Source organism: Sphingopyxis sp. 22461 (assembly GCF_052044915.1).
Classification (GTDB): domain Bacteria; phylum Pseudomonadota; class Alphaproteobacteria; order Sphingomonadales; family Sphingomonadaceae; genus Sphingopyxis.
Genome location: NZ_JBQENY010000001.1, coordinates 57,672 through 169,250 on the forward strand (window position 1 = coordinate 57,672; position 111,579 = coordinate 169,250).

Genomic DNA, 111,579 nt, shown 5'->3' on the forward strand with positions numbered 1-111,579 from the left:
TACGACCCCCAAGCATATTCGGGTGAATGTGTCCTTCGAAAATGCAGGGGCAAAGGTGTATTGGCAGCCCTATGGATCGCAACAAGTCGGCGGCAAATGGGTGGTTTTTGTTCTGAACTCGTTGCTCTCGATCAAAGAGGTGAATGAGAACACGGCATCATTCGGGTTTCAAACCGATCCGACGCTATATATTCAGCGCACCCGTCAAGGCATTGATATGATTGAGATGCCCGCTTTCCTTCGCCGAAGGTGAGGCAGGGCAAAGCCGCCGGCGCTATCGGCGCGCTGTGGAGCAGGCTAACGGCGATTTCCGCCTTTTCATGAAACCTCCTTTGGTTACTATGCGTTCAGGGTTCCCCAAACCCTGAGTTTCAACCAACTGGAGAATGATTGATGTCGTCTGCGAAGCTTTTCGCCACTCCCCTCCTTGTGCTTGCCACCCTGTCGCCCGTTTACGCACAGGAAACCGCCGCGCCGGCCGAAGCCGCTGAAGTCGCCGCCGACGCTGCCGCTCCGGCTGAAGCCGCGGCCCCTGCCGCACCCGCGCAGCCCACCGGCATCGCGCTCGAAATCGCCGCCAAGCCCGACCACAAGACGCTGGCCACCGCGCTGACCGCGGCGGGCGTGTCGGACAAGCTCGCGGGCCAGCCCTTCACGATCTTCGCGCCGACCGACCAGGCCTTCGCCGCGGTCCCGCAGCCGATGACCGACTGGCTGATGAACCCGAACAATACCGAATCGCTTGCGAAGGTGCTGACCTATCATGTCGTTCCGGGCCGCGTGACCGCCGAGGATCTTTACGCGAAGATCAAGGCCGGCGGCGGCAAGGCGACGCTCGCGACCGTCGAAGGCGAGACGCTGACCTTCACCGAGGTGCAGGGCAACATCAAGGTCGACGGCACGCAGGGCAGCAGCGGCTTCATCACGCAGCCCGACGTCGAGCAGTCGAACGGTAATATTCACGTCATCAATGGCGTGTTGATGCCCAGCCTCGGTTGATGATTCGCGCCGCTGCGTCCGGCTTTCGAAAGGATAAGGATATGAAAACCCATCTGATCTTGACGGCCGCAGCGGCCGCGCTCGCGCTGTCGGGCTGCGGCGACAAGAAGGAAACGCCGACCGAGACGACCACCGTCGCGGGCGGCGAAACCGCGGTGCCCGCGACGCCCGCTGCCGGCCCGTCGGCGATGCTGGCGAGCAGCACCATCGCCGCCAACCTCGCGGCCTCGCCCGAGCACAAGTCGCTGGCCGCGGCGGTGACGCAGGCTGGTCTGGCGCAAACGCTCTCGGGCGCGGGGCCATTCACCGTGTTCGCTCCGAACGACGCCGCCTTTGTGCAGGTGCCGCCGGTGACGCGCGACGGCTGGATGCGCCCGGCGCAGAAGGATGTACTCGCCGGCGTGCTCAAATATCATGTCGTTCCGGGCAAGCTGACCACGGCGGACCTTGGCGCGAAGATCGCCGAAGGCGGCGGTAAGGCCGTGCTCAAGACCGCCGACGGGCAGGATCTGACCGCAACCAAGAGCGGCGACACCATTTTGCTGACCAGCGCCAGCGGCAACAAGGCGACGGTGACGCAGGCCGATGTCGGCCAGGCGAACGGTGTCGTCCATGTCATCGACGCGGTGCTCGTCCCGAAAATGTAAAAAACATCGCCGGTTTGGCCGGCAAAGCGATATTTAATGTCGCAAAACGCCCGCATTTCTCACGCTGAGAAATGCGGGCGCTTCTTTTTGGGAGCTTTGGAGTCGACACATTCGGCGGCGCGCGGCAAGAGGTGCGCGAAACGGAATCAGCAGGGGAGCGAGCCCGTGGATTTTATCGCGATTTTTTCAATTTTCGTACTGGCCTGCTTTGTCGGCTATTTCGTCGTCTGGTCGGTGACCCCGGCGCTGCACACGCCGTTGATGAGCGTCACCAACGCCATTTCGTCGGTGATCATCGTCGGTGCGCTGATCGCCAGCGCCGCCGCGGGTTCGGCCTCGTCGAAATGGCTCGGCCTCGCCGCGGTCGTGATGGCGAGCATCAATATCTTCGGCGGCTTCGCCGTCACCGCGCGCATGCTGGCGATGTACAAGAAGAAGGAGCGCTGAGATGGAATTTCAGTCGATCCTTTCCGCCGCAACCGGCGGCCACGGTCTCGCGGTCAACCCCTGGGCCTCCGTCGCCTATCTGGTAGCGGGCGTCCTGTTCATCCTCGCGCTGCGCGGGCTGTCGAGCCCGGCGACGGCGCAGGCGGGTAACCGTTTCGGTATGGCGGGCATGTTGATTGCCGTCGTGACCACGCTGCTCACCCATGCGCCGGCCACCGCCGAGGGCTTCCTCGATACGGTCGGGCTGGTCGAAATCCTCGTCGCGATCGCGATCGGTGCCGTGATCGGTATCGTGATGGCGCGGCGGATCGCGATGACCGCGATGCCGCAGCTTGTCGCGGCCTTTCACAGCCTCGTCGGCCTGGCGGCCGTCGCGGTCGCAGCGGCGGCCTATCTCAATCCGCAAGCGTTCGGCATTGCAGACGCCGCGGGCGAAATCTTCACCGTCAGCCGGATCGAAATGGGGCTCGGCATCGCGATCGGCGCGATCACCTTCTCAGGGTCGGTCATCGCCTTCCTGAAACTCAACGGCAATATGTCGGGTTCGCCGATCATGCTGCCGGGCCGGCACATCATCAACCTCGGCACGCTCGCCGCGATCATCGGGCTCGTCGCCTATTTCACCTTCGACCAGAGCCCGTGGATCTTCTGGACGGTTACCGGGCTCAGCTTCCTTATCGGTTTCCTGCTGATCATCCCGATCGGCGGCGCCGACATGCCGGTCGTCGTGTCGATGCTCAACAGCTATTCGGGCTGGGCCGCGGCGGCGATGGGCTTCACGCTCGGCAACACCGCGATGATCATCACCGGCGCGCTCGTCGGCTCGTCGGGTGCGATCCTGTCGTACATCATGTGCCGCGCGATGAACCGCAGCTTCATCAGCGTGATCGCGGGCGGCTTCGGCGCCGACGCCGGACCAAGCGACGGCGGGTCGAAGGAACAGCGTCCGTGGAAACCCGGCAGCGCCGAAGACGCGGCCTTCCTGATGAGCCAGGCCGACACCGTCATCATCGTTCCGGGATACGGCATGGCGGTCGCGCAGGCGCAGCATGCGCTCCGCGAAATGGCCGATCAGCTGAAGAAAGAGGGCGTGACGGTCAAATATGCGATCCATCCGGTCGCGGGGCGTATGCCCGGCCATATGAACGTGCTGCTCGCCGAAGCGAACGTCCCCTATGACGAGGTGTTCGAGCTCGAGGACATCAACGGCGAATTCGCGCAGGCCGACGTCGCCTTCGTCATCGGCGCGAACGACGTGACCAACCCGTCGGCGAAGACCGACAAGACGTCGCCGATTTACGGCATGCCCGTGCTCGACGTCGAAAAGGCGAAGACGGTGCTGTTCGTGAAGCGTTCGATGGGCGGGGTCGGCTATGCCGGCGTCGACAATGACGTCTTCTACATGGACCAGACGATGATGCTGCTCGGCGATGCCAAGAAGATGGCCGACGACATCGTCAAGGCGCTCAGCGGCAGCGGGCACTAGACAAGAATCGTCGCCCCTGCGAAGGCAGGGGCCGCTGGCAGCCCGGTGCTGCCTTGATAGCGGCCCCTGCCTACGCGGGGGCGATGTGTTTTAAAGGGGCAATATGCGCAAAATCGGCCTGATCGGAGGGATGAGCTGGGCATCGACCGAGCTTTATTACCGCCATCTCAACAAGGGGGTGCAAAAGCGCCTCGGCACAGCCTGTTCGGCGCCGATCCTGATGGAGAGCCTCAACTATTGCGAGCTGTCGCGCATCACGACCCCTGAAGGGTGGACGCATGCGAAAGAGGTGCTGATCGCCTCCGCGCAGCGGCTTGAGGCCGCCGGCGCGACCGCGCTGATGATCGCGGCCAATTCGATGCACAAGGTGGCCGAGGATGTCGCCGCGGCGATCTCGATCCCGATCCTCCACATCGTCGACGAAACCGGCCAGAAGATGAAGGCCGACGGGGTCAAGTCGGCGGCGGTGATCGGCACGCGCAATGTGACGACCGAACCCTGGTTTCGTCAGCGGCTGGTGCGCCACGGGCTGACGCTCGCACCCTATGACTCGAGCCGCGTCGACGAGATCGACCGCATCATTTACGAAGAGCTGATGCTTGGCAAGGTGAACGAAAGTTCGCGCCGCACGATGAAAACCTTCATCACCGATATCGCCAAACAGGATATCCAGGCGATCGTGCTCGCCTGCACCGAACTGGTGATGCTGGTCGACACCGACGCCAATCTGCTGCCGATCTATGACACCACGCGCATTCACGTCGCCGAGGGCGTCAACTGGATTTTGGGCGAAGGGTGAAGGCAAATCCTCCCTGTCGCGAAGCGATGGGGAGGGGGACCGCCGCCGTAGGCGGTGGTGGAGGGGCGGCGACGTTGCGCCACAGCCCCTCCGTCAGCGCGTCGCGCTGCCACCTCCCCATGCCTGCGGCACAGGGAGGATCGAGTTTATCCCATCTTCGTCCACGTCACCGTGCGGCAGAACAGGCTGACGCAGCCCTTCATCGTCATCTTGCCGCCGTTCACGCGCAGGTGCGCCTTATAATATCGCCCATCCTCGGGGCTATAGCCTTCGCCCTTCCAGCCGTCGCCATGCGGCACGAGATCCCAGTAAATCTGTAGTCCGGTGACCTGGCGGCCGCGTTTCGCCTTGTCGGGATTGCGCTCGTCGCGCTGGCCCCCAGTCGGCTGCTTGATCAGCAGGCGATCGACGCGCCCGCACATCTTGTTTCCGCACGCGGCCATGACGACGACGGCCTTGCCATCGTCGGTTTTCCAGCGCCCGGCAATCGGCGCGGGCGCCGCCGCCATCGACGGCACGGCTATCAAGGCGACAAGCGCCAAACCTAATCTGTGAATCAAAGCGACCTCTCCCCGGGTTAGCTACACATATGTCAGCAACATCGCTTGGCATCCGTCAAGTCTTGCACCATGCTCCCCGAAAATAAGGGGAGAGACATATGCGATTCCATGGCCTGCGCCACGCGGCGACGCTCAGCATCGTGGCGGTCCTTGCCGCCAGTCCGGCGGCGGCGAAAGTGATCAGCGTCAGTGCAACAACGCCCGACGCGAACGAAAAGCTGCAAGAAGCCCTGATCCTCGCGCAGCCGGGCGACACGGTGCAATTGGGCGCGGGCGTGTGGAAGCTCACCGACGGCCTGTCGCTCGACGTCGCCAATGTGACCGTGCGCGGCGCCGGGGCGGGCGAGGGCGGGTCGATCCTCGACTTCGCCGGGCAGCAGGGCGCGGGCGAGGGACTGCTCGTCACCTCCGACGACGTCTTCCTCACCGAATTCGCGGTGCTCAACACCAAGGGCGACGGGATCAAGTCGAAAGGCGCCGATCGTATCGTCTATCACAAGCTGCGCGTCGAATGGACCGCGGGGCCCAGGGAAACCAACGGCGCCTACGGCATATATCCGGTCGAAAGCAGCGACGTGCTGATCGACAGCGTGTTCGTGCGCGGCGCGTCGGATGCGGGCATCTATGTCGGCCAGTCGAAGAATATCGTCGTCCGCGATTCGATCGCGACCGAAAATGTCGCGGGGATCGAAATCGAGAACAGCTACGACGCCGACGTCCACGACAATATCGCGACGAAGAATACCGGCGGCATCCTGGTGTTCGACCTGCCGAGCCTGCCGATGCAGGGCGGGCACAATGTCCGCGTCTTCGAAAATATCGTGAACGACAACAGCACGGCCAATTTCGCGCCCAAGGGCAATATTGTCGCGAGCGTTCCGACGGGCACCGGCGTGCTCGTGATGGCGAACCGCAATGTCGAGATTTTCGACAATGTCTTCGCCGACAATGGCACCGCGAACGTGATGATCGTGGGCTATCGTTATGAGCACAAGGATCCGAAATATCAGCCGCTGCCCCGCGCGATCGTCGTGCGTGGCAACCAGCATGGCAAGGCGGGCTATGCGCCGAAGTTCCCTGGCGGCGACATGATTGCGGCGGCGATGGGCGGCAGCATCCCGCCAGTCCTGTGGGACGGTGCGGGCGATGCGATCGTGCTCGACAAGGTCGGCGTGCTGTCGTTGAACCTGCCCGATGTGAAGACGCCGCAGAGCGAGGCGAAGCCGTCGCCCGCCGACCTGTCGAAGGGCACGCCGCCCGCGGCGCTGCCCGTGATCAAGCTGCCCGACGCGATGGAGGCGAAGGTCCGGTGAGGCGCGTTTTCGCCGCGGTTGGAGCGGCGCTGCTGTGTGCGAGCGGCGGGGCGGCATCGCCGCCGCCCGGGGTCGATCAGGCGGTGGTCGAAAGCGATGCGATGCCGGCAAAGCTGTCAGCGTTCGGGCTGTTTCGCGGCAATGATCCGCAAACACCCTCGACCGGCATCGGCTACACGCTGCGTGCGCCGCTGTTTAGCGATTATACCGACAAGCACCGCTTCATCTCGATCCCGGCGGGAAAGAAGGCGAAGGTCGCGGCCGACGGCGTCATCGAGTTTCCGGTTGGAACCGTGCTCGTCAAAAGCTTCGGCTGGAGCGACGTCAACGACGGCCGCCCGGTCGAAACGCGCCTGCTGATCCGCCGCGCCGGCGGCTGGACTGCGCTGCCCTATATCTGGGACGCCGACGGCAAGGATGCGACGCTGGCCTTGGGCGGCCGCCGCGTGCCGGTGACCTTCAAGAGCCCAGACGGCGAGACGCAGAGTATCCGCTACGCGGTGCCGAACAAGAACCAGTGCAAGGAATGCCACAGCCTCGGCGGCGAGATCGTGCCGATCGGCCCGAAGGTGCGCAATTTCATCCTCGATCCGGCGGCTTCGGACAAGCTGCGCAGCGTCTATTTCGAGAATCCCGCCGCACTCAAACCAACGATGCCGCAATGGGACGATCCCAAAAGCGGTAGCGTCGCGACGCGCGCCCGCGCCTATCTCGACGTCAATTGCGCGCATTGCCACAATCCGGCGGGCAGCGCGTCGAACAGCGGGCTTTTCCTGCGCTGGACCGACGACCCCACGGGCGTGAACTATGGCATCGGCAAGCGCCCGACCGCGGCGGGGCGCGGCAGCGGCGGCATGGATTTCGCGATCGCGCCCGGCGATCCGGCGCGCAGCTTCCTCATCTATCGCCTCGAAAGCACCGACCCCGGCATCGCGATGCCCGAGGTCGGGCGGTCTACGGTACATAAAGAGGGCGCGGCGCTGCTCAGGCAATGGATTGCGGAGATGCCGAAAGCATCGCATTAGGCGGGCCATGACCCAGCTCGTCCTCCACGATTATTTCCGCTCCTCGGCCAGCTTTCGCGTTCGCATCGCGATGAACCTGAAAGGGCTCGACTATGAGCGCGTCGAGATCAGCCTGATCGCGGGCGAGCAGCGCAGCGACGCCTATCTGGAACAGAATGCGCAAGGCTTTGTCCCGATGCTCGTCGTCGATGGTGAGCCGATCATCCAGAGCATGGCGATCATCGACTGGCTCGACCGCGCCTTTCCCGAACCGCGGCTGATTCCCGAGGAAGCGATGCCGCGCGCCGTCGCGCTTGCACGCGCGCAGGTGATCGCGAGCGACATCCATCCGCTCAACAATCTCCGCGTGCTTAAATATCTGAAGCGCGACCTCGGCCTCAACGAGCAGACCAAGGACCGCTGGATCGCGACGTGGATTACGCAAGGATTCGAGGCGCTCGAGGCGATGGCGGGTGACGGCCGCTATCTCGGCGGCGACACGCCGGGGATCGCCGACTGCTGCCTCGTGCCGCAAATCTATAATGCGCGCCGCTTCGAGGTGCCGCTCGACGCCTTTCCGCGGCTCGTCGAGATCGACGCCGCGTGCATGGAGCTTGAAGCGTTCCAGCGCGCCCACCCCGACGCGGTCAAGCCCGCGTGATCCGCCTTCTGACGGGAACCCTCGCGCTGGCGTTGCCGGCGGCGGCGGTGGCGCAGACCGAGGCGGAGGAGACGGTCGAGGACCCGTTTTGCTGCGTTCATTTCGTTCCGCTGCCGAAGGCCGTGATTGTCGTGAACGGCAGCGGCGTACTCCGCCGTTCGGACAGCGACGCCGTCCAGGGCAGCCAGTTCCTGACCGACGTCGACTCCGGCCTTGGCTCCCGCGTCGAAAACCGCCTGCGCGACGAGGCGGGCCTCGTTGAGTTCCGCCGCTCCGACGGCCGCTCGGCGCATCCCACGAGCCAGGGCATCACGCTGCGCGGTCTTGGCGGCAATGCGTCGAGCCGTGCACTGGTGACACTCGACGGGGTGCCGCAGGCCGACCCTTTTGGCGGGTGGGTCGCGTGGACAGCGTATGACGCGATCAATCTTGGCGGCATTTTCATCACTCGTGGCGGGGGCAGCGGCGTCGACGGCGCGGGCGCGCTCGCCGGAACGATCACGCTGCATTCGGATATGACCAACGGCGGTTCGGCAAGCCTTGCTTATGGAAGCCGCAACAGCTGGGACGCGTCCGCCTCGGCGGGCACGGCGTTGGGAGACGGCGGGCGGGTTGCTATCGACGGCCGCTATAGCCGCGGCGATGGCTTCGTTCCGATCGTCGCTGCGCAGCGCGGCGCGGTCGATCGCGCGGCGCCTTACGAACAAGGCGGTCTTGGCCTTCGCCTGCGCTTCGATGCCGGCCGGCGCAGCCGAATTGAAGCCAGCCTCCGCGGCTTCGCCGATCGACGCGACCGCGGCACCGATTTTACCGGCAGCAAGGTCGATGGCGTCGATGCGAGCGTGCGCATCGTCCACGACAGCTACGGCGAGACGCAGTGGCTTGCGCTTGCCTACGCCCAATTGCGCGATTTCGAGAGTGGGTTCGCGAGCGTTGCGGCGGGGCGAGCCAGTGTCGCTCCCGCGCTCTTCCAGCGCGTTCCGGCTACCGGATTGGGCGCACGATTTGAACTGCGCCCGGCCCTAAACGGCGAAAATCCCGTTCGCGCCGGGATCGACTGGCGCCGCACCACGGGGCGCACCGAGGAGGATTTCTTCTTCAGCGGCACGACGCCCGGCCGCCACCGCATCGCGGGCGGGAGCAGCGATACCGTGGGCGCCTTTGCCGAATGGACGTCGGGCGACCGCGACCAAGGCTTCCTCTGGACGCTCAGCGGCCGCGTCGACCGCTGGTGGCTGGGCGAGGGCTATCGGCTCGAACGCAATATCGCGGGCCCCGTCATCACCGACCTGCGCTTCGCGGCGCGGCAGGGCTGGGAAGGCAGCGGCCGCGCCGGCGTGCGCTGGACGTCGGACGCATTCTCGCTGCGCGCCGCCGCCTATCGCGGCTGGCGCCTGCCGACGCTCAACGAGCTTTATCGCCCGTTCCGCGTCGGCGCCGAGGTGACGACCGCGAATGCCGCGCTGAAACCCGAACGCCTGTGGGGCGGCGAGGTTGGCGCCGATTGGGACAATGGCGACACCAAATTGTCGGCGACGCTGTTCGCGAACCATCTGACGAACGCGATCGCCAATGTGACGCTCGCGCCGAACCTCAACCAGCGGCAGAATCTCGACGCGATCGACAGCAAGGGCGTCGAGGTCAGCGCCGAACAGGCGCTCGGTCCGCTGACGCTGCGGGCCACTTACGCTTTCACCGATGCCAAGGTCGACGCTTCGGGCGCGGCGCTGGCGCTCGACGGCCGCCGTCCGGCGCAGATCGCCAAGCACGGCGGCAGCGTATCGCTGCGCAGCAACACAGGTGGCCCGTTCGGCGGCTTTGCGACGCTGCGTTATGTCGGCAAGCAGAACGAAGACGACCTGGGGCTGCTCGCACTCGACGATGCGCTGACGCTCGACGCCGGGCTGTCGTGGCGTTTTTCGGACGCGGTCAGCATCGAGGCGCGCGGCGAAAACCTGTTTGACGAACTGGTGCCCGCCGCGATCTCGTCGTCGGGCATCGTCGAACGCGCGACGCCGCGCACCTTGTGGGTCGGCGCGCGCCTGTCTTTCTGACTTTCGCGTCATTCCGCCCTTCACAGGCTCGAAACAGGCGATAGGATGGGCGCGCCGGGATTTTTTGAGCGTGTGGGGGTGACCAATTCATGGCCGCGAAGAAGCTGAATCTCGATAATTTCCTGCCCTACCGCCTGTCCATCGCCTCCAACGCCCTGTCGAGCCGGATCGCCGCCGAATATGAGAATCGCTTTGGGCTGAAGATCCCCGAATGGCGGTTGATGGCGGTGCTCGGCGAAGGCCAGCCGAAGACGCAGCGCGAGCTGGTCGAGGCGACGCGCATGGACAAGGTGACGGTAAACCGCGCCGCCAAGGCGCTCGCCGACCGCCAGCTCATCGCGCGCCAGGCGCACGAGGCAGACGGGCGTTCGCACCATCTCGAACTCACCGAAACGGGGCGTTCGCTTTACGACGCGATCGTCCCCGCGGCGCTGGCCAGCGAGACGCAGCTCGAATCGAACATCAGCGCCAGCGAACGCGCGACGCTGATGGCCATCCTTGCGAAACTGACCGCCGCCGCCGAAGATTATGGCTGATCGCATCTATCGCGCCGCACCGGCCGATGCATTGCGCGTCGAGCCGCTGGGCGAACTGACCGCGATTTTCGACCGGCGGTCGATGCAAACGCATCTCGTCGTATCGCCGATGCCCGAGATACTGGACGCGATGGGCGCCGATGCCTGCAATGCCGCCAGTCTCGCTGCGCGCCTTGCCGCCGCGTTCGATCTCGACGCGACGGAGGATGCGCAGCCCATCCTGGCCGAACGGCTGCGCGAGCTCGCGGCGATGGGGTTGGTGGAGCGCGCGTGAGGCACAGCACGCGCATTGCCGTCGGCCCGGTACAGTTCCGGATCGGAAGCGACTGGGCCGAGCCGATCGCGGCGCTCGAACATCTGTACGCGGGATATCCCCAGGACGATGCGCGCCCCGCGGACGCAACCGTGCGGCTGTTCGCGGCGCGGCCGTGGCGGCGCTGGCTGCGGCCCTCGGTGCATATCGGCGGCGATTTCGTCGTGCCCGACGCGCTGCCGCTGCCGCTGTCGATGGGGCTTCTCGCCGCCGAGATGGGGATGAATTTGCAGGTCGCGCTCGGCTGGCGGCGGCATATGCTGCTGCATGCGAGCGCGGTCGCGAAGGACGGCCGCGCGCTGTTCATGTCGGGCGAGTCGGGGTCGGGCAAATCGACCCTCGCCGCGCTGCTTGGCGAGCGCGACTGGCGGCTGATGGGCGACGAGTTCACGTTGATCGACCCCGCCGGCGGCGATGCCTTCGCGTTCCCGCGCGCGGTCAGCCTGAAGAATGAAGCGATTGCCGAGGTTGCCGCACAGGTCGATCCGGCGCGGCTCGGTCCGCTGCTCGCGGCAACGCCCAAGGGCGATATCCGTCACCTGATCCCGCGTGCCGATGCGATTGCGGCGATGCACGAGCCCGCGCGCCCCGCGCTGCTGCTCTTCCCGCGCTTCGGCGGCGAGGCAAGTGTCGAGCCCATGGGCGAGGGCGAGGCGTTCGTCCGGTTGACCGAGGCGTCGACCAATTATGTCGCGCTCGGCGAGGCGGGTTTTGCCGCGCTGACGCGGCTCGTTCGCGAAACCCCGGCTTTCGCCATTTCCTATCCCGACAGCGCCGCCGGTATCGCGCTGGTCGAGCAGCTCTGGGCGGAGGCGGCGAAGTGAGCGCGGTACGAACCTTCGTCGACCTGCTCGCCGGCCGCCGCGACCCCGCCGCACTCGGCCCGCGCGACTGGGACGGCGTGATCGGGGTTGCGCGCAGCGAGGCGATGCTCGCGACGCTCGCACACCGGCTCGCCGATGCCTGCCTGCCGCCGGCCGTCGCCGCGCTCTTTGCCGATCAGCGCGCCGCCGCGAAAGTCGCGCAGGCGCAGGCCTTGTGGGAGGCCGAGATGGCGCGGCGCGCGCTCGCCCCCGCGGGGATCGAGTTCGTGCTGCTGAAAGGCGCGGCTTATGCCGCCGCCGATATGTCGTGCGCCGCTGGACGCCAGATCGGCGACCTCGACATATTGGTCCTCGCGCCCGACATCCGCCGCGCCGAAAACCTGCTGCTCAAGGCCGGGTGGGAATGGGTGAAGTCCGATCCCTATGACGACGCCTATTACCGCCAGCATATGCACGAGCTGCCGCCGATGATCCACAAGGCGCGCGACCGGATGATCGACGTCCACCACACCATCCTGCCGCGCACCCACCGGATCACGCCCGACGCGCTGGCGCTGGTCAGCGATGCGGTGACGAGCGGCGCGGGGTTCGCGGTGCTGAACCCTGCCGACATGGCGTGCCACTGCGCCGCGCATATGCTCGCCGACGGCGATTTGCAGGGTGGGCTGCGCAATCTGTGGGATTTCCACACGATGACGCGCGATTTCGCCGCCGCCGATCCGGGCTATTGGGGGCAGCTCGACGGGCGGGCAGCGCTGCACGGGTTGCAAAGCGCCGTTCACCGCGCCGCGCGGCTGTCGCGCGATCTTTATGGGGTGGCGCTGCCGAGCGGGTGGGATCGGCAGGATCCGGCCGACGCGCGGTTCCGCCGCCGCCTCTTCGCGCGCGACGATTGGGGGCGCGTGACGGAGCCGATGCTGGAGCAGGCATTCTACATCCGCTCACACTGGCTGCGCATGCCGCCTGCGATGCTCGCCAGGCATCTCTGGACGAAGTGGCGGAAGCGCTAAAGCGTTTCGAGCAGCGGTACCAGTTCGTCGAAATGATCGATCACATGGTCGGCGCCGAGCTCGCTGGCGGGCCGGTCGAGAAAGCCGAAGCTGACCGCGACGCTCGGCACGCCCGCGTTCCTCGCGGCCATCACATCATAGATGCTGTCGCCAACGAAGGCCGCGCGCCCGCCGCCGCATCGCTGGATCATCGCATGGATCTGTTCGGGCGACGGCTTGCGGACGCCCAGCGTGTCGCCGCCGATGATCGTCGCCATGCGGTCGGCCAGATCATATTCGCCGAGCAGGAGGCGCGCCAGATGCTCGGCCTTGTTGGTGACGACCGCGGTGCGCACGCCCAGCGCGCCCAGCCGGTCGAGTGCGGCGATCACACCCGGAAAGGGGCGGCTGTGGACCGCGATATGCGCTTCGTAGAAATCGAGCAGTTCGGGATAGAGCCGCTCGACCGCGCCATCGGGGACGCCGCCCGACGCGCGCAGCCCTTCCTCGAGCATATGCTTCGCGCCGCGTCCGATCATCGGCCGCACCGCCGCCTCGGCCAGCGGGGCGCGGTCCATCAGCCCCAGCGTATGATTGACCGCCGCCGCAAGGTCGCCGAGCGTATCGAGGAGCGTGCCGTCGAGGTCGAAGCCGACGATCGCAAAAGGAAATCCGTTCATCCGCCGCGCATGGCGCGATGCTCTGGAAACCGCAATGATTTGCTGGCATGGCAGCGCGCATGAGCAATAAAATCGCCGCTATCGTCCTTGCCGCGGGCAAGGGCACCCGCATGAAGTCCGACTTGCACAAGGTTCTGCACCCGATCGCCGGCCGGCCGATGCTGCTGCACCTGATGGCGAGCGTCGACGAACTCAGCCCTGCGAAGAAGGTCGTGGTCGTCGGCGACAAGGCCGACCAGCTCGAAGCCGCGCTTGCGGGCAGCGCCGACCTCGCGGTGCAGGACCCGCAGCTCGGCACCGGGCATGCGGTTCAGCAGGGCGAGGGCGCGCTCACGGGTTTCGACGGCGATGTGCTGATTCTCTACGGCGACGTGCCTTTCGTTCCCGCGGCGACAATGCGCGCGATGATCGACCGGCTTAACGCGCCCGATGCACCGGCCGTCGTCGTGCTCGCCTTCGAGCCTGCCGATGCGCAGCAATATGGCCGCGTCATCACCGAAGGCAACTATGTCACCAAGATGGTCGAGCACAAGGATGCGACCGACGCCGAGCGCGCGGTGCGCCTTTGCAATTCGGGGCTGATGGCGGCGAAGTCGGCGGACCTGTTCGCGCTGCTTGCGCGCGTCACCGATGGCAACGCCGCGAAGGAATTTTATCTCGTCGACATCGTCAATATCGCGAACGCCGACGGGCGCCATTGCGCGGTCGTCGTCACCGATCCCTATGACGTCGCGGGAATCAACAGTCGCGGCGAGCTGGCAGCGATGGAAGGCGAGTGGCAGGCGCGGCGCCGGGTACAGGCGATGGCCGACGGCGTTACGCTGATCGCCCCCGACACCGTCTGGTTCGCGTGGGATACCGAGCTTGGCCGCGACGTGACGATCGAACCCAATGTCTTCTTCGGCCCCGGCGCGAAGATCGCAGACAATGTGAAGATCCGCGCGAACTGCCATATCGAAGGCGCCATCGTCGGCACCGGCTGCGAGGTCGGCCCGTTCGCGCGGCTGCGCCCCGGCACCATCCTCGGCGAGAAGGCCAAGATCGGCAATTTCGTCGAAACCAAAAAAGCGGTGCTCGGCAAGGGCGCAAAGGCGAATCACCTCACCTACCTCGGCGACGTCACCGTGGGGGCCGGCGCGAACATCGGCGCGGGCACGATCACGTGCAACTATGACGGCTATTTCAAATATAAGACCGAGATCGGCGAGAATGCCTTCATCGGATCGAACAGCGCACTGATTGCGCCGGTCAGGATCGGCCGCGACGCGATCGTCGCCGCGGGCAGCGCGGTGACGCTCGACGTCGCCGACGGCGAACTCCGCCTCGTTCGCGCCGAGCAGCTGGTCAAGCCCGGCTGGGCCGACCGCTTCCACGACGCGATGCGCAAGAAAAAGGCGGCGGAGAAGAAGTGAAGGACGATTGGTCCGAAGACCGGGTTTCACAGCTTGCGACCGCGTGGCTCGCCGAGATCGCGAGCTCGGCCGGCGACGATACCGGGCAGCAGGTCGTGATGATGAATTTCACTGCGTCCGCGAGCACCCAATGGGCGTTTATCGGCGCCTGCGTTGCCGATGCGCATACCGACGAGCAACTGGGTGCGATAGCCGCCGGGCCGTTGGAGCACCTGATGGGCAAGTTCGGCACGGACTATATCGATCGTGTCGAAGCTTGCGCCGACGCCGATCCCCGGTTTCGAGCGGCTGTGGGGCATATGTGGCAATATAGGATAACAGATGACGTCTGTTCGCGCCTGCAAGCGCTGGGCGCTGGAGTGCAATGATGCCCGCACCGACGCTGACGACCGCGCGCCTCGTGCTGCGCCAGCTGCGCGACGACGACGCCGCCGCGCTGTTCCCGGTGCTGTCCGATCCCGAGGTGATGATCTGGTGGTCGAGCGGACCGCATACGTCGCCCGCCGAGACCGCGGACTATGTCAAAGGCAATGCCGCCGAGGGGCAGGGCTATCTTTGCTGGGCGATCACCGCGGGCGATGATGCCGCGCTCGGCTGGGTGATCCTGATCGACGGCAAGCCCGACGTGAAAGAGATCGGCTATATCCTGCGCCGTGACCGTTGGGGCAGCGGTATCGCGCGCGAAGCGGTGACGCGGGTGATCGACCATGGCTTCGGCGAGATGGGGCTGCGCCGGATCTTTGCCGACACCGACCCCGAAAACCCCGGCTCGATCGGGCTGCTCGAACGGCTGGGGTTCCAGCGCGAAGGCAGGCTGCGCGGCGAGTGGGAGACGCATATCGGCGTACGCGATTCGCTGATCTACGGCCTGCTGCGGGACGAATGGATGATGGAGAAGACGCAATGAGTGATCGCTATACCGACAAGCCTTTCCTGCGCTTTGTCGACGCCTGGGTGCTGAAGGCGATCGGCCATCTCGACGCCGCGACCGAGACTTATTGCAAGGCGATGGTGCCGCAGCTCGAACAGAGCTTTGGCGTCAAGGGAAGCTGGGAGCAGATCGTCGAGCAGCAGATGAAGTTCGGACCCGAACTGAAGGCGCAGATCCTGAAAATCTGGACCGACGGCAAGGCACGCTTCGCCGCGGGCAATGGCGAGGCGCCCGATCCGGTGCAGTTCGCGATGATCTTCGTCGACCGGAATTTCGGGCGAACATGAGCGGCGTGATCGTCCGTCCGGCGGCGCGCGCCGACTATGATCGCTGGCTGCCTTTATGGGACGGCTACAACGCATTTTACGGCCGCAGCGGCGATACCGCGCTGGCGCCGGAGATCACCGCCGCGACGTGGGAGCGCTTCTTCGATCCCTATGAGCCGATGTTCGCGCTTGTCGCCGAACAGGACGGCGCGCTTCTGGGCCTCACCCATTATCTCCTGCATCGCAGCACGACGTCGTTGCTGCCGTCGCTTTATCTGCAGGACCTTTTCACCACCGCCGAAGCGCGCGGAAAGGGCGTTGGCCGTGCGCTGATCGAGGCCGTCTATGACGCGGCAAAGGAGCGTTCGCTGCCGCGTGTCTATTGGCTGACGCACGAAACGAACGACGCGGCGATGATACTCTATGATCGGATTGCCGAAAAATCGGGTTTTCTCGTCTATCGCAAGTCGATCGGTTGACATGATATCATGATATGATATCAGTATATCAATGACCCGCATCCTTGCCGATCTGCCTGACGACGACATCAAATGGCTCGACCAGCTCGCGGCCGAGCAGGGGAAGTCGCGCGCATCGGTTCTCCGCGAGGCGGTGGCGGCCTATCGGGCCGAAACGCCAAAGGACTGGCTCGATGTCGGATTCGGAGCGTGGAAAGATCGCACCGATATAGGCGATGCCGTCGAATGGCAGCGGCGCGAACGGGCGTCATGGACGCGGCCTTGGGACGCCGACTATGCAGAGGTTCGCGCCGAATTTCCCGACCTGTTCGACGAAGACGATGACCGCGAGCATGAAATTCATAAAGCATGGGCGGCCGAAAACGGTGTCGCATTGGACGCTCCCGAAGCGGCAGATGCCAAGCCGAAGAAAAAGAAGAAGCAAGGCCGGACGTGAGCGGCTTTACGTTCGATAGCAATATATTGATCGACGCGCTTCGCGGTTTCCCCGAAGCGCGCCGGGAGATTGAGCGCGCTCTTCAGCGCGACCGCCTCTGGGTAAGCCGGATGGTGTGGATCGAGGTGATGTCGAAGGGCGAGGGCGAAGGGCTGCGCCGGGCCGAGACGCTGCTTTCGGGTTTCGGCGTCGACGAGGTCGATGAAGAGATCGCAGGGCGCGCTGCCAACCTTCGCCGCGATCGGCCGCGGCTGAAATCGCCCGACGCCATCATTCTGGCGACAGCGCAGTCGCGCGGCCGGGTGCTGGTGACACGAAACACCAAGGATTTTCCGGCCAACATGCCGGGCATTCGCGTTCCTTATACGCTCTAACGAAAGCAATTATCCATGTGCGGAATTATCGGAATCATCGGCACGGCCCAGGTGGCGGACCGCCTGGTCGACGGGCTGAAGCGCATGGAATATCGCGGCTATGACTCGGCGGGCGTGTGCACGGTCGAGGGCGGCCAGCTGATCCGCCGCCGCGCCGAGGGCAAGCTGGGCAATCTCGTCAAGGAACTCGCCGGCAATCCCGCGCCGGGCACCGTCGGCATCGCGCACACGCGCTGGGCGACGCACGGCGCGCCGACCACGAGCAACGCGCACCCGCACGCGACGGGCGAAGTCGCGCTCGTCCACAACGGGATCATCGAGAATTTCAAGCCGCTGCGCGAAGCCTTGCAGGCGCGCGGCCGCAAGTTCGAAAGCGAGACCGATACCGAGGTTGTTGCGCATCTCGTCAGCGAACAGATCGAAGCCGGCCTGTCGCCGCAGGAGGCGGTGAAAGCGGTGCTCCCACAGCTCCGCGGCGCCTTCGCGCTCGCGATCGCCTTCCGCCAGCATCCCGATCTGCTCATCGGCGCACGCCTCGGCTCGCCGCTCGTCGTCGGCTATGGCGAGGGCGAAACCTATCTCGGCTCGGACGCGCTCGCGCTCGCGCCGCTGACGCAAAAGATCGCCTATCTCGACGAAGGCGACTGGGTCGTCATCACCCGCGACGGCGCGCAGATCTACGACGCCGCAAACAACCCGGTGACGCGCGAAATCACCACCTCGGGGGTCACCGCCGCGGCGGTCGAGAAGGGCAATTACCGCCACTTCATGCAGAAGGAGATTTTCGAGCAGCCGACCGTGGTCGCGCAGACGCTCTCCTCCTACATCCGCCCGCTCGAACAGACTGTCGCGCTGCCGCAGATGGACTTCGACTTGTCCAAGGTCGAGCGCATCACCATCGTCGCGTGCGGGACCAGCTTTTACGCCGGCATGGTCGCGAAATATTGGTTCGAGACCTTCGCACGCGTCCCCGTCGACATCGATGTCGCCTCCGAGTTCCGCTATCGCGACCCGGTGCTCCAGCCCGGCGGGCTCGCGCTCTTCATCTCGCAGTCGGGCGAGACCGCCGACACGCTCGCGGCGCTCCGCCATTGCAAGGCGAACGGGCAGACGATCGCGGTCGTCGTCAACGTGCCGACGAGCAGCATGGCGCGCGAGGCCGATCTGCTGCTTCCAACCCACGCGGGGCCCGAAATCGGCGTCGCCTCGACCAAGGCGTTCACCTGCCAGCTCGCGGTGCTCGCCGCGCTCGCCGCGCACCTCGCGCTCAAGAAGGGCAAGCTCAGCGCCGCTGAAGAGCGCGAGATCGTCAAGCATCTGATCGAGGCGCCCGCCGCGCTCAACGCCGCACTCGCGCATGACGAGGACATCGCGGCGATGGCGCACCTCGTCGCCCCCGCCCGCGACGTGCTCTACCTCGGCCGCGGCCCCGACTATCCGCTCGCGCTCGAAGGCGCGCTCAAGCTCAAGGAAATCTCGTACATCCACGCCGAAGGCTATGCGTCGGGCGAAATGAAGCACGGCCCGATCGCGCTGATCGACGAAGCGGTCCCGGTGATCGTCCTCGCCCCCAGCGGCCCGCTGTTCGAAAAGACCGTCAGCAACATGCAGGAAGTCATGGCGCGCGGCGGCAAGGTCGTGCTGATTTCGGACGCCGAGGGCCTCGCCGAAGCCGGCGACGGCTGCATGGCGACGATCGAAATGCCCAAGGTCCACCCGCTGATCGCGCCGCTCGTCTACGCGGTGCCGGTGCAGTTGCTGGCGTACCATGTGGCGGTAGCCAAAGGCACCGACGTCGACCAGCCGAGGAATTTGGCGAAATCGGTTACGGTCGAGTGAATTTATGGCTCGGGAGCGCATAAGAATTGGCTAAGTCTATAGAGTCTCCGAAGAGTGATGACGATGTTGCCATACTTGAGACCCATCGCGTAATTCTGACGAACGCTTTAGGATTGTGGCTCCAGAAGTCGTTGGAAGACGAAGGTCGCGTCCAAAGGACAAACAAGCGGATGTTGGCTACGCTGGCTCAGCATCTCGAGCCTCCCGATCCATCGGCCCTTCCCGACGAACCTCTCACGCCCACAGAGGAGCTAGAAGCCGCCGTAATGTCGGGTTTCGTTTCCGTAATGAGAATGCTTAGTTCTATCCGTGAGTGTGAGTATTATTTTCGACGATACCCGTTCAGAGGTCTCCCTGTTTCCAGATCCGATCACCTTCGAAATTGCTGTGAAATGCTGTTTGATCGCATCGCTCAGATGCGAGATCGGCTGAAGATTGCGCTAAACGCGATTAAGAAGCAGCAGCCCACAAAAGACATAGCCGTGGGATCAATCCTGAAAGCATTCGAGAAAACATTTCGACCGGTGTTGAAGCTGCGGAATCAGGTTCATCACCACGACCGCTTTTCCGACCTCGCTGTCAGTCAATTGGAGTTGGCTGAACTGCTTCATGTTGCCGAAGCTTTGAAACCCAAAGAGGATCGTGATGATGACTCACCACTTCCCTGGTCCGAATTGCTCGACGGTAAAACTCTCTATCAGCGCGCCGCGCGGAAATGGGTGAAACACGTCAAAGGCTACGAGAGCGCCGCCGAGAAGTTCGTGGAGCTAATCGCCCAGCTCATTTTGGATGAGTGTGCGTTTATCGAACCATACATTTCCGCCCGAGACCGACTCCGACTGAAAAACGCCAAGCGGTATGTGCTAAGTTGAAGGCATGGTGTCCCGTCGCGGCGTGTCACTCCACCGCATTAGCCTGCTCGAGAATCGACGCGGCGATTTCGTCGATCTTGCCGGCGACGAGCAAGGGCGCGCCGCCGACCATGCCGACCTGCGTCTGGCCATTTTCATAGTCGCGGAGCCAGGCGACATTTTCGGCGACGACCAGATAATTGCCGCCGCGCGACTTGAGCGAAATGAACTTCATTGGGGTGTCTCCTGATCCCCGATGCTCTAGGCGGGAAATATGAAGAATATCAGATCGACTCCTCCCGCCGCGATCATCTTCGATTTCGACGGCGTCGTCGCCGACAGCGAGGTGCGCGCCAACCTGTCGCTGGCGGAGAGCCTGACCGCCGCCGGCATGCCCGCGACCTATGACGAATGCCTGCGCGACTATTATGGCCATAACTGGCAAGAGACCGAGCGCCGGATCGTCGCGCGCTATGGCCGCGCGCTGCCCGCCGATTTCCGCGAGACGCACCGCGCGCGGGCACGGGCGCGCTATATGGAGGGCTTCGATGCCGTCCCCGGCGTCGCGGATTTCCTCGGCAGCTTGGGCCCCATGCCGCGCGCGATCGCTTCGTCGAGCCGCGCCGAATATATCGGCTGGGCGCTCGGGCTGTTCGGGCTCGGCCATCATTTCGGCGAACATGTTTACAGCGCCGACGGCTGGGACCGCGGCAAGCCGCATCCCGACATCTATCTCACCGCCGCAAAGGGGCTGGGCGTCGATCCGGCCGCGTGCCTCGCGATCGAGGATTCGCCGACCGGGGCGCAGGCGGCGATTGCGGCAGGGATGACCGTCGTCGGCTTTTGTGGGGCGGGGCATATCGTCGACCGCGCGGGCCATGGCGCGATGCTGCACGAGGTTGGCGTGCATCATGTGGCGCTGACGTTCGACGACGTTGCGACGCTGACGTCCGCGATTAGATGATCCTCCTCATGGCTTCGCCACAGGGAGGATTTAAGCGGCAAAAATCGCTGTCCTATAATGCTATGCTGGATTAGCTTCGCGCCCGGTTCGATCCCGATCACGGGATGAAATGTGCAATCGCGAGTGAAGTTACGCAGTTTTCCGCGACTTTCCAAAACACCCTTCGAGGAGAGAGATATGTGCACCGAAAACACCGAAGCCGATCTCGACCGCGCGGGATTACCCGTCGGGCGGCGCAGCTTTGCCGCGCTTGCTAGTGCCGGCGCGCTGATCGCGGCGCTGCCCGCGCGCGCGATCGCGGGCAAGCCGGTGAAGGGCCGCGATGTCGAGATCAAGACCGCCGATGGCACCTGCGACGCCTATTTCGTCGCGCCCGCGAGCGGCAAGCATCCCGGCGTACTGATCTGGCCCGACATTCGCGGGCTGCGTCCCGCCTTTCGCCAGATGGCCGACCGGCTGGCGGGCGAGGGTTATGCGGTGCTCTGCGTCAACCCCTTCTACCGCTGGCAGAAGTCGCCCGTCGTGACCGCGACGAGCGATTTCAACGATCCGGCGATCCGCGAGAAACTGTTTGGTTACCTGAAGCTGCTGACGCGCCCGATCGTCGAGACCGATGCCAAGGCGCATCTGGCTTTCCTCGATGCGCAGAAGGAGGTCGACACCAAGCGCAAGATCGGCACGACCGGTTACTGCATGGGCGGGGCGATGACGATCTATACCGCGGCGCTGAAGCCCGATCGCGTCGGCGCGGCGGGCAGCTTCCATGGCGGCGGGGTCGGCACCGACAAGCCCGACAGCCCGCATCTGCTGATCCCCAAGACCAACGCCGGTTACCTGTTCGCGATCGCCGATAACGACGACAAGGAAACGCCGAACGAGAAGGTACTGCTCAAGGCCGTTCTCGAACCCCGCAAGCAGTGGCACGAGGTCGAGGTTTACGAAGGCGCGATGCACGGCTGGTGCCCGCCCGACGGCCGCGCCTATAACGAAGCCGCGGCGGAAAAAGCGTGGGCGCGGATGCTGACGCTGTTCAAGGCGGAGCTCGCCTGACGGCGCTAGTGGGGCAGGGCCTTGAGCAGGGCCTTGCCGCGCGGCGACAGCCGATATCCGGTCTCGAGACTTTCCGTCAGGCCAAGCTCCTTGAGCTTGCGGATATTCTGCTTGAGCCACATCTTCTCGACGCCGAGCGATTTTGCGATGTCGGCCGCCGCCTGCCCTTCGTGGGCGGCGATATGGTGGAGGACCGGCCGCGTCCAGGGACCGGCGCCCCGGTCGAGGCGATCGAGCCGCTGCGCGAGCGACGCCGCCTCGTCCGCCGAAAGATCGCCGGCTTCGCGAAGCGCGATGCGCGGATCGGGCCGATCGAAACGCAGGGCGATGCGATAGATGTCGCCTTCCTGCCGCGCGTCGAGCTCGGCCAGCAATTCGGCGCGCGACCCGAAACCGGCGGCGCGCGCATCGGCGTCGGTAATCGCAGCGGACGCACAGGGCGTCACGCTTTCGATCGCCAGTTCGCCGATCGCGGTGCGCAGCCGCCCGTCCGCCTTGACGGTCGGGCGTCGCCAGCGCCGAAAGGCGAGCGTGACCTCGCCGGTCCTGATGCGTTCGAGAACGGCGGCGCGGAACAGCATCGAGCCGCCGCCGCCTCAGTGGGCGTGCGCACCGCCGCTCGCGGCATAGCTCGCATAGACGCGCTGGCCGCCGGGGCCGAAGGTCATGACCTTATAGGCTTCGCGGTGGTTGCCATGCTCCATGCCGGGCGATCCCGTCGGCATGCCGGCGACCGCGAGGCCCTTCACGCCCTTGGGCTTCTCACGGAGCAGGCGGCTGATTTCCTTCGCGGGCACATGGCCTTCGATCACATAGCCGCCGACGAGCACGGTATGGCAGCTGCGCAGCGCCTGCGGCACGCCCTGCTTGTCCTTGACCGCATTCATGTCGGGCGAATTCACCACGACCGCCTTCTGCCCGAACGAGGCTTTCACCTGCTCGAGCCATTTGAGGCAGCAGCCGCAGCCCGCGTCGCGAAACATCGTCGGGTTCGCGGCGTGCGCGGTGCCGATCACGGCGGAAAAAGCGGCGAGGGCGAAAAACGCGCGGCGGGCAGGTGTCATCGCAAATCCTTTTGGTGGAACTGCTACGGAGCCTATAGGCTGACCCTATGAAAGTCCATTTCATCCGGTCGGGCGAGCGCCGCTATGGCATGCGGATCGAGCGTGCCGGTGCGCCGGTGCTGGTGATGGATCCGGCGCCGGGTTTCGATCCCGACCTGCCGCACGACATGGTGCATTTCGTCGTTGAGGCGGCGCTGGGCCTGAAGACCGGCGTGTTCGGCCAGATCGCCGCAGGGGGTAACGCCGGATCCTTCCACATCGGCGGCCCCGAGGGCGGCGACGTCCGCGAACATCGCCGTGCGGCGCGCAAGCAGGCGGCGAAGGGAAGGAAGCTGATCGAGGGGCAGGGGCGCGATGGCGAGCTGTCCGAAATCGCGGCGTTCCTGTTCGATGTCGCGTGGCGGAGCCAATTGCGCCCCGACAGCGCGGCGCAGCGCTCGGCGCTCGGCGAGGCGGATCGGACGCGGGCGGGCCTCAGTCCCGAGGAGCGCGCGCGGATCGATACCGCGCGGCCGCAAATATTCGAGACGTTCGAGCGGCTTTCGAAGGCATGGCGCGCGCTGCCCGTCGGCGAGGCGCTGATTCTCGAATGGCCGTCCGCTCAGCCCATCGGGTAGAGGATGTCCTTGCTGACCTTGTACAGCGCCTTCATCACATCGTCGCCTAGCACCAGTTCCATCGCATCGAGGATCGGATCGACCTGATCATAAGCGCTGACCCCGACGATCGTCGAGGCGACGAAGTCATGCTGCTTCGACCAGGCGGTCGCCATCGTCACCGGATGCAGCCCGGCCTCGGCAGCGATCGCCAGATAGCGCTCGGTCGCGGCAAGACTCTTGTCGTTGACGAAGCGGCGACCCATCGTAGCCTGCCGGCCCTCCATCTTCAGATAGCGCGAGAAACGCGCGCCTTCGGGGGTCGCGCCGCCCTGATATTTGCCCGAGAGCACCCCGCCCGCGAGCGGCGAGTAAGGGATCAGGCTGACGCCTTCCTGCCGGCACACCTGCGCCAGCTCGTCCTCGAAGCGGCGGTTGTTGAGGCTGAAATTATTCTGGATCGTATGATAGCGCGCACCGCCGAGCCGCTCCGACGCCGCGAGCGATTTCATCAGCCCCCAGGTCGTCTCGTTCGAGCAGCCCAGGATGCGCACCTTGCCGGCGCGGACGAGTTCGTCGAGCGCGTCCATCATCTCGTCATAGGGCGCATCATGGTCGGGCCAGTGCGTCTGGTAGAGGTCGATATAATCGGTCTGGAGCCGCGTCAGGCTGTCGTCGACCGCCTGCATGATATTCTTGCGGTCGAGCGCGGTCATTCCGCTGCGGCACGGCGACTGGAACCAGACATGGCTTGGCCCCGACACCTTCGTCGCGAGGATGATCGCGTCGCGCGGCTTGGTCTTCATCCAGCGCCCGACGATCTCCTCGGTGCGGCCGACCCATTTGACGTCGGGCGGCACCGGATAGCCCTCGGCGGTATCGTAGAAATTGATCCCCGCGTCGAAGCAGCGGTCGAGAACGCGGAACGCCGTCGCCTCGTCAGCCTGGCTACCGAAGGTCATCGTCCCCATGCAGATGTTGGACACATGGATGGCGCTCTTGCCGAGACGACGACTCTGCATGCTCTTGTTCTCCGGTCAGAAGAGGGGAGCACCGTGCATAGGTTGCGCTTAGCAACCTTGCAATCGGGTCAGATCAGGAGCGCGAGCGATCCAACGAGCAATGCCGCCATCGTCCAGTTGAACGCCTTGAGCCGCGCCGGGCTCGACAGCCAGCTGCGCATCACCTGGCCCATCACCGCCCAGAGGCTGGTCGAGGGCAGGTTGATGATCCCGAACACGACCGCGACGAGCAGCACCGCACCGAAATTGCGGTCGGGGGCGTAAAGCGCGATCGCGGTCAGCGCCATCGACCAGGCCTTGGGGTTCACCCACTGGAACAGCATCGCCTGCACGAAGGTCATCGGCTTGCCGCGCGCGCCGCTTTCGGTGTCGGGCGCGGCAGCGTTGGCGATCTTCCACGCGAGCCACAGCAGATAGACGACGCTCACGATCTTGAGCACGGTGTTGAGGATCGGGAACAGGTCGAACAATCCCATCAACCCGACACCGACAAGCACGATCATCAAGGTGAAGCCGATGCCTACCCCGAGCGCGTGCGGTACGGTGCGGCGCAGCCCGAAATTGGCGCCCGACGCCATCAGCATCATATTGTTCGGCCCCGGCGTGATCGACGAGACGAGCGCGAAGGCGGAGAGCGCGAGGAGAGTGGTCTGGTTCATGCGCGCAACATAATGCGTTTTGCGATGCTATGGATTGCAAAGATCGGCGTCGATGAGGTAGATTATGCAATCTATGACCAAGATTGATGCCATTGGCCGCAAGATATTGCATGAATTGTCGCACGACGGGCGAATCTCGAACCTCGAGCTTGCCGAGCGCGTCGGGCTGTCGCCCTCGGCGTGCCTGCGCCGCGTTCAGGAGCTGGAACGCAGCGGCGTGATCGCAGGCTATCGTGCGCGGATCGACCCGGCGAAGCTTGGTCTGACCTTCCTCGCCTATGTGACCGTCGGCCTGTCGACGCATACCAAGAAGGCGCAGGCCGATTTCGAGGCGGCGATGGCGGATGCCCCGGAAGTGCGCGAATGCCACAACCTCACCGGCGCGATCGAGTATCTGCTGCGCATCGAGACCGAGGATCTGGCGGCATATAAGCATTTCCATACCGAGGTGCTCGGGATGCTGCCGCAGGTGCATTCGATCACCACCTATGTGCTGATGGACTCGCCAAAGGACGAGCGGGCATAGTTTTTCTTCGTCCTGCCCGCGAAGCGGTGCGCTTGAACCGCGGTCCCAGCGACCGCATATCGGTTTCATGACGAAACTCTCTTTCCTCGACCTCGTGCCCGTGACCGACACCGGCACGATCGCCCAATCGCTCTCCAACGCCGCCGATCTCGCCCGCCACGCCGAGGCGCTCGGGTACGGACGCTATTGGGTCGCCGAGCATCATGGCATGACGGGGATCGCGAGCGCCGCGACTTCGGTCGTGCTCGCGCATATCGGGCACGCGACCCACAGCATTCGCATTGGTTCGGCGGGCATCATGCTACCCAACCATGCCCCGATGGTGATCGCCGAGCAGTTCGGGACGCTCGAAGCCTTGTTCCCCGGCCGGATCGACCTGGGTCTGGGGCGCGCGCCGGGATCGGATCAGCGCGTCGCGCGCGCCCTGCGCCGGACGCTCGCCAGCGACGAGCGCCAGTTTCCGCAGGATGTGCTGGAATTGCAGGCTTTCCTCGCCGGTGACGAGCAACTGGGTATCACCGCGGTTCCGGGTGCGGGCACACATATCCCGCTATGGATACTCGGCTCCAGCACCTTCGGCGCGCAGCTCGCGGCGATGCTCGGGCTTCCCTATGCCTTCGCCAGCCATTTCGCGCCCGACGCGCTCGACGAGGCGCTCGACATCTATCGCCGCCAGTTCAAGCCTTCGGCGCAGCTCGCCGAACCCTACGCCGCCGCAGCGTTCAACGCCTTCGCAGCCGATACGCGCGAGGAAGCCGAACTGCTCGCCTCGTCGCAGCAGCAGGCGTTCGTTGCGCTGCGCACCGGCAATCCGGGCAAGATGCAGCCGCCATTGGAGGGCTATAAGGACAGCCTGCCGCCGAATGCCCGCGCGATCCTCGATCATGTGCTGCAATGTTCGGCGGTCGGCACCGCCGACGATATCGCGGCAGGGCTGAAAACTTTCGTCGCGCGCACCGGCGTCGACGAGGTGATCATCGCGTCGTCGATGTACGACCATGATGCGCGCAAACATTCGCTCGCGCTGACGATGGAGGCGGGCAAGTCGCTCTGATAGATCCTCCCCATCGCTGCGCGACAGGGAGGAGCAAGTGCGACCCCCAATGTTGACGTGCCTCGGACTGCGGCAGTATAGGAGCGGCCCGACCAAGGGCGGCCCGCAGAAGGGTCGCCTTTTTACTTTTGACTGAAAGGTGCCTGCCATGACGATCACGCCGCTGATGCCCGTATACCCCCGCTGCGGTGTGCGTCCGGTTCGCGGCGAGGGCGCCTATCTGATCGGCGAGCGAGGCGAGCGCTATCTCGACTTCGCGAGCGGCATCGCGGTGAACCTGCTCGGTCATGGCCACCCGCATCTGACGAAGGCAATTCAGGATCAGGCCGCGACGCTGATGCATGTGTCGAACCTCTACGGCAGCCCGCAGGGCGAAGCCTATGCCGCGCGCCTCGTCGAGAACACCTTCGCCGACACGGTCTTCCTGACCAATTCGGGCGCCGAGGCGGTCGAATGTGCGATCAAGACTGCGCGCGCCTATCATTCGAGCGCGGGGAACGCCGAAAAGCATAATCTGATCACCTTCAACAACGCCTTCCATGGACGTACGCTGGGGACGATCTCGGCGACCAATCAGGAAAAGCTGCGCAAGGGTTTCGATCCGCTGCTGCCGGGCTTCGCCTATGCGCCGTTCGACGACATCAACGCCGCGCTCGATCTGGTCGACGACAACACCGCGGGCTTCCTCGTCGAGCCGATCCAGGGCGAGGGCGGCATCCGCCCGGCGTCGCAGCCCTTCCTGCAGGCGCTGCGCGACATCTGCGACAAGCGCGATCTGATGCTCGTGTTCGACGAAGTCCAGTGCGGCGTCGCGCGCACCGGCGCGCTCTATGCCTATGAACATTATGGCGTCGTCCCTGACATCCTCGCGAGCGCCAAGGGCATCGGCGGCGGTTTCCCGATGGGCGCGTGTCTCGCGACCGAAAAAGCCGCGCGCGGTATGGTGATCGGCACCCACGGATCGACCTACGGCGGCAACCCGCTCGCCTGCGCCGCAGGGCAGGCGGTGCTCGACGTCGTGCTCGAAGACGGCTTCCTCGCGTCGGTCAAGGCAACCGGCGAGCGCCTCCGCGGGGCGCTCGAACAGCTCATCCCCAATCACGACCAGCTGTTCGACAGCGTCCGCGGCGTCGGCCTGATGCTCGGGCTGAAACTCAGCTCGGATAGTCGCGCGTTCGTGGCGCACCTGCGCGACAATCACGGGCTGCTGACCGTTGCGGCGGGCGAGAATGTCGTCCGCGTGCTGCCGCCACTCAACATCGACGACAGCCATATCGCCGAATTCATCGAGAAACTGTCAGCGGGCGCGGCGAGCTACACGCCGCCCGAGTCCTGATGTTTTCCGTTCCTGTAGAACGGAGGGCATAATGCGGCACTTCCTGAACCTGTCCGACGCGGGCGGGGACGCGGTCGCCGCGATGCTCGCCGACGCGATCGACCGCAAAGCGGCGCGCGCCGGCTGGCCAAAGGGCAAGGTCGATGCCGATGCGCCGCTCGCGGATCATGTGCTCGCGATGGTGTTCGAGAAGAATTCGACGCGCACCCGCGCCTCGTTCGACATCGCGATCCGCCAGCTCGGCGGCACGCCGATGATCATGGACGCGGGCGTAACGCAGCTCGGGCGCGGCGAGACGATCGCCGACACCGCGCGCGTACTGTCGCGCTACGCCGACGCGATCATGATCCGCACCGACGATCATGCGAAAGTCGAAGAGCTTGCCGAATATGCGAGCGTGCCGGTGATCAACGGCCTGACCGACCTGTCGCATCCGTGCCAGATCGTCGCCGACCTGCTGACGGTCGTCGAAAGCGGCAAGGCGTTGCCGGGGCTCGAACTCGCATGGCTTGGCGACGGCAACAATGTCCTCTCCTCGCTGATCGAGGCGGCGGGACTGTTCGGTTTCCACGTCCGCGCCGGCGTTCCGCAGGGCTATGATCCCGATCCGGACTTTGTCGAAGCCGCGCGCGCCAAGGGTTCGCGTATCGACATCGTGCGCGACGCGCGCGAGGCGGTTGCGGGCGCCGATCTGGTCGTCACCGACACCTGGGTGTCGATGGGGCAGGATCACGCGCACAACAAGCTCGCCGCGATGGCGCCCTATCAGGTCGACGAACGGCTGATGACGGGCGCGAAGGACGACGCGATCTTCCTCCACTGCCTTCCCGCGCATCGCGGCGACGAGGTTGTCGATGCGGTGATCGACGGCCCGCAGTCGCGCGTCTGGGACGAAGCCGAAAATCGCGTCCATGCGCAGAAGTCGATCCTGCTCTGGGCGCTCGAAAAATTGTGAGTTCGAAGACGTGAGTGACATCATCGAAACCTGGTTCGACCAGCCCCTGCTGTTCACGATCGCCGAGCGCCATGTGCGCGGGCGACTGGTGCGGCTCGGGCCGACGCTCCAGACGATCATGGGCGCGCATAATTATCCGCCGGTGGCCGAAAAGCTGCTCGCGGAGGCGCTGGTGCTCACCGTGCTGCTCGGCTCGACGCTCAAGGACGAAAATGGCCAGATGACGCTGCAGGCGCAGACCGGCGGCGGCCCCATTGAGCTGCTCGTCTGCGACTATCGCGGCGGCGAACTGCGCGGTTACCTGAAATTCGATGCCGAGCGGCTCGCCGAGGTCGGCTCCGACCCGACCTTGTTCGCGCTGTTCGGCGAAGGCTTTCTTGCGATCACCTTCGACCAGGCGACGACCGCCGAGCGCTATCAGGGCATCGTCCCGCTCGAGGGCGCGTCGATCGGTGAGGCGGCCGAGCATTATTTCGAACAGTCCGAGCAGATCCCCAGCCTGATCAAGCTCGCCGCGCGCCACGATCCCGAGGCGGGCTGCCTCGCCGGCGGGCTGCTCTTGCAGCATCTGCCCGAAGGCGAAGTCGGCCGCGACCGGTTGCACGTGCGTCACGACAATACCGAATGGGAGCATGCCAAGACCATCGCGGCGACGCTGAAGGACGAGGAACTCACCGATCCGGCGACGTCGCTCGAGACGCTCGCGTGGCGGCTGTTCCACGAGGATGAGGTGCGCGTCGAGCCGGGCATCGGGGTGTCGCGCGGATGCCGGTGCAGCCCCGGTTATTTCGCCGGGGTGCTCGCGCAGTTTCCGGAGGCCGAGCGTGCCGACATGGCCGATGAAAATGGCCGGATCGTCGTCGACTGCGCCTTTTGTTCGCGCTTCTTTCCGATCCCGCTCGATGAAATCTCGGCTCACAATCGCGCGGAATAGCGATGGAATTTCCGCGAATTTCGGCGACGAAGCGAGGTAATTCGGCGCCAAGTGGTTGAAAATGCATCCCCGGCTTGCTAGCTATAAGGGAACAGGGTCGCATATTCGCTCGCTCGCGGGCGGCCAATGGAACAGGTGGAATGGCGATCTTCTCTCCCACATTGCGAATGTCTCTCCTTGCGCTCGGCTGCGCCGCCGCGAGCGCCGTGCCGGCGCAGGCGCCTTCGCTGGCGATGCTCGACCGCCTCGAAAAAGGCAGCTGGCAGCTTCGCGAACGCGGCAAGGATGACGTGTTGCAGACGATTTGCGTCGGCGACGCGCGGCGGATGATCCAGATCCAGCATCCACGCTCGACCTGTTCGCGCTATGTCATCGAAGACACGCCGAATTCGGTGACCGTCCATTATACCTGCCCCGGCGCAGGGCATGGCCGCACGAGCATCCGCAGCGAGACGAACCGGCTGGTCCAGATCGACACGCAGGGCATTGCCGAGGGCAGGCCGTTTTCGCAGGCGATCGAGGCGCGCCGCACCGGCGGCTGCTGAGCGAACGAAATATTAACCATGCGGCGTTAAACGAGGTGCAGGGCTTCTTCATGAGTGCCCTTCTCCCTAACGGCTGTCATGCCGAACTGGGCCGTGCGGCAAGTGCCATGCGGCCCATTTTCTTTGATGCGGCGCAGCACTTGCGCGCCCCGCGGCGCGGGCCTATCTGGCGCCGATGCAGCAAGTTTCCGGAAAAACGGTGATCGTCCTCCTGTCGGGCGGCCTCGACTCGATGGTCTGCGCGGGCCTCGCGCGCGAAGCGGGCGCGCGGATCGTCGCGCTCACGATCGATTATAACCAGCGCCACCGCGTCGAACTGGAATCGGCGACGCGCATCGCGAACTATATCGGCGCGGCCGAACATATCGTGCTGCCGCTCGACCTTCGCCGGTTCGGCGGCTCGGCGCTCACCGCCGATATCGACGTGCCGAAGGATGGCGTCCCCGAGGTCGAGGGCGGCGGCGATGTCCCGATCACCTATGTCCCGGCGCGCAACCTCATCTTCCTGTCGCTGACGCTCGGGCTCGCCGAAGCGCGGCAGGCGCAGGACATCGTCATCGGGGTCAATGCGCTCGATTATTCGGGCTATCCCGACTGCCGCCCCGAATTCATCCAGGGTTTCGAAAAGCTCGCGGCGCTCGCGACGCGCGACGGCGACAAGGGCGTCGATTTCCATATCCACGCGCCGCTTCAGCATATGACCAAGGCCGATATCGCCGCCGAAGCGGCGCGGCTGGGCATGGACGCGGGGATGAGCTGGTCGTGCTACGACCCGACGCCCGCGGGGCTGCATTGCGGCTCGTGCGACAGTTGCCGCTTGCGGTCCAAGGGCTTCGCCGACGCGGGTCTAGCCGACCCGACGCGCTACGCCTGAGCCGATGACCTACGCCGTCAAAGAGATTTTCCTTACCCTGCAGGGTGAGGGTGCGCAGGCAGGGCGCCGTGCCGTCTTCTGCCGCTTTGCCGGCTGCAATCTGTGGACGGGGCGCGAGAAGGATCGCGCCAAGGCGGTCTGCCAGTTCTGCGACACCGATTTCGTTGGCACCGACGGGACGTTGGGCGGAAAATATAAAACGGCGGGCGCGCTGGCCGATGTCATCGCCGAAAGCTGGGGGCAGGGCCGCGATGACCGCTATGTCGTGCTCACCGGCGGCGAGCCGATGCTGCAGGTCGACGCGGCGCTGATCGACGCGCTGCACGAGCGCGGCTTCACGATCGCGATCGAAAGCAACGGCACCTTCCCGGTCCCGCGCAGCATCGACTGGATCTGCGTCAGCCCGAAGGCGGGGAGCGAACTGGTGCAGACGAGCGGTGACGAGTTGAAACTCGTCTGGCCGCAACCCGGCAGCGATGTCGCGCGGCTTGCGACGCTCGATTTCAAGCATCTGCTTGTCCAGCCGCTCGACGATCCGCACGCCGCCGCCAATGTGCAGGCGTGCATCGATCTGGTGATGGACGATCCGCGCTGGCGCCTGTCGCTGCAGACGCACAAAAATCTGGGGCTGCGTTAAGGTCTATTCGCCCTTTTTCGCGGCGGGATCGGCGGTGATCGCCTTTTTCGCGACGGGCATGTCGACCGCATCGGGATCGTCGTCGGCTTCGCTTGCGGGCGCCGCCTCATCTGCAGTATCCGCTTCGTCGGTCTTCGCCGCATCCTTTTTCGTGCCGTCGTCGGGAACGCTGTTGTCGACCGCCGTGCCATCGCTGACCGCGTCGTCGAGGATGATCATCGAATCGCTCACCGATCCCGGCTGGACCTCGACCGCGTCGAGCTTGGTCGTCGACTTGCCGGCGGTGTCGCCGCCGCCACAGGCAGCGAGCGCGAGCAGGGAGAGCGATGCGAGAAGGGTGCGGGTCATGCGGCGTTCCTAGTCCTTCGGCGAAAGCTTGTCGAGAAAGGCGGGAAACGTTTGCACAAGCGCCGCGTCGACCTCGGCAAAGGATGCGGCCCGGCCCAGCGCGGCGAGGCTCGTCACCGGAAATTCGGCAATGCCGCACGGCACGATGCCGCCGAAATGCGCAAGATCGGGCGCGACGTTGAGCGAAAAGCCGTGCATCGTCACCCAACGCTTCACGCGCACCCCGATCGCCCCGATCTTGGCCTCGCGGCCGTTGGCATCGTCGGTCCAGATGCCGATGCGCCCCTCGGCACGGCGCGCCTCGACGCCGAGCAGCGCGAGCGCGTCGATCACCCAGCCTTCGAGCGCGGAGACATAGGCGCGCACGTCGCGCCCGCGTTTCGTCAGGTCGAGCTGGACATAGCCGACGCGCTGGCCCGGGCCATGATAGGTGTAGCGGCCGCCACGCCCGGCATCATAAACCGGAAATTGCGGATTGAGCAGCTCGGCGGGATCGGCGCTCGTTCCCGCGGTATAAAGCGGTGGATGCTCGATCAGCCAGATGCGCTCGCCCGCCTCGCCGGCATGGATCGCGGCGGCGCGCGTCTCCATATCGGCGAGCGCCGCATCATAATCGGTCAGGCCGGGACTGATGGTCCATTCGGGCGGGGAAAGGGGGGGCATCGCGCGGGCTATCTGGCGCGCCGCGGCGCCTCGCGCAAGACCCTCCGTAGCGCTTGCCGACAGGGGTGGACAGGAGCGCCGAAGATCGTCACCTTCGCCGCAACTGGGAAATCGAAAAAATGACGGGGTATCAATGGTAAAATTCGACATGGGCGCCGCGTGGGACGACACGCTGCAACTTCTGAAGTCGCACACGGCGCTGGTCGGCACGATCGCCGGCGTTTTCCTGTTCCTGCCGGCGCTCGCGGTCGCATGGTTCGGCCCGGTGCCGATCGAGCCCGCGGCGGGCGCTGACTTCAATCAGGTCATGGAGACGTTTCGCGAAAGCTTTCGCCAGATGATTCCGGGACAACTGGCGATCGCGCTATCCGCGCTCATCGGCACGGCGGGAATCCTGCGGTTGTGGCTGTCGCGGACCGGGACCAGCGTCGGCGAGGCGCTGACCTTCGCGCTCATGCTCTTCCCGACGATGATCGCGATCCAGATATTGTGCGGTGTCGCGATCGGTCTCGGCTTTCTCCTGCTGCTCGTCCCGGGCCTCTATCTGGTCGGGCGTCTCGCTCTGGTCGCGCCGGCCGTCGCCGACCGCAGCCTCTACAACCCCTTCGAAGCGATCCGGACGAGCTGGGACCTCACGCGAGGCAATGGTTGGGCGATCTTCTTTTTCCTGTTCCTCGTCGCGCTGGTGATCGTGATCGCGGCGCTGATCATCGGGGGCATCGTCTCGGTCATCGCGGGAAGCGAACCGGGGTTCGGGCGGATGCTGGGCGGCTTCATCGAGGCCGCGTTCAGCGCCGTCGGCAGCCTGGCGTCGATTGCCGTTTCGGCGGCTGCCTATCGCCAGCTTGCATCGTCAGATGTGTTCAAGTGATGCGGGTCACCGCCAATAAGAATGATGTGTCGCAAATGGGCGAAGCCAGTCGGGCTTTTGTCCGCCTTGGATGGAGTGAGAGTCTGGTTTAAAAACAGGGGGAAGTGACATGACGAAAATGAGTATCGGAGCAGCCTTCTCGGAAACCTTCGCGTTTCTAAAGGCGAATTGGATGCAGATGCTGATCTGGATGGGCGGGGCGCTGCTCGTCGTCGGTCTGCTCGGTTATCTGCTCCTTGGATCGACTTTTTCGGCAATGGCGCTGGCGCCCAACGACCCGTCGCTCGTGATGGGCGCGTTCGGCAAGATTGCTCTTTTCGCGCTGATCGCGGCTGTGATTTTTTACGGCGTTTCGATGCTCATCTGGCGCGGCGGCATGTATCCCGGAGAGGCGCCGAATTTTGCCTGGGCGTTTCAGGCCGGGCCGGCGCTGGCCTTTGGCATGTTCGTGGTGATGATCGCCGCCTATATCGTCATCTTCATCATCATGTTCGTCCTGACGCTGATTTTCGGCGCGGCACTCGGCGGCATGGGGGCTTTCTCCCCGGCGGCGCTGGAATCGGGCGGGGCGGGCGCGATCGGCGGCGGCGCGATCTTCCTGATGATCATCCTCTACGTCGCGATGATCGTTTTCCTGCTGTGGGTGCAGGGGCGTTTCCTGGTTGCCGGCCCTGTCATGGCCAATCAGCTGACGCGCAATCCGGTGACGGGCCTCGGTGAATCGTGGCGGCTGACGGGTCCCTCGCAGTGGACGATCGTCGGCTTCTATCTGCTCTTCACGATCGGCATATTCATCTATGCAATGATCGCGGGCCTGATCTTCGGCGGCGTTCTGGGCGCGATTCTCGGCGGTTCGGCGGTGGGCGCGATTTTGACGATGATCGTCATGGCCGCGGTCGTCTACCTGCCGGTCATCATGATTTCCTTCTCGATGCCGGTCGGCGTTTATCGCGCCCTCGCACCGCGCGCATCGGGGGATGTTTTCGCCTGATCTGCGCCAACGGAAATTAGAAAGGGTGCCTCCGGCAACGGGGCGCCCTTTTCTATGTCAGTTCCATTTGGCGAGCGGCGGCAGGCTCATCAGGATCGCGTCGATATTGCCCCCGGTCTTCAGGCCGAACAAAGTTCCGCGGTCATAGACGAGGTTGAATTCGGCATAACGCCCGCGCCAGATGAGCTGTTCCTCGCGCTCGGCCTCGGTAAAGGGCAGGCCCATTCGGCGCCGCACGATCTGCGGGAAGATGTCGAGAAAGGCTTCACCGACCGCCTGCGTCAGCTGGAAGTTTCGGTCGAACTCGGCATCGTCGCCGCATTCGAGATGGTCGTAGAAAATCCCGCCGACGCCGCGATGGACGCCGCGATGCGGGATATAGAAATAATCCTCGGCCCATTTGGCGTAACGTTCGTAAACGTCGGGGCCAAAGGGCGCGCAGGCGGCGCGCAGCCGCGCGTGAAAGGCGTCGGTGTCCTCGGCATAGGGAATCGGCGGGTTGAGATCGGCGCCGCCGCCGAACCAGCGCTTTGTCGTCGCAAGGAAGCGCGTGTTCATATGCACCGCCGGAACGTGCGGGTTCGCCATATGCGCGACAAGGCTGATTCCGGTCGCGAAGAAGCTCGGGTCTTCGCCCGCGCCATGGATCGACCCGGCAAAGTCGGGGGCAAACTCGCCCGCGACGGTCGATACGTTGACGCCGACCTTTTCGAACACTTTGCCGGTCATCACGCCGCGCACGCCGCCGCCGCCTTCGCCCGGCGCCAGCCCATCGGCCTCGCGGTCCCACGGCGTATAGGCAAAGCGCGCGTCGCTGCCCGCCTCGGCCTCGATCTTCTCGAATTCGGCGCAGATCCGGTCGCGGAGCGATTCGAACCAGTTACGTGCCGTCTGTTGCTGCGGGTCGAGCGAGATCATGCCGGAAAGCCTTTCGTTTGCCTGAGCGCTTCGGCGAGCGCGATGCCAGCCGCGACCGCGACATTCAAGGAGCGAAAGCCCTCACGCATGGGAATTGCGACCCGTGCCGTGGCCGCATCATGGACATAAGGCGGCACGCCCGAGGATTCGGCGCCGAGCAACAGCAGGTCGCCGGGCTCGAACGTAAAGGCGGGCAGGGGCGTCGCCCCCGCTGTGGTCAACAGTACGAGCCTCCGAGCCGCCTCGGCGCGCCAGTGCATGAAGTCATTCCAATCGGCGTGCCGGCGCACATTGGCGCGCACCGCATAATCCATTCCCGCGCGCTTCAGCGCGGCGTCGCCAAACGGGAATCCGCATGGCTCGATGATATGCGCGGGCGCGCCGAAGCAGGCGGCGGTGCGCAATATGGTGCCGACATTACCGGCGATGTCCGGCTGAAACAGGGCGATTTCCATGGTGCCCCCATAAAGGCGAAGGCGCCGGGAATCGAGAGGCTTGGCGGCCGTCGCTTGGTACAGTGCGTTATGCGGAAATTGCCTGTTGGCAAGCCCGGACAGTGCGGCTATCAGGCCCGCAATTCCCGGAGGGGCCGCCGGGTTGTGCGCTTTCGTGCGCGTGCAACAGGGCGGCCATAACTTCGAGAACTTTTGTTAGTTCACCCATGCAAGGGCAGTCGAATGGCCAGTGAATCTGAACTCAACGCCGGTATCGAGGATGGCGTACGCCGCCGGGATTTCATCAATATTGCGGCGGTGAGTTTCGCTGGTGTCGGTGCGGTCGCCGTGGTGCTGCCGCTGCTCAACCAGATGAACCCGTCGGCCGACGTGCTCGCGCTGTCGACGACCGAAATCGACATTTCGGCGATCCAGCCTGGCCAGGCGATCAAGACCAGCTGGCGCAAGCAGCCGGTGTTCGTGCGCAACCTCGTCGCCAAGGAAATCGCCGAAGCCAAGGCGGTTCCGCTGGGCGACCTGCGCGATCCTGAAACGATCGACCAGCGCACCAAGCCCGGCAAGGAAAACTGGCTGATCACGCTGGGCGTCTGCACGCACCTCGGTTGCGTGCCGCTCGGTGCGGCCGAGGGCGAGAACAAAGGCGATTTCGGCGGTTATTTCTGCCCGTGCCACGGTTCGCATTATGACACCGCGGCGCGCATCCGTAAGGGCCCGGCACCCAAGAATCTGGTTGTGCCGCCCTATGAATTCAACAGCGACACCGTCGTGACGATCGGCTGAGGAGCGAGATAAGATGAGCTTTCCCTGGGCCAAACCCTATGAGCCGACGCATCCGCTGATGAAGTGGATGGACGAGAAGCTGCCGATTCCGCGCCTCGTCTATAACGCCACGGGCCCCGGCTATCCGGTGCCGCGTAACCTCAACTATTTCTGGAACTTCGGCGTCCTCGCCGGCGCCGCGCTGATGATCCAGATCATCACCGGTATCGTTCTGGCGATGCACTATGCCGCGAACGCGAGCGTCGCGTTCAACTCGGTCGAGCATATCATGCGCGACGTGAATGCCGGCTGGTTCATCCGCTACGCGCATATGAACGGCGCGAGCATGTTCTTCATCGTCGTCTATCTGCACATTTTCCGCGGCCTTTATTACGGTTCGTACAAGGCGCCGCGCGAAATGGTGTGGCTGCTCGGCGTCGTGATCTTCCTCCTCATGATGGCGACAGCCTTCATGGGCTATGTGCTTCCGTGGGGCCAGATGAGCTTCTGGGGCGCGCAGGTGATCACCGGCTTCTTCTCGGCGATACCGATCGTCGGCGAACCGGTGCGCGAATGGCTGCTCGGCGGCTTCGTCCCCGATAACGCGACGCTCAACCGCTTCTTCTCGCTGCACTATCTGCTGCCGTTCGTGATCCTGGGTGTCATCATCCTGCACATCTGGGCGCTGCATATCCCGGGTTCGTCGAACCCGACGGGCATCGAGGTGAAGGACGAACAGGACACCGTCCCGTTCCACCCTTATTACACCGCGAAGGACGGCTTCGGCGTCGGCATCTTCCTGCTGATCTTCGTCGCGCTGACCTTCTTCAGCCCGAACACGCTCGGCCATGCGGACAATTATATCCCGGCGAACTCGCTTTCGACCCCGGCGCATATCGTTCCCGAATGGTACTTCCTGCCCTTCTACGCGATCCTGAAGGCCTTCACCTTCAACTTCCTGTGGATCGACGCGAAGCTGTGGGGCGTCATTGCGATGTTCGCATCGATCGCGCTGCTGTTCTTCCTGCCCTGGCTCGACAGCTCGCCGATCAAGTCGTCGAACTATCGTCCGCTGTACCGCATCTTCTTCTGGATCCTCGTCGTCGACGTCCTGCTTCTCGGCTGGTGCGGCATGCAGCCGGCGGAACAGCCGTGGGTGATCCTCAGCCAGCTGGGTGCGATCTATTATTTCGCGCACTTCCTGGTGATCCTGCCGATCGTGTCGCGGATCGAACGCCCGCTTCCGATGCCGAATTCGATCACCGAAGCGGTCCTCGCCAAACACGCCACCGACACCTCGTCGGCTTCGGCAACGGCCTGAGCGCCGGACTTTAATAGGAGCTGATACAGCCATGGTTCGTCCGCTCGGTTTTCTCGTCGGCCTCGGTTTCATTACCGCGCTGGTGCTCGCGATCTTCACGACGCCGCTCAGCAATGAAGCCAATGTCGCGCACGAGTTTCACAAACACCCCCGGCATCTGAAGCTGGCCAGCGATGGCATCGTCCTGCCGCATTGGGACAAGGCCCAGCTGCAGCGCGGCATGCAGGTGTACAAGGAAGTCTGCTCGGCTTGCCACAGCCTGCATCTTGTCGCCTTCCGCGACATTGCGGACCTCGGCTACACCGAAGGCCAGATCAAGACCTTCGCCAAGGGCTTCCAGGTTCCGTCGGTCAACCCCGACACGGGTGAACCGGCGACGCGCGATGGCCTGCCGTCGGATTATTTCCCGTCGCCCTATGCGAACGAAGTCGCCGCGCGCGCCGCGAACAACAACGCGCTGCCGCCAGATCTTTCGCTGATCACCAAGGCGCGCGAAGGCGGCAAGGATTATGTCTATTCGCTGCTGACGGGCTTCCAGAACCCGCCGAAGAATCTGCCGGCAGAACTGAAGCCGGGCACGGGGCTGCACTACAACCCCTATTTCGCGAACCTCAACCTCGCGATGGCCCCGCCGCTGGCTCCGAACCAGGTCACATATGCCGATGGCACCAAGGCGACCGTCGACCAGATGTCGAAGGACGTCACGGCATTCCTCGTCTGGACGGCCGAGCCGAAGCTGATCAAGCGCATCCAGGTGGGTTATGCAGTCTTCTTTTTCCTGCTGATCTTCACCGTGCTGACGTACCTGTCGTACCGGAACATCTGGGCCGACAAGAAACATTGAGGGCATAGGGGAGGGCGGCCAACATGATCGCCCTCCCGCCCCAGCCGGACCTCGACCTCGCGTCGCTCGTCCGCACCATCCCGGACTTTCCAAAGCCGGGCATTCAATTCCGCGATATCACGACGCTGATCGGCGACGCCGCTGGTTTCGCCGAAAGCGTGCGCCGACTGAGCGCGCTCGCCACCATCCATCGGCCCGATTTCATCGTCGCGGTCGAGGCGCGCGGGTTCCTGTTCGGCGCGGCTATGGCGACCGCGATGGGGCTTGGCGTCGTTCCCGTGCGCAAGGCGGGCAAGCTCCCCGGCGTCACCATCGGCGTCGACTATGAACTCGAATATGGCGTTGATCGCCTCGAACTGCACGAAGGTGCGGTGCTGCCCGGCCACCGCGTCGTCCTTGTCGACGACCTGCTGGCGACCGGCGGCACGATCCTCGCGACCGCCGCGTTGATGCGGAGCGTCGGCGCCGAGGTTGCGGCGGCACTATTCGTGATCGATCTGCCCGATCTGGGCGGATCACGGCGGCTCGAGGCTGCGGGTCTGACCTGTGAGACGCTGATCGCGTTCGACGGCGACTAAGCGGCGCCCTTTGCCGCCAGGGCGATAGCTTCGATTTCGATTCGAAAGCCGAAATGCAGAGGGCCGGTGGGGACCACGCTTCGCGCGGGGCGGGTCGCCCCGAAAAACTGGCCATAAACCGCATCCAGTTCGTCCCAGTCGGCCATGTCGCCGAGATAGACGGTCGTCTTGATCACCCGCGTCAGATCCGTGCCAGCGTCCTGAAGGACGGATTTCAGGTTTTGGAGCGTCTGTTCCGCCTGCGCTCTGAAGGGGGCATCGGCCAGCGACGTATCGCGGCCCGGCAGCAGCGGCAGCTGCCCGGACACGAAAATGAGGCCGCCACCGACCGCGAAGGGTGAATAATGCGGGCCGCCAGCAGGTTGCGTTGTCATGTCGTCGATCCTCCCGATCAGCTGCGACCACGCCCTATCATCGGCGCAAAGAAAAAGCCCGCGCCGAAGCGCGGGCTGTCGCCCCCTTGGCAAGCGGGTTGTTCTTAAAAGGGCACCCAGTTCTGTTTTTTGCGGAACTTCATATAGCCGGCGTTCACGCCAAGTCGCGCGCCGACGCCGACGCGGATCGGGATCAGGACGACGTCGCCGCGGCGCATATAGCTCGCGTTGAAGCCGCCGACCAGATAGGCGGCGCCTTCACCCGCGGGATAGCGCTTGTACAGATCCTCGCTGTCGAACAGGTTATAGACGAGGACAAAGGTGTTGCCGGCATTGGCGCCGGCGTCGAACCCGATCGACGGGCCGGTCCAGTAAGCGGGCAGCTCGCCCTCGACCTTGTGATGCAGCGTGCCCGAGCCATAGCGCACGCCGAGCACGAGCGCGCCGCCGGCTTCGCGCCCGACGATATAGGCGTTGGGTTCGCCCTGCTTCTTCAAAATATCCTCGATCAGCCCGGCAAGGCCTTGCGCGCCCTTGCCGAACACGCCTTCGGCGGCGCCGATCAGATCGTCCTTCTTGTAGGTCGAGCCGGGTGCCGCCACGACGGTCGCCGCCGAAACGTCGGCGCTAGCCGCGGCGCCGTCCACGGGCGGCGTCTCGCTGGTCTGCTGGTCGCCGGTGGCAAGGTCGCTGTCGTACGATGTGCCGGCCGTCGAATCGCTCGATACCGGTGGCGGCGCAGGGTTGTCGAGATCGGAATCGATCGCCGTGTTGTTGGGATCGACTTCGCGCATCTGCGCGGCTGCCGGAAGCGGCGTCAGCGCGAGGCCGAGCGATGCCATTGCTGCCAAGGCAAGGCTGGTGAACGTTTTCCGCATATTGGACCCCCAAAGATCGAGTGACGCACGCGCGCCGAAATCTGCGTTAATCATGACTCGCTTTCGGCTGCGGGCAATGAACCGGCGATGACTTGAGTCGAATTTACGCCGGACCGAATCATCCGGGCGACGAAATGCCTGCTTCGACCCCAAAATTGCACAATCTTTGCCGTTGCGGGGTGCGAAGTGCATGGCTATAGCGACCCGCCTAGGCCAGACTGTCGTTAGCGCGACAGGCCATGCGGAGACGTGGGTGAGTGGCTGAAACCAACGGTTTGCTAAACCGTCGTACTGGTAAATCCGGTACCGAGGGTTCGAATCCCTCCGTCTCCGCCACTATTTTCCTAATTCTAATCCGATTAATTGGGGGCCTCCGTGCCAACTTGTTACGGTTAGTTCCGGTAATCGGATAATTCCGGTTCGCGGAAGGCGCGGCGTTCGCGGTTTGATCGGCGGGGTTCCTGCCAACTACACCAAGGATGCGAATCCCGGCCTTCTTGATTTCGTGAATAATGAGTTCATACTCACCGGACCGGCAACAGCTTCCCTTGATGCGGGGGTTTGTTTTGGGGGCGTGCCTGGCGATGACCGTGGGGGGCTCCGCTGCCAATTGGTGCGACATGCGCGTCCTGATCATAGAGGACAACGATCGTCTGGCGGGGCTCGTTTCGCATGGCCTGGCTCAGCATGGATTCAGCGGGGACGGCGTCGGGAATCTCGACGAAGCCGAGGTCGCTCTTGCCAGCGTGACATATGATGCGATCATTCTGGACCTCGGGCTACCCGATGGTGACGGGCTCGAATGGTTGCGCCGCGACCGGCCGGGCCACCCCCTGCCGCCCGTCCTGATCCTGACAGCGCGCGACGGAATGGGGGATCGGGTCGCCGGTCTTGATGGCGGGGCGGATGACTATCTGGTCAAACCTGTCGAAATCGAGGAACTGGCCGCCCGCCTTCGTGCGCTCCTGCGCCGGCCGGGAACGCGCAGCCTGCCGATCATCAGGGCTGGGAAGCTGGCATTCGACGTGGCGGCGCGGACGGCGCGGAGCGGCGACAATGCCATCGAACTGACCCGCCGCGAAGCCGACTTGCTGGAACTGCTGATCCGGCGGGCCGGAGCGGTCGTGCGCCGATCGACCATCGAAGAAGCGCTGTACCGGTTCGACGAACCGGTGACGCCCAATGCGGTCGAGGCCATTGTGTCCCGGCTTCGCCATAAGCTCAGCGATGCCGATCATCCCGACCGGCTCGTGACCGTCCGCGGAATGGGCTATCTGCTCCGGGACTACGGGGATTAAAGCGCCGCATTCCGTATCGCGCCGCCTGACGCGCGGCCTGGCATGGACGGGCGCGTTTGGCGGTCTGGCGCTGATCATTTTCGTCAGTTTCGATGTCGAGGTCATGCTCGAGCAAAAGTCGGCGTCGGATGGCTGGCGCGGCGAATGGCTTGAAATCGCTGAACATGTCGTCCTGCCGCTCCTCCTGCTTATGGTGCCGATGTTTTTCGCGGTCCGATGGGTCATCCGGACATCGCTCGCCCCGTTGGGCACGGCGGCTGCCCGCATGGATTCGGTGGTGGGCACCGACCGCGGCTTCCGTGTCAATCTTGAGGAATTTCCGCTCGAAACACAGCCCTTTGCGCGCGCGCTGAACGATCTGCTGGCACGCCTCGACGACGTCGCGGAGCAGCGCGAGGCCTTTGCCGCCAATGTCGCCCACGAACTGCGGACGCCGCTTGCGATCCTGATGATCGAGCTGGACCGGCTGGGCTCGCCCGACGCGCTCAGGCTCAAGAAGGACGTTGCCGCGATGAAGCGGCTTGTCGGTCAGATCATGATGATGGCGCAGGTGGAAGCGCATGTGGCGCGCCCCGTCTCCCACGATGTCGTTTCGCTTTCCGATGTGGCGATGGACGTGACCAACCGCTTTGCCCCGCTGGCGGCCGAGCAGGGCAGGCACGTCGCGTTGGCGGTCGAGGGCGAACCCATGGTTTCCGGAATCAGGGAAACGCTCGCGGCGGCGGTGTCGAACCTAGTGGAGAATGCGCTGCGCGTGACCCCCGAGGGCGGAACGGTCGTGATCGCGGTCGGCCCGGACGCCCGCATTTGTGTCAGGGACGAGGGGGCTGGCTTGTCGGCTGCGGACCTTGCCGCGCTCAGCCAGCGCTTCGCTCGCGCCGATCATGCGAACGCTGGCGGGGCGGGCCTGGGCCTCGCGATCGTGGCGCGAATTGCCGAAATCCACCATGCCAGGCTGATTACCAATCCTCACCGAAAAGAAATTGGCCTGTTATTTCAAGGCGCCCACCAAATTGGTGAACAATCTGATCGTCAGCTAAGTTAACCGTCAGGTTGGCGTCAGCTTAGGCGCATAATCTTAACAGGACCGATTCGTTTCATAACAAAAAGAGTGCCTTCTCGCTCGGGTCGCGGCGGCGGGAAATGGTCAAGCGGGCGTATGTTTGTCGGCGCGTGCCTAGGCAAGTACCCGTGGGGGGCAAATCCGTGACGAATGCAACAGGTGAGATTTTGGTTGCGGATAGTCATCCGCTTTGCCGCGAAGGATTGACTACACTTTTCGCGCGAAATCTCGGCCTGCCCAATCTGATCGAAGCCTGGGACTTTCCGTCTGTCATCACACGAATGGCGGCGCGGCGATCGATCGATCTTGTGACGATCGATCTCGGCCTGCCGGGGATGCACAAGCGCGAAGGCTTGCGCGATCTGCGCGTTAAATATCCCAATGTCCGCGTCGTCGTCGTGACTGCGTCCCGCGACCGCGAGATGGTGCTCGACGCGCTGGCGGCCGGCGTCCACGGCTATATCCCAAAGGATTTTCCGGTCCACGAGATGGCGGACGCATTAAGAAAGGTGCTGGCGGGGCAGATATATGTTCCGCCTTTCCTGTCCGATTTGAATGCCCGGAAGGCGAGCCTCGCCGATGAGGATGGCGCCGCGCACGAGACGGCGCTGACCGGGCGTCAATTCGAGGTTCTGAACCTCCTCGCCGCCGGGCGCTCGAACAAGGAAATCGCGCGGCTTCTGTGCATCGCCGAGGGAACGGTGAAGGTTCATATCGCCGCCGCATTTCGTATGCTGGGTGTACACAACCGGGTCAGCGCGGTCGCCGTGATGCAGGCGCGGGCATTCAATGACAGTGCGGATGAGACATATCTGCCCGGCCTTCTCGAAGAGAAGCGCGGAAGGCCGATGTTGCAGCGTAATTTTAACGGGGTTTCCCAAATCTCGTACAGGCGCTGAGCGGCGTTTCATCGCCATTCGCGGGCCATTTTCGCGCCGCCCCAAACCAGCTTCCCTTCCGTCTTTTGCCTTGCCAGCCTGCCAAGGGCCCCTTGGCCTGCGCCTTGCCCGATCGTCACCTATATAAAAAGTACTATATAGATTGTGACATCGTAATAGAGCGCGTGAATATAGAACGGCGGGAACGTAATAGGTCGCCAGTCCAACTCGACGGCGGCGCTCCTTAAGACTTAGCTTGCAACCACAAAATCCGCAGATCGACCGCGTATTGCGAGTCGAAGCCGAGCCGGTTGGTGGGCGGCGTGTGCGGGTTTACTGCAGGGAGGTAAGCATGGTTACGTACATCCGCAGCGATCTCGAATTCATTCTCGATCAGATCAAGATTGCCGAAGCGCATGCCGCTGGGCAGCCGCTTTACGGGCCGGGTGGGCTTATCCCCGCGTATAATCTTTCCTTCGGATTGCGTGCGGTCGACGGCAGCAACAACCATCTGCTCCCGGGCCAGGAACAATGGGGCGCGTCCAACGTGCAGTTCCCGTCATTGCTCGATCCGGTTTACCGGCCGGCGGACGGCACTATGTTCGATCCCGACGGGCCTGGCGGCGCGCCGCCGATGCCGACGGCGCCCAACTACAATCCGTCCAACAATCCGAACTCGCTCGTCTTCGACAGCAGCCTGCGGACAATCTCCAACCTGCTCGTCGATCAGACGCTGGGCAATCCCGCCGCGATCCTCGAGGGGCTGGACCGGGCGGGTAGTGCTGATCCGCTGACAGATCTGGCGGCGATTACGGCGATCTATCAGACCTTCAAACCGGCGTCGGACGCAGAATATCAGGCGCGCGTGGTCAAGGAGAACGCCCGGGTCGCAGCCAATGAGCTGGACGATGGCGACCCCCTTACGCCGCCGAGTGCGGCGGAACAGGCTGCGCTGGATGCGCTGGCCGCCGCGACCGCCGCGCATGACGTGACCGTCGCCGATCTGGAGGCCGCGCGCGTCGTTCGCGACGCCGCGCTTGTGCCCTATGGTCTCGCGATGGACGGCGACAACGTCCATCTTCCGAATGTTTCGCCCGACGTGGGCCTGTCGGCCTCGTTCAACTCGTGGTTCACCCTGTTCGGCCAATTCTTCGATCATGGTCTCGATCTGGTCAACAAGGGGGGCAGCGGCACCGTCTTCATTCCGCTCCAGCCCGACGATCCGCTTTATGTCCCGGGCAGCCCCACCAACTTCATGGTGCTGACGCGCGCCACGGTTTCGGCGGGCGCCGACAACATCATGGGAACCGCCGACGATGTGCGGCCGGTCAACACGACGACCTCCTATGTCGATCAGAACCAGACCTATGCTTCGCACGCGTCGCATCAGGTGTTCCTGCGCCAATATGAAGTGAACGCGGCGGGCCATCCGGTTGCGACCGGCAAGCTGATCGAGGGCGCCGGCGGCTCCCCCGGCGGCATGGCGACCTGGGCCGAGGTCAAGGAACAGGCGCTGATGCTCGGCATCCTGCTCACCGATCAGGACGTGGGCAAGGTGCCCCTGCTGCGCACCGACGCCTACGGCAATTTCATCCCCAACGCTGCGGGCTATGCGCAGGTGATCACGGGTATCGGCGGCGACGGGATTCCGAACACCGCCGACGACGTCGTGATTTCGGGTACGCCGTTGGCGCCGGTGGGTCTTGCCGCCGCGATTCGCACCAACAGCGCCTTCCTCGCCGATATCGCCCACACCGCGGTGCCGAACGGCATCGAAGACGGCGACATCACGATCGGCCTGCTGAACCCCGGCAACAACCCGGCGGTTTATGACGATGAACTGCTCGACGCCCACTTCATGGCGGGCGACGGCCGGGTGAACGAGAATATCGGCCTGACCGCGGTCCACCATGTCTTCCATGCCGAACATAACCGCCTGGTCGAGCACACCAAGGAGGTCGTCCTGGCAACCGGCGACCTTGCGTTCCTCAACGAATGGCTGGCGGATGACGTCGCGGCCCTCCCAACGACGCCGGGGCAGGTCGCTGCGCTGGTGTGGGACGGCGAACGCTTGTTCCAGGCCGCGAAATTCGGCACCGAGATGCAGTATCAGCATCTCGTGTTCGAGGAGTTCGCGCGCAAGATCCAGCCGCAGGTCGACTTCTTCATCGTGCCCGACGGGTTCGACACCACGATCAATCCCGACATCGTCGCCGAATTCGCGCACGTCGTCTATCGCTTCGGCCACTCGATGCTGACCGAAGATATATCCCGGTTCGGCCCGACCTTCACGCCCGACGACATCAGCCTGATCGATGGCTTCCTCAATCCCACGGCGTTCAACGGGGTTAACGGTGTCATCGCGGACGGGTTGGCAGCGGGCGACATCATCCGCGGCATGACTCGTCAGGTCGGCAACGAGATCGACGAATTCGTCACCAGCGCGCTGCGCAACAACCTGCTGGGCCTGCCGCTCGATCTGGCGACGATCAACCTTGCCCGCGGCCGCGACACCGGCGTCCCCTCGCTGAACGCCGCGCGCCGCGAATTCTATGAGGTGACGAACAACGACGCGCGGCTGAAACCCTATGAAAGCTGGGTCGACTTCGCCGGCAATCTCAAGAATGAGGCGTCGATCATCAACTTCGTCGCGGCTTATGGCACGCATTCGCTGATCACCGGCGAAACGACGGTAGAGGGCAAGCGCGCTGCGGCGATGGCGATCATCTTCGGTACCGATCAGACGGTGCTGGGCGATCCCGACGATCCGCTGGACGATCGCGTCATCCTGGCGGCCGATGCGCCCGATGCGTTCGACTTCCTCAACGGCGAAGGCGCCTGGACCAGCGGTCCGAACGGGGTCACGATCACCGGCCTCGACAATGTCGACCTGTGGATCGGCGGCCTTGCCGAAAAGATCCTGCCCTTTGGCGGCATGCTCGGCTCCACCTTCAACTTCGTCTTCGAAGTGCAGATGGAACAGCTGCAGAATGCCGACCGCTTCTATTATCTCCAGCGTCTCGACGGCCTGCACCTGTTCAGCGAGATGGAAGGCAACAGCTTCGCCGGGATGATCATGCGCAACACCAATGCGACGCATCTTCCCTCCGACGTCTTCTCGACGCCCGGACTGATCCTGGAGGTCGACCGGACGCGGCAGTTCAACGATCTCAATGGCGACGGTGTGCTGGAGAGCACCGACCCGACCGGCGGCGGCATCCTGACCCCGCTTGTCGTCCGCAATAACCCCGGAACCGTCGGTCCCGACACCAACTATCTGCGCTATACGGGCGATCAGCATGTGGTGCTGGGCGGCACCGAGGGCGCCGACATCATCATTGCCAGCGAAGGCGACGACACGATCTTCGGCGATGGCGGTAACGATACGCTCGAAGGCGGCGCCGGCAACGACATCATCAATGCCGGTGCGGGGGACGACGTCGTCCGCGACATCGGCGGTGACGACAATGTCAAGCTTGGCGACGGGCATGACGTGATCAACACCGGACCGGGCCTCGACCTGGTGCTCGGTGGGCGCGGGCAGGACTTCATCGTTCTCGGCAGCGACGCCGGGTCGGAAGTCTTCGCCGGTGAGGGCAATGACTTCATCCTTGGCAATATCACCGCCGAACGCATCCTCGGCAACGAGGGCGACGACTGGATCGAACATGGCACCTTCGACGGCGCGCCCGGCGACAATTTCGACGAAATTTTCGCGCAGGACGGGGTCGTGGGCCATGACGTGTTCTTCGGGCTTGGCGGCTTCGACGAGTTCATCGCCGAAGGCGGCGACGACATCATGGTCGGCAGCCCGGGTCGCGCCAAGATGGCCGGCATGTCGGGTTGGGACTGGGCGATTTATAAGGATAACAGCGCCGGCACCGATGCCGACCTGACGCGCGGGATCGTGTTCGACGAGAATCCGACGCCCCCGCCAAATGCGACGCAGGACGCCTATGAAAGCATCGAAGGGCTGTCGGGGTCGCGGTTCAACGATATTCTGTCGGGCTCCAACATCACCGCGGCAGAACGCGCGCCGTTCGATCCCGATCCAGCGATCAGCGGATCGGAAGGCTATACGGGAAGCAATCTCGACGCCGCGGGCATCGCCCGGATCGCCGGGCTGCAGGCCGTGGTCGGAGCGGGCGTCACGTCGTATAACGCCGGCGATATCATCCTCGGCGGCGACGGCAGCGACCTCATCCGCGGTAATGCCGGCGATGATATCATCGATGGCGATAAATGGCTGAACGTGCGGATCAGCGTTCGCCAGAATGTCGGTCCCGATGGCGGCACCGGTGCGGAAATCGCCACGGCCAACAGCATGAGCGAGCTGGTGACGCGGATGTTCAACCGGACATTCAATCCGGGACAGCTTGTGATCGTCCGCGAAATCCTGACCGACACGACCGCGGGCGACACGGACATCGCCGTGTTCTCCGACCTCAGGGCCAATTACGACATCACCTATAATGCCAATGGCACGATCAGCGTGGCGCATGCGCGCGGCACGCAGCTCGACGGCACCGACAATTTGCGCAACATCGAACGCATGCGGTTCTCCGACGTCGAGATCGCGGTCAACGCGCCGGCGACGGGCCAGCCCGTCATCAGCGACCTGACGCCGAGAGAAGGGCTGCAGCTGACCGTCAATAACGCGGCGATTGCCGATCCGAACGGGCTCGGTGCCTTCAGCTACCAATGGCAGCAGTCGATCGACGGCGTGACCTGGAACAATATTGCCGGGGCCACCGCTGCGACGTTCACGCCCGACGACAATGCCGGCCAGGTGTTCGGCGACCAGGCCGGGCTTCGGCTGCGCGTCGCGGTGAGCTTCACCGATGGCGGTGGCACGGCCGAACAGGTCATCTCCGCCGCGACCGGGCCGACCGGGGTCAACTGGGACGGCAATGGCGCCAACAACAGCCTGGTCGGTACGGCCGGCGACGACACCGGCGACGGTGGCGGCGGTAATGATGTACTGTCGGGCAACGACGGCAATGATACGCTGAACGGTGATGGCGGCAACGACACCGTCTCCGGCGGTCTTGGCAACGACGCGCTGACCGGCGGGGCAGGGAATGACACACTGACCGGCGGCGCGGGCAACGACAGCATCAACGGCAATGGCGACAACGACGTGGCGGTGTTCGCCGGACCGGTCGGAAACTATAGCGTCACGACCACCGGAACATCACTTGTCGTCACCGACAACACCGGCGCCGAGGGTGTCGATACGGTGAGCAATGTCGAAACGCTGCGGTTCAATGGCGTCAACTATGCGGTTGTCGCCGGCACCGCTGGCAACAACAACAACCTCAACGGCGCTGGCGGTGCCGCGGGCTCGCAGGCGGTGTTCGGATTTGCGGGCACCGATACGCTCAACGGTGGTGCCGGCAACGACATCGTCAATGGCGGCGACGGGACCGATACCATAACGCAGACCGGATCCACCGGTGGCAGGGATCTGGTCGATGGCGGCGCGGGCACGGATACATTCGTGCTCAACGGCGTGGCGGGAGCGGAAACCTTCCGTATCTATGCCCGAGCCGCAGCCGAAGCTGCGGGCATGACCGGACTGAATGCCAACACCGAAATCGTCGTCACGCGCAACGGCACCGGGAACGCGCAGATCGTGGCCGAACTCGACAATATCGAGGAGATCAACGTCAACGCCCTGAATGTGACGTCGCCCGGAGGCGTCCCGCCGGGCGGTACGGGAGGGAACGGTGGCGACACGATCCTCGTCATCGGCGATTTCAACCCGACCAGCCTCAACTTCAATACGATCACCGTCAACGGTGGCCGGGGCGCCGATACCGTCGATATATCCGGACTGACCTCCGCGCATCGGCTGGTATTCAATACCGGCGGCGGCGCCGATCAGTTTATCGGTGACGTCCGGGCCCAGGACGTCGTCAATTCCGGCAGTTCCGGAAATGGCCACGGCGGCGGTTCCGTCCATCAGCAGGACAACCCCTTGCAGATGATCCGGGCACTGATGGACGACTGGATGGAAGCGAACGGGCGCTCCAGCCTCCGCGATGTCCGGCACTATTTCGACACGGATTATCTCTTTTCATAACCAGCTTGGCGTCGGGACCTCCCCCCCTCCCGGCGCCATTTTTTTCCGATAATAAGGGAGGATTGCATGCGCCTGTTCTGGATGCCCGTTCCACCGGCATTGTCAGAAGCCGTCCGCGCCTGTCGGACTCACTTCATCCTTGCAGCAACATTCAGTGCGCTGATCAACATCCTCTATCTCGCACCGACCATCTACATGATGCAGGTCTATGACCGGGTTGTGCCGACCAATGGCGTATTGACGCTGGTCTTCATCACCGTCGTCGTCGGCGTTGCGATCGCCACGCTGTCGGCGCTCGATGCGATCCGGGTGCGGTTGATGGCCCGTGCGTCGCTGCGCCTCGACCGATTGCTCTCGGGCGAGATATTGGATCGGCTGCTCGCGCGGTTGCGCGCGCGGCCCGGCGACCCTTCGACCCATCAGGCGATGCGCGAATTCGACCTCTTGCGTCAATCGCTTGCGGGACCGGCGGCGACCGCCTTGTTCGACGTCCCGTGGACGCCGCTGTATCTCTTGGTGGCCTTTCTCATTCACCCGATTTTGGGAGTGCTGGTGCTCGGTGCCGGATGCGTTCTGGTCACGCTTGCGATCGCCAATGAAAGGCGCAGCAAGGCAAAGGCCGAAGAGGCGCATCACGCCAATGCGGCGGCCTATGAATCGCACGAAGCGATGCTGCGCAGGGCCGAGATCGTACGCGCGCTCGGGATGCGGCGCGCGCTGGTCTCGCGCCATATCCAGCAGCGCAGCGTCGGCCTGAATGCCGTCGCCGATCTCCAGTTTTCGGGCAGCCGCTACAATTCGCTCGTCAAATTCGTGCGGATGTTCATGCAATCCTTCGCGCTGGGCGTTGGCGCATGGCTCGCCATCAACGGGCAGATTTCGGTCGGCGCAATCATCGCCGCCTCGGTGCTGCTTAGCCGCGCGCTGCAGCCGATCGAGCAGCTTGTCGGCCTCTGGACGAACATCGTCCAGTCGCGCCAGGCGATTCAGACGCTCGACAGGCTGTTCGATCAAGCAACCGGTCCGGTGGTACGCACCACCTTGCCCGATCCAGAGGGGCAGGTGGAGCTTCAGGGCGTTGTCGTCCGTAATGCCGACGGCAGTGCGATCCTGCTCAAGAATATTTTCCTGAAACTCGCCCCCGGCGAGGTGCTGGGTATTGTCGGCCCGTCCGGGGCGGGCAAGACGACCCTCGCGCGTGTCGTCGCCGGCGCGCTGCCGCCCGACCTCGGCGAAATCAGGATCGATGGCGCCAGTATGGCCGATTGGGATCCCGAAGAGCTTGCGCAACATATCGGTTATCTTCCGCAGGATTGCGGCCTTCTCCCCGGAACGATCAGCGAGAACGTCTCGCGCTTCGGTGCCGCGCGCGGTATTCCGCAGGCGGAGGTTGACGAGGAGGTCGTAAGGGCTGCGCGCATGGCCGGCGTCCACGAGATGATCCTGCATCTGCCAGGCGGTTACGACACCTGTATCGAAGGCAACGGCCACAGGCTGTCGGCGGGACAGGCGCAACGCGTCGCGCTGGCGCGCGCGCTCTATGGCAGCCCGCGCATCCTCGTTCTCGACGAGCCGAACTCGGCGCTCGACAGCGATGGCGAGGAAGCGTTGTCGCGGGCGATCGGCGCGGCAAAGCTGCACGGCGCGGCGATCATGATCGTTGCCCATCGCGCGGCCGTTCTGGCCAGCGCCGACCGGCTGGCGATCCTCGCCGACGGTGCGGTCGTGGGAGTGGGGCCACGCGACGAAATCCTCCAGGCGCTGCAGAATTCCGCGGCAAAGCAGAATGTTGTTCCAATCCATGAAGGAGCGCGGCCATGACCGACATGACCTGGAAGCCGCCGACGGGTGGCGATCGCCCCTCGGGGCATGATTCCGCCGATCGCCCGCATCGCGAACTGCGCATCGGCGGCCTGATCGTGGCCTTCTTCTTTGTCGGCATGCTCGGCTGGGCGTCGCTGACCCCGCTCGATGCGGGCGCCTATGCGCCCGGCGTGATCGCGGTGTCGGGCAGTCGTCAGGCGGTTCAGCACCGTGAAGGCGGCATCGTTACCGAGCTTCATGTCGTCGAGGGACAAACAGTCAAAAAGGGCGAGCCGCTCCTCACGATCTCGGCGTCGGAGCTGGTTGCAGCCGAACGCGGACTGACCGGCGAAGTGATCGCCCTGCTGGCACAGCGCGCGCGTCTGGTCGCCGAACTCGGCGGCCTGCGAGGCGTCGCCGAACCGGCGGAATTTGCCTCGCTGGCGCCCGAAAACCGGGAGTTGGCCGCCGAAGCCTTGCGCGGCCAGCGCCAGCTGTTCGAAGCGCGGCGCAATTCGGTGCACACGCAGCGCAACGTGTTGCGCCAGCGGATGCGCCAGCATTCGGAACAGATCAACGGATACAGCTATCAGATGAATTCCAACAAGGTGCAGCAACAGCTGATCGGCGAAGAGCTGGACGGGCTGCGCACCCTGCTTCCGAAAGGCTTTGTATCGATCAACCGGGTCCGCGGCATGGAACGATCGGCGGCTGAACTCGACGGCTCCTACGGCGCGTATCGCGCCGACATCGCCCGCTCCTCCGAAGCGATCGGCGAGGCGCAGATGCAGATGGTCGGCATCGACAAGCAGATGCTCGAAGAGGTGGCGACACAGAAGCAGGCGGGGCAGGTTCGCCTCGACGAACTTCAGCCCAAGCTGATCGCGGTGCGCGAACAGCTGGCCCGGTCGACGGTGCGTGCTCCTGCCAGCGGCCGGGTCGTGGGGCTCAAGGTCTTCACCGTCGGCGGCGTCGTTTCGGCGGGTGACACATTGATGGAGATCGTTCCGCAAGACCGCGCCCTCGTCATCGATGGCAAGGCTTCGCCGACCGATGCCGACGATCTTGCGCCGGGGATGGAGACGCAGATCCGCTTAACCGCGTTGCAGGAACGCAATCTGCCGATCCTCGTCGGTCAAATTTCCAAGATTTCGGCCGACAGCTTCGAGGACGAGCGTTCGGGCATGCGCTATTTCAAGATCGAGCTGGTCGTGCCGCCCAGCGAGCTCGCGAAACTCCGGCGGGTTCGCGAGGATGGCGGGCTTCGTGCCGGCCTGCCCGTCGACATCATGATCCCGCTGCGCAAGCGGACGGCGCTCTCCTATCTCATCGAACCGCTCACCCAGACGCTTTGGATGGCCGGGCGCGAGAATTAGGCGCCGGCCCATCGGCCGGAAATCGGCGGCATAATTCTTCATCCGGCCGACGATCTGGAATCATATTGTAATTGCGAATCGTTCTCGATAATGGCCATGCATCCTTTTGCTGGAACTTCCGGATGCATGCACCGACAACCCCGCGACCGGCGACGAAGAAAAGCCGGAAAGCCTTTTGGCTGAAACAGCTGCACATGTGGCACTGGATGAGCTCGGCCGTCAGCCTGATCGGCCTGCTGCTGTTCGCGATCACCGGGTTCACGCTTAATCACGCCGCCGATATCGAAGGATCGCCGGTCGTCATCCAGAAATCGGCGCAGATGCCGCCGGCCCTGCTTGCGCGCCTGAAGGCGGCGGTCCCCGACGCCGAAAAGGCGCCGCTGCCCCCCGCCGTCGCCGAATGGGTCGAGCAGAGTTTTCCGGTAAAAGCAGCGAGCGAGGCCGAATGGTCAGAGGGCGAAGTCTATCTCCCCGCACCGCGTCCGGGCGGCGACGCGTGGGTCGCGATCGATCTCGCGACCGGCGCGGCGTCGAGCGAGGTCACCAGCCGCGGCTGGATCTCCTATCTCAACGACCTCCACAAAGGCCGCAATTCGGGCGGCGAGTGGAGCCTGTTCATCGACATCTTCGCTTTCGCCTGCCTCGTCTTCGCAATCACCGGCCTGGTTCTTCTCTGGCTGCATTCGGCGAAGCGCAAGAGCACCTGGCCGCTCGTCGGCATGGGACTCGCGATCCCGGCCGCCATCGCCTTCATCTTCATTCATTAGGGAGACCCATATGCAGCTTTCCACCCCTGCACGCATCCTCGGCGGGACGATCGGCCTCGGCGCTGTGCTCGGCGCGCCCGCCTTCGCCGCCGATCCGGGCACGATGGACGTGACGATCAACATTCCGCGGCTGAAGGTCGCCGAATATCACAAGCCCTATGTCGCGATCTGGGTCGAGAAAGCCGGCGCGTCGGCGAAGACCGTCGCGGTCTGGTACGATTATGACATGAAGGCGAACGAGGGCACCAAATGGCTGCGCGACGTGCGCCAGTGGTGGCGCGCCGCGGGCCGCTCGATGACCTTCCCCGCGAACGGCATCACCGGCGCGACGCGTGCCCCCGGCGCGCATAAAATCTCCTTCTCGCGCGCGCAGCTCGGTGCCGCCGCACCCGGCCAGTACACGCTGGTGATCGAGGCGGCGCGCGAGGTTGGCGGCCGCGAACTTCTGCGCATCCCCTTCACCTGGCCCGCAAAGGCCGGGGCGGGCGGGCGCGCCGCCGGAACGACTGAACTGGGGGCCGTCTCGGTCGCCTTCCGCTAACGCTTGAAAGGACAGGGATATGAAGAAGCGAATTTGGGGTTTCGCCGCGACCGCCGCGCTGGCGGCACTGGCCGCCGTTCCGGCTTCCGCGCACCGCCAGTGGATGCTGCCGTCGTCGACCGTGCTGTCGGGCGACGACCTATGGGTCACCGTTGACGCCGCGGTGTCGAACGATCTCTTCTATTTCGAGCATCAGCCGATGCGCCTCGACGCGCTGAAGGCGTGGGCGCCCGACGGCAGCGAAGCGGCGATCGAGAATAAGGCGACCGGCCGCTATCGCAGCACCTTCGACGTCCACCTGACGCAAAAGGGCACCTGGCGCATCGCCTCGGTCGCCGATGGCGTGATGGGCAGCTATGACCTGAACGGCAAGACCGAGCGCCTGCCGCGCGGCACCACCACGACGAACCTCGCCGAGCGCATCCCCGCGGGTGCGACCAATGTGAAGACCGCCGAATCGAACAACCGCAACGAGATTTTCGTTACGGTTGGCGAACCGACGACGACCTTGTTCAAGCCGACTGGCAAGGGGATCGAGCTGGTTCCCGTGACGCACCCCAACGACCTGATCGCGGGCGAGGCGGCGACCTTCCAGTTCCTGCTCGACGGCAAGCCCGCCGCGGGTCTGCCCGTCACGGTGATCCCCGGCGGCATCCGCTATCGCGACCAGCTTGGCCAGATGGACCTCAAGACCGGCGCCGACGGCAAGGTTGCGGTCAACTGGACCGAGCCCGGCCTGTACTGGCTGAACGTCACGACGCCGCAGGCCGAGCGTGCCGAAGGCGCACCCGAACCCGCCACCCCGCAGCGCCGCGCGAGCTATGTCACGACGCTGGAAGTGCTCGCGCCCTGACCGACCGCATCCTCATCCCCCGCGCCCTGACGCCCGCGGCTTTCGCCGGGCGCGGGGCGGGGGCGGCCATCGAACGCTTCGCTGGTGAAACGATGGGGACAGGCTGGTCGCTGCAAGCGGTCTCGCCGCCCGCCGCGACGCAGCACGGCGTTCAGGCCGCACTCGACCTCGTCGTCGAACAGATGAGCCAGTGGGAGCCCGAATCCGACCTCTCGCGCTTCAACCGCGCGATGTCCGGGACATGGCGCGAAATTCCAGCCGAATTCGCCCATGTCGTGGAGGTCGCGCTCGACATCGCGCGCGCCAGCGGCGGCGCCTTCGACCCCGGTCTCGGCCGCATCACCGACGCCTGGGGTTTCGGCAGTGCCCGGCGTACCGGGCGGATGCCGCAGGCGGTCCAGTCCGACACGGACCGCACGATCGATTTCGACCCGGGGGCGCGGCGCATCCGACGCGGCGAGGCGGCGGCGCTTGACCTGTCGGGTATCGCCAAGGGCTATGGCGTCGACCTCGCCGCCGCATGGCTGCTCGACATCGGCGTCCGTCATTTCTTGCTTGAAGTCGGCGGCGAGCTACGCGGCGAGGGGATCCGCCCCGACGGTCAGCCCTGGTGGGTCGATGTCGAGATGCCGCCCACCTCGTCCATTCCACCATGGCGCATTGCGCTGCACGACCTGTCGGTGGCGACCTCGGGCAATTATCGCCGCGGCTTCAGCGCGGGCGGCCAGCATTATTCGCACAGCTTCGATCCGGCGACCGGGCGCCCGATCGTCAACGGCATATCGTCGGTCACCGTGCTCCATCGCGACTGCATCAGCGCCGACGGCTGGGCGACCGCACTGACGGTTCTGGGCTCCGAGGCCGCGGTCGCGCTCGCCGATGAGCAGGACCTCGCGGTATGCGTCGTTGCGGGCGACCGCGAACATCTGTCGCGCGCCTGGCGCGCTATGCTGGATTAGCTGTCGGCCCAGCGTCGCAGAAGATTGTGATATACGCCGGTCAGGCGGACGACCGTCGCGTCGCCCTGGCCCAGTGCCGCCGCGGCACCCTGCACCCCCATATCGAGATCGAACAACAGGTTGCGCTGCCCCTGATCGCGCACCATCGACTGAATCCACATGAAGCTCGCGACGCGCGCGCCTGCGGTCACCGGCTCGACGCGGTGGACGGTGGTCGAGGGGTAGAGGACCAGATGCCCGGCGGGCAATTTGATCCCCGGTTCTTGCGCAAAGCCTTCGACGACCAGCCCGCCGCCCTCATAGCTGTCGGGATCGGCAAGGAAGAGCGTCGCCGACAGGTCGCTGCGCATCCGGAAATCGCTGCCGCGACGGATGCGGATCGCATTGTCGATATGATCGCCAAAATTCTCGCCGCCGGCATAGCGGTTGAAATAGGGCGGATAGATTTTGAGCGGCAACGCAGCGGCGATGAACAGCGGGCTGCGGCCCAGCGCGTCGAGCACGAGGCGCCCCGCTTCGCCGGCCGCCTCACCGAATTCGGGGAGCTGCTGGTTGCGTTTGGCGAGCGCAGCCTGCGGACCCGATGTCTCGTTGCCGTCGACCCAGTCGGCGGCGTCGAGAATCGATCGGAGCTTTGCGACGCCGTCGGCATCGAGCACGTCGGGAATGATGCGGATCATGGCGCCGCTTCTAGAGCGAAAGGGGCGGGAACGGCAATCGCCGTGCCCGCCCCACCGGGATCAGAAGTTGTAGAAGAGGCTGAACACCGCCGAGCGCGATTCGCCGGGGACCGCCCAACCGCCCGTCACGGCGCCCGTCGTCGCGTTCACATTGTTGCGGACGCCGGTGTAATAATCCTCATTCGTGAAGTTCTGGACGTTGACCTGCGCCACCAGGCCGTTCTTGAAGTCGTACGACACGAACGCGCGGTGGATCAGATAATCGTCGACCGACAGCGGCGCGCGCTGCGCCAGGTTGCGCTGGTGCGTCGTGAACTTGCCCTGATAGGTCAGGCCGTAACCGACCTGCAGCCCGAACGGAAAGACATAGGTGGTGAACAGGCTGCCCGAATGCTTGGGCGTCTGGAACAGCCGATCGCCGCGCTGCGGATCGGGAATGGCGGCGCTATTGCCGCAACCGGTGCTTCCCGGGTTGGCAAGGCAGAAATCCGAAACGCTCTGCTTCACCTTGCCGTCGAGGTAGGTGTAGTTCGCAAAGATCGCCCATTCCGGCGTGACATTGCCGCTCGCGCCGAGCGCGAAACCGTCGACGCGCGAGCGGCCATCGAGGATCTGCAGCGAAGCGGGTTGCGCCGGGTCGTTCGAAGGCACGCGATAATTGGTGCGCTCGTTGCGGAACACCGCGGCGGTCAGCAGCAGCTTCTTGTCCATCAGTTCGGCCTTGGCGCCGAATTCGATGTTCCGCGCCTTTTCGGGTGCCGTCGCACAGGGATCGGCCGCCGTCGGGCTTGCCGGCAGGCCGCAGCCCGCGCGGACGCTGGCCGAAGTCGGCGTCTTGGCGTTGCCATAGGCGGCATAGAGGCTGACATTCTCGATCGGGTGGAACACCGCGCCGGCGCGGTACGAGAAGAGATTCTCGTCGCTGATCTGGTTGGGGCCGCGCGTGTAGACCGCGCCGGTCGCCGGCGTCGTCACCGTGTCGGCGTGGAAGATGTTGCGCGCATTTTCATAGCGGACACCCGCGTTGATCTCGAACATCGGCGAGATTTCGAGCGTGTCGAACGCATAGATCGCCCAGTTGCGCGTGTCGCCATAGCTGTTGCCCGTGCGGACATAATTGACCGGGCCGGTCCAGACAGTGTTCGGGTTCGACAGGCTGATCGGCGGCAATACCGGGTTCGGCAGCGCGCCGCCCGGATTGCGCAGCAGCTGTGCATTCTCGATCGAATAATCTTCCTGGCTGTAAGACGCGCCGATCACCAGCGTATTGAACAGGCCGCCCTTCGCGCCGCTGACGACGGTGAGGTCGGTCTGGTTGTGCAACAGATCGTTGACCTGATCGCGCACGAGGCCGCGCGGTCCCGAAGGATAATAGGTGCCCGGCGTATTCTGGCCGGCGGGGCAGGGGATGCCGACCGTGGCGGCCGCGTTCGCGCCGATCGGCTGGAGGCCGTTCGCAAGACAGAAGACGCCCTGCGGCGCGCTCGTCTGGCTGTACTGGTGGACGCGCTGCCAGCGGGTCAGGTTGCGGATCGAAACATTGTCGCTGAACGCGTGGCGGAAGGTCGCGGTCAGGCGATCGACCTTGGTCTTCTGCTTGTCGAGGTTGACGATCCCGAAATAGTCGCTGTCATCGACACCGGGCAGCGGACCGTTGTTGACGGCGCCGAGAATGAACGGAACGCCATAGATCGGCGTATTGTCGTCGTCCTGATGGATATAGGCGAGCGTCAGGCTGGTATCGCTGTCGACCCCGATCGTGATCGACGGCGCGACGCCCCAGCGCTTGTAGGATTCGACGTCGCGGCCCGGTACGTCATTCTCGTGATACATGGCGTTCAGGCGGACGGCGATCAGGTCGTTGACGCGCCAGTTGCTGTCGACGGCCGCGCGATAATAATTGTCGGTGCCGACCGCCGCCTGCACCGTCGTGGCGCTCCGCGCAAAGGGGATCTTGCTGACGAGGTTGATCGTGCCGCCGACGCTGCCCGATCCGTTAAAGACCGAGTTCGCGCCGTTATAGACTTCGATCTGCTGCAGGTTGAAGGGGTCGGTGCGGCTGTACTGCGCGCTGTCGCGCACACCGTCGACCGTCAGGTCGTTGTTCGCCGAATAGCCGCGCAGGTTGATCGAGTCGCCATAACCGCCGCCGCCTTCGCCCGCCCCGAATGTGATGCCGGGGATCGTGGCCAAGGCGTCGCGCAGCGTCAGCAGGTTCTGCTGGCGGATCTGCTCTTGCGACACGACCGTGATCGTCTGCGGCGTGTCGACAAGCGGCGCGGTCGACTTCGGCGATTCCACCTCATTGGCGAGTGAGCCGTTGACGATGATCTCGCTGCGGCCACCGGGCGCATCCTGCGCGTCCGCGGCGTCGGCGGCGAAAGCCGGTGCGCTGATCAGGCTGCCGACGCAGGAGAGCGCGAGGAATGAGGCAGATGTCGATGGCTTCACGGTAAACCCCTATTTTGTGATTGGTTGGGGGCGCCGCTATTGAGAGTCGATTGCAAAGTCAACTCTAATGCGAATCATTCGCGACATCGTCGCAATCGATACCAGTTGAGAGAAGGACGCCTAGTGTCGGCGTTCGAGCCACCAGCTCTGCCGCCAGCCATATTGGCTCGCGACGGGTTCGCCGGCGGCGTTGGTCGCGGGCTTGAAGCGGAAACGTTCCTCGATCAGCTCGCACGTCGTCCGGTCGAGCGAGGTATCGCCGCTGGGCCGTGTCACGCGGCATCCGCGGACGCGGCCGCTGGCTTCGATGGTGAAGCGCACTTCGACCTCGCCGCCCGCTTTCGCGCGGCTGGCTTCGCGCGGATAGTCGCGGTCGCGGATCGTACCGCTGCGCCAGACGGCCTTGGTCCCGCCGCCGGTTCCGGTGCCCGCACCGCCCGCGCCGGCGCCGTCGCCGCGCCCGCCTGCGCCCGATCCGGCGCCGGGATTCGGCGTCGCCCCCGCCGACGCGTCGTTCCCGGCGCCCGGGCGCGGCGCAGCGGCAATCGGCGGCGCGATGGGGGGCAGCTTGGGCGGCGGTGCAGCGACCGCGGCGGCTTTGGCATGTTTGTTTGCAGCCGACGCCTTGCCGCTGGTCTTCTCGCTCGGCGCCTTTGCCGGCTGGGCCTCCTCGCGTGGTGGTGGGGGCGCGGGGAGGGCGATCGCCGCGATCGCGTCGCTGGCCTTGCGGACGACATCGAGATCGAGGCCGCTCGCGAGGCCGAGCCCGACCGCACCGACGGCGAGCAACGCGCCGCCGCCCGATACGAGCTTCTGCTGCCTCGAAACCTGCCCCGTATAGGCCATCGCGCCGCCTCTCATCGCGCATCGCCGCGCGCAACCGGCGACCCGTTTAGAGGAATTCGTCTAGCGTGGATATGAACCGGTCGAACTGGTCGTGGTGCAGCCAGTGGCCCGCATTTTCGAACTCGATCACCTTGGCGGTGTTGAAATGGACGAGGCGCCCGTCCTTTTCGGGATTCGAAGCCCAGCTGTTCGCGCCATAGAGCAAAAGGGTGGGGCAGGTGATCGCGCCCCACAGCGCGGCGATGTCGTCCTGCGGCATGTCGAAGGCGGGCCAGACATTGAGGTAATTGTCGAACTTCCAGCTCCAGGTGCCGTCCTCGTTGCGGCTGATGCCGTGGATGGTCAGGTGGCGCGCCTGCACCTCGGTCAGATAGCTGTTCTCGCCCATCATGCGCGCGAGCGCGTCTTCGAGCGTCGCATAGCGGCGCGGGGTGCGCCCGGCGGCCTGGCGCTTGTCGTCGATCCATTTGCGGAAGCGTTCGGCATAACCCGTCTTCGCGCGCTCGGCGATCACCTTCGGAGAGGGGCCGAGCCCCTCGATCGCGACGAGCTTGCGGACATTCTCGGGGTAAAGGCCCGTATAGCGCAGCGCGATATTGCCCCCCATCGAATGCGCGACGATCGAGAGTGGACCAAGGTCGAGCTGGTGGACCAACTGCGCGAGGTCATAGACAAAAGTGTCCATCGCGTAATTGCCGTCGGGCGACCATGCGCTGTCACCATGACCACGCAGATCGGGGGCAATGATATGATAGCGATCGCGCAATTTCTCGGCGACCCAGTCCCAATTGCGGCAATGGTCGCGTCCGCCGTGGACGAGCAGCAGCGGCGGGGCGCCGCGATTGCCCCAGTCGACATAATGCAGCTTCAGCCGCTGCGAGATGAAGCTGTTCGAGGTCGGGCCGGCACTTGCCATCGGATCATCCTTGCTGTCTGTTCCAGTTTCAAAAGGCGACTGGTTTCGATCCGTCAACCCCGGATCGCTTTCAGTATCGAGCAAGGGAGAGAGACATGACGACATTCCGCGATAATCTGCTGGCCGGTAAGACGGCCTTTGTCGCCGGCGGGACGAGCGGCATCAACTTGGGTATCGCCAAGCGCTTCGCCGAACTCGGCGCCAAGGTCGCCGTTGCCGGCCGCGACCCCGACAAGGCGGCGCGCGCGGCGGCGGACATCGGCGAGGGCGCGCTCGGCCTGTCGGGCGACGTGCGCGACTATGCGGCGATCCGCGGCGTGATGGAACGCGTCGCAGGCGAACTTGGGCCGATGGACATCGTCATTTCGGGCGCGGCGGGCAATTTTCTCGCGCCGGCGCTTGGCATGTCGGCGAATGCGTTTCGTACCGTGGTCGACATCGATCTCAACGGCACCTTCAACGTGTTCCGCGGCTGCCACGACCTGCTCAACCGTCCGGGCGCGTCGCTGATCGCGATAACCGCGGGGCAGGCGGTCAATGCGTCGGCGCTGCAGGCGCACGCCTGCGCCGCTAAGGCGGGGATCAACCAGTTGATTCGCGTGCTGGCGCTCGAATGGGGACCCGAGGTGCGGGTGAACGGCATCTCGCCGGGGCCGATTGCGGGGACCGAGGGCATGGCGCGCTTGGCGCCCGACGCCGCGACGCGCCAGTCGCATTTCGACCGCATCGCGATGAAGCGCTGGGGCGAGGTCGAGGAGGTCGCCGAATCGGCGGTATTCCTCTGCTCGCCCGCAGCGGGATATATCACCGGCACGATCCTCGACTGCGACGGCGGCAGCCAGATCGGCGACGCGTCACGCGGGGATCTCGCGCGCGGCATGGCCTGAAAGCAAAAACGCCGCCAACCCATCGGGGTGGCGGCGTTTTTAATGGTGGGCGTGGCAAGGATTGAACTTGCGACCCCTGCGATGTCAACACAGTGCTCTACCACTGAGCTACACGCCCATCCCTTGGGGTGACGCGCCCCCTAAATGCCTCCGCGCGACTTGGCAAGCCCTTCGCGTGCGGCGGCGTCGTTATTGTTGGCTGGAGCGGTCGCTGCGACCGAACATATTGTCGACCTCGCGCACCAGATCCTTGAGGTGGAAGGGTTTCGACAGCAGCTTTGCCTGCGGCACATTTTCCTCGGCACGCAGCGAAACCGCGGCAAAGCCGGTGATGAACATCACCTGCGTCTGCGGCGCGGCCTTCGCGGTATGCTGGGCGAGTTCGATCCCGTCCATCTCGGGCATCACGATGTCCGACAGCAAAAGATCGAACGTTCCCGAATCGATATAAGGGACGGCGGCGGTGCCGCGGTCGACCGCGGTGACGTGATAGCCGGCGCTGGTCAGCGCGCGCGCGAGATACTCGCGCATCACGTCGTCATCTTCGGCCAGCAAAATGCGAATCATGTTGAAATCTGTTCCCTGGTCCTTCGGCGCAGCCGGTTCCGGTCGGCTGCCCCCTCTGTCACGCCCTGCATAGCGTCAGAGATTTAACAAATTGACGCGCGGCGCTGGATTCGTCCCGCTTTTTTTGCCACCCATCGCTTATGCCGTCCCGCACCATCTCGCCCGCCGCCATCGCTGTCAACCGGCCCGCGGCGAGTGGCCCCGTCGTCGTGTCGGTGCCGCACGCGGGACGCATCTATCCGCCCGAGATATTGAGCGCGGCGCGGGTCGACCGGCCGCACCTCGAACGACTCGAGGATAGCTGGTGCGACCTGATCGCGGCCGGCGCCGCCGACGCCGGCGCGACGGTTGTCCACGCGCTGTGGGCGCGCGCCGTCGCCGACCTCAATCGCGGCGAAGGGCAGATGGCGCCCGGCGAGGTTGCCATGCCGCTGCGCGCGCAATTTTCGGCGCCGGGGCGCAAGGAGCGGGCAGGGCTTGGCGTCGTGCCGACGCGACTCGCCGATTGCGGTCCGCTATGGAAGCGGCCGATCGACGGCGCGGCGCTGGAATGGCGCCTCGAATCCTTCCACCGGCCGTACCACGCCGCCCTCGCCGACGCATTGACCGCGGCGCGCGATGAACATGGCCATGCGATATTGATCGATCTCCATTCGATGCCGCCGATTCCGGCCGGCCAGCCGGGGCACGGCGCGCGAATCATCATCGGCGATCGTTTTGGCGAAACCGCGGGCGATTGGCTGATCGACCTCGCGGTGGCATCGGCCGAACGATTGAACGAGCCCGTCGCGCGCAATCAGCCCTATGCCGGCGGTCATATCATCCGAACGCACGGCCGCCCGGCGGACGCCGTCCACGCGGTGCAGATCGAAATCGACCGCAGCCTCTATCTGACGGCGGAGCGCTTGCCCGACACGGCTCGTATCGCGCGGCTGGCACGCTGGTTCGCGAATCTTGTCGCTGAAGCGGGATATGCCCGACAGGGCGCTGAAATATTCGCGCAAGCCGCTGAATAAAAAACCACCTCGTACCGAAGTACGAGGTGGCCAGGGTCCAGGGAGGACGCGTCCGCGTCAGTGATGACGGGACACTCGCCGCGATGGAAAGGGGGAAAACCACGGCGGCGTAGAAGAGATTTAGGATGTTGCGCGCCGACTTACAAGAAGAGACGGTGCAGAATCTGCAATATGCAAGAAATTGGTCGGGGAGAGAGGATTCGAACCTCCGGCCCCTGCCTCCCGAAGACAGTGCTCTACCAGGCTGAGCTACTCCCCGACCGATCTGCGCGCCGACCGGGGTCGCCGCGAAGGCAGGGCGGTCCTCTAGACGCGCAATTTGCGAACTTCAAGCGCCAATCGGCACATTCAATGCGATTGCCGCGATTACATCATTTCGGCAGTTCGAAAGCTGAAATGACCATCCGCAACGAAAATCAGATGATCGACCAGATCGATGCCCATGGTCCGCAGGAAAAGCGCGGCATCGTGCGTTGCGCCGATGTCGGCATCGCTCGGCCAGGGCGTGCCGGACGGATGGTTGTGCGCCAGGACGACTGTCGCAACGCCGCCGTCCAAAAGCGTGCGCCAAGCGCGCGGCGGGATGACGCAGCGGCCCGAGCTATCCCCGTCGACGCGTTCGAGCCGAACAAGGCGTTCGAAGGCGTCGAATGCGGCAAGGAGCAGGGTTTCGCGCTCGTCATCGAACATCGGGCGCAGCAACAGGCGCGCGAAATCATCCTCAAGCGGGCACGGCACAAAGCCGGCCAGCGCCGACGGATCCGGCGCTTTGCCGAGGGGTTCGAACAGGGTCATCGCCGTTCCCATGCGCTCAGGCTGCGCGATTCCCAACGGGCGACTGCCCCGCATCGGAGGCTTTGTGCCGCCGGCGATATTGCTCCCCATGTTGCTCCCTTGTCCCCTCGCGGCACGAAGCCTAGCACCGAGAGACAAAACCGGGAGCCGAGTCTTGCCTGATTCCATCCATTATGAACTGCAATATCTGGACCTGATGCGCCGCATCTGGGTCGAGGGCGACGAGCGCGTTGACCGCACCGGCGTCGGCACGCGCTCGCTATTTGGCGAGACCATGCGATTCTCGCTGAAGGACGATGCGATTCCGTTGCTCACGACCAAGCGCGTCTATTGGAAGACGGGGCTGCGCGAACTGCTGTGGTTCCTGACCGGTGATACCAATATCCGGTCGCTCGTTTCGCAAGGCGTGAAGATATGGACCGACTGGCCGCTCGACAAATATCGCCGCGCGACGGGCGACCAGATTAGCGCCGAGGATTTCGAGGCGCGGATCATCGCGGATGATGATTTCGCTGCGAAGTGGGGCGATCTCGGGCCAGTTTACGGCCATCAATGGGTGAACTGGCCGCGCTACGAGCCGGCGGGCGAGGGGCTCTTCCGGCGCGCGAAGCAAGGTCACAATCAGATTGCGGCGCTGATCGATTCGCTGAAGAATAATCCGGGCTCGCGGCGGCACATCTTTACCGGCTGGAACGTCGCCGATCTCGATCGCATGGCGCTGCCGCCGTGCCACATGACCTATCAATTCCACGTCCGCAGCGACGGCGGCCTGTCGTGCCTGCTGTTTCAGCGCTCGTGCGATCTTGGCCTGGGCTTTGCCTTCAATGTCTTCGAAGCGGCGCTCCTCACGCGGATGGTTGCCGATCAAGCGGGCCTTCACGCCCATGAGCTCGTCTGGACCGGCGGCGACGTGCATCTCTACCTGAACCACGCCGAGCTGGTCGAACAACAGCTGTCGCGCGTTCCGGATGGCGCGCCGAAGCTCCGCATCCTTCGCCGCCCTTCGAGCATTTTCGACTATCGGTTCGAGGATTTCGCAGTCGAGGATTATGCGCCGCAAGCGCATATTTCCGCGCCTGTCGCGGTCTGATGGCCGCCGTTGCATTCGTATGGCTACCGTAATAATATGTCGCCACGTTGAAATATAACTAGGCGCCGATTCGCGCCTTCAAAGGGAAGAAGATATGCCTGAGACGCCTCAGCGCCCGGCGAGCAATTTGCCGCCGCTGTCGCTTCATATCCCCGAACCGCGCTATCGCCCCGGCGATACCCCGGACTTTGGCGATATCGAAGTTCCCGCGGTCGAAGCGACCCCGCGCCCGAGCGAAGCGACCAAGCCCGATGCGATGCGCGAGCTGAGCTATGGCCTCGTCCGCGTCCTCGATTTCGACGGGCAGGCGAAGGGGCAGTGGGATCCGAAGCTGTCGCCCGAGCGGCTGCGCACGATGCTGCGCTACATGATGCTCACCCGCGCTTTCGACGACCGCATGTTCCGTGCGCAGCGGCAGGGCAAGACCAGCTTCTATATGAAGTGTACCGGCGAAGAAGCGACCTCGGTCGCCTCGACGATGGCGATCGATCGCGGCGACATGTGCTTCCCCAGCTATCGCCAGCAGGGCATATTGATCGCGCGCGACTATCCGCTGATCCAGATGATGAACCAGATCTACTCGAACCGCGGCGATCACCTGATGGGGCGCCAGCTGCCGATCATGTATTCGGCGCCCGAGCATGGTTTCTTCAGCGTGTCGGGCAACCTCGCGACGCAATATCCGCAGGCGGTGGGCTGGGCGATGGCCTCGGCGTCGAAGGGCGACAGCCGCATCGCGACCGTCTGGTGCGGCGAGGGCTCGTCGGCCGAGGGCGATTTCCACTCGGCGCTGACCTTTGCGACCGTTTACAATGCGCCCGTCATCTTCAACGTCGTGAACAATCAGTGGGCGATCTCCAGCTTCTCGGGCTTCGCCGGCGGCGAGCGCACGACCTTCGCGGCACGCGCGGTGGGTTATGGCATCGCGGGGCTGCGCATCGACGGCAATGATCCGCTCGCGGTTTATGCCGCGACGCAGTGGGCCGCGGATCGTGCGCGAACGAACAACGGCCCGACTTTGATCGAGCATTTCACCTATCGCAGCGAAGGCCACAGCACCTCGGACGATCCGAGCGCCTATCGCCCCGCCGACGAGGCGACCGCCTGGCCGCTCGGCGACCCGATCGCACGGCTGCGCCAGCATCTCGAAACGCTCGGCGAATGGGATGCCGAACGCCACGAGGCGCAGGCGAGGGAACTCGACGAGCTGGTCAAGACGACGCAGAAACAGTCGGAAAAGCTCGGTATCCTCGGTCACGGCATGCACCAGCCGTTCGAGACGATGTTCGACGATGTGTTCGAGGAGCTGCCCTGGCACCTCAAGGAACAATGCGCACAGATGCTCGCCGAGCAAGAGGCCAAGTTCGGCCCCAATTGGAAGCCCGAATGATGAGCGCCGAGACCCAAACCGCCACCAAGACCATGAACATGATCGAGGCGATCAACAGCGCCATGGACGTCATGCTCGAACGCGACTCGAACATGGTCGTGATGGGCGAGGACGTCGGCTTCTTCGGCGGCGTGTTCCGCGCGACCGCGGGCCTGCAGAAGAAACATGGCAAGACCCGCGTGTTCGACACGCCGATCAACGAATGCGGCATCATCGGCGTCGCGGTCGGCATGGGCGCTTATGGCCTGCGCCCGGTCCCCGAAATCCAGTTCGCCGACTATATCTACCCGGGGCTCGACCAGCTCGTCAGCGAAGCGGCGCGCTTGCGTTATCGTTCGGCGGCCGACTTCATCTGTCCGATGACGGTGCGTACTCCTTTTGGGGGGGGCATCTTCGGCGGCCAAACGCACAGCCAGTCGCCCGAAAGCATCATGACGCACATCTGCGGTGTGAAGACGGTGATCCCGTCGAACCCCTATGACGCCAAGGGTCTGCTGATCGCGGCGATCGAGGACAACGACCCCGTCGTTTTCCTCGAACCCAAGCGTATCTACAACGGCCCGTTCAGCGGCTATTATGACCGCCCGGTCGAACCCTGGTCGAAGCATGACGCGAGCGCGGTGCCCGAAGATTATTATCGTATCGAACTCGGCAAGGCCGCGACGGTGCGCGCTGGCGAGGCGCTTACTATCCTCGTCTATGGCACGATGGTCCATGTGACCAAGACGATCGTCGAGGAAATGGGCATCGATGCCGAGATCATCGACCTGCGCACCTTGCTGCCGCTCGATATCGACGCGATCGAAACCTCGGTGAAGAAAACTGGCCGCTGCCTGATCATCCACGAAGCGACGCGTACCTCGGGCTTCGGCGCCGAACTTGCCGCACTGGTGCAGGAACGCTGCTTCTATCATCTCGAGGCGCCGGTCGAACGCGTGACCGGCTTCGACACGCCTTATCCGCATAGCCTCGAATGGGCCTATTTCCCCGGCCCGGTGCGCATCGCGACCGCGCTGACCAAGATTTTGAAGGACTGACGCCATGGCCCGTTATTCATTCCGTCTGCCCGACATCGGCGAAGGCATCGCCGAGGCCGAAATCGTCGCCTGGCACGTCAAGATCGGCGAGCGCGTCGAGGAAGACGCGCAGCTTGCCGACATGATGACCGACAAGGCGACTGTCGAAATGGAATCTCCCGTTTCGGGGATCGTCGTCGAACTCGCGGGCGAGGTCGGCGACCTGATCCCGATCGGCTCGACGCTCGCGGTGATCGAGACCGATGGCGACGGCGATGTCGAAGCCCCGCCCGCGGACACGCCGGTCGAGAAGCAGATCGAAGCCGAGACGCCGGGGGCCGAAGAGGTTTCGGTTGCCGAGGTTGCTACACCTGCGGCCGTCGCAGCTCCGGCCCCGGCCCCGGCCCCGGCCCCTGCGCCGGTCGTGACCGCAGACCACAGCCGCGCCGTGCTCGCATCGCCCGCCGTTCGCGCCCGCGCCAAGGATCTCGGCGTCGACCTCGGTCAAGTCCAGGCCGAGGGCGACCGCGTCCGCCATTCCGATCTCGACGCTTTCCTGCGCTACAGCGGCGGGCAGGGCTATCACGCTCCCGGCGCCAGCCGCGCGCGCGCCGACGAGCCGATCAAGGTCATCGGCATGCGCCGCAAGATCGCCGAGAATATGGCGGCATCGAAGCGCGCGATCCCGCACTTTACCTATGTCGAGGAAATGGACGTCACCGCGCTCGAAGAGATGCGCGCCGATTTGAACGCCAACCGCGGCGGGCGGCCGAAGCTGACGATGCTGCCCTTCCTGATCGTCGCGATCTGCCGCACGATCCCGCAATTCCCGATGATCAACGCGCGCTACGACGATGAGGGCGGCGTGGTGACGCGCTATGGCGCGGTGCATCTCGGCATGGCGACGCAGACCGACGCGGGGCTGATGGTCCCCGTCATCCGCGACGCGCAGGACAAGAATGTCTGGCAGCTCGCGAGCGAGATCACCCGTCTCGCCGAAGCCGCGCGCACCGGCAAGGCGAAAGTCGAGGAACTGACCGGCGGCACGCTGACCGTCACCTCCTTGGGCCCGCTCGGCGGCATCGCAACCACCCCGGTGATCAACCGCCCCGAAGTCGCGATCGTCGGCCCGAACAAGATCGTCGAGCGCCCCGTCTTCGACGGCGACGAAATCCGCAGAGCAAAGCTCATGAACCTGTCCATCAGCTGCGACCACCGCGTCGTCGATGGCTGGGACGCGGCGAGCTATGTGCAAGCGCTCAAGAAGCTGGTTGAAACGCCGGTCCTGCTGTTTGCGGACTAAGATAGCGACGAAGCAATCCGAGGCGGTGGACGCGCGCCCCGGATTGCTTCGCCCCGCGGGACGGGGTTACAGCCCCAGCCCTTGAAAACTCGTCTGGTCGAACTTCAGCTTGAAAGTCACGTAAGCGCCCGAGCGCGAGAAGCGCGCGTCCTCGAAATCGCGGTCGTGGAAACCCGCGAAATTATAGCCAAAGGTGATGTTTGCATTCTTCATCGGCGCCAGCGTCAGTGTCGGGCCGCCCGCCCAGCTGACGGTATCGGCGTCGGTGCCGACACGCACGGTGCCCGACACACCGGCATCGACATGTTCGCCAAGGTTGAAGCGGAAGTCGGCGCCGATCAGGTTCGACCATCCCTTCACATCGTCCGCGCCGAAGCGGTCGAAATTATAGCGCGTGCCCCAAAAGAAGCCGATTTCGGCGCGTTCGTACCAGCCGTCGCCGAACCCGCGATCGCCGAGTGGGGTCCAGTTGACCGACAGGCTGTTGAGCAGGCGGCGGCTCGTCGCATCGCCGTCGATCGTCAGCGACGGGCCGCCGATCGGGCCGGCCTGACCCGCGACCGCATCGCGAACCTTGTCCGAACGGAACTCGCTCTTGTTGAGCCACGAAATCCGCGAAGCCGCGGGGCGATGCGCCCAGCTCATTTCGAAATTGATGACCTCGGTCGTGGGCATCGTGCCGCTGCCGCTCGCCTTTGCATAGGTGAAGAGCGCGCCGAGTGCGCGGCCCTCGCCGAGCTGGCGGAGCCCGCCGAGCGTCAAGCCATAGCGATTGGCGAGTTCGCCATCGCGATACTCGGCGCGGCCGGTGAGCGTCCAGCGGTCGGCGCGGTATGTGACGCCGGTGCTGATCGCGAGGAAATCTTCGGTCAGTGTGCCATTGCCGCTCAGGAAACCGCCCGATGCGACGGGCTGCTCGGTGTTGAGCACGTCGCGCGCGGGGATACCGCCGATGGTGCGATTGCCGTCGACCGAGACATCGACCGACCAGCGTTCGCCGAGCTTCAGCGATTGCGACAGGCCATAGGCGGCAAAGCTGCGCGGGCCATATTCGCCAATCTCCTGCTGGTTTGCGGTCGCGAGCAGTCGCGCGCCCGACCAGGGCGTCAGGTCGAAACCGAGCCGGGCGGTGCGTGCCTTGATCGTGTCGCCGTCGGCGATCTCGTAGCTGCCCACCAGATTGACGTCGCGATTGATCGCGTAGCGCGCGCCGAGGCGGTGACGCGTCGGGAAATCGATACTCGCATCCTTGCCGCCGAGCGCGAATTCGGTCTGCGCGTCGAGTTCGAGGCGCTTGCCCATCAGCCGCTGCGTCGCGCCGAGCTGGACGATGTTCGATCGGTTGCGGCTGCCATCGGTCAGGCGATCGTCGGCATGCGTCAGCCCGGCGCGCGCGACGCTGGTGCCGTTGTCATATTCGACGAGCGCGCGCGCCGCGCGGCGACGCGCATTGGTGTCGAGATAATCTTCCTGCCACGCGCTGCCGGTCACCGACAGGTTGCGTCCGGCTTTCAGCCGCGCATCGAAACCGAATTTGCGCGTGCCATTCTCGCTGCTGTTGAGCTGGCCGGTGCCGAAACCCGCCTCGCGTTCGCGGACATAGGCGAGGAAGTCGGCGTTGCTGCTGTGATGCTCGGCCTCGACCAGCCATGCCTTCGCAGTGCCACCGGCCGCGGTGCTGCCGTTGGTCGCCTTGGCATCGCTGACCGCGAGTTCGGCGCGAACCTCGGTTGCGATGGTGGGGCGATAGCGTGCATCGACGCCGCCGAGGTTGGTCTTGGCGTTGCCATCCTCGTCGTGGATGAACGTCGCGCCGACGCGCAGTTTCTCGTCATTCGACTGATAGCTGACGCGGCCGCCCGCGTTGAGCACACGCTGGCCGACCCCGTCGACTTCATATTCGGCAACGATGAATTGCGGATCGAGGTTCGACGAGCGGCTGAGGACAGGCTCGCGGAAACGGATCGTGCCCGACAGATAGTCGATGTCGTAATCGACGTGGCGCGACAGGCTGACGCTGTCGACGATGCGTTCGCTGTGCAGCCGGTCGCGCGTTTCGATGACAATCCGTTCGCTGTTCGGCAATATGTCCTTGGCGCCGAGCTGATATGGACCCGTCAGGCCATTGCCCTGAATCTCGTCGCGGCGGAAACGGTACGGCGTGTCGGCGACGAACGCTGTCGCGGCGACATTGCGGCCGCGATACTCGGCCTTGCCGCCGTTGAGCGCGCGCTGGTAGCGGGCGAGTTCGGGTTCCGAAATCCCCGTCTCGATATCGCCGAACATCGCATAGAACTGCGGGCGTTCGAGGCGCAGGTAGAGCTTGCGCACCGAAGCGGCGTCGTAGCGCGTCTCGTTGCGGTCGGCGTAGATGGTGTAATAGGCACGCGGATCGATCACGCCGCCGAATCGCGCGTCATCCTTGTCCTTGTCGCTGTCGTACGCCAACGTCATCAGCCATTTGCCGAGCACGCGGCCTTTTGCGTAGAGCGCCAGGCGCGCATCGGCGTTCAGATCGTCAAGCGTCTCGGCCACCGGCTCCATCCGATCGCCCAGCGTGTTGTAGCCAACCGTGCCCGCAGCAAAGCCGACGACGGTCCACGGGCGATTGCCCGGATCGAGCCAGGTTTCGATCGTCTGCTTGCGCGTCACCTTGTCGTCGCGGAAGGTGAAATCCATCGCGAGCGTGCCCGACGCGGTCGTCGGTTCGAGCTCGATAGTGGCGATGCCGTCGTCGCCATCGATCTTCCACACCGGCTGCGCGCGTTCGAGGCCCGCGAGCTGGCGCGCCTGCTGCGCATCGGCTTCGACCGCGGGATAGTATGGCGCGGGGACGCTGAAATCGCCTGTCAGCCCGGCGCGGATCGGTTTGCCGTCGCGATCGGTCAGCCGTACCGCGATTACCGGGCGCGTCACGCCATCGGCGACCAGTACCGACTTTTCGCGGATAAGCGACGCGCGCATCGGGGTGATCGAATAATGGACACCTCGTTCGAGCGTTTCGATCGTGACGCCGTTCGCGTCCTTCACTTCGGCGACGAGACGGTTTTCGCCTTCGCGGATTTCGAGCCCGCGCCACAGGCTGACCGGGACACTGCCGTCGGCCGACTTGCTTACGCCTTCGAACGTCAGCGCGTCGGCGGGCTTGCCGTTGACGCGGAGCGACACCGTCTGTCCCGGCGCGTGCTTGATCGCGGCGCGGATCGCCTTGGCGCGCGGGTTGTGATCGGTTTCGGGGAAGAGCCAGCCGATGCCGGGCGCCTGACCCGCGAGCCAATCGCGGTTGGCGCCGGCGGCGTCGGGGTCGCTCAGCACCTTGCGCGCTTCGATGGTTGCCTTGGCCGGCGCGGCGCGGGGGGCACTCGCGACGGCGCGGAAATCGGCGCGCTTAAGCGCACCGCCACGGCCTTCGACGAAGCGCGAGATCGGGCTGTCGGCGCTCTGCGTCGACCGCGCGCAGTCGATCGCCGCGCGGTCGAGCGGCAGCGTCGACGGGTCGATCTGCACGACATGCAGGCCGGGACGCACGCCTTCGAAATGATAACGGCCGTCCTCGTCGGTGACGGTGTAGCTGCCGTCCTGCAGCATTACGCGCACGCCCATGACGCCATCGGCCTTGCCCGGATCGACGCTGCAACCGCCGTCGGTGATGCGGCCGATGATCGTCATTCGGTCGCCGAGCTGGTCGCGTTTGATCGAAATCGTCGCTTCGGCGATGTTGCTCGTCGATCCGCGGTTGTCGGTGGCGGTGGCGCGGTTGAGCGCATTGCCCGGCTGCGCCGACACGATGACTTCGGCCAGATAGGTGAGAAGGACCGAGCGCGATGCCGCGATAGTGGGCAGGGTGACGGCGAATTCGCGGCCGTTGGCGGCGACGTCGGCGGTCACGCGCACGCCATCGACGCGCACCGTATCGGCGCGCAGGCGCATACCCGCGGGCAGCACATCGCGGACGGTTACGGCGCCGGTGTTGCGGCGCGTGTCGCGGTTGGCAACCTCGATCCGATATTGGATGACATCGCCGGGCACCGCGACCTGCGTCGAGGTCGTCTTGCGCAGAACCAGCGGCAGCCCCGGCTGATCAACCGGAATGTCGACGCGAACGGGCGCGGGGCTGTTCAGCGTGAAGGCATTGCTATAGCTCGCGCCGGTGATCGTGAACGGCTGGCCGTCGTCGGGACGGCGCAGGCCGGCGAGATCGGCGGCGCTCGATTTCGACGGCGCGGTATAAGGCGCGGGCGGCGAGACGATCAGGCGATAGGTGCCCGGCGCGACAAAGGGAAAGCGATAGTCGCCCGGCGGGAAGTCGTACGTCGTTCCGCCCGCATCGGTGACGCTCTGGCCGGTGACGACGCTCGACGGATAGGCCGAGACGCCGTCGTCGCCGAACACCTGTGCAGGCAGGCCGGTCGCGGTGTCGACGATCGTCACGCGGCTGCCTGCAACGGGCGCGCCGTCGCCGCTGTCGAAGACGATGCCAAACGGATCGACGAGGAAGTCGATCGTCGCGAGTGCGACGAGGCTGGCGTTCGCCTGATCGGTGACGCGCAGTGCCAGGGGAGCGCCCGGATTGACCGACAGGCGACAGTCGCCCGCGACCACGGCGGGCGGAACACCGATCGTGTTGATGATGCCGACGAACTCGCCGCTGCTGTTGGCGGTCTCGGTCAGGATGATTGCTTCGCGGTCGCCATTTTCGAGCTCGAGGACGACGGGCAGGGTGTCACGCGCCTGCGGATCGGCATTGGCCGATGCGAGCGTGACCCCAACGACCAGCACTTCGCCGGCGCGGAAATTATTGGTGCTTTGGAGCGACGCGGGGGCGGTCGAGATACCCTCATAGACGCCGCCGAGGTCGATGGAACTCGTCGCGCTGCGCGCCGCGGGGCGGCTACACTGCGTCGGCGCGAGTGCCACCGATTTGTTGCCGCTGCCATTTGTCAGGCGATAGGTCGTGATCGTCGGCGGCTCGGGCGGACGCGCCGTTACCGTCACGTCGACGCGGTTCGACAGCGCCTGACCGGGCTGCCCGTCATGCGTCCACTGCGCCGAAGCCGTGTTCGTGATCACCTGCGCGTTCGCCGTGGATATCGCAGGCAGCATCGCTGCCGCGACCAGGGCGGTCACAAGGCCGGAAAATTTCGTGCGGAGTGCCATAACAGCCCCGAAGGAAGCAGCGGGAGGCGGTTTTTGGGCCGCACCCGCTGCTCCACCGGTTATCCGATCAGTTGACCGTTGCGCGGAAAACGAGCGTGCTTGCGGCGCCCGCGGCGATCGACGCGATCGTGCCCGACACGTTCGGCGCCGTGTAACCGCCGCCCGCGGTGCCGTTGAAGTCACACGTCCCGCTAGTCACCGTGCCGCCCAGCAGGATCGTGCCCGCATTGAACGTCAGCTGGCCCGGAACCGGGTCGTTGATCACCACCGAGGTCGCGGCAGCGCCACCACTGTTGGCGACGGCGATGCAATATTCGACCACGGCACCCGGGATCAGCTTCGGATTCGTCGTATTGTTGAACGGATCCGAAATGACGCGGCTGGTCTTGGTGACCGTCAATGTCGCCGTCTGCACCGTATAGTCGTCGTTATCGCTATGCGAGCCGTCGCGTGCGACATCGCCAGCCACGCCCGCGATATCGGCAAAGACTGTATCCTTGCCTGCGGTGTTCGCACCCGTGGTCTCGGTGATTGCGGCACCCTGGGTGCCGACAAGCCCGCCTTCGCGCGCGGTGGCACGCAGCGTCACGCCGGCAACCGCATTGTTGGCGAGGCCAGCCGGGATATCGGAGACGACGAACAGCCGAATCGCGGTGTCGACGACGAGTTCGTCGACATAAGCCGTGATGAGCGTGTCGCCCGCATCCCAGCTTCCGACGGTGCCGGTGACGGTGTTGTCGCGATAGATCCGGACGTTATTGGCGTTGAATGTGTCGGTGCCGCCGTGTGAGGCGGTCCCGCCCACGATCTGCGACGCAACGAGCGCGAAGTCGAGTATTTCGTTCGAGCTGTTGGTCAGCTGAAACGTCGTGACGGCGTTTGTCTGGCCCGGCACGACATTGGTCGTGACCGTGCCGACTTCTTCGACAAGCAGGTTGATCTTGCGGTCGACGGTGAAATTGTTCGATGCCGACTGCTGTCCCTGTGTGACGCCACCGACCTGATAATCGACGGTGGCGGTATTGGTGATCGTGGTGCCCGCGGTCGTTCCGGCGGCAAAAGCCGGCGTGGCGGCGACGCTCGAAAGCGACGCCAGACCGATGGCACCCATATAAGTCAGCTTGCTGGTCATAGCTGAGCTCCTGGGCTTTATGTTGGTTGCCGTTTCCCCACCGCTGGCAACCGTTAAGCGGTTTTATGCCTTCGCTATTTGACAACTCCCCGAAACATGAGCTTGCCCGTTCCGCCGACCGGGATCGGTTTCTGGAAAGCCCAGCGGACGTGCGTGACATCGGNCGCGAGCCGCCCTCCATCGGAACCGAAAGGTCGGAAAGCAGTCCCCATTGCTTGCCGCCGTCGACCGAAACGAACGGGTGCGTGTCGCCGGCGTCGGCAAAACGGACCGCCGACGGCATCGGGTTGGTGATCACGAACTTGTCCGCCGGCTGCGCGCCGGCGTTGCGATAATTGAGCACGAAAACGAGCCGGTCGCCGGGAACGACGACTTTCGGTTCTTCGAGCAATATCCGCTGCTTGCCTTGGGCATCGGTCGATACGCGTTCGACGAACACGGCATTGTCGAGCGCAACCTGGTTCGCGGCGAACGCCTGGCCGGGTGCGAGCATGGCGAGCAAAAGGAAAAGGGCGGTGCGCATACGCATCTCCATCAATCGATCTTGGTCTGGAAGGTGACGGTGCGGGTTTGGCCGCCGGCAACGGTGCCGAGCGCGACATTGACTCGCGTGCCGTTGTAATCGCCCGCATCGGCGTCGGCCGCATCGGACAATCCGCTGCCGCCGAGTGTGATCGAGCCGGGCACATAGCTGGTGTCTGCGGGAATATTGTCGGTGATCGCAAGGCCGATGACCGAACCGCTGCCCGCGACGGTGGCAACGATCGTATAGGTGATCGTCGCGCCCGGCACCGGATCGGTTGTGCCCAGCGAATTGGTAACCACCGCCGATTTGACGAGCGTGACGGTCGCGGCCGAAACGACAAACGCTCCCGCATCCTGCCCATCTGCGCCGGTCGAGCCGACGACGGCATCGCCGCCGCCTTCGCCCTGGCCGGCAAAGCTGTCACCGGGATCGCCGGTGCCTGTCTTGGCCGCCGCGACGAGGCTGACGATTCCGCGATTGCCGTCGACCACGGTGCCCGGCGTCGTCGCGAGGACGAAGACGGTGACGCTCTGGTCGGGGTTCAGCGACGGATCGTTCGCGCCCGGCGTATAGAGTGTGTCGGTGCCGGCGTCGAAAAGGCCGTCACCGTTATCGAGATAGATTTGCGTGACCGCGGGGTCGTAATTATCGCCGCCCGCGTTCGCGATCGTCGTCAGTCCGAACGCTTCGACACCGTTGCCGTTGTTGGTGACCGAAAAGGTCAGCAGCTGTCCCGTCGCGCCGGGCGTCGTCGGAACGTCGGCGGGATTGCTTGAATCGACCGTGACGTCGAGCAGTTCGTCGACGAGCAGGTCGACGCGGTTCGAATCGACCGTCGTCGTGCCGCCGCCCGTATCGAAGCTCGCGCTCGCGGTATTGCTGATGGTCGATCCGGCGCGTGTGCCGGCGGCCTCGGCCGGTGCCGGCAGCGCGAGCGCGGCCAGCACGGCAATGATTGAACAAGAGGGAAGAAGCCGATGCTTCGCGCCCCCCACAGGCGCTATCATCATCACTTTGACTCCGAATAGGTTGGTCCTTGGAGCCTTCAGTCGCCGATAAAGGGTAATTTCTGGTTAAAAAGCAGGAAGGAAGACGCGTTTTGACCCAGATAGGGACAGGGATTGTGTCAGGTTTGTAGCAAAACGGGCCGACTGGCGCGGAAACCAAAGGTCGCGTAAGACGAGGCAGTTAACGAGGAGAGCAGGGGTGGCGGAGGAGCGGGGCAGCAAGGATGGGCGTCCGCCGCGCATCAATCCGCTGCACCAGATCGAGATCGACGATTTCCGTCGCGACCGCCTTCTCGCGGCGCTGGCACTGCTTTTTGGCGCCAGCTTCTGCCTCATACTGCCCTTCGCGCTGCAGGCGGGCGCCGAATTCTTCCTTCCGCTGACCGCCGCGATCGTCATTGCGATCGCACTTGTCCCTTTGCTCGAATGGCTCGAACGGCGCGGCTTGCCGTCGGCGCTCGCGGCTTTCCTTGCGCTTGCGGCCTTTCTGGCGATTATCAATGCGGCGCTCGCGATCATCGTCGTGCCCGCCACAGGCTGGTTCGCGCGGCTTCCCGATTCGATCCCGCGCATCCAGAGTAATCTCGCGCCGCTGATCGATTTTTATTCGACGCTGCAACGCTTCGTCGATCGCACGCTGATGTCGGTGGCCAGCGGGACCGAGGCAACGGCGCAGGCCGTGGCGGCGACCGCGCCGACATCGGTCGTCGACTATTTCATCTCGTCGGCGCCCGCCGCCGCGATCCAGCTCTTTTTTGCCGTGCTCGTGATCTTCTTCTTCCTGTCGGGCTGGACGCGGCTGCGCAAGGGCACGATCCGGCGGCGCGGCAGCTTCGACGGCGCGATGCAGACCGCGCGGGTGATCCAGAATGTCGTCGATGCGACCGCCGACTATCTGGCGACGATCACGATGATCAACGCGATTCTCGGCCTGACCGTCTCGCTCCTGCTCTGGGCGCTCGGAATGCCGTCGCCCTTCATGTGGGGCGGGATCGTCAGCATCTGCAATTTCGTGCCCTATCTGGGGCCGATCGTTGCTGCGGTGCTGCTCGGGCTCGGCGGACTAATGACCTTCGATGCCGTCGGACTCGCGCTGCTGCCCGCGCTGATCTTCATCGGCGTCCATCTGGTCGAGGCGAATCTGATCACCCCGCTGGTGCTCGGCAAGCGCCTGACGATCAATCCGCTGCTGATTCTCGTGTCGCTCAGTTTCTGGGGGTGGGTGTGGGGGACACCGGGCGCGTTGCTCGCCGTGCCGCTGCTGCTCATCCTGCAAACGGTGCTCGCATCGACCGGCACCCCCGATCTGGCGGGTTTCCTGTTCGAACATGGTACTTTGACGACGACCGACGACGTGCGCGATCGATTAAATCGCACGCATGAGGAAAGCGACGGTTGACAGGTCGGGGCGAGCGCCATATTGGCGCGGCTCCCAAGCACACGCGGGTGTAGCTCAGTTGGTTAGAGTGCCGGCCTGTCACGCCGGAGGTCGCGGGTTCGAGCCCCGTCACTCGCGCCATTCCTTCCATTTTCGGACGGAATGGCCACCGCGTCTTGGGACCATTCCATCACTGGAAATCGGGAAAAATGGCGCGGCGTTTCAGCCGCGCCATTTCCCCAATTCCATCCAGCGCAGCAGCGGCTTCAGCGGCAGGATCCAGACAATCCCTGCCGCAAGATAGAAGACCGCCTGCACCAGCACCGGCCATGTACCGACCCATGGTGACACGCTGACGACAATGCCCGTCCACACCGCGATCAACGCGAGAATCAGGAACATGCCCGCAGGCTTACGCCAGCTCGGCTGGGGGCCGGGGGGTATTTGGCTCACAAACGGTCTCCACAGACGATGAATTCTTGTTCGGTCAGGATCGCGTCGAGCGCGATGTCGGTCGATTCGCGCGGCGTCGCATCGATTTCCTGCACTGACCAGCCGATTCCGATCCGCAACGCATCGGGGTGCGCAGCGAAATAGCGATCATAATGCCCGCCACCCTGACCGATCCGGCCGCCCTGACGGTCGAAACCGACGAGCGGGCAAAATATCAGGTTGGGATTCGCCAAAGGCGAATCATCGGCCGGCTGCTGGGTGCCCCACGGCCCTTTCACCAGGGATTCGCCCGGTCGCCAGCGACGAAAGCCCATCGTGTCGACGCGCGCAGCGTGATGGGGCAGGGCGAGCGCCCCGGCATCGGCGAGGCCCGCAAACATCGGCAGGATATCGGGTTCGTCGCCCCACGCGACATAGGCGCCAACGACGGCGTGATTGGCGAGAAGCTCGGAAAGCGGTGCGGGCAGCGCGCGAAAGGCCGCCAACTGCGCCATGCCGTCGAGGTTGGCGGCGAAATGCTTGCGGCGAAAGCGCAATTTTTCGCGCAATTTCTGTTTTTGCTGGACCAGATCGGCGGACAAGTCGGTCATCGCCTCCTCTGGGACTTGCTGGGTGGTTGGCGGGACCGCCGAGGTCGTTTGCTGGAAAGTCCTCTGACGCCAGTAACGTCAGGTGGGGACCATATACGTCGGACCAGGGTCCGGGCAGGGACAGCCCCCTAGGATGATGTATCGCCTCAGGGATTTTCGCAAAAGCTCGTGCCGGGCAGTACCCGCCATTCCCTATGTAGGGGCGCCGGCACGCTTGCTCAAGGGAGTTGCTCGACTTTCGCAGCTAGTGCCTCGATCCGGTCGGCGATTTGCAGCAGTGCGCGATCATGCGCGGGTTTCGTGGATGGCGCAGCGGCTGGCCCGGCCTGAAGCACAGCCTCCAGCTCCTTGAGCGCGGCCTGTTCGCGCGTCACCGCCGCGCGCAGCTCGTCACGCGCCGTCGCCTCGCGGCTTTCGGCAAGCGCCACCGCGGCGCGAAGCGAATCGGATTGCGGCTCGGACTTTTCGATCTTGCCCTTCGCATCCTGCGCATCGTCGGCGAGCATCAGCGCGGCGAAAAGCAGCTGACGAACCTCGGTCCCGCCCGGCATTTCGCGCGCCTTTTCGTCGACGACGGCGGCAAGCTGAAGAAGCTGCGATTCCTGTCCATCCTCGCAATGGAGGTCGTAGGGGCGTCCCGCGATCGTGAGTTTCACGTCAGCCACGGTCGGCCTCCGCGATCAGCCGATCGAGTTCGCCGATGACAGCGGCAACCTCTGCCTTCAATGCCGACTGGTCGGCGGCGGGGGCTGCGCCGGCCGATTCGGGCCGGTTTGCGCGGTCGGCGAGCGCCTTTTCGATGCGGCTCAATGCGCGTTCGATACGGCCGATGGCCAGGCTGGATTCGTCGAGATCGAGTTCCATGACGAAGGGTTAGCAGCGCCGGGGAGGGCGTGCAATTGCCCTGTCGGTCGAAAATGCGCCGATTTTCCGTCACGGGCGGTTGACTCCTGCCCCCGCCGCCGCAAAGGGCTGTCCGCATCCGATCCAGACGCTACGTCCGGCGTCTACCCAGCCATTTCCGGGGGACCAATGACATTGCCTGAACGCCAGCTCGCCAACGCAATCCGCGCGCTTGCGATGGATGCCGTACAGGCCGCAAACAGCGGCCATCCGGGGATGCCGATGGGCATGGCCGACGTCGCGACGGTCCTTTATTCGGACTATCTGAAGTTCGATCCCGTCGACCCCAAATGGGCCGATCGCGACCGATTCGTTCTGTCGGCGGGGCACGGCTCGATGCTCGTTTATGCGACGCTGCATCTCGCCGGCTATGCGCGGCCGACGATCGGCGACATTCGCAATTTTCGCCAGCTCCACAGCCCGTGCGCAGGCCACCCCGAGAATTTCGAGCTCGAAGGCGTCGAAACGACGACCGGGCCGCTGGGGCAGGGGCTTGCGACCTCGGTCGGCATGGCGATCGCCGAGCGGCATCTCAATGCCATCTATGGCGACGACCTCGTCGACCATCGCACCTGGGTGATCGCGGGCGACGGCTGCCTGATGGAAGGCATCAATCACGAAGCGATCGGGCTCGCCGGACATCTCGGCCTCGGCCGCCTGACCGTATTGTGGGACGACAACAAGATCACCATCGACGGATCGACCGACCTGTCGACCAGCGAAGACATTCCGGCGCGCTATGCGGCGACCGGCTGGCATGTCGAAAGCTGCGACGGCCATGATCCTGCCGACATCCGCCGCGCGATCGACGCCGCGCTCGCCGATCCGCGCCCGTCGCTGATCGCGTGCCGCACGATCATCGGTTTCGGCGCCCCCAACAAGCAGGGCACCTCGGCGACGCACGGCGCCCCGCTCGGTGCCGACGAGATTGCCGCCGCGCGCAAGGAACTGGGTTGGACTGCCGAACCGTTCGTCATTCCCGCCGATATCGCGTCGGCATGGGCGGCGTTTGGCGAGAAGGGCAAGGCACTTCATGCCGAATGGAATGATCGTCTCGCAAGCAACGAGAAGAAAAGCGAATTTAAAGACCGTCTGAGCGGCAAGATCGTTCCAGGCGACGCCTTCAAAGCCTATCTCGACGGTCTCGTCGCCGAACCCCCGAAGGTTGCGACGCGCAAGGCTTCGGAAAACACGCTCGGCGCGCTGACCGCCGATATCGCGGCGCTCGTCGGCGGCAGCGCCGACCTGACCGGTTCGAACAACACCAAAACATCGTCGACCAAGCCGCTGACCAAGGACGATTATTCCGGCCGCTATATCTATTACGGCATCCGCGAATTCGGCATGGCGGCCGCGATGAACGGCATGGCGCTCCATGGCGGCGTTGTGCCCTATGGCGGCACCTTCCTTGTCTTCGCCGACTATTGCCGCGCTGCGATCCGCCTGTCGGCGCTCCAGCAGCAACGCGTCGTCTATGTGATGACGCACGACAGCATCGGGCTCGGCGAAGACGGCCCGACGCACCAGCCGATCGAGCATCTCCAGTCGCTCCGCGCAATGCCGAACCTGCTCGTGCTGCGCCCCGCCGATGCGGTCGAAACCGCCGAATGCTGGGCGCTGGCGCTCGCGCAGGAAAGCCGGCCTTCGTTGCTCGCGCTGACGCGTCAGAATCTCCCGCCGCTGCGTCATGACGTCACCGAAAATCTTTGCCTGAAAGGCGGTTACCGCCTTCGCGATGCCTCGGCAGCGCGCAAGGTCGTGCTCGTCGCGACCGGCTCCGAAGTGTCGCTCGCGATCGAAGTCGCCGACAAGCTCGAGGCCGCGGGTCACGGCGCCGACGTCGTGTCGATGGTCTCGACCGAACTCTTCGACGAACAGAGTGCCTCCTATCAGGCCGATATCCTGCCCGACGATGCGCTGATCGTGTCGATCGAGGCGGGCACGACTTTCGGCTGGGAACGCTACACCGGCCGCCACGGCCTGCGCTTCGGCATCGACAGCTTCGGCGCCTCGGCACCGATTGAAGACCTATTCAAGCATTTCGGCCTTACCGCCGATGCTATCGCCCCCCAGATACTGGCAAAGCTCGGCAACTAAGCACCGGCTTATCCCACGCAGAAAGGATTTTTCGACATGGCAGTAAAGGTTGCAATCAACGGTTTCGGACGCATCGGCCGCAATGTGGCGCGCGCGATTCTGGAGCGTAGCGATCACGATCTCGAGCTGGTGTCGATTAACGATCTGGGCGATGCCAAGGCGAACGCCCGCCTGCTCCGCCATGACTCGGTGCATGGCGCCTTTAACGGCAGCGTCGAAGTCGACGGCAACGACCTGATCATCAACGGCAAGCGCATCCAGGTGACCGCCGAGCGCGATCCCGCCGCGCTGCCGCATGCCGCGAACGGCATCGACATCGTGATGGAATGCACGGGCTTCTTCACCAACAAGGCCGGCGGCCAGAAGCATCTCGACGCCGGCGCCAAGCGCGTGCTGATCTCGGCCCCCGCCAAGGAAGTCGACCTGACCGTCGTCTATGGCGTCAACGACGACAAGATCACCGCCGATCACCTCATCATCTCGAACGCGTCGTGCACCACCAACTGCCTCGCGCCCTTTGCCAAGGTGCTGCACGAGGCGATCGGTATCGAGCGCGGCCTGATGACCACGATCCATGCTTACACCAACGACCAGAAGATTCTCGACCAGATCCACGACGACCCGCGCCGTGCCCGCGCCGCCGCGATGTCGATGATCCCGACCTCGACCGGCGCGGCGGTTGCCGTCGGTCTGGTTCTGCCTGAGCTGAAGGGCAAGCTCGACGGTTCGTCGATCCGCGTTCCGACGCCGAATGTCTCGGTGGTCGACCTCACCTTCACGCCGCTTCGCGACACCACCAAGGAAGAAGTCAACGCGGTGCTCAAGGCTGCGGCCGAAGGCCCGCTGAAGGGCGTGCTCGGCTATACCGAGGAGCCGCTGGTTTCGATCGACTTCAACCATAATGCGGCGAGCTCGACGATCGACAGCCTCGAAACCTCGGTGATCGACGGTAAGCTGGTGCGCGTGCTCAGCTGGTACGACAATGAATGGGGCTTCTCGAACCGCATGATCGACACCGCGGGCGTGATCGCCAAGTTCCTCTGATCCAAAAGGAAACGTCGATGACCGCGTTCAAGACCCTCGACGATATCGGTGACGTCACCGGCAAGCGCGTGCTCGTGCGCGTCGACCTCAACGTCCCGTTGTTCGAAGGCGCGGTCAGCGACGCGACGCGGATTCAGGCAGCGATGCCGACGATCCGTGAACTATCGGACAAGGGCGCGATCGTCCTGCTTCTCGCGCATTTCGGGCGGCCGAAGGGCGCGAAGAACCCGACCCAGTCGCTGTCGCTCGTGATGGGCGGCGTCGAAGACGTCCTCGGCCATTCGGTGATGTTCATCCCCGAAGCCGTGGGCGAGGGTGCGAAAGCCGGAATCGCAGTGCTCGCCGCGGGCGATGTCGCGGTGCTCGAAAACACGCGCTTCTATCCCGGCGAGGAAAAGAACGACCCGGCCTTTGCCGACGCGCTCGCCGAGGTTGGCGATTTCTACGTCAACGACGCCTTTTCGGCGGCGCACCGCGCGCATGGATCGACCGAAGGTATCGCGCGCCGCCTGCCTGCCTATGCGGGGCGCGCGATGGAGGCCGAACTCAAGGCGCTCGATGCCGCCCTCGGCAATCCCGAGCATCCGGTCGCCGCGGTCGTCGGCGGCGCGAAGGTGTCGTCGAAGATCGACGTGCTGCGCAACCTCGTCAGCAAGGTCGATCATCTGATCATCGGTGGCGGTATGGCGAACACCTTCCTCGCCGCACGCGGGGTCGATGTCGGCAAATCGCTGTGCGAGCATGATCTCGTCGATACCGCCAATGCGATCTTCGACGCGGCCGACGCCGCGGGTTGCACGATCCATCTGCCCTATGACGTCGTGGTGTCGAAGGAGTTCGCCCCGAACCCGCCGACGCGCACCGTCAACGTGCACGAAGTCGCCGCCGACGAGATGATCCTCGACGTCGGCCCCGCAGCGGTCGAAGCGCTCGCCGATGTGCTGAAGAATTGCCGCACGCTCGTCTGGAACGGCCCGCTCGGCGCGTTCGAGACCCCGCCGTTCGACACCGCGACCGTCGCGCTCGCCAAGACAGCTGCGGCGCTGACCCGCGAGGGCTCGCTGATCTCGGTCGCGGGCGGGGGCGATACCGTCGCCGCGCTCAACCATGCCGGCGTGGCCAAGGATTTCACCTTTGTTTCGACCGCCGGCGGCGCCTTCCTCGAATGGATGGAAGGCAAGCCGTTGCCGGGCGTCGACGCACTGAAGGCATAGACTTCCCCGTCGCATTGCATCGCGCCCAAGGGGTCGCTATGCGCAGCGCCACATACGTATGCAAACAACCGGAGATCCTATGACCACCGCCAATGCCGCCATGCTCGACCAGATCAAATCGGGGCAGGGCTTCATCGCCGCACTCGACCAGAGCGGCGGTTCGACGCCAAAGGCATTGAAGGGCTATGGCATCGAAGCCGACGCCTTCTCGAACGACGAGGAAATGTTCGGCCTGATCCACGACATGCGCAGCCGCATCGTTACCGCGCCCTGCTTCAATGGCGAGAAGGTGATCGGCGCGATCCTGTTCGAGCGTACGATGGACGGCGAAGCCGGCGGCAAGCCGGTTCCGGCGCTGCTCTGGGAGCGCGGCGTCGTTCCGTTTCTGAAGGTCGATAAGGGGCTCGAAGACGAAGCCGACGGCGTTCAATTGATGAAGGCCAATCCGGGTCTCGATGCGCTGTGCGAGCGCGCGGTCGCCAAGGGCGTATTCGGCACCAAGATGCGCAGCGTCGTCAACCTCGCCAACCCGGTCGGGATCAAGGCGATCGTCGAACAGCAGTTCGCCGAAGCCGCGCGCATCGCCGCGCACGGCCTCGTCCCGATCATCGAACCCGAAGTGAACATCAAGAGCGCCGAGCGCGATGCGGCGGACCGCCTCTTGCTCAAGGAAACCCTCGCGGCGCTCGACGCCTGGACCGGCGCGCCGGTGATGCTGAAGCTGTCGCTGCCGACCGAGGCCGGCCTGTTCCAGCCGCTGGCCGATCATCCGAAGGTGCTGCGCGTCGTCGCGCTGTCGGGCGGTTTTGCCCGCCCCGAAGCGTGCGTCGAACTGGCGAAGAACCCGGGCATCATCGCGAGCTTCAGCCGCGCTTTGCTCGAGGATCTGCGTCACCAGATGAGCGACGACGAGTTCAACGCGTCGCTCGGCGGCGCGATCAAGGAAATTCACGCGGCCTCCGTGGCCTAGGTGATGGGAGAGCGGTGGCAAGCCGTCGACAATTATATCGCCGCCAAATTGCTTGGCGCCGATGACGCGCTTGCCACCACCCTCGCCAACAATGCTGAACAAGGGCTGCCGCCGATCGACGTGTCGGCGGCGCAGGGCAAGATGCTCTTCCTGCTCGCGCAGATGGCGGGCGCGAAGCGGATACTCGAAATCGGGACGCTCGGCGGTTACTCGACGATCTGGCTAGCCCGCGCGCTGCCCGATGGCGGCGAGCTGGTGACGCTGGAACTCGAAGACCATCACGCGAAGGTCGCTCACCAGAATCTGGAACGCGCCGGGGTATCGGACAAGGTCGATATCCGCGTCGGCCCCGCGGCTGGGAGCCTTGCGGCGATGACCGGCGAAGAACCGTTCGATTTCGTCTTCATCGATGCCGATAAGCAGAGCAACGCGCTTTATGTCGCCGAAGCGATCCGGCTCGGGCGCTCCGGCGCCATGATCATCGTCGATAATGTCGTCCGCGAAGGCGGGGTGCTGGAGGCGGACAGCGACGACGAGCGGATCATCGGCACCCGCGCGCTGTTTGACATGCTCGCCGCCGACCCCCGCCTCGATGCGACCGCGATCCAGACCGTCGGCGCGAAAAAATGGGACGGATTCGTACTGGCGCGGGTGCTTTAGAGCCCGCCCGCGAAGCGGAACGAGAAGCGATAGTCCGCCGGCTTGATCGCCCTGTCGGTGCGCTTTTCGGGGCGTACCGATTCGAGCGTGAACTTTCCGTCGGCAAGCTGGACCGGCTCGCCCAGCGTCGCCTCGAATGGCTGTTTCTCGCCATTGCCGCGGATCCAGACCATCTTCACCCGCACGCGTCCCGCCCACACGCAGCGCGCGTTCATCGGGCAGCGGCTGTCTTCCAGCACCTCGACGGGCTGGACGATCGGACCATCGACATAGGCTTTCTGGCCGAGCGCGACGTCGCTGCCGTCGGGCAGCGGCGCGGCGCGCGTCGTGGCGCAGGCGGACATGGCAAGCGCGGCGGGGAGGGCGAGGATCGCGAGGCGGTGGAAGTTCTGCATTTGCCCGTCTGTGACCTCGCCGCTATGAACGCGCCATGAAAGCACCAACCTGCCAACTTTACCTGATTTCGCCGCTCGATGTCGGCGGCGATTTTCCCGATCGGCTCGCCGAAGCACTCGGCGCCGGCCCGGTCGCCGCGTTCCAGTTTCGCGTCAAGGACATCGACCAGCACGAGGCCGCGCGGCTCGCCGAGCCGCTGCAGGCGATCTGCGTCGCGCACGACGTGGCGTTCATCGTCAATGACGATGTCGCGCTAGCGAAGCGGCTGGGTGCCGATGGCGTGCATCTGGGGCAGGACGACGGCGACCCGCGCGATGCGCGCCAGCTCCTCGGCCCACAGGCCCAGATCGGCGTGACCTGTCATGCAAGCCGCCATATGGCGATGGAAGCGGGTGAGGCGGGGGCGGATTATGTCGCTTTCGGCGCCTTTTTCCCGACGACGACCAAGGCGGTCGAGCATCATGCGGAGCCCGAAATTCTCGAGTGGTGGCAGGGCATGTTCGAACTGCCCTGCGTCGCGATCGGCGGAATCACTGTCGACAATGCGCCGGCGCTGATCGACGCGGGCGCTGACTTTCTTGCCGTATCGGGTGGCATTTGGGCGTACCCTGAGGGCCCTGCGGCAGCTGTGCGCGCGTTCAGCGTGCTCCTCGAAGATCAGTCCGCCGGGTAATCGCGTCCGGGCGTCTTCGGACGATCTTTGGACGCACGCGGCGGCGCATCCTTGCGCCAGCCAAAAAGGCCGGCGCAAGGTGCCCCGCGCGACGAAGTTGCTGCGTTGCCGCGAGGGGGCGGAGGGGTAGGGTCCGAAAGATCGATACTCATCATGGCGGCCGATATGGCATTGATGTCGCGCGCCCTATTGGATCGATGCGTCAAATCGACTTCGGTTCGTCGTCTTTTGACTTGCGCTGGGCCCGGCGTGTCGCAACACAGCGGGCGGGGAGATATTTATGACCGAAATTAGCACAGCACCCGCGCGCGGCCGCGAACTCACGATCCGCGCAATCCTGCTCGGCGGGCTGCTCACGCTGATGTTCACCGCAGCGAATGTCTATCTGGGGCTGAAGGTCGGGCTGACCTTTGCGACCTCGATTCCCGCGGCGGTGATTTCGATGGCGTTGCTGCGTTATATGGCCGGGTCGACGATCCTTGAGAATAATATCGTCCAGACGATCGCGAGCGCCGCGGGCACGCTGGCCGCGATCATCTTCGTGCTCCCGGGCCTGGTCATGGTCGGTTACTGGCAGGGTTTCCCGCTGCTGGAGACCACCGCGATCACGATGCTCGGCGGCATATTGGGCGTGCTGTTTTCGGTGCCGCTGCGCCGCGCGCTCGTTGTCGATTCGGACCTTCCCTATCCCGAAGGGCGCGCCGCCGCCGAGGTGCTGCAGGTCGGCGCCGCGAGCGCCGAGGGCGCCGAGGAAAATCGCGCCGGATTGTCGGCCTTGCTGTGGAACAGCATCGTCGCCGCGGTCTTTACCCTGATGACCCAGATGAAACTCGCGGGCGCAGAGGTCGCGCGCTGGTTCGCGGTCGGCACCGGCGCGACGGGCATCGCAGGCGGGCTCGCCTTTGCGCTGTTCGGCGTCGGCCACCTCGTCGGCCTTTCGGTCGGCATGGCGCAGCTCGTCGGGATGGTCACCGGCTGGTGGGTGCTGCTGCCGATCCTGACGCAGGGCGGAGCGGGCGATGCCGAAACGCTGGCGAACACGGTGTTCCGCGCCGACGTGCGCTTCTTTGGCGCCGGCGTCATCGCGGTCGCCGCGATCTGGACGCTGATCAAGATCGCGGGGCCGGTGCTCGGCGGCATTCGCTCGGCGATGGCGGCGAGCCGCGCGCGCGAAGGCGGGCAGGCGCTCGCGATCGAAGAACAGGATATGTCTATCAAATGGGTGTTCGGCGGCTCGCTGGCGCTGATGCTGCCGATCGGCTGGCTGCTCTGGACGGTGCTCGCGGGCGGGCCGCTTGCGGGATCGTCGATGATCCTAATTGCCGGCGCGATCCTGTTCATCATCATCGTCGGGCTGATGATCGCGTCGGTCACCGGCTATATGGCGGGCCTGATCGGCGCGTCGAACTCGCCGGTGTCGGGGATCGGCATCCTTGCGATCATCGCATCGTCGCTGCTGCTGCTCGGCCTGCTTGGCCGCGGGGGTGGTGAGGAAGAAATCGCCGCGATGGTCGCCTATGCGCTGATCGTCACCGGCCTTGTCTTCGGCATCGCGACGATCTCGAACGACAACCTCCAGGATCTCAAGACCGGCCAGCTCGTGGGCGCGACGCCGTGGAAACAGCAGGTCGCGCTGATCATCGGCGTGATCTTCGGTTCGCTCGTTGTCCCGCCGGTACTCAATGTGCTCAACGAGACCGTCGGCTTCGTCGGTGTTCCGGGTGCGGGGCCTGAGGCCTTGGCAGCACCGCAGGCGGGGCTGATCTCGTCGCTCGCAAAGGGCGTGCTCGGCGGCGATCTTAACTGGACGATGCTTGGCTATGGCGTGCTCGCAGGGATCGGCTTCATCATCGTCGACGCGCTGCTCGGCCGCGCGGGCAAGCTGCGGCTCCCGCCGCTCGCGATCGGCATCGGTATCTACCTGCCGATGGCGGTCATCCTGCCCGTCGTGATCGGTGCGGTCGGTGGCTGGTTCTATGACCGCTGGGCGGCGAAACGCCCGAACGCCAGCTTTGCGCATCGCATGGGCGTTTTGACCGCGACGGGCATGATCGTCGGCGAGAGTCTTCTGGGCGTGTTCTACGCCGGCACCGTCTATGTGACCGACAATGACGCGCCGCTTGCGGTGACCGGCGACGGCTATGCGCCCTATGCGCCGTGGATCGGGCTGATCCTCTTTGTCGTGCTCGTCTGGGCCAGCTATCGGCGCACGCGCCGGCTGGTCGTCGCCACGCCCTGACGCTGCGGCTTGCCCTTCGGCGCTGGCGCGGCTAAAGGCGCGCACCTGATAGCTGTGCCCGGCGGGCGCTGCTTTGCTCTTTCCATCCTTGTCTAGTGAGTGTGCGCGATGAAAATCACCGGCGTTGAAATCCGTCCCGGCAATATTATCGAATATGAAAAGGGGATCTGGAAGGTCACCAAGATCCAGCACACCCAGCCGGGCAAGGGCGGCGCCTATATGCAGGTCGAAGCCAAGAATTTGATCGACGGGCGTAAGCTCAACAACCGCTTCCGCAGCGCCGACACGGTCGAAAAGGTCCGCCTCGACACCAAGGATTTCCAGTTCCTCTATGCCGAGGGCGACGACCTGGTGTTCATGGACAAGGACACGTTCGAACAGATCAACATCTCGAAGGATGTCGTCGGCGAAGCGCATGAATTCCTGCAGGACGGCATGGACGTCGTTCTCGAACTTTGGGAAGAGCGCCCGATCTCGGTCGAACTGCCCGAAACGATCGAAGCGACGATCGTCGAGGCTGACGCGGTGGTGAAGGGCCAGACCGCCTCGTCGTCGTACAAGCCTGCGATCCTCGACAATGGCGTGCGCGTGATGGTGCCGCCGCACATCACCAGCGGAACCAAGATCGTCGTGCATGTGTACGACCGCGAATATGTCCGCCGCGCCGACTGATGGCTAAGATCGTCACCGACGCGCGGAGCTTTCGGGCCGACCGCGCGTGGGGGGCGCGCGATCTCGTCGAGATCGAAGGCGCCAGCGTCCGTCTGCATTGGACGGACCAGCCTTATAAATGGCATGTCAACGACGGCGCCGAACTGTTTTGCGTCATCGCCGGGACCGTCGACATGCATTATCGAGAGGCGGGCGAGGAGCATGTTGCGCGCCTCGCCGCCGGCGACATGTTTGTAGCCGATGTCGGCGACGAACATGTGGCGCATCCGGTGGGCGAGGCCCGCATTTTGGTCGTAGAACGTAAGGGATCCGTATAGTGGCCGTATCGGGCATCATCACCGTCATGGAACGCGCCGCGCGCAAGGCCGGCACGAAGCTGCGCCGCGACTTCGGCGAAATCGAGCACCTGCAGGTCTCGCAGAAGGGGCCGGCCGATTTCGTGTCGAAAGCCGACCAGGCCGCCGAGCGCACGCTGTACGACGAACTCGGCCGCGATCGTCCGGGCTGGGGCTTTGTGCTCGAAGAAGGCGGAATCATCGAAGGCGAACCCGGCAAGCCCCGCTTCATCATCGATCCGCTCGATGGCACGTCGAACTTCCTCCACGCGATCCCGCATTTCGCGATCTCGATCGCGGTGCAGGAACCGAAGCCGGGCGGCGGCTGGGGCGACGTCACCGCGGCGCTGGTCTATCAGCCCGTCACCGACGAAAGCTATTGGGCCGAACGCGGCCGCGGCGCCTGGCTGCACGATCGCCGCCTGCGCGTCGCATCGCGCCGCCACCTCAACGAGTGCCTGATCTCGACCGGCATTCCGTACATGGGCCATGGCAATATGGCGCAGTGGAGCCGCATTTTCGGTGCGGTCGCGCCCGAAGTCGCCGGCATCCGCCGCTTCGGTGCCGCCAGCCTCGACCTCGCATGGGTCGCGGCTGGGCGTTACGACGGTTTCTGGGAAAGCGACCTCAAGGTCTGGGACGTTGCAGCGGGCATGTTGCTCGTGCGCGAGGCTGGCGGCTTCGTGAGCGATTTCCGCGGCGGCGACCGCGCGATCGAGCGCAGCGAATTCATCGCCGGCAGCGCCGCGGTGCATTCAAAGCTGCAGAAGCTGGTGGCGGGCGCACTCCGCAACGCCTGACCTTCTTTTCGTAACCCCGGACTTGATCCGGCATCCCGCTCGGCGACGCTGAAAAGCGGGACCCCGGATCAAGTCCGGGGTGACGAATGATTGGTTAGGTCACTTCTCGAAAACATATTCGCGGAAGCTGTCCATCAGCGATGCCCAGGTGTTGAAGGTCTCGCCGACATTCTCGCGCGGGATGCCTGCGAAATCGAGGTCGACGTCCATTTCGAGCACCGGATCGCCCTCGTCATCCTTATAGGCGCGGGCGAAGCGCTTGTCCTTGTTCCACTTGTTGAGCTTGTCGAGCGAGACGTCCTTCGCGTCGCTGAAGCCCATATAATATTGCAGCGTCTTGCACTTCTTGCTTTCTTCGCAGTTCATGAAGAGAACGAGGAATTTCAGGCCGTTGCGATTGCTTTCGAGATAGGGATCGTCGCCGGGCTTGCTGATCAGCGTCGCGGGCCAGCCCTGCGACTCGAGGATCGCCTTGATCGTTGCGGGATTCGACGCGTTGATCAGCTCGGCCTTGGCCGGAGTCGCCGCAAAAAGTGCAGCGACGCCCAGGGCGAGCGCGGCGCGAGTGGTAGTTGGTCCCATGGAAGCTCCCTTTATCCAAGTTGCGCTCTGAAAGCGCGGTACTCCGACCCTTTTCGGGTGGGGTATCACAGCGATAGGGGCTGTCACCAGCGGCCTTTGTGCTTTTGGTCACACGCGATACGAAATTCCTGCCCGCAGCGCTTGCGACACGCGGCTTCGTGGCCTAAAGCGCCCCCGATAAACGGGTGCCAGACACCCCAAAATATGAACAACAGAACTGCGAGCTCCCATGGTCGATCTGACGCAATATTTGCCGATCCTGATCTTTCTGGTCGTCGCCGTCGGCCTGTCCTCCGCCTTCGTGTTTCTTCCGATGGGCGTCGCGCGGCTGACCGGGGCGCACAAGCCCGATCCGGCGAAGCTGACCGAATATGAATGCGGTTTCCCCGCTTTTGAAGACGCGCGCAGCCAGTTCGACGTGCGTTTCTACCTCGTCGCCATTCTTTTCATCATCTTCGACCTCGAAGCCGCCTTCCTCTTTCCCTGGGCAGTGAGCCTTGAGGAAATCGGCTGGGCCGGTTGGGCCACGATGATGATTTTCCTCGCCGAACTGACGCTCGGCCTTGTGTATGCGTGGAAGAAAGGGGCGTTGGACTGGGAATGAGCAGCTCGATCATCCTGCCGCCCGGCCAGATGCCGGTTGCCCCGGGGACGAACCCCGACATGGCGTTCTTTGACGACCTCAACAGCGAAGTCGGCGACAAGGGCTTTCTCGTCACCTCGACCGAGGATCTGTTCAACTGGGCGCGCACCGGCTCGCTCTGGTGGATGACCTTTGGCCTTGCATGCTGCGCGGTCGAGATGATCCACGTCAACATGCCGCGCTATGACATGGAGCGTTTCGGTGCCGCGCCGCGCGCATCGCCGCGCCAGTCGGACGTGATGATCGTCGCGGGCACGCTCTGCAACAAGATGGCCCCGGCGCTCCGCCGCGTCTACGACCAGATGTCGAACCCGAAGTACGTGATCTCGATGGGCAGCTGCGCCAACGGCGGCGGCTATTATCACTATAGTTATTCGGTGGTGCGCGGCTGCGACCGCATCGTGCCCGTGGACATCTATGTCCCCGGCTGCCCGCCGACTGCTGAAGCCCTGCTTTACGGCGTGATGCAGTTGCAGCGGAAGATTCGCCGCACCGGGACGATCGAACGCTGATGACCCATGCCGCACCCCTCGTCGCCCGCCGCGCCCATATCGACGCGGAACTGAAGGCGCTGCTCGGCAAAGACCTGCTCATGCATGTCCATGCCGCCGATGAAGACAGCATCACCGTCGATCGCGAAGCGATCGCGGGCGTGATGATCGCGCTGCGCGACAAGATGGAATATCAGCAGCTGATGGAAATCGCCGGGGTGGACTATCCCGACCGGCCTGAGCGGTTCGAGGTCGTCTATCACCTGCTCAGCGTGACCAAGAATCATCGCCTGCGCGTCCGCGTCTGCACCGACGAAGCGACGCCGGTGCCGAGCATCGTGCCCGTCTGGCCGGTTGCCGGCTGGCTCGAACGCGAAGTGTTCGACATGTACGGCGTGCTGTTCGCGGGCAATCCGGACCTCCGCCGCATCCTGACCGACTATGGTTTCCAGGGGCACCCGCAGCGCAAGGATTTTCCGCTGACCGGCTATACCGAGCTGCGGTACAGCGAAGAGGACAAGCGCGTCGTCTACGAGCCGGTGAAGCTCGCGCAGGATTTCCGCAATTTCGACTTCCTCAGCCCATGGGAAGGCGCCGACTATGTGCTGCCCGGCGATGAAAAGGCCGGCGGCACCGGCGAAGCGCCGGGCAAGGGCGCGCCGACGCCGCTGACCGCGGCCGAGGTCAAGAAGGCCGACGACCAGGCGAAGGCGCCGCCGCCGCCGACTCCGAAGACCACCGAAAAGCCCGAGCAGACCGGGGCAGGGGCGAAGGCCAACATCAAGGCCGCAAAGACGAGCCGCGATGGCGCGAGCGCGAAGCCTTCGACCAAGGCCGCGAAAACGCCGGCGACCGCGAAGGCCGAAAAGGCCCCGCCGAAGCCGCGCGCACCGCGCAAGCCTAAAACTGGAGGCGACGCATGACCGACTCTCCGAACGTCCATCATTATGGTGGCGACCTGTTCGAAGGCTATCCGGTCGACACCGCCAATACGGTGGGCGATCAGGCCGTCACCAACTACACGATCAACTTCGGTCCGCAGCACCCCGCGGCGCACGGCGTTTTGCGCCTCGTGCTCGAGCTCGACGGTGAGATCATCGAGCGCGTCGATCCGCACGTCGGGCTGCTCCACCGCGGCACCGAAAAGCTGATCGAGTATAAGACCTATCTGCAGGCTTTGCCCTATTTCGACCGGCTCGACTATTGCTCGCCGCTCGGGATGGAGCACAGCTATGTCCTCGCGATCGAGAAGCTGCTCGATCTCGAAGTTCCGGCGCGCGCGCAATATCTGCGTACGCTGTTCGCCGAGCTGACGCGCATCTGCAATCACATGCTCAACATCGGGTCGCACGTCATGGACGTCGGCGCGATGACCCCGAATCTCTGGGTGTTCGAGCTGCGCGAGGATTGCCTCAACTTCTTCGAGCGCGCGAGCGGCGCACGCATGCACAGCGCCTATTTTCGTCCGGGCGGCGTCCATCAGGATGTCCCTGAACGACTGCTCTACGACATCGGCGAATGGTGCGAAAAACGCCTGCCGAAACTGTTCGGCGACGCGATGAGCCTCGTCATCGACAACCGCATCTTCAAGCAGCGGAACGTCGACATCGCGACGGTGTCGAAGGAAGACGCGCTGGCGTGGGGCTTCTCGGGCCCGATGATCCGCGGCAGCGGCATCGCGTGGGATCTGCGCAAGTCGCAGCCCTATGACGCCTATGCGTCGATGGAATTCGACATTCCCGTCGGCACCCGCGGCGACTGCTACGACCGCTTCATGGTCCGTGTGCAGGAAGTCTATCAGTCGGCGCGCATCATCCTGCAGTGCCTGCGCGACATGCCCACCGGCCCGATCGCCAGCCTCGACCGCAAGGTCGTCCCGCCGAAGCGCGGCGAGATGAAGCAGTCGATGGAATCGCTGATCCACCACTTCAAGCTCTATACCGAGGGTTTCCACGTCCCCGCGGGCGAGGTCTATGTGGCGACCGAAAGCCCGAAGGGCGAGTTCGGCGTCTATCTGGTCAGCGACGGCAGCAACAAGCCGTATCGCTGCAAGATCCGCCCGACGGCGTTTTCGCATCTTCAGGCGATGGACATGATGTCGAAAGGCCATATGCTCGCCGATACCACCGCAATTATCGGCGCGATCGACGTCGTGTTCGGGGAGTGCGACCGGTGAGCGGGCGGGCATTGGGTATATCCCTGATCGCGTGCGCGGCTCTTGCTGGCTTGCTGGTATGGGGAACACCCGAGTTCGGATTTTCTCATTGGTTTCGTTTCACGATGGTGCTGAACGCCGCCGTGATTGTTTTCTACTGGTTCAAGAATCGGAAGCGCGCCCATGGCTGACGCACCCCAAATTCCCGACGAAGCTGAAACCCGCGCGCGCTGGGGCGCTTTTGCGTGGACGGCCGAAAATGCCGAAACGGCGAAGGCGGTTATCGCACGCTATCCCGCGGGGCGCCAGCGTTCGGCGGTGATGCCGCTGCTTGATCTCGCGCAGCGCCAGGTCGGCGCCGAGACGCAGACGCAGGGGTGGCTGCCCGTGCCGGTGATCGAATATGTCGCGGCACATCTCGATATGCCGTTCATCCGCGCCTACGAGGTCGCGACCTTCTACACGATGTACAATCTCGTCCCCGTGGGCCGCTATCATGTGCAGGTCTGCGGCACGACGCCGTGCCTGCTGCGCGGGTCGGACGATGTAATGGCCGCGTGCAAGAACCGCGGCATGGTGAAGGGCAAGACCACCCCCGACGGCCTGTTCACGCTGACCGAGGTCGAGTGCATGGGCACCTGCACCAACGCGCCGATGGTCCAGATCAACGATGATAATTACGAAGACCTCGATTACGACAGCACCGTCCGCATCCTCGATGCGCTCGCTGCGGGCGAACAGCCGAAGGCGGGGACACAGCTTGCGAACCGCCACACGAGCGAGCCCGACGGCGGCCCGACGACGCTGAAGGAAATGGTCAAGGCCAATCATGACTATCGGAAGGAATGGTAAGCCATGCTCGCCGATAAGGATCGCATTTTCACCAATCTTTACGGGTTCCAGCCGTGGAACCTCAAATCCGCGCAGGCGCGCGGCGATTGGGACAATACCAAGGATCTGATGAAGCGCGGCCAGGACGCGATCATCGAGGAGATCAAGGCGTCGGGCCTGCGCGGCCGCGGCGGCGCGGGCTTCCCGACCGGGCTTAAATGGTCGTTCATGCCGAAGGAGCCGCGCGCCGACCGCCCGAGCTTCCTCGTCATCAACGCCGACGAATCCGAGCCGGGATCGTGCAAGGACCGCGAAATCATCCGCCACGATCCGCACAAGCTGATCGAAGGCGCGCTGATCGCGGGCTTCGCGATGCGCGCCCGCGCGGCCTATATCTACATCCGCGGCGAATTCATCCGCGAGGCCGAGACGCTTTTCGCCGCGGTGCAGGAGGCGTATGACGCCGGCCTGCTCGGCAAGAACGCCGCGAAGTCGGGCTATGATTTCGACGTCTTCGTCCACCGCGGCGCCGGCGCGTACATCTGCGGCGAAGAAACCGCGATGATCGAAAGCCTCGAAGGCAAGAAGGGCCAGCCGCGCCTGAAGCCGCCGTTCCCGGCGGGTGCAGGCCTCTATGGCTGCCCGACGACGGTAAACAATGTCGAGAGCATCGCGGTCGTCCCGACGATCCTGCGCCGCGGCGCGCCGTGGTTCGCAAGCTTCGGGCGCGAGAATAACAAGGGCACCAAGCTCTTCCAGATCTCGGGCCATGTCGAGCGCCCGTGCGTCGTCGAGGAAGAGATGGGCATCACCTTCCGCGAATTGATCGACAAGCATTGCGGCGGCATTCGCGGCGGCTGGGACAATCTGCTCGCGGTGATCCCGGGCGGCTCGTCGGTCCCGCTCGTCCCCGCGGCCGAAATCATGGACGCGCCGATGGACTTCGACGGGCTGAAAGCCGTCGGATCGGGCCTCGGCACCGCGGCTGCGATCGTGATGGACAAGTCGACCGACGTCGTCCAGGCGATCAGCCGGATCAGCTATTTCTACAAGCATGAAAGCTGCGGCCAGTGCACGCCGTGCCGCGAAGGCACCGGCTGGATGTGGCGCGTGATGGAGCGCCTGCGCACCGGCGACGCCGACATCAGCGAGATCGACACGTTGTTCGACGTGACCAAGCAGGTCGAAGGCCACACCATCTGCGCGCTCGGCGACGCCGCGGCCTGGCCGATCCAGGGCCTGATCAAGCATTTCCGCCCCGAAATCGAACGCCGCATCCGCGAGAATGGCGGCGCGCTGGAGGCAGCGGAATGACGATGCCGACGAGCAAACTCGCAACGCTATTCTATGCGCTCGCGGCGGCGCATCTGCTGTTTATCGCCTATGGCATGTTCCAGTTCAACGGCTCGGCCGAGAATAGCGATGGGCAGTTCTATTATGGGCAGTACCGATTTCCCGATGTATTTTTCATGCTGGTGAATCCGGCTTTCTGCTTGTTGGGCGGTTTTCTTGCCCAGATGGTTGAGGATGCACGCAGCCTCTTGGCCGATCAGCTGGCGCGGCAGGAATTCGAAGCGAGTGCAAACGCGCCGGAGTGGACCGGATCATGAGCAAGGCCACCGTTTTCGGAATGCTCGCGATTATCGCTGCTGTCATTTTGGCGGCGTCGGCACTCGTGCTTTATCAGTTCCATTATTGGCAGCTTCTGGAAATGCAGGCGGGGGGTGTTGAACATCTCGGCTTGCAGATTTCGGTGTTCGAGCAGCCTTCGATTGAGATGGCCATTCGAGCCGCTTCGTTCCGGGTCTTTCCACTGACCATCCCCGCAATATTGAAACTTGCGACGTTGGTTGCGGGCGTCGGATTGATCGTTTCGACGCAGCGCCATCTGGCAGCGATGAAGACCCTTATCAAAACTTCGGCACATAAATCAAAGGGGCATGCTGGTGCCTAAAGTAACCGTAGATGGCGTAGAACTTGACGTCCCACAGGGCGCGACCGTCTTGCAGGCGTGTGAGCTGGCGGGGAAGGAAATCCCGCGCTTTTGCTACCACGAACGCCTGTCGATCGCTGGCAATTGCCGCATGTGCCTCGTCGAAGTGTCGCCGGGTCCGCCGAAGCCGCAGGCGTCGTGCGCGCTGCCGACCGCCGAGGGGCAGGTGATCAAGACCGACAGCCCGATGGTGAAGAAGGCACGCGAAGGGGTGATGGAGTTCCTGCTCATCAACCACCCGCTCGACTGCCCGATCTGCGACCAGGGCGGCGAGTGCGATCTGCAGGACCAGTCGGTCGCCTATGGTCGCGGCGCGACGCGCTATGACGAGAACAAGCGCGCGGTCACCGAGAAATATATGGGCCCCATCGTCAAGACGGTGATGACCCGCTGCATCCAGTGCACGCGCTGCGTCCGCTTCGCGGAGGAGGTCGCGGGCGTCGAAGATATCGGCGCGATCTATCGCGGCGAGAATATGCAGATCACGAGTTACCTCGAGCGCGCGGTTGCGAGCGAGCTCAGCGGCAATGTCGTCGACCTGTGCCCCGTCGGCGCGCTGACCAGCAAGCCTTACGCCTTCGAAGCGCGCCCGTGGGAGCTTTCGAAGACGCTCGGCATCGACATGATGGACGCCGTCGGCACCAACGTGCGCATCGACGCGCGCGGCCGTCAGGTCCTGCGCGTGCTGCCGCGCGTCAACGATGATGTGAACGAGGAATGGGCGAGCGACAAGACGCGCCACCATGTCGACGGCCTGACGCGCCGCCGCCTCGATCAGCCCTATGTTCGCGTGAACGGCGCGCTTCAGCCCGCCAGCTGGGCCGAAGCCTTTGCGGCCATCGCGGCGGTCAATGCCGGCTCGTCGGTCGCCGCGATTGCAGGCGACCTTGCCGATTGCGAGACGATGTTCGCGGCGAAATCGCTGGTGAACGCGCTCGGGGGCACCCTGCTCGAAGGGCGCCAGACAGGGCTCGACTATGACGTCACCAGCCTGTCGGCGGTCAATTTTAACACCGGCATCGCCGAGGCCGAGAATGCCGACGTGATCCTGCTCGTCGGCACGAACCTTCGCTGGGAAGCGCCGCTGATCAACACGCGCATCCGCAAGGCGGTGTGGAAGAAGGGCGCGAAGGTTTTCGCGATCGGTCCCGAAACCGACCTGACCTACAAGGCACAGTGGCTGGGCGATGATGCGTCGCTCGTTGCGAAGCTGCCCGCGGCGGTGCTCGACGCGCTGAAGGGCGCCGAGCGGCCGATGCTGATTTTCGGCGGCGGCGCTTTGTCGGTTCCCGGGGTTCACGGTGCGGGCCTCGCGCTCGCCAAGTCGGTGAACGCGATCAAGGATGGCTGGAACGGCTATAACGTCGTGCATTTCTCGGCCGCGCGCATGGGTTCGCTGATGCTCGGCTACGGCCTGCCCGGCGGGATCAAGGATGTGGTCGCGGCAAAGCCGAAGCTCGCCTTCTTCCTCGGCGCCGACGAGGTCGATTTCGCGGCGCTTCCCGATACGTTCAAGGTCTATGTCGGCCATCATGGCGACAAGGGCGCGCATGCCGCCGATGTCATCCTGCCCGCCGCCGCGTGGACCGAAAAGGACTTCACCACGGTCAACACCGAGGGTCGCGTCCAGCGCAGCGAGAAGGCGGTGTTCGCACCGGGCGACGCGCGCGAGGACTGGAGCATTTTTCGTGCTTTGGCCGATGCGCTCGGCGTCTCGCTCGGTTTCGACAGCTTTGCCCAGTGCCGCGCGGCGATGATCGCCGCGGTGCCGGCGCTCGGTGTCGAGGGTCTCGCCGACTATGGCTGGGCGGTTCCCAAGCTGCCCGCGAAGCCCGAGGCGCGGGCGATCCCGTCGCCGATCAAGGATTTCTACCTCACCAACGCCATCTGCCGCGCGTCGCCGACGATGCAGCGCTGCTCGGAAGAGCTGATCCATGGCGCAGACTTTGCGGAGGCCGCGGAATGACCCCGGTGCATGCGATTGCCAGCGTGTTGCTGGTCGGGATGGGCTATTCGGTCTGGCGCGGGTTCAATCCGCGCAAGTCGGAAAAGCCCGGCCCGCATAACGGCTGGCGCAACCAGGACGGGACCCGGAAATGACCGAGACCTTCATCTCCTGGGGCATGGACCCGAATTGGGCGTGGGGCGTCGCGACGATCGCGGGCATCCTGCTCATCGCCCTCCCGCTGATGCTCGCGGTTGCGATGATCATTTACGCCGACCGCAAGATCTGGGCGGCGATCGCGCTGCGCCGCGGTCCGAACGTCGTCGGTCCCTTCGGCCTGCTGCAAAGCTTCGCCGATGGCCTGAAAGTGTTCCTGCAGGAAACGATCGTCCCGAGCGGCGCCAATAGGGGCCTGTTCCTGATCGCGCCGATCATCACCTTCACGGTGGCGCTGCTCGCCTGGGCGGTCATCCCGTTCAATTCGGGCGCGGTGCTCGCCGACATCAACGTCGGATTGCTCTACATCCTCGCGATCTCGTCGCTTGGCGTCTACGGCGTGATCCTGTCGGGCTGGGCGTCGAACTCGAAATATCCCTTCTTTTCGGCGATGCGCGCCTCGGCGCAGATGATCTCCTATGAAGTGTCGATCGGGTTCATCCTGATCGGCGTCGTGCTTTTCGCCGACAGCTTCAACATGAACGAGATCGTGAAAGCGCAGCAGGGCCATGGGCTTGGCATCGTCAATGCCTTCGGCTTCAACCTGCTGCTCTTCCCGCTCGCGGTGATGTTCCTCATCTCGTCGCTCGCCGAAACCGCGCGCGCGCCGTTCGACCTGACCGAAGCCGAAAGCGAACTCGTCGCCGGTTACCAGACCGAATATTCGTCGATGAGCTTCGCGCTCTTCTGGCTCGGCGAGTACGCCAACGTCCTGTTGATGTGCACGCTGAACGCGGTGCTCTTCTGGGGCGGCTGGCTGCCCCCGATCGACTGGGCGCCGCTTTATGCCGTCCCCGGCATCATCTGGCTGTTCGCGAAGATCCTGTTCTTCTTCTTCGTCTTCAGCTGGGTCAAGGCGACCGTCCCGCGCTACCGCTATGACCAGCTGATGCGGCTGGGTTGGAAAATCTTCCTGCCGATCTCGCTTCTCTGGATCTTCCTGATTTCCGGCTATCTGATGCTGACGAGGTATTCATGAGTACCATTGCCCACCTCATCAAAAGCTTCACGCTGTGGGAGTTTGTGAAGGCGCACGCCCTCACGCTGAAATATTTCTTCAAGCCGAAGGCGACGATCAACTATCCGTTCGAGAAGAACCCGCTGTCGCCCCGTTTTCGCGGCGAGCATGCGTTGCGCCGTTATCCGAACGGTGAGGAACGCTGCATCGCGTGCAAGCTGTGCGAAGCGGTGTGCCCGGCGCAGGCGATCACGATCGAGGCCGAGCCACGCGAAGACGGTTCGCGCCGCACGACGCGCTACGACATCGACATGACCAAGTGCATCTATTGCGGCTTCTGTCAGGAAGCCTGCCCGGTCGATGCGGTGGTCGAGGGGCCGAACTTCGAATTCGCGACCGAAACGCGCGAAGAACTGCTCTATGACAAGGCCAAGCTGCTCGCCAACGGCGACAAATGGGAACGCGCGATCGCGGCGAATCTTGCCGCCGACGCGCCCTATCGATAAGGGCGCGCGCACATGATCCAACTCTTCGCCTTTTACCTGTTCGCGACGATCGTCATTGCGTCGGCCGCGATGGTCATTTTCGCACGCAATCCGGTCCACAGCGTCATGTGGCTGATCCTCGCCTTCTTCAACGCGGCGGGTCTGATGCTGCTCGCGGGCGCCGAATTCATCGCGATGCTGCTTGTCATCGTCTATGTCGGCGCGGTCGCAGTGCTGTTCCTCTTCGTCGTGATGATGCTCGACATCGATTTCGCCGAGCTGCGCGCCGGATTCGTGCGCTATCTGCCACTGGGCGCGCTTGTCGCGATCATCCTTGCTGCTGAGTTGATCTTCGCGGTCGGCGCATGGAGTGCGGGCGGGGTCGACCTCGCGGCGCGCGCTGCGCCGGTCGTCAGCGACAAGAGCAATATCCAGCAGATCGGTGAACTGCTCTACACGCGCTACATCTTCCTGTTCGAGGCGGCGGGCATCGTCCTCCTCGTCGCGATGATCGGCGCGATCGTGCTGACGCATCGCAAGCGCGGCGGCGTGCGCACCCAGAATATCTCGAAGCAGAACCAGCGCCGTCCGCAGGATGCGACGCGGCTGGTCGATCCGGGCGTCGGGCAGGGGATGGAACTGTGATTTCGGTCGGCCATTATCTCGCCGTTTCGGCGGTGCTCTTCACGCTCGGCGTGCTCGGCATCTTCATCAACCGCAAGAATATCATCGTCATCCTGATGGCGATCGAGCTCATCCTGCTCGCTGTGAACATCAACCTTGTCGCATTCAGCGCGGCGCTCGGCGATCTCGTCGGGCAGGTCTTCTCGATGTTCGTGCTGACCGTCGCTGCGGGTGAAGCCGCGATCGGTCTTGCCATTCTCGTTATTTACTTCCGCGGCCGCGGCACCATTGCCGTCGACGATGCCAACCGGATGAAGGGGTAAACCGGTGATCCAGGCGATCGTTTTCCTGCCGCTGCTCGCGGCACTTATCGCAGGTCTCGGCCAGCGCGTGATCGGCAATGTGCCGTCGAAAATCCTGACCACGGGCGCGTTGTTCATCAGCTGCGCCTTGAGCTGGCCGATCTTCCTGTCGTTCGTGACGGGCAGCGGCGAAGCGGGCGTGACGCCGGTGCTGCACTGGGTTTCGTCCGGCGCGCTTCAGTTCAATTGGGAACTTCGCGTCGACACGCTGACCGCGGTGATGCTCGTCGTGATCACGACGGTGTCGGCGCTCGTCCACCTCTATAGCTGGGGCTATATGGAGGAAGACCCGGACCAGCCGCGGTTCTTTGCCTATCTCTCGTTGTTCACCTTCGCGATGCTGATGCTCGTGACCGCGAACAATCTGGTCCAGATGTTCTTCGGCTGGGAAGGGGTCGGTCTCGCATCCTATCTGCTCATCGGTTTCTGGTACAAGAAGCCGAGCGCCAATGCCGCGGCGATCAAGGCGTTCGTCGTCAATCGCGTCGGCGACCTTGGCTTCATGCTCGGCATCTTCGGCACCTTCCTTGTGTTCGGCACCGTCTCGATCCCCGAGATCCTCGCCGCAGCGCCGGGCATGGCGGGTTCGACGATCAGCTTCCTGGGGATGCGTCTCGACACGATGACGATCCTCTGCCTGCTGCTGTTCATCGGCGCGATGGGCAAGTCGGCGCAGCTCGGCCTCCACACCTGGCTTCCCGACGCGATGGAGGGTCCGACCCCGGTGTCGGCGCTGATCCACGCCGCGACGATGGTCACCGCGGGCGTTTTCATGGTCTGCCGCCTGTCGCCGATGTTCGAAACCTCGGACGTCGCGCAGGGCGTCGTGATGTTCGTCGGCGCCGCGACCTGCTTCTTCGCCGCGACCGTCGCGACGACGCAGTGGGACATCAAGCGCGTCATCGCCTATTCGACCTGTTCGCAGCTCGGCTACATGTTCTTTGCCGCGGGCGCGGGTGCCTATGGCGCGGCGATGTTCCACCTGTTCACGCACGCCTTCTTCAAGGCTTTGCTGTTCCTCGGTGCCGGTTCGGTCATCCATGCGATGCACCATGAACAGGACATGCGTTACTATGGCGCACTGCGGAAACAGATCCCGATCACCTATTGGGCGATGATGCTCGGCACGCTGGCGATCACCGGCGTCGGTATCGCCGGGGTTGCGGGTTTTGCCGGCTTCTATTCGAAGGACGGCATCCTCGAGGCCGCTTATGCGAGCGGCGGCGGCGGTGTCATCGCCTTCTGGGTCGGCGTCTTCGTCGCGTTCCTCACCAGCTTCTATTCGTGGCGCCTCGTCTTCCTGACCTTCTATGGCAAGGCGCGCTGGGAACAGAGCGAGCATATCCAGCACGCGGTTCATGGCGAGCATGAGGATCCCTCCGAAGAACATTCGGCCGACGATCATGGGCACGCGCACCATCATGAAGCGCACGGCGACGGCACCGCAGGCTATCACCCGCACGAAAGCCCGCTTTCGATGCTCATCCCGCTGGTCGTGCTGTCGATCGGCGCGGTGTTCGCGGGCATGGCGTTCCACCACCAGTTCATCTACCCCGAAGAGGGCTTGGCGTTCTGGAAGGGCAGCCTCGCGTTCGACGCCGAGCTGATGCACCATGCGCATGAAGTGCCGACCTGGGTGAAGTGGACGCCGTTCACGGTGATGGCGATCGGCCTGTTCCTCGCGTGGAACAGCTATATCCGCAACACCAGCCTGCCGGCGCGCTTCGTGGCGCAGTTCAAGCTGCTCCACCAGTTCCTGTACAACAAATGGTATTTCGACGAGCTCTACAACATCCTCTTCGTGAAGCCCGCCTTCGCGATCGGACGCTTCTTCTGGAAGCGCGGGGATGAAGGCACCATCGACCGCTTCGGTCCCGATGGCGCCGCAGCGCTCGTCGCTGGGGGGACCCGTCTCGCGGTCCGGCTGCAATCGGGTTATGTTTATGGATATGCGTTTGTGATGCTGCTCGGTCTTGTCGGCCTCGCCAGCTGGGCCATGGTGAATTTCCTGTGAGCGGCTTTCCGATCCTTTCGCTGATGCTGGCGGTCCCCGCGGTCGCCGCCATCCTTTGCCTGTTCGTCGGCGACAAGATGTCGCGCTTCGTCGCGCTGGGCGCGACGCTGGCGACCTTCGTTCTCGGTTGCGTGATGTGGGCGCAGTTCGATATCGGCGGCGCGCAGTGGCAGTTTACCGAGCGCGCCGACCTGTTCGGCCGTTTCCAATATGCGCTCGGTATCGACGGCATGGCGCTGATGCTCATCATGCTCAGCGTCTTCCTGATGCCGCTCTGCATCCTCGCCAGCTGGGACGCGATCAAGCAGCGCGTCGGCCTCTACATGGCGATGTTCCTGATCATGGAAACGATCATGATCGGCGTGTTCTGCGCGCAGGATCTGCTGCTCTTTTACATTTTCTTCGAAGCCGGCCTGATCCCGATGTATTTCATCATCGGCATCTGGGGCGGCGCGAACCGCATCTATGCGGCGTTCAAATTCTTCCTCTACACGCTGCTCGGATCGGTGCTGATGCTGATCGCGATCATCGCGATGATCCACGAAGCGGGCACGACCGACATCCCGACGCTCTTGAATTATGACTTCCCGGTTCAGATGCAGACGTGGCTGTGGCTGGCCTTCTTCGCCAGCCTCGCGGTCAAGATGCCGATGTGGCCCGTCCACACCTGGCTTCCCGACGCGCACGTCCAGGCGCCGACCGCGGGCTCGATGATCCTGGCGGGCGTGCTGCTGAAGCTCGGCGCCTATGGCTTCATCCGCTTCATGATGCCGATGTTCCCCGACGCGTCGGGGCAGCTGATGTGGATCGTCTTTGCGCTGTCGATGATCGCGGTGGTCTACACCAGCCTCGTCGCGCTGGCGCAGAGCGACATGAAGAAGCTGATCGCTTACTCGTCGGTGGCGCATATGGCGATCGTCACCGCGGGCCTCTTCGCCTTCAACCAGCAGGGCATCGAAGGCGCGCTGATCATCATGCTCAGCCATGGTGTCGTCTCGGCGGCGCTCTTCTTCTGCGTCGGCGTGATCTATGACCGGCTGCACACGCGCGAGATCGACCGTTACGGCGGCCTCGCGGTGAACATGCCGGCCTATGCGCTGTTCTTCATGCTGTTCACCATGGCGTCGATCGGCCTGCCGGGCACCAGCGGCTTCGTCGGCGAATTCCTGAGCCTCGCCGGCATTTATGAAGCGTCGAGCTGGGTCGCCTTCGTCTGCACCACCGGGATCATCCTCGGTGCCGCGTACATGCTCTATCTCTACCGCCGCGTCGTGTTCGGCGAACTGACCAAGGACGATGTGAAGGCGATGCCCGACCTGACCGCACGCGAATGGACGATCATGGCGCCGCTGGCGGCCGTGGCGCTGTGGATGGGCGTCTATCCCGAAAGCTTCCTCGCGCCGATGCGCGGCGACGTGACGACCGTCGTCGCGCGCCTTGCTCCGGCGAAGCCCGCGGGCGACGCGCATCTCGCCGCCGGCAAGCCGAAGCCCGCCAAGGCGCATGGTGACACCGCCCACGGATCGAGCCACGCAGGAGGCGTCCAATGACCGCCGACCTGATGCTCATCTGGCCCGAACTGATCCTGACGATCGGCGGGCTCATCACGCTGATGCTCGGCACCTTCTTCGGTGACCGCAACGTCGGCCTCTACCAGCTGAGCTCGCTGCTGACGCTCGCTGCGGCCGCGGCCGCGGTCGTTGCGCTGTTCGGCGTCGATGCGACGGTCTTCTCGGGCACGCTGTCGGTCGACAGCTTCGGCGGCTTCGCCAAGCTTCTGATCTACGCCGCGAGCTTCGTGTGCATCGTCATCGCGCCGCGTTTCTTCAACGGCGGCATGCGCGCCGAATATCCGACGCTCATCCTGTTCGCGGCGCTCGGCATGGGCATCATGGCCTCGTCGCGCGACCTGATGACGCTGTATGTCGGGCTCGAACTCAACAGCCTCGCGGCCTATGTGCTCGCCAGCTTCATGCGCACCGACGAGCGGTCGACCGAAGCCGGTCTCAAATATTTCGTCCTCGGCGCGCTCGCGTCGGGCATGCTGCTCTATGGCATTTCGCTGCTCTATGGCTTCACTGGGACGACCGATTTCGCCGGGATCGCGAAGGTGCTGGGCGGCGAGCTCAACATCGGGCTGATCTTCGGCATCGTGTTTGTGCTTGCGGGTCTTGGCTTCAAGATCAGCGCCGTGCCGTTCCACATGTGGACCCCCGACGTCTATGAAGGCGCACCGACCCCGGTGACGACCTTCTTCGCCACCGCGCCGAAAGTGGCGGCGATGGCGTTGATGACGCGTGTCGTGATCGATGCGATGGGCCCCGCGGTCGGCGCGTGGCAGCAGATCATCATCTTCCTGTCGCTCGCCTCGATCATCCTCGGCGCGGTCGGTGCGATCGGGCAGAAGAATATCAAGCGCCTGCTTGCCTATTCGTCGATCAACAATGTCGGCTTCATGCTCGTCGGTCTTGCTGCCGGAACGCAGCAGGGGGTCGAGGGTGTGCTGACCTATCTGCTCGTCTATATGCTAACCACGCTCGGCGCCTTCCTCGTCGTGCTCCAGCTGCGCGATGCCGACGGCAATCATGTCGAGAGCATCCCGGCGCTCGCCGGCCTGTCACAGCGCCGTCCGGGTCTTGCCGCGGCGATGGCGGTGTTCCTGTTCAGCCTCGCCGGCATCCCGCCGCTCTTCGGTTTCTGGCCGAAGTATCTGGTGTTCGAGGCCGCGGTGAACGCGAACCTCGTGCCGCTGGCGGTTGCGGGTATCGTCGCCTCGGTGATCGGTGCTTTCTATTATATCGCGATCATCAAGACGATGTACTTCGACGACAAGTCGGACACCGAATTCCCCGCGGGCGGCGGCGCGATCGTCGAGGATGCGGTGATCACCGCGAGCGCCCTGTGGCTCTCGGTCATCGGCTATCTCTTCATTCCCGTGCTGGCGGTCCTTTCGGCCAGCGCCGCCGCGGTGCTGTTCTGATACCGCCGATAGAGCGGATCCAGCAGACTGGCTCAACCAACGCCGACCTGCTGGCGCGGCTGGCAGGCGGCGAGCATGTCGGTGAAGGCCATTGGCTCGTTGCCGATCGCCAGACCGCCGGGCGCGGGCGCCTCGGGCGTGGCTGGAACGACGGGCAGGGCAATTTCATGGGCTCGACCATCGTCCACCTGACGATAGGCGATCCGTCGGCGGCGACGCTCGCGCTCGTCGCCGGAGTGGCGCTCGCCAAGACCGTTACCGCGCTGGCGCCCGGCGTCGACGCGCAGCTCAAATGGCCGAACGACCTGCTGATCGATGGCGCCAAATGCGCGGGCATATTGATGGAACGCACGGGCAATTCGGTGGTGATCGGTATCGGCGTCAATCTGACCGCCGCGCCCGAACTGCCCGACCGTCCGACCGCGACGCTGGCGGCCAAGGGCGTCGAACTCGACCGCGATCATTTCGCCAATGCGCTCGGTATCGCAATGATCGACGCGCTCTGGACGTGGCGACAGGAAGGTGTGGCAAGCATCGTTCGCGCCTGGCTACCGCAGGCGCATCCGGTCGACACGCCGCTCCGCGTCTCCGAACAGGGGATCGACGGTTTCTTCGACGGCCTTGCCGACGATGGCGCGCTGCGCTTGCGCCGCGAGGGCGGCGAGACCATGCTGGTCCATGCGGGCGACGTCGAACTACGCCGGCCCGTGGAGGGGAATTGAGATGCTGCTCGCGATCGATGTCGGCAACACCAACGCCAAATTCGCACTGTTCCGCGGCACCGAGCTGCTCGCGCGCTGGCGCATCGCGACCGACGACCGGCGCACGGCTGACGAATATATGGTGTGGCTCGATCAGCTGATGCGGATCGAGGGGCACGACCGCGCCGACGTCGAAGCGGTCATCATCTCGACCGTCGTGCCGCGCGCGCTCCACAATCTCCAGCTGCTCGCGCATAAATATTTCGGTGTCGATGCGTTGGTCGCGGGCCGCGAGCCCGTGACCTGGGGGATCGCGCTCAAGGTCGACGAGCCGCAGTCGGTCGGCGCCGACCGCGCGGTCAACGCGATCTCGGCGCAGGCGGTCGAGCCCGGCAAGGACAAGCTCGTCATCAGCTTCGGCACCGCGACGACGCTCGACCATATCGGCCCCGACGGCGCCTATCTGGGCGGGATCATCGCGCCGGGCGTCAATCTCTCGCTCGAGGCGCTCGTCGCGGCGGCGGCGAAACTGCCGCGCATCGCGATCGAAGCACCGGCAACGAGCAGCGTTATCGGGCGCACTACCGAAAGCCAGATGCTGATCGGCGTCTATTGGGGCTATGTCTCGATGATGGAAGGGCTGATCGCGCGCATGAAGACCGAAATCGGCAAACCGCTCACCGTCATCGCGACGGGCGGCCTGGCGACACTTTTTCAGGAACAGGCGCACCTGTTCGATCGTATCGAGCCCGACCTGACGCTGAACGGGCTGATGCACCTCTATCATCAATGGAAGCCAACAATATGACGACTCCGGGCAAGGAGCTGCTTTTTCTCGCATTGGGCGGATCGGGCGAGATCGGCATGAACGCCAATCTCTATGGCTGCGACGGCAAATGGATCATGCTCGACCTCGGCGTGACCTTCGGCAGCCACGATTATCCGGGCATCGACATCGTGATGCCCGACCTCGAATTCATCGAGGACCGCAAGAAGGATCTGCTCGGCATCGTGCTGACGCACGGGCACGAGGATCATATCGGGGCGCTGCCCTATCTCGCCGCTGACCTTGGCGTGCCGCTCTATGCCAACCGCTTCACTGCGGGGCTGATCGCGCACAAGCTCGCCGAAGAGGGGCTGGAGAAAGCGGTCACGCTCAAGACCGTCGACATCGACGATAATTTTCAGCTCGGGCCGTTCGGCATCCGGCTGATCCCGCTCGCGCACTCGATCCTCGAAATGAGCGCGGTGGTGATCGACACGCCTTATGGCCGCGTCTTCCATACCGGCGACTGGAAACTCGACGAGGAACCGATCCTCGGGGTTCCTGCCACCGCCGCCGCACTGACCGCGGTCGGCGACGAGGGCATCGACGTTCTCGTCTGCGATTCGACCAATGCCTTCAACCCCGAGGCATCGGGCAGCGAAGGCGGCCTGCGGGCTGGGCTGGAGCAGGCGGTCGGCGCGGCAAAGGGCCGCGTGGTCGTCACCACCTTCGCATCGAACGCTGCGCGTCTGGCGACGCTGGGCGCGGTCGCGAAGGCGACGGGACGCACCTTGTGCGTCGCGGGCCGCTCGCTCGACCGCATTCTCGGCGTCGCGCGCTCGGTCGGTTACCTCAAGGACTTCCCGCCGACGGTCGATTTCGACGAAGCGATGCGCCTCCCGCGCGACAAGGTGATGGTGATCGCCACCGGAGGCCAGGGCGAACCGCGCGCGGCGCTTGCGCGCATGGCGGCCGACATTCACCAGATCAAGCTCGAGGCGGGCGATACCGTGGTCTTCTCGTCGAAGCAGATCCCCGGCAACGAGGTCGCGATCGGTCGTATCATGAACCAGCTCGCCGCCAAGGACATCCTCACCGTCACCGAAAAACAGGCGCATATCCATGTCAGCGGCCACCCGGGGCAGCCCGAACTCGCCGCGCTCTACGGCTGGCTGCGGCCCAAGCTCGTCCTGCCGGTGCATGGCGAAATCCGTCATATGCACGAACAGGCACGCTTCGCGCTCGAACGCGGCGTTCCCGATGCGTTGGTGCAGGAAAATGGCGATCTGGTACGACTGGCGCCCGGTCCGGCGAAGATCGTCGAACGCGTTCATGCAGGACGTCTGATCCTCGACGGCGACGTGATCCTGCCCGCCGACGGCGAGACGATCAACGAACGGCGCAAACTATCGCTCCACGGCCATATCACCGTCGCGGCGATCTTCTCCGCAAAGCGTTTCGTCGAAAGCGCGATCAGCTATCGCGGCGTGCCCGTCGAGGACGAGCGCGAAGCCTTTATCGACGAGATGCGCGAAGCCGCCGAACAGGCCGCCACCGGCCCGGCGCGCGACGAGGAAAAGCTCCGCGAGGCGATCCGCCTCGGCGTGCGCCGCGTCGCGACCGACTGGACGGGCAAAAAGCCCGTCGTCGACGTGATGCTCGTCACCATCTGAACGGACCCACGACGATGAAATGGACCTCGGCGCTCGCCATCTACCTGCTGTTCTGGGCGTTCAGCGCCTTCTTCGTGCTGCCCTTCCACGGCCGCCGCGCAAGCGATGACGCGACGCCGCTGGTGCGCGGGCAGGAACCGGGCGCGCCAGCGGCCTTCCGCCCCGGACGCATCCTGCTCCAGATGACGATCGCCGCGACGGTCGCCTTCGTCCTTTAT

At 64.4% G+C, this 111,579-nt stretch carries 118 protein-coding genes and 4 tRNA genes (2 of these 122 running past the window's edge); 92 read left to right on the plus strand and 30 right to left on the minus strand.

The window, feature by feature from the left end:
* The 6 genes from ACTJI5_RS00250 to ACTJI5_RS00275 all read left to right on the plus strand — a co-directional run.
* On the plus strand, nt 1–253 hold the 3' end of the coding sequence (locus ACTJI5_RS00250; protein WP_440859018.1) for a hypothetical protein. It extends 527 nt beyond the left edge of the window; the window shows 253 of its 780 coding nt (coding positions 528–780); its start codon lies beyond the left edge, outside the window; the stop codon is at nt 251–253.
* Nucleotides 254–393: 140 nt separating this feature from the next.
* Complete coding sequence (locus ACTJI5_RS00255) at nt 394–999, plus strand: fasciclin domain-containing protein (RefSeq protein ID WP_058538047.1); 606 nt, start codon at nt 394–396, stop codon at nt 997–999.
* A 41-nt stretch (nt 1,000–1,040) separates the two neighbouring features.
* On the plus strand, nt 1,041–1,646 hold the full coding sequence (locus ACTJI5_RS00260) for a fasciclin domain-containing protein (RefSeq protein WP_440859019.1): 606 nt from the start codon (nt 1,041–1,043) through the stop codon (nt 1,644–1,646).
* A gap of 165 nt (nt 1,647–1,811) precedes the next feature.
* Nucleotides 1,812–2,093, plus strand: coding sequence for a proton-translocating transhydrogenase family protein (locus tag ACTJI5_RS00265; protein ID WP_039573456.1), 282 nt, complete (start codon nt 1,812–1,814; stop codon nt 2,091–2,093).
* Nucleotide 2,094: 1 nt separating this feature from the next.
* The gene (locus tag ACTJI5_RS00270; protein ID WP_058538045.1) at nt 2,095–3,579 is read left to right on the plus strand and encodes an NAD(P)(+) transhydrogenase (Re/Si-specific) subunit beta; all 1,485 of its coding nucleotides are present in this window, start codon (nt 2,095–2,097) and stop codon (nt 3,577–3,579) included.
* A 103-nt stretch (nt 3,580–3,682) separates the two neighbouring features.
* Nucleotides 3,683–4,378: an aspartate/glutamate racemase family protein gene (locus tag ACTJI5_RS00275; protein WP_058538044.1), complete on the plus strand. Its 696-nt coding sequence runs from the start codon at nt 3,683–3,685 to the stop codon at nt 4,376–4,378.
* A 146-nt stretch (nt 4,379–4,524) separates the two neighbouring features.
* Here ACTJI5_RS00275 and ACTJI5_RS00280 read toward each other — a convergent pair whose 3' ends face one another.
* Entirely contained in the window at nt 4,525–4,920 is a 396-nt protein-coding gene (locus ACTJI5_RS00280; RefSeq protein WP_058538043.1) for a DUF2147 domain-containing protein, read from the minus strand.
* Nucleotides 4,921–5,036: 116 nt separating this feature from the next.
* Here ACTJI5_RS00280 and ACTJI5_RS00285 point away from each other — a divergent pair, with 116 nt between their 5' ends.
* The 8 genes from ACTJI5_RS00285 (at nt 5,037) to ACTJI5_RS00320 (ending at nt 12,653) form a co-directional block, all read left to right on the plus strand.
* On the plus strand, nt 5,037–6,251 hold the full coding sequence (locus ACTJI5_RS00285) for a parallel beta-helix domain-containing protein (RefSeq protein WP_440859020.1): 1,215 nt from the start codon (nt 5,037–5,039) through the stop codon (nt 6,249–6,251).
* Nucleotides 6,248–7,276, plus strand: a complete 1,029-nt coding sequence (locus tag ACTJI5_RS00290) for an SO2930 family diheme c-type cytochrome (RefSeq protein WP_440859021.1) — start codon at nt 6,248–6,250, stop codon at nt 7,274–7,276. Before ACTJI5_RS00285 ends, ACTJI5_RS00290 begins: the two co-directional genes overlap by 4 nt.
* A gap of 7 nt (nt 7,277–7,283) precedes the next feature.
* Nucleotides 7,284–7,916: a maleylacetoacetate isomerase gene (maiA, locus tag ACTJI5_RS00295; RefSeq protein WP_440859022.1), complete on the plus strand. Its 633-nt coding sequence runs from the start codon at nt 7,284–7,286 to the stop codon at nt 7,914–7,916.
* Nucleotides 7,913–9,970 carry a TonB-dependent receptor gene (locus ACTJI5_RS00300; protein WP_440859023.1) on the plus strand — a complete coding sequence of 686 codons (2,058 nt, stop codon included), beginning with the start codon at nt 7,913–7,915 and terminating at the stop codon, nt 9,968–9,970. Before maiA ends, ACTJI5_RS00300 begins: the two co-directional genes overlap by 4 nt.
* 89 nt (nt 9,971–10,059) lie before the next feature.
* Entirely contained in the window at nt 10,060–10,506 is a 447-nt protein-coding gene (locus tag ACTJI5_RS00305) for a MarR family winged helix-turn-helix transcriptional regulator (RefSeq protein WP_058538038.1), read from the plus strand.
* Nucleotides 10,499–10,780: an HPr-rel-A system PqqD family peptide chaperone gene (locus tag ACTJI5_RS00310; protein WP_058538037.1), complete on the plus strand. Its 282-nt coding sequence runs from the start codon at nt 10,499–10,501 to the stop codon at nt 10,778–10,780. The genes ACTJI5_RS00305 and ACTJI5_RS00310 overlap by 8 nt, the downstream gene beginning before the upstream one ends.
* Nucleotides 10,777–11,643, plus strand: coding sequence for an HprK-related kinase A (locus ACTJI5_RS00315; protein WP_440859024.1), 867 nt, complete (start codon nt 10,777–10,779; stop codon nt 11,641–11,643). Before ACTJI5_RS00310 ends, ACTJI5_RS00315 begins: the two co-directional genes overlap by 4 nt.
* Nucleotides 11,640–12,653 carry a nucleotidyltransferase domain-containing protein gene (locus ACTJI5_RS00320; RefSeq protein WP_440859025.1) on the plus strand — a complete coding sequence of 338 codons (1,014 nt, stop codon included), beginning with the start codon at nt 11,640–11,642 and terminating at the stop codon, nt 12,651–12,653. Before ACTJI5_RS00315 ends, ACTJI5_RS00320 begins: the two co-directional genes overlap by 4 nt.
* Here the strand turns inward: ACTJI5_RS00320 and ACTJI5_RS00325 are convergent.
* Entirely contained in the window at nt 12,650–13,312 is a 663-nt protein-coding gene (locus ACTJI5_RS00325) for an HAD-IA family hydrolase (protein WP_440859026.1), read from the minus strand. The two genes, ACTJI5_RS00320 and ACTJI5_RS00325, sit on opposite strands and share 4 nt — an antisense overlap.
* Nucleotides 13,313–13,371: 59 nt before the next feature.
* On the opposite strand from ACTJI5_RS00325, the gene glmU reads away from it, so the two are divergent.
* The 9 genes from glmU to ACTJI5_RS00370 all read left to right on the plus strand — a co-directional run bounded on the left by glmU (nt 13,372) and on the right by ACTJI5_RS00370 (nt 19,921).
* Nucleotides 13,372–14,724, plus strand: a complete 1,353-nt coding sequence (gene glmU / locus ACTJI5_RS00330; protein ID WP_440859027.1) for a bifunctional UDP-N-acetylglucosamine diphosphorylase/glucosamine-1-phosphate N-acetyltransferase GlmU — start codon at nt 13,372–13,374, stop codon at nt 14,722–14,724.
* Nucleotides 14,721–15,092 (plus strand): DUF6869 domain-containing protein, encoded by a 372-nt coding sequence (locus tag ACTJI5_RS00335; RefSeq protein WP_440859028.1) that lies wholly within the window; start codon nt 14,721–14,723, stop codon nt 15,090–15,092. Before glmU ends, ACTJI5_RS00335 begins: the two co-directional genes overlap by 4 nt.
* Nucleotides 15,092–15,631 (plus strand): GNAT family N-acetyltransferase, encoded by a 540-nt coding sequence (locus ACTJI5_RS00340; RefSeq protein ID WP_440859029.1) that lies wholly within the window; start codon nt 15,092–15,094, stop codon nt 15,629–15,631. The genes ACTJI5_RS00335 and ACTJI5_RS00340 overlap by 1 nt, the downstream gene beginning before the upstream one ends.
* Nucleotides 15,628–15,942, plus strand: a complete 315-nt coding sequence (locus ACTJI5_RS00345; protein WP_037510660.1) for a hypothetical protein — start codon at nt 15,628–15,630, stop codon at nt 15,940–15,942. The genes ACTJI5_RS00340 and ACTJI5_RS00345 overlap by 4 nt, the downstream gene beginning before the upstream one ends.
* On the plus strand, nt 15,939–16,400 hold the full coding sequence (locus ACTJI5_RS00350; RefSeq protein ID WP_440859030.1) for an N-acetyltransferase family protein: 462 nt from the start codon (nt 15,939–15,941) through the stop codon (nt 16,398–16,400). The genes ACTJI5_RS00345 and ACTJI5_RS00350 overlap by 4 nt, the downstream gene beginning before the upstream one ends.
* Nucleotides 16,401–16,431: 31 nt before the next feature.
* Nucleotides 16,432–16,836, plus strand: a complete 405-nt coding sequence (locus ACTJI5_RS00355; RefSeq protein ID WP_058538030.1) for a ribbon-helix-helix domain-containing protein — start codon at nt 16,432–16,434, stop codon at nt 16,834–16,836.
* Nucleotides 16,833–17,210, plus strand: a complete 378-nt coding sequence (locus ACTJI5_RS00360) for a type II toxin-antitoxin system VapC family toxin (RefSeq protein ID WP_058538029.1) — start codon at nt 16,833–16,835, stop codon at nt 17,208–17,210. The genes ACTJI5_RS00355 and ACTJI5_RS00360 overlap by 4 nt, the downstream gene beginning before the upstream one ends.
* A 15-nt stretch (nt 17,211–17,225) precedes the next feature.
* Nucleotides 17,226–19,049, plus strand: coding sequence for a glutamine--fructose-6-phosphate transaminase (isomerizing) (gene glmS, locus ACTJI5_RS00365; protein WP_440859031.1), 1,824 nt, complete (start codon nt 17,226–17,228; stop codon nt 19,047–19,049).
* 392 nt (nt 19,050–19,441) lie between these two features.
* On the plus strand, nt 19,442–19,921 hold the full coding sequence (locus ACTJI5_RS00370; RefSeq protein WP_440859032.1) for a hypothetical protein: 480 nt from the start codon (nt 19,442–19,444) through the stop codon (nt 19,919–19,921).
* 25 nt (nt 19,922–19,946) lie between these two features.
* Here the strand turns inward: ACTJI5_RS00370 and ACTJI5_RS00375 are convergent, their stop codons facing one another.
* Entirely contained in the window at nt 19,947–20,135 is a 189-nt protein-coding gene (locus ACTJI5_RS00375) for a hypothetical protein (protein WP_440859033.1), read from the minus strand.
* Between the two features lie 39 nt (nt 20,136–20,174).
* On the opposite strand from ACTJI5_RS00375, the gene ACTJI5_RS00380 reads away from it, so the two are divergent.
* Both ACTJI5_RS00380 and ACTJI5_RS00385 read left to right on the plus strand, forming a co-directional pair.
* Complete coding sequence (locus ACTJI5_RS00380; protein WP_440859034.1) at nt 20,175–20,864, plus strand: HAD family hydrolase; 690 nt, start codon at nt 20,175–20,177, stop codon at nt 20,862–20,864.
* Between the two features lie 177 nt (nt 20,865–21,041).
* Nucleotides 21,042–21,914, plus strand: a complete 873-nt coding sequence (locus tag ACTJI5_RS00385; protein WP_440859035.1) for a dienelactone hydrolase family protein — start codon at nt 21,042–21,044, stop codon at nt 21,912–21,914.
* 5 nt (nt 21,915–21,919) lie between these two features.
* Here ACTJI5_RS00385 and ACTJI5_RS00390 read toward each other — a convergent pair whose 3' ends face one another.
* Complete coding sequence (locus tag ACTJI5_RS00390) at nt 21,920–22,495, minus strand: winged helix DNA-binding protein (RefSeq protein ID WP_440859036.1); 576 nt, start codon at nt 22,493–22,495, stop codon at nt 21,920–21,922.
* Between the two features lie 15 nt (nt 22,496–22,510).
* The gene (locus ACTJI5_RS00395) at nt 22,511–22,978 is read right to left on the minus strand and encodes a DUF411 domain-containing protein (RefSeq protein WP_440859037.1); all 468 of its coding nucleotides are present in this window, start codon (nt 22,976–22,978) and stop codon (nt 22,511–22,513) included.
* 47 nt (nt 22,979–23,025) lie between these two features.
* On the opposite strand from ACTJI5_RS00395, the gene ACTJI5_RS00400 reads away from it, so the two are divergent.
* A complete protein-coding gene (locus tag ACTJI5_RS00400) occupies nt 23,026–23,595 on the plus strand; it encodes a hypothetical protein (protein WP_440859038.1) in 570 nt (189 codons plus the stop codon).
* On the opposite strand, the gene ACTJI5_RS00405 is transcribed toward ACTJI5_RS00400, so the two are convergent.
* Nucleotides 23,580–24,596, minus strand: a complete 1,017-nt coding sequence (locus ACTJI5_RS00405) for an aldo/keto reductase (RefSeq protein ID WP_440859039.1) — start codon at nt 24,594–24,596, stop codon at nt 23,580–23,582. The two genes, ACTJI5_RS00400 and ACTJI5_RS00405, sit on opposite strands and share 16 nt — an antisense overlap.
* Before the next feature lie 68 nt (nt 24,597–24,664).
* Nucleotides 24,665–25,255 (minus strand): LysE family translocator, encoded by a 591-nt coding sequence (locus ACTJI5_RS00410; RefSeq protein ID WP_440859040.1) that lies wholly within the window; start codon nt 25,253–25,255, stop codon nt 24,665–24,667.
* Nucleotides 25,256–25,328: 73 nt separating this feature from the next.
* On the opposite strand from ACTJI5_RS00410, the gene ACTJI5_RS00415 reads away from it, so the two are divergent.
* The 8 genes from ACTJI5_RS00415 (at nt 25,329) to queE (ending at nt 32,116) form a co-directional block, all read left to right on the plus strand.
* The gene (locus tag ACTJI5_RS00415) at nt 25,329–25,781 is read left to right on the plus strand and encodes an Lrp/AsnC family transcriptional regulator (protein WP_440859041.1); all 453 of its coding nucleotides are present in this window, start codon (nt 25,329–25,331) and stop codon (nt 25,779–25,781) included.
* A gap of 67 nt (nt 25,782–25,848) precedes the next feature.
* Complete coding sequence (locus tag ACTJI5_RS00420; RefSeq protein WP_440859042.1) at nt 25,849–26,835, plus strand: LLM class flavin-dependent oxidoreductase; 987 nt, start codon at nt 25,849–25,851, stop codon at nt 26,833–26,835.
* A gap of 148 nt (nt 26,836–26,983) precedes the next feature.
* Complete coding sequence (locus ACTJI5_RS00425) at nt 26,984–28,171, plus strand: aspartate aminotransferase family protein (RefSeq protein WP_058538018.1); 1,188 nt, start codon at nt 26,984–26,986, stop codon at nt 28,169–28,171.
* A 28-nt stretch (nt 28,172–28,199) separates the two neighbouring features.
* On the plus strand, nt 28,200–29,126 hold the full coding sequence (argF, locus tag ACTJI5_RS00430) for an ornithine carbamoyltransferase (RefSeq protein WP_440859278.1): 927 nt from the start codon (nt 28,200–28,202) through the stop codon (nt 29,124–29,126).
* Nucleotides 29,127–29,136: 10 nt separating this feature from the next.
* A complete protein-coding gene (gene hslO / locus ACTJI5_RS00435) occupies nt 29,137–30,060 on the plus strand; it encodes an Hsp33 family molecular chaperone HslO (protein WP_440859043.1) in 924 nt (307 codons plus the stop codon).
* A 140-nt stretch (nt 30,061–30,200) separates the two neighbouring features.
* Nucleotides 30,201–30,605: a hypothetical protein gene (locus ACTJI5_RS00440; RefSeq protein ID WP_137887887.1), complete on the plus strand. Its 405-nt coding sequence runs from the start codon at nt 30,201–30,203 to the stop codon at nt 30,603–30,605.
* Between the two features lie 175 nt (nt 30,606–30,780).
* Nucleotides 30,781–31,479: a 7-cyano-7-deazaguanine synthase QueC gene (gene queC / locus ACTJI5_RS00445; protein ID WP_310253301.1), complete on the plus strand. Its 699-nt coding sequence runs from the start codon at nt 30,781–30,783 to the stop codon at nt 31,477–31,479.
* Nucleotides 31,480–31,483: 4 nt separating this feature from the next.
* A complete protein-coding gene (gene queE / locus ACTJI5_RS00450) occupies nt 31,484–32,116 on the plus strand; it encodes a 7-carboxy-7-deazaguanine synthase (protein WP_310253303.1) in 633 nt (210 codons plus the stop codon).
* A 3-nt stretch (nt 32,117–32,119) separates the two neighbouring features.
* On the opposite strand, the gene ACTJI5_RS00455 is transcribed toward queE, so the two are convergent.
* Entirely contained in the window at nt 32,120–32,464 is a 345-nt protein-coding gene (locus ACTJI5_RS00455; protein ID WP_058538014.1) for a hypothetical protein, read from the minus strand.
* Between the two features lie 9 nt (nt 32,465–32,473).
* Nucleotides 32,474–33,127, minus strand: a complete 654-nt coding sequence (gene lipB / locus ACTJI5_RS00460) for a lipoyl(octanoyl) transferase LipB (protein ID WP_440859044.1) — start codon at nt 33,125–33,127, stop codon at nt 32,474–32,476.
* Nucleotides 33,128–33,260: 133 nt separating this feature from the next.
* Between lipB and ACTJI5_RS00465 the strand changes: the two genes are divergently transcribed.
* Complete coding sequence (locus tag ACTJI5_RS00465) at nt 33,261–33,998, plus strand: hypothetical protein (protein ID WP_440859045.1); 738 nt, start codon at nt 33,261–33,263, stop codon at nt 33,996–33,998.
* 172 nt (nt 33,999–34,170) lie between these two features.
* On the plus strand, nt 34,171–34,989 hold the full coding sequence (locus tag ACTJI5_RS00470) for a hypothetical protein (protein ID WP_440859046.1): 819 nt from the start codon (nt 34,171–34,173) through the stop codon (nt 34,987–34,989).
* 57 nt (nt 34,990–35,046) lie between these two features.
* Here the strand turns inward: ACTJI5_RS00470 and hemF are convergent, their stop codons facing one another.
* Both hemF and ACTJI5_RS00480 read right to left on the minus strand, forming a co-directional pair.
* Nucleotides 35,047–35,907: an oxygen-dependent coproporphyrinogen oxidase gene (hemF, locus tag ACTJI5_RS00475; RefSeq protein ID WP_058538010.1), complete on the minus strand. Its 861-nt coding sequence runs from the start codon at nt 35,905–35,907 to the stop codon at nt 35,047–35,049.
* The gene (locus tag ACTJI5_RS00480) at nt 35,904–36,362 is read right to left on the minus strand and encodes a tRNA (cytidine(34)-2'-O)-methyltransferase (protein ID WP_056374350.1); all 459 of its coding nucleotides are present in this window, start codon (nt 36,360–36,362) and stop codon (nt 35,904–35,906) included. The genes hemF and ACTJI5_RS00480 overlap by 4 nt, the downstream gene beginning before the upstream one ends.
* A gap of 222 nt (nt 36,363–36,584) precedes the next feature.
* On the opposite strand from ACTJI5_RS00480, the gene petA reads away from it, so the two are divergent.
* From petA to ACTJI5_RS00500, 4 genes are read left to right on the plus strand one after another with little or no spacing between them, the layout of a single operon-like run.
* The gene (gene petA, locus ACTJI5_RS00485; protein WP_056374353.1) at nt 36,585–37,142 is read left to right on the plus strand and encodes a ubiquinol-cytochrome c reductase iron-sulfur subunit; all 558 of its coding nucleotides are present in this window, start codon (nt 36,585–36,587) and stop codon (nt 37,140–37,142) included.
* 13 nt (nt 37,143–37,155) lie between these two features.
* Entirely contained in the window at nt 37,156–38,442 is a 1,287-nt protein-coding gene (locus ACTJI5_RS00490) for a cytochrome b (RefSeq protein ID WP_058538009.1), read from the plus strand.
* 31 nt (nt 38,443–38,473) lie between these two features.
* Nucleotides 38,474–39,286: a cytochrome c1 gene (locus tag ACTJI5_RS00495; RefSeq protein WP_058538008.1), complete on the plus strand. Its 813-nt coding sequence runs from the start codon at nt 38,474–38,476 to the stop codon at nt 39,284–39,286.
* A 23-nt stretch (nt 39,287–39,309) separates the two neighbouring features.
* Nucleotides 39,310–39,864, plus strand: coding sequence for an adenine phosphoribosyltransferase (locus tag ACTJI5_RS00500; RefSeq protein ID WP_058538007.1), 555 nt, complete (start codon nt 39,310–39,312; stop codon nt 39,862–39,864).
* Here the strand turns inward: ACTJI5_RS00500 and ACTJI5_RS00505 are convergent.
* Together ACTJI5_RS00505 and ACTJI5_RS00510 are read right to left on the minus strand one after the other, a co-directional pair.
* A complete protein-coding gene (locus ACTJI5_RS00505; protein WP_058538006.1) occupies nt 39,861–40,238 on the minus strand; it encodes a RidA family protein in 378 nt (125 codons plus the stop codon). The two genes, ACTJI5_RS00500 and ACTJI5_RS00505, sit on opposite strands and share 4 nt — an antisense overlap.
* A gap of 104 nt (nt 40,239–40,342) precedes the next feature.
* Nucleotides 40,343–41,116 carry a DUF1134 domain-containing protein gene (locus ACTJI5_RS00510; RefSeq protein ID WP_310253318.1) on the minus strand — a complete coding sequence of 258 codons (774 nt, stop codon included), beginning with the start codon at nt 41,114–41,116 and terminating at the stop codon, nt 40,343–40,345.
* 243 nt (nt 41,117–41,359) lie between these two features.
* Between ACTJI5_RS00510 and ACTJI5_RS00515 the strand changes: the two genes are divergently transcribed.
* From ACTJI5_RS00515 to ACTJI5_RS00565, 11 genes are all read left to right on the plus strand, one after another.
* Nucleotides 41,360–41,452 (plus strand) — tRNA-Ser (locus tag ACTJI5_RS00515).
* 284 nt (nt 41,453–41,736) lie between these two features.
* On the plus strand, nt 41,737–42,414 hold the full coding sequence (locus ACTJI5_RS00520) for a response regulator transcription factor (protein ID WP_310253322.1): 678 nt from the start codon (nt 41,737–41,739) through the stop codon (nt 42,412–42,414).
* 103 nt (nt 42,415–42,517) lie between these two features.
* A complete protein-coding gene (locus ACTJI5_RS00525) occupies nt 42,518–43,459 on the plus strand; it encodes a sensor histidine kinase (RefSeq protein WP_082639407.1) in 942 nt (313 codons plus the stop codon).
* 98 nt (nt 43,460–43,557) lie between these two features.
* Entirely contained in the window at nt 43,558–44,376 is an 819-nt protein-coding gene (locus ACTJI5_RS00530; protein ID WP_082639405.1) for a response regulator, read from the plus strand.
* A 331-nt stretch (nt 44,377–44,707) separates the two neighbouring features.
* Nucleotides 44,708–50,440 (plus strand): peroxidase family protein, encoded by a 5,733-nt coding sequence (locus ACTJI5_RS00535; RefSeq protein ID WP_440859047.1) that lies wholly within the window; start codon nt 44,708–44,710, stop codon nt 50,438–50,440.
* 66 nt (nt 50,441–50,506) lie between these two features.
* A complete protein-coding gene (locus ACTJI5_RS00540) occupies nt 50,507–52,261 on the plus strand; it encodes a type I secretion system permease/ATPase (protein WP_440859048.1) in 1,755 nt (584 codons plus the stop codon).
* Nucleotides 52,258–53,619: an HlyD family type I secretion periplasmic adaptor subunit gene (locus ACTJI5_RS00545; protein ID WP_440859049.1), complete on the plus strand. Its 1,362-nt coding sequence runs from the start codon at nt 52,258–52,260 to the stop codon at nt 53,617–53,619. Before ACTJI5_RS00540 ends, ACTJI5_RS00545 begins: the two co-directional genes overlap by 4 nt.
* Before the next feature lie 122 nt (nt 53,620–53,741).
* Nucleotides 53,742–54,386 (plus strand): PepSY-associated TM helix domain-containing protein, encoded by a 645-nt coding sequence (locus ACTJI5_RS00550; RefSeq protein ID WP_440859050.1) that lies wholly within the window; start codon nt 53,742–53,744, stop codon nt 54,384–54,386.
* Between the two features lie 10 nt (nt 54,387–54,396).
* The gene (locus ACTJI5_RS00555; protein WP_440859051.1) at nt 54,397–54,927 is read left to right on the plus strand and encodes a DUF2271 domain-containing protein; all 531 of its coding nucleotides are present in this window, start codon (nt 54,397–54,399) and stop codon (nt 54,925–54,927) included.
* Nucleotides 54,928–54,946: 19 nt separating this feature from the next.
* Nucleotides 54,947–55,780: a DUF4198 domain-containing protein gene (locus ACTJI5_RS00560; protein ID WP_440859052.1), complete on the plus strand. Its 834-nt coding sequence runs from the start codon at nt 54,947–54,949 to the stop codon at nt 55,778–55,780.
* A gap of 92 nt (nt 55,781–55,872) precedes the next feature.
* A complete protein-coding gene (locus ACTJI5_RS00565) occupies nt 55,873–56,739 on the plus strand; it encodes an FAD:protein FMN transferase (RefSeq protein ID WP_440859053.1) in 867 nt (288 codons plus the stop codon).
* On the opposite strand, the gene ACTJI5_RS00570 is transcribed toward ACTJI5_RS00565, so the two are convergent.
* From ACTJI5_RS00570 to ACTJI5_RS00585, 4 genes are all read right to left on the minus strand, one after another.
* A complete protein-coding gene (locus ACTJI5_RS00570; RefSeq protein ID WP_058537995.1) occupies nt 56,736–57,419 on the minus strand; it encodes a Fe2+-dependent dioxygenase in 684 nt (227 codons plus the stop codon). The genes ACTJI5_RS00565 and ACTJI5_RS00570 overlap by 4 nt on opposite strands.
* Nucleotides 57,420–57,479: 60 nt before the next feature.
* Nucleotides 57,480–59,870 carry a TonB-dependent receptor gene (locus tag ACTJI5_RS00575; protein WP_440859054.1) on the minus strand — a complete coding sequence of 797 codons (2,391 nt, stop codon included), beginning with the start codon at nt 59,868–59,870 and terminating at the stop codon, nt 57,480–57,482.
* Nucleotides 59,871–59,990: 120 nt separating this feature from the next.
* The gene (locus ACTJI5_RS00580; protein WP_440859055.1) at nt 59,991–60,716 is read right to left on the minus strand and encodes an energy transducer TonB; all 726 of its coding nucleotides are present in this window, start codon (nt 60,714–60,716) and stop codon (nt 59,991–59,993) included.
* 46 nt (nt 60,717–60,762) lie between these two features.
* Nucleotides 60,763–61,632, minus strand: coding sequence for an alpha/beta fold hydrolase (locus ACTJI5_RS00585; protein WP_440859056.1), 870 nt, complete (start codon nt 61,630–61,632; stop codon nt 60,763–60,765).
* A 95-nt stretch (nt 61,633–61,727) separates the two neighbouring features.
* Between ACTJI5_RS00585 and ACTJI5_RS00590 the strand changes: the two genes are divergently transcribed.
* Nucleotides 61,728–62,519: an SDR family oxidoreductase gene (locus ACTJI5_RS00590; RefSeq protein WP_058537991.1), complete on the plus strand. Its 792-nt coding sequence runs from the start codon at nt 61,728–61,730 to the stop codon at nt 62,517–62,519.
* Between the two features lie 43 nt (nt 62,520–62,562).
* On the opposite strand, the gene ACTJI5_RS00595 is transcribed toward ACTJI5_RS00590, so the two are convergent.
* Nucleotides 62,563–62,637 (minus strand) — tRNA-Val (locus ACTJI5_RS00595).
* Between the two features lie 71 nt (nt 62,638–62,708).
* The gene (gene cpdR, locus ACTJI5_RS00600) at nt 62,709–63,086 is read right to left on the minus strand and encodes a cell cycle two-component system response regulator CpdR (RefSeq protein ID WP_037510756.1); all 378 of its coding nucleotides are present in this window, start codon (nt 63,084–63,086) and stop codon (nt 62,709–62,711) included.
* Between the two features lie 140 nt (nt 63,087–63,226).
* Here cpdR and ACTJI5_RS00605 point away from each other — a divergent pair, with 140 nt between their 5' ends.
* Nucleotides 63,227–64,102: an N-formylglutamate amidohydrolase gene (locus tag ACTJI5_RS00605; RefSeq protein WP_310253347.1), complete on the plus strand. Its 876-nt coding sequence runs from the start codon at nt 63,227–63,229 to the stop codon at nt 64,100–64,102.
* Between the two features lie 182 nt (nt 64,103–64,284).
* On the opposite strand, the gene ACTJI5_RS00610 is transcribed toward ACTJI5_RS00605, so the two are convergent.
* Nucleotides 64,285–64,361 (minus strand) — tRNA-Pro (locus ACTJI5_RS00610).
* Between the two features lie 107 nt (nt 64,362–64,468).
* Nucleotides 64,469–64,897, minus strand: coding sequence for a JAB domain-containing protein (locus tag ACTJI5_RS00615; protein ID WP_058538221.1), 429 nt, complete (start codon nt 64,895–64,897; stop codon nt 64,469–64,471).
* A gap of 154 nt (nt 64,898–65,051) precedes the next feature.
* Between ACTJI5_RS00615 and thyA the strand changes: the two genes are divergently transcribed.
* The 4 genes from thyA to ACTJI5_RS00635 all read left to right on the plus strand — a co-directional run bounded on the left by thyA (nt 65,052) and on the right by ACTJI5_RS00635 (nt 69,696).
* A complete protein-coding gene (gene thyA / locus ACTJI5_RS00620) occupies nt 65,052–65,987 on the plus strand; it encodes a thymidylate synthase (protein WP_310253349.1) in 936 nt (311 codons plus the stop codon).
* Nucleotides 65,988–66,081: 94 nt separating this feature from the next.
* Entirely contained in the window at nt 66,082–67,377 is a 1,296-nt protein-coding gene (locus ACTJI5_RS00625; RefSeq protein ID WP_058537989.1) for a 3-methyl-2-oxobutanoate dehydrogenase (2-methylpropanoyl-transferring) subunit alpha, read from the plus strand.
* A 32-nt stretch (nt 67,378–67,409) separates the two neighbouring features.
* Nucleotides 67,410–68,414, plus strand: a complete 1,005-nt coding sequence (locus ACTJI5_RS00630; protein WP_439512116.1) for an alpha-ketoacid dehydrogenase subunit beta — start codon at nt 67,410–67,412, stop codon at nt 68,412–68,414.
* 4 nt (nt 68,415–68,418) lie between these two features.
* Entirely contained in the window at nt 68,419–69,696 is a 1,278-nt protein-coding gene (locus ACTJI5_RS00635) for a dihydrolipoamide acetyltransferase family protein (protein ID WP_440859057.1), read from the plus strand.
* Nucleotides 69,697–69,762: 66 nt separating this feature from the next.
* On the opposite strand, the gene ACTJI5_RS00640 is transcribed toward ACTJI5_RS00635, so the two are convergent.
* On the minus strand, nt 69,763–74,853 hold the full coding sequence (locus ACTJI5_RS00640) for a hypothetical protein (protein ID WP_440859058.1): 5,091 nt from the start codon (nt 74,851–74,853) through the stop codon (nt 69,763–69,765).
* A 67-nt stretch (nt 74,854–74,920) separates the two neighbouring features.
* The gene (locus ACTJI5_RS00645) at nt 74,921–75,985 is read right to left on the minus strand and encodes a hypothetical protein (protein WP_440859059.1); all 1,065 of its coding nucleotides are present in this window, start codon (nt 75,983–75,985) and stop codon (nt 74,921–74,923) included.
* A gap of 211 nt (nt 75,986–76,196) precedes the next feature.
* Between ACTJI5_RS00645 and ACTJI5_RS00650 the strand changes: the two genes are divergently transcribed.
* Nucleotides 76,197–76,607: a hypothetical protein gene (locus tag ACTJI5_RS00650; protein ID WP_440859060.1), complete on the plus strand. Its 411-nt coding sequence runs from the start codon at nt 76,197–76,199 to the stop codon at nt 76,605–76,607.
* On the opposite strand, the gene ACTJI5_RS00655 is transcribed toward ACTJI5_RS00650, so the two are convergent.
* Nucleotides 76,520–77,521, minus strand: coding sequence for a hypothetical protein (locus ACTJI5_RS00655; protein WP_440859061.1), 1,002 nt, complete (start codon nt 77,519–77,521; stop codon nt 76,520–76,522). The two genes, ACTJI5_RS00650 and ACTJI5_RS00655, sit on opposite strands and share 88 nt — an antisense overlap.
* A gap of 238 nt (nt 77,522–77,759) precedes the next feature.
* On the opposite strand from ACTJI5_RS00655, the gene ACTJI5_RS00660 reads away from it, so the two are divergent.
* Together ACTJI5_RS00660 and ACTJI5_RS00665 are read left to right on the plus strand one after the other, a co-directional pair.
* Complete coding sequence (locus tag ACTJI5_RS00660) at nt 77,760–78,917, plus strand: AI-2E family transporter (RefSeq protein ID WP_058538218.1); 1,158 nt, start codon at nt 77,760–77,762, stop codon at nt 78,915–78,917.
* Between the two features lie 43 nt (nt 78,918–78,960).
* Nucleotides 78,961–79,037: transfer RNA gene (locus tag ACTJI5_RS00665), tRNA-Asp, on the plus strand.
* A gap of 81 nt (nt 79,038–79,118) precedes the next feature.
* Here the strand turns inward: ACTJI5_RS00665 and ACTJI5_RS00670 are convergent.
* The 4 genes from ACTJI5_RS00670 to ACTJI5_RS00685 all read right to left on the minus strand — a co-directional run bounded on the left by ACTJI5_RS00670 (nt 79,119) and on the right by ACTJI5_RS00685 (nt 80,803).
* On the minus strand, nt 79,119–79,349 hold the full coding sequence (locus tag ACTJI5_RS00670; RefSeq protein ID WP_082639402.1) for a DUF2842 domain-containing protein: 231 nt from the start codon (nt 79,347–79,349) through the stop codon (nt 79,119–79,121).
* On the minus strand, nt 79,346–79,939 hold the full coding sequence (locus tag ACTJI5_RS00675) for a 5-formyltetrahydrofolate cyclo-ligase (RefSeq protein WP_439512481.1): 594 nt from the start codon (nt 79,937–79,939) through the stop codon (nt 79,346–79,348). The genes ACTJI5_RS00670 and ACTJI5_RS00675 overlap by 4 nt, the downstream gene beginning before the upstream one ends.
* A gap of 218 nt (nt 79,940–80,157) precedes the next feature.
* A complete protein-coding gene (locus ACTJI5_RS00680; protein WP_058537982.1) occupies nt 80,158–80,604 on the minus strand; it encodes a cell division protein ZapA in 447 nt (148 codons plus the stop codon).
* Nucleotides 80,597–80,803 (minus strand): hypothetical protein, encoded by a 207-nt coding sequence (locus tag ACTJI5_RS00685; RefSeq protein WP_058537981.1) that lies wholly within the window; start codon nt 80,801–80,803, stop codon nt 80,597–80,599. The genes ACTJI5_RS00680 and ACTJI5_RS00685 overlap by 8 nt, the downstream gene beginning before the upstream one ends.
* Nucleotides 80,804–80,971: 168 nt before the next feature.
* Between ACTJI5_RS00685 and tkt the strand changes: the two genes are divergently transcribed.
* The 5 genes from tkt to ACTJI5_RS00710 all read left to right on the plus strand — a co-directional run bounded on the left by tkt (nt 80,972) and on the right by ACTJI5_RS00710 (nt 86,827).
* Nucleotides 80,972–82,939, plus strand: a complete 1,968-nt coding sequence (tkt, locus tag ACTJI5_RS00690) for a transketolase (RefSeq protein ID WP_440859062.1) — start codon at nt 80,972–80,974, stop codon at nt 82,937–82,939.
* Nucleotides 82,940–82,975: 36 nt separating this feature from the next.
* A complete protein-coding gene (gene gap, locus ACTJI5_RS00695; RefSeq protein ID WP_056374485.1) occupies nt 82,976–83,983 on the plus strand; it encodes a type I glyceraldehyde-3-phosphate dehydrogenase in 1,008 nt (335 codons plus the stop codon).
* A 17-nt stretch (nt 83,984–84,000) separates the two neighbouring features.
* Complete coding sequence (locus ACTJI5_RS00700) at nt 84,001–85,197, plus strand: phosphoglycerate kinase (protein WP_439512485.1); 1,197 nt, start codon at nt 84,001–84,003, stop codon at nt 85,195–85,197.
* Between the two features lie 100 nt (nt 85,198–85,297).
* The gene (locus ACTJI5_RS00705) at nt 85,298–86,167 is read left to right on the plus strand and encodes a fructose bisphosphate aldolase (RefSeq protein ID WP_440859279.1); all 870 of its coding nucleotides are present in this window, start codon (nt 85,298–85,300) and stop codon (nt 86,165–86,167) included.
* Between the two features lie 3 nt (nt 86,168–86,170).
* Nucleotides 86,171–86,827, plus strand: coding sequence for an O-methyltransferase (locus tag ACTJI5_RS00710; RefSeq protein ID WP_440859063.1), 657 nt, complete (start codon nt 86,171–86,173; stop codon nt 86,825–86,827).
* Here ACTJI5_RS00710 and ACTJI5_RS00715 read toward each other — a convergent pair.
* On the minus strand, nt 86,824–87,222 hold the full coding sequence (locus ACTJI5_RS00715; RefSeq protein WP_440859064.1) for a hypothetical protein: 399 nt from the start codon (nt 87,220–87,222) through the stop codon (nt 86,824–86,826). The genes ACTJI5_RS00710 and ACTJI5_RS00715 overlap by 4 nt on opposite strands.
* A 35-nt stretch (nt 87,223–87,257) precedes the next feature.
* Between ACTJI5_RS00715 and thiE the strand changes: the two genes are divergently transcribed.
* The 5 genes from thiE to ACTJI5_RS00740 all read left to right on the plus strand — a co-directional run bounded on the left by thiE (nt 87,258) and on the right by ACTJI5_RS00740 (nt 91,942).
* Nucleotides 87,258–87,896 (plus strand): thiamine phosphate synthase, encoded by a 639-nt coding sequence (thiE, locus tag ACTJI5_RS00720; RefSeq protein ID WP_440859065.1) that lies wholly within the window; start codon nt 87,258–87,260, stop codon nt 87,894–87,896.
* 280 nt (nt 87,897–88,176) lie between these two features.
* On the plus strand, nt 88,177–90,135 hold the full coding sequence (locus ACTJI5_RS00725) for an OPT family oligopeptide transporter (protein ID WP_058537975.1): 1,959 nt from the start codon (nt 88,177–88,179) through the stop codon (nt 90,133–90,135).
* A gap of 108 nt (nt 90,136–90,243) precedes the next feature.
* Nucleotides 90,244–90,807 (plus strand): elongation factor P, encoded by a 564-nt coding sequence (gene efp, locus ACTJI5_RS00730; protein WP_056374498.1) that lies wholly within the window; start codon nt 90,244–90,246, stop codon nt 90,805–90,807.
* A complete protein-coding gene (locus ACTJI5_RS00735) occupies nt 90,807–91,124 on the plus strand; it encodes a cupin (protein ID WP_058537974.1) in 318 nt (105 codons plus the stop codon). The genes efp and ACTJI5_RS00735 overlap by 1 nt, the downstream gene beginning before the upstream one ends.
* Nucleotides 91,121–91,942, plus strand: coding sequence for an inositol monophosphatase family protein (locus ACTJI5_RS00740; protein ID WP_037510802.1), 822 nt, complete (start codon nt 91,121–91,123; stop codon nt 91,940–91,942). The genes ACTJI5_RS00735 and ACTJI5_RS00740 overlap by 4 nt, the downstream gene beginning before the upstream one ends.
* Before the next feature lie 99 nt (nt 91,943–92,041).
* Here the strand turns inward: ACTJI5_RS00740 and ACTJI5_RS00745 are convergent, their stop codons facing one another.
* The gene (locus ACTJI5_RS00745) at nt 92,042–92,524 is read right to left on the minus strand and encodes a YbjN domain-containing protein (protein ID WP_058537973.1); all 483 of its coding nucleotides are present in this window, start codon (nt 92,522–92,524) and stop codon (nt 92,042–92,044) included.
* Nucleotides 92,525–92,753: 229 nt separating this feature from the next.
* Here ACTJI5_RS00745 and ACTJI5_RS00750 point away from each other — a divergent pair, with 229 nt between their 5' ends.
* The 22 genes in view from ACTJI5_RS00750 to ACTJI5_RS00855 are tightly spaced (at most 14 nt apart) and all read left to right on the plus strand, a layout consistent with a single transcriptional unit that may run on beyond the window.
* Nucleotides 92,754–93,128: an NADH-quinone oxidoreductase subunit A gene (locus tag ACTJI5_RS00750; RefSeq protein WP_037510808.1), complete on the plus strand. Its 375-nt coding sequence runs from the start codon at nt 92,754–92,756 to the stop codon at nt 93,126–93,128.
* On the plus strand, nt 93,125–93,679 hold the full coding sequence (locus tag ACTJI5_RS00755; protein ID WP_058537972.1) for a NuoB/complex I 20 kDa subunit family protein: 555 nt from the start codon (nt 93,125–93,127) through the stop codon (nt 93,677–93,679). The genes ACTJI5_RS00750 and ACTJI5_RS00755 overlap by 4 nt, the downstream gene beginning before the upstream one ends.
* The gene (locus ACTJI5_RS00760) at nt 93,679–94,581 is read left to right on the plus strand and encodes an NADH-quinone oxidoreductase subunit C (RefSeq protein ID WP_439512489.1); all 903 of its coding nucleotides are present in this window, start codon (nt 93,679–93,681) and stop codon (nt 94,579–94,581) included. The genes ACTJI5_RS00755 and ACTJI5_RS00760 overlap by 1 nt, the downstream gene beginning before the upstream one ends.
* A complete protein-coding gene (locus ACTJI5_RS00765) occupies nt 94,578–95,834 on the plus strand; it encodes an NADH-quinone oxidoreductase subunit D (RefSeq protein ID WP_058537970.1) in 1,257 nt (418 codons plus the stop codon). The genes ACTJI5_RS00760 and ACTJI5_RS00765 overlap by 4 nt, the downstream gene beginning before the upstream one ends.
* Nucleotides 95,831–96,004 (plus strand): hypothetical protein, encoded by a 174-nt coding sequence (locus tag ACTJI5_RS00770; RefSeq protein WP_440859066.1) that lies wholly within the window; start codon nt 95,831–95,833, stop codon nt 96,002–96,004. Before ACTJI5_RS00765 ends, ACTJI5_RS00770 begins: the two co-directional genes overlap by 4 nt.
* Nucleotides 95,997–96,665, plus strand: coding sequence for a complex I 24 kDa subunit family protein (locus ACTJI5_RS00775; protein WP_439512490.1), 669 nt, complete (start codon nt 95,997–95,999; stop codon nt 96,663–96,665). The genes ACTJI5_RS00770 and ACTJI5_RS00775 overlap by 8 nt, the downstream gene beginning before the upstream one ends.
* Before the next feature lie 3 nt (nt 96,666–96,668).
* Nucleotides 96,669–97,958 (plus strand): NADH-quinone oxidoreductase subunit NuoF, encoded by a 1,290-nt coding sequence (gene nuoF, locus ACTJI5_RS00780; RefSeq protein WP_037510824.1) that lies wholly within the window; start codon nt 96,669–96,671, stop codon nt 97,956–97,958.
* Nucleotides 97,955–98,254, plus strand: a complete 300-nt coding sequence (locus tag ACTJI5_RS00785) for a hypothetical protein (RefSeq protein WP_439512491.1) — start codon at nt 97,955–97,957, stop codon at nt 98,252–98,254. The genes nuoF and ACTJI5_RS00785 overlap by 4 nt, the downstream gene beginning before the upstream one ends.
* On the plus strand, nt 98,251–98,598 hold the full coding sequence (locus ACTJI5_RS00790; protein ID WP_439512492.1) for a hypothetical protein: 348 nt from the start codon (nt 98,251–98,253) through the stop codon (nt 98,596–98,598). The genes ACTJI5_RS00785 and ACTJI5_RS00790 overlap by 4 nt, the downstream gene beginning before the upstream one ends.
* The gene (gene nuoG / locus ACTJI5_RS00795) at nt 98,591–100,603 is read left to right on the plus strand and encodes an NADH-quinone oxidoreductase subunit NuoG (protein ID WP_440859067.1); all 2,013 of its coding nucleotides are present in this window, start codon (nt 98,591–98,593) and stop codon (nt 100,601–100,603) included. Before ACTJI5_RS00790 ends, nuoG begins: the two co-directional genes overlap by 8 nt.
* Nucleotides 100,600–100,737 carry a hypothetical protein gene (locus tag ACTJI5_RS00800; protein WP_324070540.1) on the plus strand — a complete coding sequence of 46 codons (138 nt, stop codon included), beginning with the start codon at nt 100,600–100,602 and terminating at the stop codon, nt 100,735–100,737. Before nuoG ends, ACTJI5_RS00800 begins: the two co-directional genes overlap by 4 nt.
* Entirely contained in the window at nt 100,734–101,777 is a 1,044-nt protein-coding gene (nuoH, locus tag ACTJI5_RS00805) for an NADH-quinone oxidoreductase subunit NuoH (RefSeq protein WP_310253404.1), read from the plus strand. The genes ACTJI5_RS00800 and nuoH overlap by 4 nt, the downstream gene beginning before the upstream one ends.
* Nucleotides 101,774–102,262 carry an NADH-quinone oxidoreductase subunit NuoI gene (gene nuoI, locus ACTJI5_RS00810; protein WP_037510831.1) on the plus strand — a complete coding sequence of 163 codons (489 nt, stop codon included), beginning with the start codon at nt 101,774–101,776 and terminating at the stop codon, nt 102,260–102,262. The genes nuoH and nuoI overlap by 4 nt, the downstream gene beginning before the upstream one ends.
* A 12-nt stretch (nt 102,263–102,274) precedes the next feature.
* A complete protein-coding gene (locus ACTJI5_RS00815) occupies nt 102,275–102,886 on the plus strand; it encodes an NADH-quinone oxidoreductase subunit J (protein ID WP_058537964.1) in 612 nt (203 codons plus the stop codon).
* Nucleotides 102,883–103,188, plus strand: coding sequence for an NADH-quinone oxidoreductase subunit NuoK (gene nuoK, locus ACTJI5_RS00820; RefSeq protein WP_003051614.1), 306 nt, complete (start codon nt 102,883–102,885; stop codon nt 103,186–103,188). The genes ACTJI5_RS00815 and nuoK overlap by 4 nt, the downstream gene beginning before the upstream one ends.
* A 4-nt stretch (nt 103,189–103,192) precedes the next feature.
* Nucleotides 103,193–105,241, plus strand: a complete 2,049-nt coding sequence (gene nuoL, locus ACTJI5_RS00825) for an NADH-quinone oxidoreductase subunit L (protein WP_440859068.1) — start codon at nt 103,193–103,195, stop codon at nt 105,239–105,241.
* A complete protein-coding gene (locus tag ACTJI5_RS00830) occupies nt 105,238–106,791 on the plus strand; it encodes an NADH-quinone oxidoreductase subunit M (RefSeq protein ID WP_440859069.1) in 1,554 nt (517 codons plus the stop codon). The genes nuoL and ACTJI5_RS00830 overlap by 4 nt, the downstream gene beginning before the upstream one ends.
* The gene (gene nuoN / locus ACTJI5_RS00835) at nt 106,788–108,221 is read left to right on the plus strand and encodes an NADH-quinone oxidoreductase subunit NuoN (RefSeq protein ID WP_058537961.1); all 1,434 of its coding nucleotides are present in this window, start codon (nt 106,788–106,790) and stop codon (nt 108,219–108,221) included. The genes ACTJI5_RS00830 and nuoN overlap by 4 nt, the downstream gene beginning before the upstream one ends.
* On the plus strand, nt 108,143–108,943 hold the full coding sequence (locus ACTJI5_RS00840) for a biotin--[acetyl-CoA-carboxylase] ligase (RefSeq protein ID WP_440859070.1): 801 nt from the start codon (nt 108,143–108,145) through the stop codon (nt 108,941–108,943). Before nuoN ends, ACTJI5_RS00840 begins: the two co-directional genes overlap by 79 nt.
* 1 nt (nt 108,944) lies before the next feature.
* The gene (locus ACTJI5_RS00845; RefSeq protein ID WP_440859071.1) at nt 108,945–109,730 is read left to right on the plus strand and encodes a type III pantothenate kinase; all 786 of its coding nucleotides are present in this window, start codon (nt 108,945–108,947) and stop codon (nt 109,728–109,730) included.
* Complete coding sequence (locus ACTJI5_RS00850) at nt 109,727–111,361, plus strand: ribonuclease J (RefSeq protein WP_310253421.1); 1,635 nt, start codon at nt 109,727–109,729, stop codon at nt 111,359–111,361. The genes ACTJI5_RS00845 and ACTJI5_RS00850 overlap by 4 nt, the downstream gene beginning before the upstream one ends.
* A 14-nt stretch (nt 111,362–111,375) precedes the next feature.
* A protein-coding gene (locus ACTJI5_RS00855; RefSeq protein WP_058537958.1) for a DUF1467 family protein crosses the window boundary here: on the plus strand, nt 111,376–111,579 show its 5' portion. Its footprint extends 57 nt past the window's final position; the window shows 204 of its 261 coding nt (coding positions 1–204); it begins with the start codon at nt 111,376–111,378; the stop codon falls past the right edge of the window.

Coding starts and splice junctions, on each gene's coding strand:
- ACTJI5_RS00355 (WP_058538030.1), top strand. CDS start 16,432: ATGACCCGCATCCTTGCCGATCTGCCTGACGACGACATCAAATGGCTC.
- ACTJI5_RS00270 (WP_058538045.1), top strand. CDS start 2,095: ATGGAATTTCAGTCGATCCTTTCCGCCGCAACCGGCGGCCACGGTCTC.
- maiA (WP_440859022.1), top strand. CDS start 7,284: ATGACCCAGCTCGTCCTCCACGATTATTTCCGCTCCTCGGCCAGCTTT.
- ACTJI5_RS00640 (WP_440859058.1), bottom strand. CDS start 74,853: ATGGCACTCCGCACGAAATTTTCCGGCCTTGTGACCGCCCTGGTCGCG.
- ACTJI5_RS00530 (WP_082639405.1), top strand. CDS start 43,558: ATGGTCAAGCGGGCGTATGTTTGTCGGCGCGTGCCTAGGCAAGTACCC.
- ACTJI5_RS00345 (WP_037510660.1), top strand. CDS start 15,628: ATGAGTGATCGCTATACCGACAAGCCTTTCCTGCGCTTTGTCGACGCC.
- ACTJI5_RS00465 (WP_440859045.1), top strand. CDS start 33,261: ATGGTAAAATTCGACATGGGCGCCGCGTGGGACGACACGCTGCAACTT.
- ACTJI5_RS00705 (WP_440859279.1), top strand. CDS start 85,298: ATGCTCGACCAGATCAAATCGGGGCAGGGCTTCATCGCCGCACTCGAC.
- ACTJI5_RS00285 (WP_440859020.1), top strand. CDS start 5,037: ATGCGATTCCATGGCCTGCGCCACGCGGCGACGCTCAGCATCGTGGCG.
- ACTJI5_RS00490 (WP_058538009.1), top strand. CDS start 37,156: ATGAGCTTTCCCTGGGCCAAACCCTATGAGCCGACGCATCCGCTGATG.
- ACTJI5_RS00350 (WP_440859030.1), top strand. CDS start 15,939: ATGAGCGGCGTGATCGTCCGTCCGGCGGCGCGCGCCGACTATGATCGC.
- ACTJI5_RS00850 (WP_310253421.1), top strand. CDS start 109,727: ATGACGACTCCGGGCAAGGAGCTGCTTTTTCTCGCATTGGGCGGATCG.
- ACTJI5_RS00735 (WP_058537974.1), top strand. CDS start 90,807: ATGGCTAAGATCGTCACCGACGCGCGGAGCTTTCGGGCCGACCGCGCG.
- ACTJI5_RS00615 (WP_058538221.1), bottom strand. CDS start 64,897: ATGACCCTGTTCGAACCCCTCGGCAAAGCGCCGGATCCGTCGGCGCTG.
- ACTJI5_RS00700 (WP_439512485.1), top strand. CDS start 84,001: ATGACCGCGTTCAAGACCCTCGACGATATCGGTGACGTCACCGGCAAG.
- ACTJI5_RS00260 (WP_440859019.1), top strand. CDS start 1,041: ATGAAAACCCATCTGATCTTGACGGCCGCAGCGGCCGCGCTCGCGCTG.
- ACTJI5_RS00790 (WP_439512492.1), top strand. CDS start 98,251: ATGAGCAAGGCCACCGTTTTCGGAATGCTCGCGATTATCGCTGCTGTC.
- glmU (WP_440859027.1), top strand. CDS start 13,372: ATGAGCAATAAAATCGCCGCTATCGTCCTTGCCGCGGGCAAGGGCACC.
- ACTJI5_RS00505 (WP_058538006.1), bottom strand. CDS start 40,238: ATGACAACGCAACCTGCTGGCGGCCCGCATTATTCACCCTTCGCGGTC.
- ACTJI5_RS00410 (WP_440859040.1), bottom strand. CDS start 25,255: ATGAACCAGACCACTCTCCTCGCGCTCTCCGCCTTCGCGCTCGTCTCG.
- nuoN (WP_058537961.1), top strand. CDS start 106,788: ATGACCGCCGACCTGATGCTCATCTGGCCCGAACTGATCCTGACGATC.
- ACTJI5_RS00750 (WP_037510808.1), top strand. CDS start 92,754: ATGGTCGATCTGACGCAATATTTGCCGATCCTGATCTTTCTGGTCGTC.
- ACTJI5_RS00305 (WP_058538038.1), top strand. CDS start 10,060: ATGGCCGCGAAGAAGCTGAATCTCGATAATTTCCTGCCCTACCGCCTG.
- ACTJI5_RS00510 (WP_310253318.1), bottom strand. CDS start 41,116: ATGCGGAAAACGTTCACCAGCCTTGCCTTGGCAGCAATGGCATCGCTC.
- ACTJI5_RS00845 (WP_440859071.1), top strand. CDS start 108,945: ATGCTGCTCGCGATCGATGTCGGCAACACCAACGCCAAATTCGCACTG.
- ACTJI5_RS00535 (WP_440859047.1), top strand. CDS start 44,708: ATGGTTACGTACATCCGCAGCGATCTCGAATTCATTCTCGATCAGATC.
- nuoF (WP_037510824.1), top strand. CDS start 96,669: ATGCTCGCCGATAAGGATCGCATTTTCACCAATCTTTACGGGTTCCAG.
- glmS (WP_440859031.1), top strand. CDS start 17,226: ATGTGCGGAATTATCGGAATCATCGGCACGGCCCAGGTGGCGGACCGC.
- petA (WP_056374353.1), top strand. CDS start 36,585: ATGGCCAGTGAATCTGAACTCAACGCCGGTATCGAGGATGGCGTACGC.
- ACTJI5_RS00715 (WP_440859064.1), bottom strand. CDS start 87,222: ATGCAGAACTTCCACCGCCTCGCGATCCTCGCCCTCCCCGCCGCGCTT.
- ACTJI5_RS00570 (WP_058537995.1), bottom strand. CDS start 57,419: ATGATCCGCATCATTCCCGACGTGCTCGATGCCGACGGCGTCGCAAAG.
- lipB (WP_440859044.1), bottom strand. CDS start 33,127: ATGCCCCCCCTTTCCCCGCCCGAATGGACCATCAGTCCCGGCCTGACC.
- ACTJI5_RS00725 (WP_058537975.1), top strand. CDS start 88,177: ATGACCGAAATTAGCACAGCACCCGCGCGCGGCCGCGAACTCACGATC.
- ACTJI5_RS00500 (WP_058538007.1), top strand. CDS start 39,310: ATGATCGCCCTCCCGCCCCAGCCGGACCTCGACCTCGCGTCGCTCGTC.
- thiE (WP_440859065.1), top strand. CDS start 87,258: ATGAAAGCACCAACCTGCCAACTTTACCTGATTTCGCCGCTCGATGTC.
- nuoI (WP_037510831.1), top strand. CDS start 101,774: ATGAGTACCATTGCCCACCTCATCAAAAGCTTCACGCTGTGGGAGTTT.
- ACTJI5_RS00370 (WP_440859032.1), top strand. CDS start 19,442: ATGCTGTTTGATCGCATCGCTCAGATGCGAGATCGGCTGAAGATTGCG.
- ACTJI5_RS00275 (WP_058538044.1), top strand. CDS start 3,683: ATGCGCAAAATCGGCCTGATCGGAGGGATGAGCTGGGCATCGACCGAG.
- ACTJI5_RS00785 (WP_439512491.1), top strand. CDS start 97,955: ATGACGATGCCGACGAGCAAACTCGCAACGCTATTCTATGCGCTCGCG.
- ACTJI5_RS00630 (WP_439512116.1), top strand. CDS start 67,410: ATGAACATGATCGAGGCGATCAACAGCGCCATGGACGTCATGCTCGAA.
- ACTJI5_RS00390 (WP_440859036.1), bottom strand. CDS start 22,495: ATGCTGTTCCGCGCCGCCGTTCTCGAACGCATCAGGACCGGCGAGGTC.
- ACTJI5_RS00415 (WP_440859041.1), top strand. CDS start 25,329: ATGACCAAGATTGATGCCATTGGCCGCAAGATATTGCATGAATTGTCG.
- cpdR (WP_037510756.1), bottom strand. CDS start 63,086: ATGATTCGCATTTTGCTGGCCGAAGATGACGACGTGATGCGCGAGTAT.
- ACTJI5_RS00815 (WP_058537964.1), top strand. CDS start 102,275: ATGATCCAACTCTTCGCCTTTTACCTGTTCGCGACGATCGTCATTGCG.
- ACTJI5_RS00550 (WP_440859050.1), top strand. CDS start 53,742: ATGCATGCACCGACAACCCCGCGACCGGCGACGAAGAAAAGCCGGAAA.
- ACTJI5_RS00400 (WP_440859038.1), top strand. CDS start 23,026: ATGAAAGTCCATTTCATCCGGTCGGGCGAGCGCCGCTATGGCATGCGG.
- ACTJI5_RS00800 (WP_324070540.1), top strand. CDS start 100,600: ATGACCCCGGTGCATGCGATTGCCAGCGTGTTGCTGGTCGGGATGGGC.
- ACTJI5_RS00385 (WP_440859035.1), top strand. CDS start 21,042: ATGTGCACCGAAAACACCGAAGCCGATCTCGACCGCGCGGGATTACCC.
- ACTJI5_RS00520 (WP_310253322.1), top strand. CDS start 41,737: ATGCGCGTCCTGATCATAGAGGACAACGATCGTCTGGCGGGGCTCGTT.
- ACTJI5_RS00590 (WP_058537991.1), top strand. CDS start 61,728: ATGACGACATTCCGCGATAATCTGCTGGCCGGTAAGACGGCCTTTGTC.
- ACTJI5_RS00625 (WP_058537989.1), top strand. CDS start 66,082: ATGCCTGAGACGCCTCAGCGCCCGGCGAGCAATTTGCCGCCGCTGTCG.
- ACTJI5_RS00775 (WP_439512490.1), top strand. CDS start 95,997: ATGGCTGACGCACCCCAAATTCCCGACGAAGCTGAAACCCGCGCGCGC.
- ACTJI5_RS00760 (WP_439512489.1), top strand. CDS start 93,679: ATGACCCATGCCGCACCCCTCGTCGCCCGCCGCGCCCATATCGACGCG.
- tkt (WP_440859062.1), top strand. CDS start 80,972: ATGACATTGCCTGAACGCCAGCTCGCCAACGCAATCCGCGCGCTTGCG.
- ACTJI5_RS00545 (WP_440859049.1), top strand. CDS start 52,258: ATGACCGACATGACCTGGAAGCCGCCGACGGGTGGCGATCGCCCCTCG.
- ACTJI5_RS00655 (WP_440859061.1), bottom strand. CDS start 77,521: ATGATGATAGCGCCTGTGGGGGGCGCGAAGCATCGGCTTCTTCCCTCT.
- ACTJI5_RS00675 (WP_439512481.1), bottom strand. CDS start 79,939: ATGACCGACTTGTCCGCCGATCTGGTCCAGCAAAAACAGAAATTGCGC.
- ACTJI5_RS00580 (WP_440859055.1), bottom strand. CDS start 60,716: ATGGCCTATACGGGGCAGGTTTCGAGGCAGCAGAAGCTCGTATCGGGC.
- ACTJI5_RS00395 (WP_440859037.1), bottom strand. CDS start 22,978: ATGACACCTGCCCGCCGCGCGTTTTTCGCCCTCGCCGCTTTTTCCGCC.
- hemF (WP_058538010.1), bottom strand. CDS start 35,907: ATGATCTCGCTCGACCCGCAGCAACAGACGGCACGTAACTGGTTCGAA.
- ACTJI5_RS00765 (WP_058537970.1), top strand. CDS start 94,578: ATGACCGACTCTCCGAACGTCCATCATTATGGTGGCGACCTGTTCGAA.
- ACTJI5_RS00525 (WP_082639407.1), top strand. CDS start 42,518: ATGCTCGAGCAAAAGTCGGCGTCGGATGGCTGGCGCGGCGAATGGCTT.
- ACTJI5_RS00455 (WP_058538014.1), bottom strand. CDS start 32,464: ATGACCCGCACCCTTCTCGCATCGCTCTCCCTGCTCGCGCTCGCTGCC.
- ACTJI5_RS00425 (WP_058538018.1), top strand. CDS start 26,984: ATGACGATCACGCCGCTGATGCCCGTATACCCCCGCTGCGGTGTGCGT.
- ACTJI5_RS00325 (WP_440859026.1), bottom strand. CDS start 13,312: ATGAACGGATTTCCTTTTGCGATCGTCGGCTTCGACCTCGACGGCACG.
- ACTJI5_RS00755 (WP_058537972.1), top strand. CDS start 93,125: ATGAGCAGCTCGATCATCCTGCCGCCCGGCCAGATGCCGGTTGCCCCG.
- ACTJI5_RS00255 (WP_058538047.1), top strand. CDS start 394: ATGTCGTCTGCGAAGCTTTTCGCCACTCCCCTCCTTGTGCTTGCCACC.
- gap (WP_056374485.1), top strand. CDS start 82,976: ATGGCAGTAAAGGTTGCAATCAACGGTTTCGGACGCATCGGCCGCAAT.
- ACTJI5_RS00685 (WP_058537981.1), bottom strand. CDS start 80,803: ATGGAACTCGATCTCGACGAATCCAGCCTGGCCATCGGCCGTATCGAA.
- ACTJI5_RS00585 (WP_440859056.1), bottom strand. CDS start 61,632: ATGGCAAGTGCCGGCCCGACCTCGAACAGCTTCATCTCGCAGCGGCTG.
- nuoH (WP_310253404.1), top strand. CDS start 100,734: ATGACCGAGACCTTCATCTCCTGGGGCATGGACCCGAATTGGGCGTGG.
- ACTJI5_RS00745 (WP_058537973.1), bottom strand. CDS start 92,524: ATGGGACCAACTACCACTCGCGCCGCGCTCGCCCTGGGCGTCGCTGCA.
- ACTJI5_RS00310 (WP_058538037.1), top strand. CDS start 10,499: ATGGCTGATCGCATCTATCGCGCCGCACCGGCCGATGCATTGCGCGTC.
- ACTJI5_RS00340 (WP_440859029.1), top strand. CDS start 15,092: ATGCCCGCACCGACGCTGACGACCGCGCGCCTCGTGCTGCGCCAGCTG.
- ACTJI5_RS00470 (WP_440859046.1), top strand. CDS start 34,171: ATGCAGATGCTGATCTGGATGGGCGGGGCGCTGCTCGTCGTCGGTCTG.
- ACTJI5_RS00710 (WP_440859063.1), top strand. CDS start 86,171: ATGGGAGAGCGGTGGCAAGCCGTCGACAATTATATCGCCGCCAAATTG.
- ACTJI5_RS00565 (WP_440859053.1), top strand. CDS start 55,873: ATGGGGACAGGCTGGTCGCTGCAAGCGGTCTCGCCGCCCGCCGCGACG.
- ACTJI5_RS00560 (WP_440859052.1), top strand. CDS start 54,947: ATGAAGAAGCGAATTTGGGGTTTCGCCGCGACCGCCGCGCTGGCGGCA.
- ACTJI5_RS00405 (WP_440859039.1), bottom strand. CDS start 24,596: ATGCAGAGTCGTCGTCTCGGCAAGAGCGCCATCCATGTGTCCAACATC.
- queE (WP_310253303.1), top strand. CDS start 31,484: ATGACCTACGCCGTCAAAGAGATTTTCCTTACCCTGCAGGGTGAGGGT.
- queC (WP_310253301.1), top strand. CDS start 30,781: ATGCAGCAAGTTTCCGGAAAAACGGTGATCGTCCTCCTGTCGGGCGGC.
- ACTJI5_RS00440 (WP_137887887.1), top strand. CDS start 30,201: ATGGCGATCTTCTCTCCCACATTGCGAATGTCTCTCCTTGCGCTCGGC.
- ACTJI5_RS00380 (WP_440859034.1), top strand. CDS start 20,175: ATGAAGAATATCAGATCGACTCCTCCCGCCGCGATCATCTTCGATTTC.
- efp (WP_056374498.1), top strand. CDS start 90,244: ATGAAAATCACCGGCGTTGAAATCCGTCCCGGCAATATTATCGAATAT.
- ACTJI5_RS00555 (WP_440859051.1), top strand. CDS start 54,397: ATGCAGCTTTCCACCCCTGCACGCATCCTCGGCGGGACGATCGGCCTC.
- ACTJI5_RS00480 (WP_056374350.1), bottom strand. CDS start 36,362: ATGGAAATCGCCCTGTTTCAGCCGGACATCGCCGGTAATGTCGGCACC.
- ACTJI5_RS00420 (WP_440859042.1), top strand. CDS start 25,849: ATGACGAAACTCTCTTTCCTCGACCTCGTGCCCGTGACCGACACCGGC.
- ACTJI5_RS00375 (WP_440859033.1), bottom strand. CDS start 20,135: ATGAAGTTCATTTCGCTCAAGTCGCGCGGCGGCAATTATCTGGTCGTC.
- ACTJI5_RS00645 (WP_440859059.1), bottom strand. CDS start 75,985: ATGACCAGCAAGCTGACTTATATGGGTGCCATCGGTCTGGCGTCGCTT.
- ACTJI5_RS00540 (WP_440859048.1), top strand. CDS start 50,507: ATGCGCCTGTTCTGGATGCCCGTTCCACCGGCATTGTCAGAAGCCGTC.
- ACTJI5_RS00495 (WP_058538008.1), top strand. CDS start 38,474: ATGGTTCGTCCGCTCGGTTTTCTCGTCGGCCTCGGTTTCATTACCGCG.
- ACTJI5_RS00635 (WP_440859057.1), top strand. CDS start 68,419: ATGGCCCGTTATTCATTCCGTCTGCCCGACATCGGCGAAGGCATCGCC.
- ACTJI5_RS00605 (WP_310253347.1), top strand. CDS start 63,227: ATGCCGTCCCGCACCATCTCGCCCGCCGCCATCGCTGTCAACCGGCCC.